This window comes from Pseudarthrobacter sp. TE3704, from assembly GCF_056279405.1.
Window position 1 is genome coordinate 223,808 of sequence record NZ_JBWCCJ010000003.1, and the last position, 112,070, is coordinate 335,877.

Here is a 112,070-nt window from a genome sequence, read left to right on the forward strand (position 1 = left end):
GCTGATGGGGAGAACCAACATCAGTGCCAGAACTGACACCAGATTCAGTGCCGGAGCCAGAACCAGCGTCCGGGGCGGCCATCCCCGTTGAACCGGTGCCGGTTGTCCTGTTCAGGATGGTTTCGCGTGCCCATTGCGCGGGGACGGTGCCGTAGCCGGCGAGTCGAGCGGGTTCGCTGTCGCCCTGGAAGAGGGTGCGGTCGGTCACGACCAGCTGGATGTCGATCCCGCTGATCCCGCCCGGGGTGCCGGTGACCCGTTCGACCAGGGAATCGGCCATAATCTGGCCCCTGGAACGCTCATCACCGGAGGCCCGCAAGGAATCGGCGTGCCGGGTGAGGGAAGCGTACGCGGCCACCCCCTCGGCAACCGGCAGCAGCGCGGTCAGGTAGGTCATGGTGTCCGGCGCCGGACGAAGGCTCACATTGCGTTCGGTCACAGCACGGTTGGCCCGCCGCGCCACAGACTGGGGATCCTTCCGATAGGCCGCGGCCCGGACAGCGGCAATGATGGCCCGGTCACCTGCCCCGTCAAGGGTGCCGGTGTCCACGGCAAGCTCTTCGTCCACCGCCTGCCGGTCCTCTACCGGCAGGCAGGCTGTTTCCCGCACGACCAGCATGGCGCGCCATTCATTCAACTGCCCGTTCTGCAGCGCGGCGAATGTTCGCGGCATCTCGGTGACCAGGGCTTTGCCCAGGCCCAGCAGCCTCCCTCCGCGCGACGGTGACTCGCGCCGCGCCAACGCCACTTGGGCACCAACCCCGGCGCCCAGCTCCTCGGCAGGAACCCCGGCCGCAGCCTGGACCCGGCGCTGGAACAGGTCAAAGGCAACAGCAATGTCAGCCTGCTTCGCAGCCGCGGCAGACTTCAAATCCTCAAGCTCCCGCAGCTGATCAATCATGCCGGCACCATCAGCACAAACCCGCACCGCATCCAGGGCCTCCCGGACGGCGGCAACCGACGGAACAGCCGCCTGGGCATCCCTGACACCAGCGACCGAGGGCACAGCCGCCAGGGCCTCCCGGACATCAGCGACCGACGGCACAGCCGCCAGGGCTTCCCCGACAGCGACGCCCAGCGGGACGTCGGCCATAGCTTCCAAAACAGTGTCGGCCGACCGGACATCAGCAACCAACGACTCAGCAGAAGCAGCCGGCACACAGGGAATGCCCGCCCCGCTCACCCCTGCCAATGCACCAACCGCTTCCATAAACAAAGTCTTCCAGCAGGGTGTGACAATTGCCGGGAGCCAAAGTTCCTATGTGGAAAACCGGGGCAAGGCCCTGTTCCCTCTGCCACAATAAGCGGCGTGAAGACCCTCGAAACGGAGCGGCTGATCCTCCGCCAGTGGGAGCCGGAGGACGCGGACTTCGTGCTGGATCTTTACTCGCGCTGGGAGGTGCAGCGCTTCATCGGCAACCCGCCGCAGGTCATGACGAACCGGGCCCAGGCCGAGGAACGCATCCGCGCGTGGCGGGACATGGGTCATCCGGTGCACGCCGTGTGGGCGGTCCAGCTCAAAGCCGGCGGACAACTCTCCGGCACCCTGCTCCTGAAGTCCATCCCGGCGTCGGGCAGGTTACCTTTACAGCCATCCGGGGACACGGAAATCGGCTGGCACTTCCGTCCCGCCTTTTGGGGACGCGGTTATGCAACGGAGGCCGCGGCAGCAGTTCTCGCCTACGCCATGGACAGCGGCCTTTCCAAGGTTGTGGCCGTGACGGCGCCGGCCAACACGGCCTCGCAAAAGGTGTGCATCCGGATCGGGCTGGTCCACCAGGGACAGACAGGGCGCTATTACAACGCGCTCTGCGAGCTGTTTGAGCTGGCCGGAAACCCCTGAAAGAACGCTCCTAAAGCACGCGGACGACGGCGGGAAGCGGCGCCGTCGTACAGCTCCTAGCCGGTCCCTTTCCACAGCCGTTGCCACCACGAGCGCGGCGCTTCCGGAGGCTCCGGCGCCGCCTCAACTGCCCGCGCCGCCCGGCGCTGGTGCCAGCGCTTCACTTCATCCTCGACATCCCGGGTTTTGGTGATGACCGGCGGGCCGCCCTGGAGCTGTCGCCGGGCGTCGATGACACGTCTGTTGAAGTCCACCAGGAGGTCCCGGACCTGCTGCTCCGTGTACTGACGATCGAGCTTTGCATCCAGCTCTGCATCCTCGGTGCGCAGGAGGATTGCGGGCGGACCCAGGCCGCTGATGTTCTCCCTCTGGAGGAGGCCTTTGACCCACCAGTCGGGATCGTACGACTCCCCCAGCCCCGGAATCGGCTTGCCGGCGTATTTCAGGTTGTCGAACTTCCCCTGCGCCATGGCATCCCGGACCAGGTATTCGGCCCTGGCGGCGTCACTCACCTTCCGACGCTTCTCCCGCTCCTTCTCATCCAGGGCGTCGAGGGCGGCTTCCTCCTCCGCGCTGATTCCCGCCCCGCGGTAGGACCGGACCTCCGCGGCCCGCTCCAGCCGCTTCCGGAAATCCCCCGTCCCGCTGCCCATCCGTGCCACCGCCTTACTTCGGTTAGTGCCTTCCTTCAAGTATTTCGAAGCCTTCCGCAGGGTTCAACGCCTGCCTGCACATACGTGGGAAAGCGCTTCCCGAACTATGCAATACTCTCTCCTATGCCCAACCCCGCACCTGCGTCCCACACCCTCCGCGCCAGGCATCAAGCGTGGGATTCCCCGCTCACCTCGCCGGCCATGAGCAACACGCTGGACCGCCACGAAAGGTTCCGTGTCACCAACCGCTACGTGGAGATCGGTGGAAAACCGGGGATTCCGGTGTCCGGTGAACTCCATTTCAGCAGGGTGCCCCGGGAGCGGTGGGAAGAGCGGCTGCGGCTGATGAAGGCCGGCGGAATCACTGTGGTGGCTTCCTACATCTTCTGGATCCACCACGAGCGCACGGAGGGCAAGGTCAGTTTCGACGGCGGCCTGGACGTTGCTGCGTTCGTCCGGCTGTGCGCGGAGGCAGGGCTGGACGTGGTGCTGCGGGTGGGCCCGTGGTGCCATGGCGAGGTCCGCAACGGCGGCTTCCCGGACTGGGTGCAGGCGGCCCGGGTGAAGCACCGCACCAAAGATGCCGCCTACCTGGAGCTGGTGAAGCGCTGGTTCGGATACCTGGGGCAGGAGCTGGACGGGTTGATGGGCCCCGGCAGCAACGTGATCGGCATCCAACTGGAGAACGAACTGTACGACCAGCCCGCGCACATCACCGAGCTCAAGAAGCTTGCACGGAATGCCGGCCTGTCCGCCCCCGTCTGGACCGCAACGGCGTGGGGTGGCGCCGAGCTTCCCGACGGCGAGGTCCTGCCGCTTTTCGGCGGTTACGGTGACGGGTTCTGGGTGGACGCCGACGCCCCATGGGATCCGACGTTCCGCGAACATTTCTTCTTCAGCCACGTCTGGGACGACCCCGGCATCGGCGCGGACCTTCGGGAGCAGTTCGGGACCGGAAGCGGGATGAGTGCGCCGCGCACGCCGTCGGCCCTGTTCCCGCCTGCAACCTGCGAGCTCGCCGGCGGCATGGCCACTGCCTACCAGCGCCGACCGTGGCCGCAGGGGCTTGACGTGGCAGCGGTGGCGCACAACAAGATCGGCAACGGCTCGGCGTGGCAGGGCTACTACATGTTTGCCGGCGGCATGAACCCGGCCGACGGGCTGCAGGAGTCGCAGGCCACGGGGTACCCGAATGACCTCCCCCGGTTCGATTACGACTTCCATGCACCGATCGGAGCATCAGGCCGCCTCGCACCCAGCTTCGCGGCCCTCCGGAAACAGCACGCATTCCTGGCGGCCTTCGGCGACCGCCTTGCAGAGATGCCGTCCACCCTGCCGGAGGTGCTGCCGGCGGGCATCGACGACGCCGGCACGCTTCGATGGGCGGTGCGCAGCAACGGGTCCGCGGGCTTCGTCTTCATCACGTGGCATCAGCCGCACATCCCGCTCGGCACCTTCCGCGGCACGCAGTTTGAGGTAACGCTCGACGGCGGTCCAGTCACCTTTCCCGAGGTCCCTGTCGACGTGCCGGCGGGAACCATCGCCCACTGGCCGATAAACCTTAAGGTGGGAGGTGTGACCCTTGAATGGGCCACAGCGTCCCCCTTGACAGTGCTGGAAGCCGCGCCGGGCGCTGTGCCAACCTTGGTCCTGGCGGCCGAGAGCGGCATCCCCGTGGAGCTCCGTTTCGCACCGGGCACCGAGGTCAGTGGGCCGGCCATCTCCGCACCGGGCCGCACCCAACGCCTCACCGTCAGCGAAGCCGTGGTGCTGGCGGCGCAGTCAGGGGACGGTGCACTCGATGTCCTTCTCCTCCCGGCCGGGCTCGCGGATCAGGCCTGGGTCCTGGACACCCGCCACGGCCGCGACCTGGTGTTCTCCGCGGACCCGCTGTGGCTGGACGGCGACGGCCTGCTGGCTGGAAGATCACAGGGAGAACGGGCGGTGGACCGCTACAACCCAAGGACGCGGTCGTTCACACCCGTGGACATCCGGCCGACGGGCACTCACCAGCGCGAACGCAGCATCGACGTCCGGCTGGTGCGCCCTGCCCGCCCGGTTCCAGCGTCCTATGGAGAGGCGGCCAATCGGGCCGCCGCTCCTGAACCCGCGGTGATCGACGGGCTGGCGCAGACGTACAGCCTGGACCTGCCGTCCGGGGCATTCGCCCAGGCCCACGCAGAGCTTGAGATCCACTGGGCCGGCGATGTTGCCCGCATCCTGGTGGACGGTGTGGCCGTGGCGGACCGGTTCTGGGACGGCTCGCCCTGGCTCCTCAACGCCGCAGACTGCGGCATCCTGCCCGGCGCCGACGTGGTTTTGCAGATCCTCCCGCTGTCCCCACTGGCCAAGGTGGGGCTGCCGGCGGAAGCACAACAGCGGAGGGAGGCCGCGCCCGGTGACCTCCTGGCCTTGGACGCGGTCCGGCTGACCACGTGGACCGGGTGGCAGGAGAAGGCAAGGTACAGCGTCGCCTAAGCTGGCACTGTCCCGGACAGGGTTGGCAGTTTCCCGGGTACGTACGGGCCGTCGAAGAGGAGAAGTCCATGGATGCGAGCGGGTCAGGGGAGCGCACGGAGACCTTCACCTGGACCGATCCGCGGGTATCGCTGGAACACCTGCCGCGGATGTCCGGCCTGGAGTTCCTGACCGGGATGCGGGACGGCAGCATCCCGCGCCCGCCCATGGCTGCCCTTATGAACCTGAATTTGGTGGACGTAGCGTCCGGCCGGGTGGAGTTCGAGTGCCGGCCCGCCGAGGCGCACTACAACCCGCTGGGTGTGGTGCACGGCGGCCTGGCCTGCACTCTCCTGGATACCGTGGTGGGCTGCGCCGCCCACAGCACGCTGGCCCCCGGGTTCGGCTACACCTCCATTGACCTCTCGGTCAGCTACCTCCGCCCCATCACCCTCAATCACGCCATCCTGCGGGCGGAGGGATCGGTGGTGAAGACGGGATCGCGGGTCATCTTCGCGGAAGGGCGCATCATGGGGCCAACCGGCGAACTCCTGGCCACCGCCACGAGTTCCCTGCTGGTTTTTGCCGTGGCGGCGCCGAAGGAATAGCGGCAGCAGAGGCATAGGCACCAAAGGAACAGCGCACCAAAGGACAGCGAACGACGGCGGGAGGTCCCGCCGTCGTTCGCTGTCCTTATGGTGTGGCCGGCAGCCTCAGGCGTTGGCGTGTTCGGCGAGGATGGCGTCGATCTGGCCGACGGCCTCTTTCATGCCTTCTTCCATGCCCATCTGGACCATCTGTTCCATCTGCCCCTCGGATTCGAAGGTGGAGAGGATGGTCATCCTGGTGCGGTCGCCTGTGCCTTCGAGGTTGACGGAGGCGTGTGTGGTTCCCATGGAATCCACGGGCTGGCCGTTGTCATCGGCAAATCCATCGTCAAACGCCAGCCTCTTGGGGCCTTCGACAGTGCTGAAGCGCCACCAGCCACGGGCTTTTTCGCCCTCCGGACCGGTCATGTAGTAGCTGGCCTTCCCGCCCGGCCGGAAGTCGAATTCCTCGAAGGTGGCCGGCCAGGTGGGCGGGCCCCACCAGCGTTCCAGCTGCCGCGGGTCTTCCCAAAGGCGCCAGACACGCTGGATGTCCGCGTCGAACTCGGCAATGAGTGTGAAGCTGAGTGCCTCAAGATTCTTGGTGGAACTGATAACCGACATTGCAGAACCCTTCCTTATCCTTCAGCCAGAATGTCCGCGATCCGGTCAACACGCTGCCGCCAGATCGCCTCGTACTCATCGAGCAGCCGGCGGGCTTTCTGCAGGCCTTCATGGTTACCCCGCACAATCTGCTCCCTTCCGCGTTTCTCCTTGGTGACCAGGGATGCGCGCTCCAACACCGCGACGTGCTTTTGAACCGCGGCGAAACTCATGGCGTAGAGGGCTGCGAGGCCGGAGACCGAGTATTCGCCGCCCGTTACGCGCCGCACAATGTCCCGGCGGGTGGAATCGGCGAACGCCTGGAAGAGGCGGTCAAGTTCGGTTTCGCGGAGCTGATCTACAACCATTTGGTTGTACGATAGTCCTCGCGGAAGCGGGAGTCAATGGGTACGTTGAAGCCCATGAGCATTTTCCTTGCCGGCGCCGGGCCGGACCATCTGGCCTTTCCCGACGTGTTTGACCGGTTCGCTCAGGAGGTGTCCCACGCTGCGCGGACGGAACCTGCCCGGATCGCCGTGGTGGTCCATGACCGGGGCGGCAACCCGGAAAGCCGCCTGGCCGAATACGCGGAACCACTGCGCACCCGGCTGGCCTGCAACGTGGTACCGGTCCTGCTCGGCCAGGACGGACCGGCCGAGCCCGCACTCTTCGACTGCGTGGACGCGGTGGTGGTGGGCGGCGGACTGACGCCCGCCTACATGCAGGGCCTGAACGCCGCGGCGGCCTCTATCTCGCGTCGGGTGGCAAGCGGTGCCCCCTACCTCGGTTTTTCCGCCGGGGCCATGGTCGCTCCGGGAAGGGCCCTTATTGGCGGGTACCGCGTGGACGGAACCGAAGTATGCGGCGAGGAGTGCTCGGAGGGGTTGGACCACCTCGACATCCGGACCGGCCTGCGGCTGGCCCCGTTCACGGTGGATGTCCACGCCGCCCAGGCAGGAACGCTGAGCCGGGCCGTCGCTGCCGTTGCGGCGGGGCTGGTGGACAGGGCCGTCGCCATCGACGAAAACACCGCCCTCGTCCTGCCCTCTGCAGGGGCCGAAGATTTCGAGGTGATGGGAACCGGGAACTGCTGGGATATCCGGAGCGCGGCAACCGGCGAGGCAGCATCCGTCACCGTCTCTGTCCTGCGCGCCACCTGACCCCCGGCGGCTCGCCGGCTGCCGCTACGCGTCGAAGTGCGTCTGGACGCCGCCGCCCGTCAGTTGTTCGATCAGCTCCCGGGCAACGTCACGCAGCTTCCGGTTGCGGTTGCTGGAGACCTTGGTGAGGATTTCCATGGCTTCCGCCTGCGAACAGCGGTTCTGGGCCATGATCACGCCGCAGGCCAGGTTGATGGCGGTCCGGCTTTCGAGTGCCGCTTCCAGGTCGTCCGCCCGGTTCTGGGCAGTATTGATCCGGACGGAAAGGTGCAGGGTATTGTGGGCGGCGGCGGCGAATCCCAGAGCTTTGTCATAGACGTCAGCGGTGAAAGCCCGGGGCTTGGTGGCGAAAAAGTTGAGCGCGGCGCTGGCGTCACTGCTGATCTCCAGCGGCACCCCCAGGGAACTGTGCACGTTCCGCTCGGCGAGCGCCCGGTTATAGTCAGGCCAGCGTGGATCCTTGGCGACGTCGTCGATCATCACCGGTGACATCTCGCGCAACGCCTTAACGCAGGGGCCATCACCGAGGCTCTGCTCGATGTGGTCAAGCTCCACCGCCCGTTCGCTGCTGCCCGCAGCTGTGGCTGGCCTGCGTTTCAGCTTGAGGGTGACCGCACATTCGATCCGGTCATCGGCCGCTTCCGAAACAGCCGCGGAGGCCATTCCTGACAGCCCGGCCAGGAAGCCCACGATGCTCTCCGCGCCCACCAGGATCTCCTGCAGCTGATGTACGGACTCGTTATCCGCTGAACTCGACATGGGGCCATCTTACTGTTGTGCCAGTACAGACGGGGCGGGTATGGGAAAACACGGTGGCATATGCTGGGGAGATGGCGCAGCACCTACCCCTTGACGAGCTCAGCACCGTTATTGCTCGGATTCAGGGACTGCTGCTGACGGAGGAGAAGGTGGCCACCGCAGTCCGTCTGCTGGCCCAGGCGGCGAAGGAGTCTGTGCCCGGAACCATCGGAACTGGTGTTTCCCTCCTCAATCCCCGCGGCCGCCGCACCAGCAGCGGCTACACCGACGGGATTGTGGAACAGGCCGACGCCGCGCAGTACGGACGCGGCGAGGGCCCGTGCCTCTCCGCGTGGGCCTCGGAGAGGCCGGTGCTGGTTGAAGACGTCCAGTCCGACCAGCGGTGGCCCGAGTGGCGGAATGCGGTCAGGCTGCTGCCCATCCGTTCTGTGGTAAGTGCTCCGCTGCTGGCCGGCAAGGAAGCCATCGGCGCCCTGAAACTGTATGTGGCAACCCCTAATACCTACGATGCCTCCAGCGTGAACTTGCTCCAACTCTTCGCTGCCCCGGCTGCAACGCTGCTCTCGCACGTCCAGGCAAGTGAGGCCCCGAAGAAGATGACGGAAGGCCTGCAGTCATCGCTGCATAGCAGGGACGTGGTGAACCGCGCCTGCGGCGTCCTGATGGAACGGCTGGGTGTTCCGCATACAGCCGCGCTGCAGCAGCTGATGAAGCAGGCCAGGGAAGAGCGCACCACCTTGCAGAACGTCAGCGAATCCGTTCTGGCCGGGACGCCGGCGTCCGGGGACTAGGCGGCGCCCATGGGTTTTGATCCAAACGAACCGGAACAACGGCGCCGGCTCCGCGCAGCAATACGGGCCGCAGACATCACCGTGTCCGAGCTCTGGCTGAAGTACTTCAGTATGGCCGGAGACGCCGGCGAGTATGAAGTGGAGGCATATCTTCAGGGGCTTCTCTCGCTGCCGCCGGTCCAGCGTGACCTGCTGGCCCTCTCCGCCAACGAACTGATCGATGAACTCCCCCGGCCGCGGGCTCCATACTCCGACGATTTCAACTCTGAACCCGGGGTTTCCGAAAGCCGGGACGAGCGCAGTGGCGGGAGCGCCGACGGACGTACCGCCGGGCCGGACGAATAAATCCGCGCTGCCCGTGGGGGCTTCCTCCTGCCGTATCCGAAACCCCCTCAGGGGCGTAGTGTCGGAAGTAGGAAATTTCGGGATAGCAACAGGATCCGGAGGTTGAATACAGGGGCCGGAACGCAACGAGCGCAGGGGCCGACAGCCAGGGTGACAGCATGGCGCAACTAGGGATCGAGGCCTCATGGCCGGCAGCGATGCACTGGCTACCTCCGAGGAATATCAGGACCTGCTGCTCGAAAGCGCAGAGTTTTCCGACTTCCTCCTGGGCCTCGCCACCATGTCCGCGTCATTGCTGGGCGCGGACACCCGTCCGGTGCTCTGCACCATCACGGTAGAGCGCAATGGCACTCCGTTTACGGTGTCCAGCAGCAGCGACCTGGGCCGGCGGCTGGACGAGAGGCAGTATGCGGCCGACGCCGGGCCTTGCCTCACAGCCGTCCGGCAGCAGCGCGCGGTGCTGGTTGAGGACATGGCCACCGACCAGCGGTGGGGCACGTGTGCGCAGGCCGCGCTGGATGAGGGCGTGAAGTCGATGCTTGCCGTGCCCATCCGTGCTGACGGTTCTTCCCGCGCAGCTTTGAACTGCTACGCCCGGACCGCACACACCTTTGACGAAGAAACCGGCAGCCTCCTGAAAGCCCATGCGGCGTCGATGTCCCGCATCCTCCGCCTGGCCCTTCGGCTGCACGCGCCGCAGGCCTATCCGGAACACCTCCACAGCGCACTGAAATCCCGTGCCGTCGTTGACGCGGCCATTGCCCTCATCATGCTCCAGCACCGCGGCGGACGGGACGGTGCGCTGGAGCTGCTCCAGCTCGCCGCCGTGTCAAGCAACCGCAGGATCCAGCAAATTGCGACCGACATTGTTGACGGAGGCAGCTTCTCCGCGGCCCGGCTGGATGGAGGGTAGGAATGTATTCTGAGGGGACCGGAGGACCTGAACAACTGAATGACGCCGCGGAACAGCGGCGGGGAGCAGCGCAACGTTTCCGGGACACGGAGCTCCCGCTGGTCAAGCTATGGACGTACTACTACGGGATCGGCGGGGACATCGATGAGGTGTCCCTGGACGCGTACCTCAATGAGGCGCTGGACCTCCCGGCCGCGCAGGTTGGGCTCATCACCACGGCGATGACCGAAATGACGGAAGGTGATACGGAGTGAAGGACCACCACGTCTCACCTGAGGGGTCACAAGCCGCAGACTCTTCGGCGGACACGGACCTGGCCCTGCAGGAAATGGTCCTGCAGAGCCGTGACATCCGGGATTTCCTGGGTGAGCTGGCCGTCCTGGCTGCGTCCCGGCTGTCCGTTCCCGGCAACCGCATCCACGGTGGCGTCACCGTGCTTCGGCACAAGCGGCCGGAAGCGTTTGCGTCCAGCGACGCCGTGGCGCACGCCCTTGACGAAATTCAAAACGGATTCGGAGACGGCCCGTGCCTTACCGCCCTCAGGAGCAAAGCCACCGTACTGGTGCCTGACCTCACCGCCGAGCGGCGATGGGCGCCGTACGTCCGGGCGGCTGGGGGAAAAGGGGTGTCATCAATCCTTGCCGTGCCACTGGACCTTGCCGGGGAAGCCGAGGCGGTGCTTAACCTGTATTCCGGCTGCAGCCACGGTTTCTCCGGTGACGACATCGCCACCGTGGAGGCCTTCGCTCACCAGGCGGCAAGCTCGCTGCGGCTGGTCCTGCGCATCACCCAGCTCAGCGAGGCCAGGAATGATCTGGCCGCGGCAATGCAGTCGCGCACCGTTATTGACATGGCCGTGGGCTCCATCATGGCTGAGAACAGGTGCAACCGGGACACGGCGTTCGCCATCCTGACCAAGGCGTCCAGCACGCGCAACACCAAGCTCCGCGACGTGGCGGCATCCGTGATCGCGTCCATCTCCGGGGAGAAACAGGTTTCCACCCACTTCGACGTCTGACTGCTAGGAATTCGGAGGTGTGACCGGCACACCGTTGGCCCCGGAACCTGCTTTCCCCAAACTCCAATAGCCCCGGAATTCCGAGGATTTCGGATCCACGCCGGCAGCCACCAGGCAGCGGCGAAGGGTCCTGACCGTCCCGGCTTCAGCGCCCACCCACGCATACGTGGAGCGCCACCCTCCGTTGCGTTCGACGACGGCGTGGACCGCCTGCTCCAGGCGGAGGCCGCGTGGTGCCGCGCCGCCGTCGCGGTCCAGCCAGGTGATCCGTACGCCGCTGCGCGTGGCCAGGGGAAGGACGTCCGCGGCTTCGGGGACTTCCAGGAAAGCGTGCCCACCGATGTGGGGCGGAAGTGCTTCGAGGATGGAACTGATGGCGGGGACCGCCGTTTCGTCACCGGCCAGGAGGACGTGCTCGGCGCTGCCCGGCTTCCAGTTGATGCCTGCTTCGGGCAAAGGCGTGGCGGGGGTTACCGCAGCGGCGTCCGGGCCCACAAACCACGCCCGGCAACCGGCCTCCGCCTCCTGCGCCCACCGCGATCCCGGCCCTGCATGGTCGCGGGGTCCCTGATGCAGCACAAAGTCGATATCGAGTTCCGGACCCGCAGGCGCATGCCGCAGGGCCCGGACGGTGTAGCTGCGGATGGAGCCGCGGCCGGGTTGCTCCTGCCGGAGCCAGTCCTGGTACCACCCCGCCTGCAGGAGTCCGCTGGGCGAGCCCGGCGGTTGGAGGTCATGGCCGGGGATGGGCAGCAGCAGCTTGATGCGGAGGTCCAGGGTAGGTCCGGGCACCCCGAACGCCTGCAGCGCCGGACCGGTGAACGTGATGCGGCGGAAGTGCGGGCTCAGGTCCCGCACTTCCGCCACCACGGCCTCGAACACCCGCACGGGGTGCCGGGAAACGAGGGTTGCGGCAGCCATCAGGGGCATTACGGCAGCTGCGGATCCACGCCGTAGTGCTTGGCCAGGTCAGTGATCACAGCGTGGGCGCCCTGAATACTGACCGAAGCCAGGAACGTGGCGTCGTCAACATTGATGACCTCGCCCTGGAGCCGCTCCCACAACGGGTTCGACTGGAACGCTTCCTGCTGCGCGCGGGCCTTGTCACCTTCGGCTCCGGCCGGGGTGAAGGCGCTGACCATCACCAGTCCGGCGTCGCCCTGGAGGATCTGCTCGGCGGACAGCGGTACGAAGATCTCCTTCTCGCTGTCCGGCTGGTCCTTGGGGCGCGGAATGTTCATGTCCGCCATGATCTCGCCAATGAAGGAGTTCGAGGAGTAGAGCCTGGCAGTATCGCCGCCGGTGAAACGGATGAGGGAGTAGGTTGCGTCCGGCTTCTTGGCCAGGATCTCGGCTCCTACCTTCGCGGCGCGGTCCTCGTAGGCCTTGACCAGTTCCTCGGCCTTGGCCTTCTTGCCCAGCGCCTCGCCCAGGAAAACGACGTTTTCCTTCCAGGTGGGTCCGGTGCTCACGGAGAAAATGGTGGGCGCGATCTTGGACAGCTGCGCGTACAGCGCCTCGTGGCGGACCTTCGCCGACACGATCAGGTCCGGCTGCAGTTCCAGGATCTTTTCCAGGTTGGGCTCGGCCAGGGTGCCGACGTTCACCGAATCCTTGGTGGCATCGGCTACATCGCCGAGGTAAGGGGCGAACGGAGCGTTGGGGTCCTGCCGGTACTGCACGTAACCCACCAGGTCAGCCTCGAGCAGCAGGGCGGCATCGATGTAGCTGGGGTCCAGCGCAACAACGCGCTTGGGGACCGTTTCGATGCTGGTTGAACCCATGGTGTGTTCCATGGTCAGCGGAAATCCTGCTGCTTCGGGAGCGGCGGAAGTGGTGTCACTGGTGGTGGCGGCCGGGGAGCCGCAGGCCGCGGTGGCCAGGAGAACCAGGCCGGCGGCAGCAGCGGTGAGCTGCTGGACAATGCGAATTTTCACGGGGAATGCCTTCACAAACGATGCGGGGATGCGACGCATTAGGTAAGGCTTACCTGCGCCTGCCGTAGACTGTAGCAGGATTTGCCGGATTAGCTCACAAACCCGTGACGTAATAGAAAGTCCCATGTGAAAACCCTGAACGCAGAGCCGGGGCCGGGCGTGGCCCGGACGGATCCGGCGGTGACCGCTGCGCCGGCACCACGGCGGAGGGCGCCGCGGAACCGCACGGTTTGGCTGCTCGTATCGGCCCTGGCACTGTTTGCCGCCTGCGTGCTCAGCATCTGTATCGGAGGGCAGCCGTCTTCGCTCCAGGAGGCCTGGCACGCGGTGTTCACCCCCACGGGCGACGCCATGGACGTGACCGTCCGCGAGCTGCGTTGGCCCCGCACAGTCCTGGGAATCTGCGCCGGGATCTGCCTGGGCCTGGCAGGAACCCTGGTGCAGGGCCATACCCGGAACCCGGTAGCGGACCCCGGCCTGCTCGGCATCAATCAGGGCGCGGCGCTGGCTATCGTGGCTGCCACCGCCCTGGCCGGCGACCTTCCCGCCCTGACCCAGGCGGCGCTGGCCTTCGCCGGGGCACTCGTTGCCAGTGTCCTGGTGTTCATGATCGGATCGGCAGCCCGGTACGGCGCCACCCCGGTCACACTGGTCCTGGCTGGAGCGGCGGTGACCGCTTTGTGCTCAGGGCTCGTGGCAGGAATTGTCCTCCTCAATGACCAGGCCCTGGACACCCTGCGGTTCTGGCAGGTGGGTTCGCTGGCGGGACGGACCGGGGTCCTGCAGCTGGTCTGGCCCTTCATCGCGGCCGGCGTGCTGCTGGCCCTCCTCAACATCCGGGCCTTGAACGCCCTTGCGCTCGGCTCGGACACCGCAGTATCCCTGGGCATCTCGGTGCTGCGGGCGCGGGCCGTTGGCATCGGCGCTGTCACGCTCCTGGCAGGAACCGCTGTAACCCTGGCAGGCCCCATCGCCTTCGCCGGACTGCTGGTCCCGCACATCACCCGTGCCATCACCGGGCCGGACTACCGCTGGCTGGTGCCGCTCTCGCTCTTTACCGGGGCAACCGTTGTGCTCCTCGCCGATACCGCCGGCCGCCTTATTGCCCGGCCCGGGGAACTATCCGTCGCCGTGGTTCTGGCAGTGGTGGGAGCACCCTTTTTCGTTTACCTCGCCCGGCGCCGGAGGCTGGCAACGCTATGACAGTTCTCCAGAAAACCCGGCTGCAGGCCAGCCCGAGTGCCACAAAAATCAGGGCGCTGCGCATCGGCCCGGTATCCATCCGGCTCAACGTCCGCGTGATGGTGATGGCCTCGCTGCTGATCCTGGCAACGCTGGCGGCCATGGCCCTGCACGTCGCTTTCGGCGGCACCCCCATGGCCTACCCGGACGTCCTCAGGGCGCTGCTGGGCGACGAGTCCAATACGAGGATCCACCTGGCCGTCACGGAGTTCCGCGCACCCAGGATGGTGGCCGCCGTCGTGGTCGGTGCTTCGCTGGCGGCCGCCGGCGCCATCACCCAGACCGTGGCACGCAATCCCCTGGCAAGCCCGGACCTGCTGGGGGTGACGGCAGGCGCGTCACTGGGGGCTGTCAGCGTGCTGGTGATTGCCGGCGGGGGCCACGCGGGACTCAGCGGCCTCGCGGCGACCGTGGGCATGCCTGCCGCGGCGTTCACCGCGGGCATCCTCAGCGGCGTTGCCGTGTACCTGCTGTCCTACCGCCGGGGCCTGGACAGCTACCGGCTGGTGCTGGCCGGCCTGGGCATCTCCGGACTCGCTGCAAGCCTGACCACCTGGATCCTCACCCTGGGCGACGTAACCAGCGCGGCCCAGGCGCTGACCTGGATGATGGGCTCACTGAACGGAAAAGACTGGGAGACCGTGCAGCCCATGGCGCTCAGCGCTGCCGTGCTGCTCCTTGCCGCCATGGCCACCGGACGGTGGCTGCTGCTGACCAGCCTGGGCGAGGACACCGCCGTCGGGCTTGGCACCCGGATAGGTGCCGTCCGCCTGATAGTCCTGGCGCTCGCCGTCCTCCTGGCGTCCGTGGCCACGGTGACTGCTGGTCCAGTGGCGTTCGTTGCGCTGGCCAGCCCGCGGATTGCCCGGGCCCTGACCTCCACGGTGATTCCCTCCGTGGGAGTATCCGCGCTGGTGGGCGCGATTTTCGTGCTGCTGGCCGACACCCTGTCCGCCAATGCCCTGGCTGCCCCCTTGCCGGTAGGCGTGGCCACGGCCGTGCTGGGGGCACCGTTCCTGATCCACCTGATCCTCAAATACCAGCGGAGGCTGAGTTGAACACGTCCTTGGAGCAGCACGAGGGCCTCCGGGCCCAGGACCTCAGCCTTGGCTACGACGGCGGCAACATCATCAGCGGCCTCTCGCTGACCATTCCCAATGCCCGGGTAACGTCGATCATCGGGCCCAACGGATGCGGAAAGTCCACGCTGCTGAGGGGCCTGGGCCGGCTGCTCAGCCCCAGGTCCGGCGAGGTATTCCTCGACGGCGCACCCCTGCGCCAGCATTCCACCCGCCATATCGCCACCCGCATCAGCGTGCTGCCGCAGACGCCCACGGCGCCGTCGGGACTCACGGTGGCGGACCTCGTTTCGCGGGGCCGGCACCCGCGGCAGAAGTGGTACCAGCAGTTTTCCGCCTCCGACGAATCGGTGGTGGAGTCCGCACTGGAAGCCACAGACATCCTGGACCTCGCCGATACGCCCCTGGAGGACCTCTCCGGCGGGCAGCGCCAGCGGGCCTGGATTTCCATGACGCTGGCCCAGGAGACGGGAATCCTGCTGCTGGATGAACCCACCACCTACCTGGACCTGGCGCACCAGGTAGACGTGCTGGAGCTCGTCCGCCGGCTGAACCGCGAACACCACCGGACCGTGGTGATGGTGCTCCACGACATCTCGCTCGCGGCCCGGTACTCGGACCACATCGTGGCCATGAAGGACGGTGCCATCGTGGCGCAGGGCACCCCGGCCAAGGTCATCACCTCCGAGCGGCTGCTGGATGTGTTTGGCCTGGACGCCCACGTGGTGCCGGAACCCACGGAGGGCCGCCCGCACGTCATCCCGCTGGGAACAGTAGGGGCCCCGGCGGCCGACGCCGTGTCCCTGGTCACACGTGATGAGGTTCACTCGCAATAAAAGGCGATTTGGTTGAGAGTGCCGTTTCGGTTTGTGCACCATGGAAGGGCAGGGCGGGAGCACTTCCAGCCCTGTCCATCCTGGTGACGCAATGAGGCCCACCGGTGTGCCCTGGGGGCCGCCGACGCCGCAGGGCGTAAGCAGGCCATTTCCCCGGCCCGGCCGGACCGAAACAAGGAAGTACTGAACAATGACGTTTGAAGCTGCCGAATCCGTGACGCTCAAGATCTGGGACCGCTCCACCGTGCACCACACGCTGGATGCCCTCGTTGAAGACCTCTCCACCCGCCACAACACCACCAAGGGCAGCATCGCTGTCACCTGCAGCGGCCCCAACACCTTCACGCTCAGCCTGAACAGCGGCGCTGCCTAACCTCCGCCAAATCCCCGGGCGAACCCTCGCCGGTGTGCTTGGTCACATCGGCCCCGAATGGGTTGCACTCTTCCCTCGCGACCATGCACCATGGAAAGAGGGGAATGCGCTTTCCCAATTGCTTGTCCTCACCGACGAGGACACGGCCGGACACACCGGGCCGCCAGACCGCAAGAAATGGAAGTTGAATAATGACGTTCGATGCCACTGACTCCGTGACCCTCAAAATCTGGGACAAGGCCACTCTCCACCACACGCTCGACTCCGCAGTCAGCGACCTCTCGGCACGGCACAACACCACCACCTGCCGCGTCGCCGTCACCTGCAGCGGCCCGAACACCTTCACCCTCAGCCTGCGCGGCGAGGACCGGGCCCTGGCGAACGCCTAGGCAGCCAGCCTCTGCTCAACGGAAGCGGCCGACGACGGGACCTCCCGCCGTCGGCCGTTTCCGTTTAAACCCCCATGGTGCCCGCAAGGGGCGGGCCGCATACTGGACGGGTGACGGCAAGCAGATGGCCTGGATTCGGCAGCCGGCGCGGACCCAGGGAGGTGTGGTCCGACTGGACGGCTGCAGATGAGGCCGGGGATGCGGAGCGGGCAGCACTGTATGCCTCCGAGATGCTCCGGCTGGCCCCGGATTCCTTCGACGCCTGGTTCCACGCCGGACTCCTGTCCAAGGCACAGGGTGAGTGGGCCCGGAGCCTGGAACGCAACGCGCGTGCAGTTGAGCTTTTTACGTCGCGGGACGCTGAGGAGTTCGACGGCGTTAATCCGGCCGCGTGGAACCTGGGCATTGCGGCCACGGCGCTGGGCGATTGGGCAACCGCCCGGCGGGCATGGACGGCCTACGGTGTCCAGGGCCTGGGAAGCGGCTTTGAACCCATCGACGAAGATTTTGGCATGGTGCCCATCCGGCTGAACCCGGACCAGCCGTCCCTCCCCCACCAGGCCCCGCCGTCGGCCGGAGCCGCCGAGGTGGTCTGGTGCTGGCGGCGAAGCCCTGCCCATGCCGTCATCGCGAATGTTCCGCTTCCGGAATCCGGGCACAGGTGCAGGGATGTCATCCTGCACGATGGCGAGCCGAAGGGATTCCGCCGGCTCGGCCAACAGGACGTAGCCGTGTTCGACGAGCTCAAACGGCTCGAGGACTCGGGCCTGCCCACCTGGGAAGCCAGGGTTGCCGGAGCCACCACGGACGACCTCCAGGAGTTGTCCGACCAGCTGGAACAGCGGGGACTGGGCCTGGATGACTGGTCCGGGATGCGCCTCATGTGCTCGGAGTGCTCGCACGGAACTCCCGAGGAGGGACACCATCATGAACCGGCGCCGCTGGACGCGGCCCGCCTGGGGCTGGCCGGCCCCGAACATGAGCTGAGCGGGATCCTGAAGGCCTGGACGGGCTCCCGGCCTGCGGTGGACCTGGACCTAACGCTGCTCTGGTGACGGGGTGTCCCGCCCTCGTTTCGCTTCCGGGCCCCAAGTAAACTGGCATCACACCGGAAGCGCCACTGCAAGCATAGGGACGTGATGAGGCAGCAATCACCGGCGCAAGCCGATCTTCTGGGGCCGGAAGCAGGGAAACCGGCCCGCACGGCCCTGGCCGTCATCCCCGCAGCCCTTGTATCGGCGTCGGGGTTCCTGCTCTTTGTGCGGGAGGACCGGCTCTCCGGATTCCTCCTCCTGGCGGTGGCCCTTGGCCTGGCGGGCTTCCTCAACAGGCGCCTCCTGATCGACCTGGCGCTGATCGCGGTGGGCCTGACCGCCATGAGCCTGGTCCCAATCACCACGGACATCAGCACCGAGCACATGGCGGTGATGGGAACGGCAATGATCCTGGCCGTGGGCATCCCCTATGCCGTATCGCGCTTCATCACCAAAGACCACGCCATCCGTTTCCCCGTCAGGACGGGGCAGCCGTGGACCCGCGCCGAGAAGTGGTACCTGCCCGCCGTCCTGGTAATCGGGTACGCCCTGATGCCGGTCTACATGATCCGCACCGGCGTCTATAACAACTGGCCCGCCGTGAGTGACGTGGACGGGATAGCCCGGCTCTTCCTCGGCACCAACGTGCTGGGCATCTGGGATGAGCTGTTCTTCATCTGCACGGCTTTCACACTCTTCCGCCGGCACCTCCCCGACTGGCAGGCCAACCTGCTGCAGGCCGTGCTCTTCACATCCTTCCTGTGGGAACTCGGCTTCCATGCGTGGGCGCCGTTCTTCATCTTCCCGTTCGCCCTGCTCCAGGCCCGGCTGTTCACGGTGACGAGGTCCCTCTCCTACATCGTCAGCGTGCACCTGCTGTTCGACTTCGTGCTGTTCCTGGTGCTGATCCACGCCCACAACCGCGCGTGGATCGACATCTTCCTCTACTGATCCTGTTCCCCGTGAGGGATTAGGCTGAAACCCGGATTTCTCACGCGGAACGGCGCGGCCGCCGGAACGCAGCGGCGAGCCGCCATAGATGATGCAGGAAGCAAATGGTGCAGGAAGCAGTTGGCCGGGACAGGCCCAAGGCGGCGACGATTTACGATGTCGCGGCGCTGGCCGGTGTTTCCCACCAGACTGTCTCCCGCTACCTGAAGGACAAAAACGCGCTCAAGCCGAGCACCCTGGAACGGGTGGAAAAGGCCCTCGCCGAGCTGAGCTACACCCCCAACCTGGCTGCCCGGTCGCTGCGGTCCCGGGAGCTGTACCGGGTGGTGGTGGTAGTCCCGGAGGCGTCCCTGTACTTCCCCGCGAGGATGCTCAACGGCGCGGCTGCGGCGGCCCATGCCGCCGGCTACCGGGTGGACGTGGTGGCCATGGAGGGAACAGAAGAAGCACGGAGCCGGCAGCTGCACACCCTCCTGGCGGGCGACGACATTGCCGGCATCCTTTCCTTCGTTCCCCAGCCGCAGACCACCGCTGCCGGCCACGCCTCCCGTGTTCCACTGGTGGTGGCCGGCGAATACGACAACCAGATGCGCGCGCTCGGCAGCATCGCCGACGGCACAGCCGCGGCCGGCATCGTGGAACACCTGGCGTCGCTGGGGCACCGCAACTTTTTCCACGTGGCAGGTCCTGCCGGCTGGCCTTCGGCGCACAACCGCCGGGCGGTGTACGAGGACACCGTCAGGGCACTGGGACTCAACTCCCTGGGCATCACCGCAGGTGACTGGTCGGCCTCGTCCGGTTACGAGGCTGGACTCGAGGTGGCTGCCGCAACGGACGTCACCGCGGTGGTGGTGGCGAACGACCAGATGGCCATCGGCGTCATCCGTGCATTGCACGATCGGGGCATTTCCGTTCCGGGCGATGTCAGCGTGTTTGGCTGGGACGACACTCCGGAATCAAAGTTCCACATTCCGTCCCTGTCCACGGTGCACATGGACCTAGAGGCACTCGGTGCCCGGAGCATGGCCGAGCTGACAGCCCGAATCCGCGGCGGGCAGCCACCCGCCAACCCCCTGGCGCTTCCGCCCATGGAACTGATCTACCGGGAATCAACAGGGCCGGTCCGCAGCTGACCCCGGGAAACCGGGGAACCGGAGCCCGGGACTCGGGACCCGGGAACCAGGAACCAGGAACCAGGGCCATACTGGGAACTGACACTCCTCATGAAAGGCGCATCATGTCCGATCCGGAGCTTGAGCTGCTGAGGCAGCGCGCCGCCCGCGGTGATTCCGATGCCGTCGATGAGCTGATCGAGCAGGCTGCAGAACGCGGGGACATGGCCGAGCTCCGCAGCCTGGCAGCCTCCGGAAGCCGGGATGCGGCCGACCAGCTGGTGGAGCTGGCCGCTGAAAGGAACGACCTGGACGAACTTCGGCGTCTTGCGGCCGGCGGCAACCAGGACGCGGCAGACGTGCTGGCGGAGATCGACAGCGAAGCAGACCCCTCGGGTTCCTAGCCGCGGTCCTTCTGCTGCTTTGTTGCGCCCCGCGTTTTGGGCAAGCCGGAACCGGCCACGTACCCTTACTTAGGCTTACCTAAGAAGAAGGAATTCGCGTGCCCACCACCTCACCAACTCCGCGACCCCATGCCCGCTGAGACCTTCCGCGACCCCTGGGGCATTCCCCACCTGCGCGCCGGCTCGGCTGATGAGCTGGCGTTTTTGCAGGGGCAGAACGCCGCCACGGACCGGTCCTGGCAGATCGAAATGGAGCGCTGGCGGTCGGAGGGCCGGACGGCCGAACAGCTGGGCCCCGAAGGACTGCCGTGGGACCGGTTCGCGCGCCAGGCCCGCATCGATGACACGGCGCGCCGCTGCTTCGAGAACCTGGACCCGGCCACGCAGCAGTGGTGCACGGCCTACGTGGACGGTGTCAACGATGCCCTTCGCTCCGGCCGCCGGGACGCCCGCGAGTTCGGGGACACCGGCACCGCGCCCGCCACCTGGGAGCCGTGGACTCCGCTGGGTGTTTTCCTGGTCCACCACATCCTGTTCAGCACCTTTCCCAACAAGCTGTGGCGGGACCATGTGGCCAAAACCCTCGGCCCGGATGCGGTGGGGCTGTTCAGCATTGAAGCGCCCGTGTGGGCCGGCAGCAACGCTTGGGCTGTTGCGGGCGGCCTTACCGCCACTGGTTCGCCCATGGTTGCCGGGGACCCGCACCGGCTCATGGAGCTGCCGGGCGTGTACCAGCAGGTGCGGCTCGCGTGCCCGGAGTTCGACGTCGTCGGGCTGGCTTTTCCAGGCGTGCCCGGACTGCCGCACTTCGGCCACACGGGGCAGGCGGCGTGGGCCGTCACCAATGCGATGGCGGACTACCAGGACCTCTACAGCGAGCAGCTGCGCCAGGACGGAGCGGCCCTGCTGGCCCTCGGGCCGGACGGCTGGGAGCCGGTGCCCGCGAACCATCAGGAGAAGATCCTGGTGCGCGGCGCATCCGCCGAGACCGTGGACATCATCGAAACACAGCGCGGGCCGGTCATTTCCGGCGGGCCCGACGGCGACGCGCTGAGTCTGCGGACACCGTCCAGGGCTGCGGGTCGGCTGGGTTTCGAGGCCCTCCTGCCGCTGTTGCGGAGCCGTTCTGCCGGTGACATTGAGGCTGCCCTGGAAGCATGGGTGGAGCCGGTCAACTGCGTCCTGGCCGCAGATTCCGGCGGGGACGTCCGGCAACTGGTGGCCGGCAAGGTTCCGGTGCGGAACCCGGAGAACCGGGTCCGGCCTGTTCCGGCGGAATCCCCGGACCACCAGTGGCACGGGGACTGGGTGGACCTGCCGGCGTCCCGCGTGGACAGGCTGGCCGTCAACGCCAACGACCGTGCTTCAGGCGGCGGGGACCTGACCGGCCTCGAATTCGCCCCTGCCCACCGGGCGCAGCGCATCCGGCACCTCCTGGAAGAACAGGCTGGCACCGGGCTCAGCAGTGACACCGGGATCAGCACTGCCCCTGGACTCACCGCTGACGACATGCAGCGCATCCATATGGACTGCCGGCTCGGATCGTGGCCTGCGCTGCGCCAGGTGCTGGTGGACCTGGATCCAACAACTGCCGCCCTGTCCGCCGCCGCCGTGGAACTGCGGGAGCGGCTGCTGGGCTGGGACGGACAGATGCATGCCGGCAGCACGGACGCTGCGGTCTTTGCCACCTGGCGGTCAGCGCTGGTGGTGGCCCTGGCCGGCACTCCCCTGCTGGCACCGCTCGCCGTGTCCACCGGGCACTCTCCCCTGTTCGCGCCGTGGCTGAACCCGGTGGCAAGGGTGGGCTTCGCGCTCGAAACCATCCTCGCCACAGGGCCCGCCTTCGGGATCGACGTCCCTGCCGCGGTGGGCCAGGCGCTCGAGGTGGCGGCAGCGGCGCCGTCGTCCGCTGCCTGGGGAGAAACCCACACCGTGCTGCCTCTGCATGCGATGGCGGACTACCCGGCGACGGGTGCCGCTGCGCCCGCCGTTCCGGCCACCGCCCTGTCAGGGGACACCGGCTGCGTGCTGTGCACGGAAAGCCTGCCGGGCGTCACGGATGCCTCGTTCCGCGGACCGGTGGCCCGCTACGTGTGGGACCTTTCGGACCGGGCGAAAAACCGGTGGATCGTGCCGTTCGGTGCATCCGGCAACCCTGCCGATGACAACTTCCTCAGCCAGCTGCCGCTGTGGGCCGCCGGCGAACTTCTCCCCGTCATCACCGACTGGGACCAGCTCACTAAGGAGAATCATGACCAGCACTGACACCGCCCTTCCGTACGCCGACCGGGAAGCCGAGTACGAGGAGGACCTTCCGGGGCTGGGCCGGCTGCGGCTGCTCCGCCTGGCGCCGGAGGAAGACGCGGACCTGATCCATGGCTGGGTGCGGGAGGAACGGGCCCGGTTCTGGGGCATGAACGGACTGGACCGGGACGAAGTGCGGGACATCTACCTGTTCCTGGACAGCCTGGACACGCACCACGGATACCTGATGACGGTGGACGGCCAGCCGGCCGGCATCTTCCAGACTTATGACCCCCAAGAAGATCCGGTGGCTGAGGCCTATCCGGCCCGGGCTGAGGACGCCGGCCTGCACCTGCTGCTGGCCCCGGCCGCACGCCCGGTCCCTAACTTCACGCCCACCCTGCTGTCCGGACTGGTCCGGTTCCTGTTCTCGGATCCGGCCAAGGACCGGGTGGTGGCGGAGCCGGACGCCCGGAACAGCAAGGCGATCGGGCGCTTCGTGGGGTTCGGGTTTAAGGCTGGTCCCACGGTCCAGCTGACCGAAAAGGAAGCGCAGCTGGTGTTCCTGACCCGGGAAAAGTTCGAAGCACGTTCGGCCGGGTAGGGCCCGGCCAGGGCCCTACTCTTCGCCGCTGTCCTTTGCTTCCAAGTACTTGGCCATGGCCTCGCAGGCTTGGTTCCAGCGTGCATTCATCGCGTGCCGGCTCAACGGTGCGAACATTCCGTCGAGGACTTTCTCCACTGCGTCGTATGCGGCATCCAGGGCTCGTTCCTGCGCCGCCGGGCTGTAATAGTTCATGACAGTGATTCGTTGTGGCTGGAGGCCCGGATGGCGGAATACCGGGCCGTTTAGCCGGCCGGCCGGAGCGAGGTGATCATCCTTCGGATGTTCTGGTATTCGGTGGTGTCCATGTACTTCCGGGCCTGTTCAAGGTACGGCAAGGACTCGCTGCCGGGGGTCCTGTTGTTGTCCGGGTTGTAGAAGGCACCGAACATGGCGGCGGTGGGCGGCCATGTGAAGAAATGGAAGATGGGGCAGGCAGTGTCGCCGGTGGGAGCCTCAACTGTGGTGATGCCGTAAGCGGCAGCAGGGGTATCGGCCGGGCCGGGAGCGGTGGCGTCGCCGCGGGTTTCAAAGACGTACCGGGGCACATCCCCGTTCTGGGCCAGGGCCGGCATCTGCTGCGACTCAAACTCGGAGAAGGGGTACTTCTCCATGCAGGTGGATCCCGTGGCCATATTGGTCCGCAGCGTGGCCAGTGGCCGGCCCGCTTCGTTGGTCACCTCGGCGAAAGCCCCGCCGCCTTCGGGCAGCTCCCCGGCCGGGTCCCGCACGCTCCACGCGGGCGGAAGGTCAAAGGCCAGCTGCCCGTCCGCCGTCGTGAATGTCTTCCAGGCCGCCTTTGTGGCGGTAGGCCCGGCGGTGGGCTCCACTGTGGCGGTTGCGGTGGCGATTGCGGTGGCCGTCTGCACGGCCGACGGCGAGGCAGACGGCGGCGAGGTAGTGGCCGACGGACTGGGTGCAGTGCTCATCGCCGCCGGCGTGGTGGCCGTGGGCTGCCCTGCCTGCGGGCCGCATCCGGCAACCGCAACACCAACCAGAATCAATGCGGGAAACAGACCGCGGGACCTTCTCATCACACCCTCCCAGGGTACGAAAAACCTGTCCCTTCATTGTGGAACCGCCGGCGCACGAAGGAGCGGAAACCGCGGGATTGCCGCCCAAACGTTGCGGCGAATAACAAAACTGCTCCCGGTCTCACACATACGGCGGGCCGGTCCCACAAGGAACCGGCCCGCCGTCGCGATGTCCGTGTTACAGGGTGGCGGTGTCGATCACGAAGCGGTACCGGACGTCGGAGGCCAGGACTCGCTCGTAGGCGTCGTTGATCTTGTCCGCGGGGATCACCTCGACCTCAGCACCGATGCCGTGTGCGGCGCAGAAGTCCAGCATCTCCTGGGTTTCGCGGATGCCGCCGATCATGGAGCCGGCGAAGGAGCGGCGGCCCGTGATCAGGGCGAAGGCGTTGACCGGGAGCGGCTCGGCAGGGGCGCCGACGTTCACCAGGGCACCGTCGAGGGTCAGCAGCTGCAGGTAGGAGCTGATGTCGATCGAGGCGCTGACCGTGTTGATGATCAGGTCGAATGTCCCGGCAAGCTGCTCGAACGTGGAGGGGTCGCTGGTGGCGTAGTAGCTGGTGGCGCCCAGGCGCAGCCCGTCCTCCTGCTTCTTCAGCGACTGGGACAGGACGGTGACGTCGGCACCCATCGCGGACGCGAGCTTGACGGCCATGTGCCCAAGTCCGCCCAGGCCCACGACGGCAACCTTCTTGCCCGGCCCGGCGCCCCAGCGGTGCAGCGGTGAGAACGTGGTGATGCCGGCGCAGAGCAGCGGCGCGGCGACGTCGAGCTCGATGCCTTCGGGGATGCGCACCACGAAGTCTTCGGTGACCACCACGTGGGTGGAGTAGCCGCCCTGGGTGATGGTCCCGTCGCGGTCAACGGCGCCGTAGGTGCCCACCATGCCGTTGAGGCAGTACTGCTCCTCGCCCTTGACGCAGTTGGCGCACTCGCGGCAGGAGTTGACCATGCAGCCAACGCCCACCCGGTCGCCCACGGCGTGCTTGGTGACGGCGGAACCCACCTCGGTGACAACGCCGGCAATTTCGTGCCCGGGAACCAGCGGGTACTGCTGCGGGCCCCAGTCACCGCGGACGGTGTGGATGTCCGAGTGGCAGATGCCGGCGAACTTGATCTCGATCAGGACGTCGTGGGGGCCGACGGCGCGGCGCTCGATGGTGGTTGAAACGAGGTCCTCTGTGGCGGACGGGGATGCATAGGCCTTGACGGTGGTCATGGTTCTCCTGTGGTTCTTGGGGGGATAACGAAATGCTACAGGGGTTCATTAACATCAAACCCGCAGTTGGGGTGCCCAGCGAGGGCCCTGCTGTAACGGGTTATGGCAGAACCCCTTTAGCGGGTCGGGCCAGGACGAGGAGGCCGAACAGGGACAGCAGTGCCCCGCCGATCATGAGCAGCGCCATGGGAACGGCCGTGTCGGAGCCGCCCAGCCCGGCGATCGGTGCGACGACGCCCGCGGTGGTCCACTGGACAAGGCCCAGCACCGCCGAACTGGTGCCCGGGTGTTCTGGCACCTCCGCCGAGGCGAGGGCGCCGCCATTGGTGTTGATCAGGCCCTGCGCCACCATGAGGGCGAAGAAGCTGCCCATCGCCACCAGCAGCGGTGTGGCCCACCACAGGGCTCCGGCCAGCATGGCCACCCCGGCGGCAAGGGCGATGACCTGGCCTGTGAGGATGACGCGGCGGGTCGGCACGCGCCCGGCCAAACGCGCCGAGACCAGCGCGGCGATGGTCATGCCGCCCGCATTCGCCGCGAAGACGAGCGAGTACGCCACGGGCGAGAGCCCGTTCATGTTCTGCAGGATGAACGCTGACGTGGCCACGTAGGCGAACAGGGCAATAAAGGCCGACGACGCCACCACGACGTAGCCGACAAAGCGGCGGTTTGAGAGGACGGCCTTCGCCGCGCGGCCGAATTCCCGCAGCCCGCCTGCGTGCCGCTTTTCCGGCGGCAGCGTCTCCGGAACGATGAACAGCGCGCAGAGGGTCATCAGGATGCCGAGGGCGGCAAGCGACCAGAACGTCATCCGCCACCCTGTCAGCTGGAGGATGACCGCTCCGAGGAGGGGGCTGATGATCGGTGCCACGCCGCCGATCCCCATCACAAGGTTGAGGACGCGGACCAGCTGCGGTCCATGGGCCAGGTCCACGATGACGGCCCGGCCGATGACCATGGCCCAGCCGCCGCCGAAGCCCTGCAGGAACCGGGCCAGCATCAGGATCCCGACGTCCGGTGCGGTGGCGCAGGCAATGGACGCCGCTGTCATCAGGACAGTACCCGCCACCAGCGGCAGCCGCCGGCCGCGCTGGTCGCTGAAAGGGCCGCCCACCAGCTGTCCAAGCCCCATGCCGGCGAAAAACGTGGTCAGCGTCAACTGCACAGCGGATGCGGTGGAGCCGAACTCCTCGGACACCTGCGGGAAGGCCGGGACGTACATGTCGGTGGCCAGCGGTGCCACGGCTGTCAGGAAGATGACCGTGGCAACCAGGGTGGCAGGCACGGCACCAGGCGCCGGCCGGAGGCCGTCCCGGGAGTGCGTGACGCTTGCGCGCATGCGGTGGTGCTCCATCCGGTGGTGGCGAAAGGGGGGACCGTTCCATCAAACCGGCTGCCGGGAAACGTAGCGAGGGTCCTGCCGTAACTGGTTCTGGCAGGACCCTCCTTACGGCTTTCGGTTTCGTCGTAACGTGTCCCTATGGATAACCGAGCCGAGGTACGACAGTTCCTTTCGACCCGCCGTGGGCGCATCACACCCGAGCAGGCGGGGCTGGAACCGTACGGCGGGCGGCGGCGGGTGCCGGGACTGCGGCGTGAGGAGGTGGCCCGGCTGGCCGGGGTCAGCGTGGACTACTACACGCGGCTGGAGCGCGGAAACCTCACGGGGGTTTCCGACAGTGTGCTGGACGCCATTGCGGGGGCACTCGAGCTGGACCGCGCGGAACATGACCACCTCTACGACCTCGCCCGGGCGGCCAACACATCGGGACGCAAACGGGCTGCGAGCGCCGGCGGCTCTGCCCCGTCAGGGGTGCGGCCGGAACTGCAGTATCTCCTGGACACCATTACGGGGGCGCCGGCCTTTATCGGGAACAACCGGTTGGACATCGTGGCGGCCAACACCCTGGGCTACGCGTTGTACTCGGACATGTACCGCGGCACGGCACGGCCGGCGAACCATTCCCGGTTCATCTTCCTGGACCCCCGGGCACACGATTTCTACACCGACTGGGACCGGGCGGCCAACGTGAACGTGGCCATCCTGCGCCGGGAAGCGGGCCGCAGCCCGCACGACAAGGGCATCGCCGAGCTGGTGGGCGAGCTTTCCATGCGCAGTGACGAGTTCCGGACCCGCTGGGCAGCCCACAATGTCCGGCGGCACTACGCCGGAACGAAGATCTTCAAGCACCCGGTGGTGGGCCTGCTCGAATTGAACTACCAGGTCCTGGGCCTGGAGGAGGACCCGGGCCATACCCTCACGGTCTACCCCGCCACGCCGGGCAGCCCCTCGGACGAGGGCCTGAAACTCCTGGCGTCCTGGGCTGCCACGGAGAACATTGTCGAGGCAGCCCTGGCCCACTCCCGGAGCTAGCCGGAAGGTTACTCCGGCAGTCCGATACCGGTGTACTGTTCCAGCCGGTCCAGCAGTTCGGCCCTGAACGCTTCGCTGTCCACCGCCGGGTGCGGTTTCCGCCGCTGCTGGTGGAACCAGTACCCGCCTGACCCTGCAGCGTTGTCCGCATCCAGCGCCAGCCATACCTGGGTGGCATGACCCAGTTCCAGGTCATCCGGCGCGCCGGGGCCGCCCATCCGCGTCGGGACCCAGCCGGGATCCACCGCGTTGCTGGCGACGTCCGGCCAGCGCACCGCCACCGCCGCCGCGAGCGCGGTGACGTACAGCTTGCTGTCCGAGTAGGCGCCCGGCCGGCCGGTTGCATCCGCCCAGTCCGCGGTGGCGAGGTCCGTGGAGCCGGAGCGGTGCATGCCGCTGCTGAGATAAACGATCCGGCGCGGCCTGCCCATGACGGCGGTCATGACATACGGCGCAACCGTGTTCACGCTGAAGATGTCCGGGCCACGGTAAACGCCGGCGTTGTGGATGATCGCGTCGAAGGGGCCGAAGGACTCGGCCTCCTCCGCAACCCTTATGGCCTCTGCGGGGTCGGCGAGGTCGCCGGACACCGTGCCGCGGGCCTGGTCCCGCAGCCCGGACACGGCGTCCAGCCGTGATTCGCTCCTGGCGTGCAGCACCACCTCGTGGCCCAGCCGGATCAGTTCCTTCGAGGCATTCAACCCGAGCCCGCCGGCGGAACCGGTGATCAGTATCCTGGCCATGCCACTACTCAACCAGCGGGACTGCGAGGATCCGGTCATCCCCGGGCTCCGGGTCCCCCCGGCCGTCGGTGTTGTTGGTCAGGAACCACAGCTGACCGTCCGGAGCCAGCGCGACGTCACGGATCCGGCCGTACTCACGGCTGTAGTGCTCGGTGGATGTGCTGGGGTCGGAGACGGGGACCGACCGCAGGACCTGTCCCCGAAGGTTGGCGATGAACAGGGTTCCGCCGGCATGGGCCATGCCGCTGGGGCTGGCAGCCCCGGTTTGCCATTGCTGCACGGGATCCACAAAGCCCTCCCTCCCGGCGATCCCCTCAACGGTGGGCCAGCCATAGTTGGCGCCGGCGGTGATGATGTTCAGCTCGTCCCAGGTGTTCTGCCCGAATTCGGTGGCGAACATGGTTCCGTCGTCCGCCCACGCTAATCCCTGCGGGTTCCGGTGCCCGTAACTGTAGGTCAGGGAGCCCGGGAACGGGTTGTCGGCCGGAACATCGCCCTCGGGGGTCATCCGCAGGATCTTGCCGGCCAGGGAGTCCCGGTCCTGGGCACTGTCCCGCTGTTGCGCGTCCCCGGCCGTTACGTACAGCATGCCGTCGGGACCAAAGGCGATGCGGCCGCCGTCGTGGGTACTCGCGGCTGGAATCCCGTCAAGGAGTGTCTCCGGCTGTCCCAGAGCCAGCGATCCTGCCGCACCGGTGATGGGGAAGCGCTGGACCCGGTTGCCGTCCTCCGCCGTTGAATACACAAACAGGTCTCCGCCGCTGCCTACGGCAAGACCGAGCAGGCCTGCCTCGCCCCGGTCCGCCACGCCGTCGACCGTCCCGATGGAGCGCGAGGAACCATCCGCGGCGAGCTCGAGGATGCGTCCGCTGTTGCGCTCGCTGACAAGTGGCGTGCCGTTGCGGAACACCACGGACCACGGGGCCTGCAGGTCCGTTGCCACCGGCCGGGGTTCGCCACCGATGGTGCCGGCCGCGGTCTTGGTGGGTTCATTGGACGGTGCGGATGTGGGGGGTGGAGATGCAGGCGGCTCGGACGAAACCGGGGCGGATGATGCCGGGGCAGGGGAAGTGCTGGACGGCGGCGCGGGCGGCGCTGCCGTGCAGCCTGCCAGCAGGATGCCTGTCCCGAGGGCAGCTGCCGTAAGGGCCCAATGGCGCATGTACTTCTCCTAACGAGTCGTTCCAGTCACATTAACCCCCGTTGCGCATCATGGCGTCACGTTGCCCGGTTTGTCCCCCGGATGGCGCCATAAGTAGCGCCGTTTCCTCCCGTTTCGCTTCCGTTGCGGGGTGCTGGCCATCGCCCTGCAGCCCGTGCTTAGGTGTTTCCACGGCACACGCCAGGCCAAGCGCAACACCCACTGACAGTGAACAGGAGGACCGATGCCGCATCCATCCAACCGCCCGCAAGGCACCCGCACTTTCGGTCCGTGTTGCCTCCGCCGAATGTGCACCTAGTCCCTGGTTTCGACAAGCTCAACCACCAGCCGCTGACGTAGCAGCACCACCGCCACAGCGTCCGACGGCGGCCCGCACCTCCTTCCCTTTTCCCGGCTGTCCGGGTCCCCTGGCGCTTCGTCGCGCCCTGATCCCCGCATACCGTCCCTTCGAAAGGCACAGCATGTCCCCCGCTGCATCCTCCCCGCCCCAACCGTCCTCCACCGGTGCTTTCAGCCGGCGGCGCGCCCTGGGCGCACTCCTGGCGATTCCCGCCGTCGGGCTCCTGACGGCCTGCGGCGGAGCCGCCACCGCCGGCAACCCCACCAGCCAGGCGTCCTTCGCCCCGCTCGCCACGTCCGTTCCCGCCGGCACCACCATCACCGTGGGTGATCCCAGCATCCGGGTTGCCCTGGAACTGTCCGGCCTGATCAAGGACCTGGACGGCATCAACGTGGAGTTCGCCAATATCTCCGGCGGCCCCCAGACCACCGAAGCGTTCCGGGCCAATGCCCTGGACGTCGGCTCGGTGGCGGACATCCCGCCCATCCACGCCACCTGGACCGGCCTGGACGTGCGGATCATCGCCAGCGCCTACCGGCAGGACGCCGTGAACCACCCGCTGTACGAACTAGGCGTCGCCCCCGGCTCCGGGATCACCAAACTGGAGGACCTGCGCGGCAAGAAGGTGGCGTACAGCCCGGGCCAGGCCCAGGGCGCCCTGGTCCTGCGGATCCTGGAAAAGGCCGGGCTCGCCCAGGATGACGTGAAGCTCATCGAGTTGCCCAGCACGGGTGACGCCTACTCCTCCGCGCTGTCCAGCAAGCAGGTTGATGCGGCGCCGCTGGGCGGCGTCCAGATCAAGCGGTACCTCGCCAAGTACAAGGCCGACGGCGCCACCACCCTCCGCCACGGCCTCCGCGACGACCCCGGGCACCTGTACTCCCCCGCCAAGGTCCTCGCCGATCCTGCCAAGGCCGCCGCGCTGGCCAAGTACGTGGAAGCGTGGGGCAAGGCCCAGCGCTGGATCGAGGACCACCCCAAGGAGTGGCTCGAAGGCTACTACATCAAGGACCAGGGCCTCTCCGCGGAGGATGGCCAGTACCTGATCGATGCCGCCGGCAAACGGGACGTCCCCACCACCTGGACCGAAGCCATCGAACGGCACCAACAGACCATCGACCTGCTCGCCAGGGAGCAGAAGAAGCCGCAGCTGAAGGCGGCGGACCTCTATGACACCCGCTTTGAGGCCATCGCCGGCACCGCCTTCGCCACGGCCGGCAAGGGCGGTGCAGCGTGAGCGCGGCCCCGGTCCTGGAACGTCCCGCCGTCGAACCCCACTTGGACCCGGCCCTCGCGTCACGCGAGGACGTGCGGCCCACCGGCAGGAGGCTGGGCCCCGGACGACGGCGGCGCCTGGCCTGGCTGCTGGGCCCCTCCGCGCTGCTGGGGCTCTGGACAGTTTCTTCGGCAACAGGGCTGCTGGACCCGCGGATCCTCTCCGAACCCTGGACCGTGGTGGCCACCGCCGGTGAACTCCTGGCCGACGGCAGGCTGCAGGAAAACCTCGCCATCTCCGCCCAGCGGGCCGGTTTGGGGTTGTTCTTCGGCATCGTGGTGGGCGCCCTGCTGGCCCTCGTGTCCGGGCTGAGTCGCGTAGGTGAGGCACTGATCGACGGGCCGGTGCAGATCAAGCGCGCCATCCCCGGCCTCGCCCTGATTCCGCTCCTCATCCTGTGGTTCGGCATCGACGAGACCATGAAGGTCCTCACCATCACGCTGGGCGTCTTCGTCCCCATCTACCTGCAGACCCACGCCGGGCTGCGCGGCATCGACCTGCGCTACGTCGAGCTCGCCCAGACAGTGGGGCTCAGCCGTGCAGCGTTCATCCGCAAGGTGGTTCTTCCCGGCGCCCTGCCCGGGTTCTTCCTGGGCCTGCGCTTCGCCGTCACCGGAGCCTGGGTGTCCCTGGTGGTGGTGGAACAGATCAACGCCACCAGCGGCATCGGCTACATGATGGAGCTCGCCCGCACCTACGGCCAAACCAACATCATCGTCCTCGGACTGGCTGTCTATGGCATTCTCGGCCTGTTGTCCGACGGCGCCGTCCGCTTCCTCGAACGAAAGGCCCTCTCATGGCAGCGCACTCTGGCGGGCTGACCGCCGTCGGCTCCTCCTCCGGCGCAGCCCCTGCAGCTGGTGCCGGCAACGCAGTTTCGGTCCGGAACCTGATCCGCGGCTTTGGCCCGAAAGGCGTCCTGAACGGTGTGGACCTGGACATCGCCCCCGGCGAGTTCGTGGCCCTCCTCGGCCCCAGCGGCTGCGGCAAAAGCACCCTGCTCCGGGCCCTCGCCGGGCTGGACCACGACGTGAAAGGCAGCGGCGTCATCACCGTCCCGGACCGCGTCTCCGTGGTCTTCCAGGATTCTAGGCTGCTGCCCTGGGACAGCGTGCTGGGCAACGTCACCCTGGGCCTTCGGGAGCACGACGCCGAGTCCCGGGCACGCAAGGCCCTCGCCGAAGTGGGGCTCGCCGGCCGGGAAAAATCCTGGCCCCACGAGCTTTCCGGCGGCGAGCAGCAGCGCGTGGCGCTGGCCCGGTCGCTGGTCCGCGAGCCGCAGCTGCTGCTGGCCGACGAGCCCTTCGGGGCCCTCGACGCCCTTACCCGCATCAAGATGCACGGGCTGCTCCAGGATTTGGTGGCCGCGCACCGCCCGGCCGTCCTGCTGGTGACCCACGATGTGGACGAAGCCATCGCCCTCGCGGACCGGATCGTGGTGCTGGACCACGGCCGCGTTGCCACCGTCCGCACCGTAACGCCGGACGTCAGCACCGCGGTGGATGCCGCCGGCCACGAAGCCCTGCGCCGCGACCTCCTTGCCGACCTTGGCGTCGTCGGCACCAGCCACTGACCCTCCCGACCCGAAGGACCATCCCATGACTTCCGACAACACCTCCCGGAACCGCCTGCTCCACCTGAACGCCTTCCTGATGAGCACCGGACACCACGAGGCGTCCTGGCGGCTGCCGGAGAGCGACCCGCACTCCAGCACGGACATCGAGCACTACAAAAAGCTCGCCCGGACGGCCGAGCGCGGCAAGCTGGACTCGATTTTCTTCGCCGACTCCCCCGTGCTCTTCGGCGAGGTGGGCCGGCGCCCGTCAGGCAAGCTTGAGCCCACCGTGCTCCTTACCGCCATCGCCGGCGCGACGGAACGCATCGGCCTGATTGCCACCGCCTCCACCACTTACAACGAACCCTTCAACCTGGCCCGCCGGTTCGCATCCGTGGACTGGGCCAGCGGCGGCCGCGCGGGGTGGAACGTGGTCACCACAGCCGGCCCTGACGCAGCACGCAACTTCGGCGTGGACGACCAGCCCGCCCACGCCGTCCGGTACGAACGTGCCGCTGAGTTCATCGAGGTGGCACAGAAGCTGTGGGACAGCTGGCAGGATGACGCAGTGCCCGCGGACAAGGCCGAGGGCGTGTGGGGCGATGCCGACAAGATCCGCGTGATCGACCATGAGGGCAAGCACTTCAAGGTCCGGGGACCGCTGAACGTGCCCCGCTCGCCGCAGGGCCATCCGCTGATCGTCCAGGCCGGCTCGTCGGAGGACGGCAAGGACCTCGCCGCACGCTATGCGGACGCCGTCTTCACCGCCCACCAGACGCTCGCGGATGCACAGGCCTTCTACCAGGACCTCAAGAAGCGCACCGCCGCCGCCGGACGTGATCCGGAGAGCATCAAGATCCTGCCGGGCATCGTGCCGGTCATCGGTGCAACGGAAGCGGAGGCCCTGGAGCTGGAGCGGGAACTGGACCGGCTGATCAAGCCGGAATACGCCCGGATCCAGCTGGCCAAGACCCTGCGTGTTTCCCCGGAGGACCTGCCCCTGGACCGCCAGCTTCCGGACAATTTGCCCAGCGAGGACGAGATCGAGGGCGCCAAGAGCCGCTACACGCTGATCGTCCAGCTGGCCCGCCGCGAAAAGCTCACCGTCCGCCAGCTGATCGGACGCCTGGGCGGCGGACGCGGGCACCGCACCTTTACGGGTACCCCGGTCCAGGTTGCAGATGCCATCCAGGAATGGTTCGATGGCGGGGCGGCGGACGGCTTCAACATCATGCCGCCGGTGCTGCCCTCGGGGCTGGAGACGTTCGTGGACCAGGTGGTGCCCATCCTCCAGGAACGCGGCCTGTTCCGCACCGAATACAGCGGCAGGACGCTGCGGGAACACTACGGGCTGGAGCGCCCCGCCAACCGCTACGCCGGCGCGGGTGCAGGGGAACTGGCATCCATCGGATCGGCGTTCTGATGGGCCGGCAGCTCAAACTCAACCTGTTCATCTACCCCGGCGGGCACCACGAGGCCGCCTGGCGGCACCCGAAATCCCGGACCGACCGGGTCCTGGACATCCGCTTTTACCAGGAGCTGGCACAGCGCGCGGAGGCCGCCAAGCTGGATGCCGTGTTCTTTGCGGACGGTCCGGCGCTGGAGAGCAACGTGCAGTATGCCACCCGTTTCCGGCTGGAGCCGTTCACATGGCTGTCCGCCATTGCGGTGGCAACGGAACGGATCGGCCTGATCGGCACGGCCAGCACCACTTACCTTGAGCCGTACAACGCGGCGCGCCTGTTCGCGTCCCTGGACCACCTGAGCGGCGGCCGCGCGGGCTGGAACATCGTCACCACCGGCGCGGAGCGGGCGGCCCGGAACTTCGGGCTGGACGAGCATCCGCCGCACGCCGAGCGCTACTCCCGGGCGGATGAGTTCGTCCGGGTGGCGGGCAAGCTCTGGGACAGCTGGGAGGACGGGGCGGTGGTGTCCGACGCCGGCACGGGGGTTTTCGCCGACACCTCGCTCATCCACGCGATTGGGCACGAGGGCGAACACTTCCGGGTGGAGGGACCGCTGAACACCCCGCGGTCCCCGCAGGGCCGGCCGGTGTTCGTGCAGGCAGGGTCCTCCGCCGACGGCAAGGCCTTCGCCGCACAGCATGCGGAAGCGGTGTTCACCGCACACCAGACCATCCAAAGTGCCCAGGGATTCTATGCGGACATCAAGGCGCAGGCCGCTGCGAACGGCCGGGACCCGGGGCAGCTCCTGGTCCTGCCGGGCATCAGCCCCTACCTGGGCTCCACCGAGGCGGAGGCACGGGCGCTCAAGCAGGAGTTCGACGAGCTGACCCAGCCGGAGTACGGGCTGGGCATCCTGCGGAAACTGCTGGGCGTGGACCTGGACGGCGTGGCCCTGGATAAGCCCTTCCCGCCGGACCTGCTGGCGGCAGCGGGCAGGGCGGGCAGCCGCAGCCAGCTGCTCCTGGACGTGATCCGGCGGGAAGGCCTCACTGTCCGGCAGGTGCTGCACCGCTTCGCCGGCGCCCGCGGGCACTATGTGTTCGCCGGAACCCCGGTGCAGGTGGCGGACGAGATCCAGCGCTGGTTCCAGGACGGCGCCGCGGACGGGTTCAACATCATGCCGCCGTGGCTGCCCGGCGGCTTCGAGGCCTTCGCCGACGAAGTGGTCCCCATCCTGCAGTCACGCGGCCTCTTCCGCACCGAGTACACCGGCCGGACCCTCCGTGACCATTTCGGCATCGACCGTCCGGAAAGCCAATACACCGGCGCAAACTCATATAGCACCGCAGGCCAGCAGCACCAACAACTATTAGGAGCATCCGCATGACCGAATACCGCAGCCTGGGGTCCACCGGCCTCAAGGTCAGTCCTCTGACGCTGGGCACCATGATGTTCGGGGCCATCGGCAACCCGGACCACGAGGATTCCATCCGGATCATCCACCGGGCCCTGGATTCCGGCATCAACCTGGTGGACACCGCCGATGTCTACTCCAAGGGCGAATCCGAGGTCATCGTGGGCAAGGCCCTCAAGGGCCGCCGGGACGACGTGGTGCTGGCCACCAAGGTCCATGGCCGCCTCGGCGAGGACGTGAACCAGGCGGGCAACTCCCGCCGCTGGATCATCCGCGAGGTGGAGGACAGTCTGCGCCGGCTGCAGGCGGACTGGATCGACCTCTACCAGGTGCACCGGCCCGAGCCGGACACGGACATCGATGAGACGCTGGGGGCGCTCACCGATCTGGTGCGGCAGGGCAAGATCCGCTACATCGGCACCTCCACCTTCGACCCGGGCCAGATCGTGGAGGCCCAGTACGTAGCCCGCGAGCGCCACCGTGAGCGGCCCGTGACGGAGCAGCCGCCGTACTCGATCCTGGCCCGCGGGGTGGAACGCGAAGTGCTGCCGCTTGCCCAGCGCCACCGGCTCGGCGTCCTGCCGTGGAGCCCGCTGGCCGGCGGCTGGCTGAGCGGCCGGATCAAGGCCGACGGCGCGCACAGCACCTCCAGCAGGGCCGCCCGGCAGCCGGAACGGCACGACCCGTCGTCGGCCGAAAATGCCCGCAAGACGCAGGCCGTGCTGGAGCTGACCGAACTGGCGGACCAGGCCGGACTGTCACTCATTCACCTGGCCCTCGGGTTCGTGCTGGAACACCCGGCCGTCACGTCCGCGATCATCGGGCCGCGGACGCTGGAGCACCTGGAGGGGGCGCTCGGCGCGGACAAGGTCAGCCTGTCCAAGGACGTGCTGGACCGGATCGACGAGATCGTCCCGCCCGGCACCACGCTGAACCAGGCAGACGCCGGCTACCGGCCGCCGTCGCTGACGGATCCGTTGCTGCGCCGCCGCAGCCGCTAGCCCTGCGCTGAACGTTCGGCGGCGGAAGATTCTGGGGCGGAAGGTTCGACGGCGGCAGACGGGCGGGTGCCGTCGTCGCCGTCGTCTCCTTCCGCCGCTGCAGGGGGCTGGGGCTTGTAGACCCACGCCACCAGCACCACCGAGATGATCATCAGCAGGAACCAGGCCACCAGCTTCTCCAGGCCCACGGGGTGCCAGCCGTCCACCTGGCTCGGGTACAGCCAGGCGCCGGACCAGGTGGCGATGTTCTCGGCGATCCAGATGAACAGGGCCACCAGCAGGAACGCGATGACCAGCGGCATGCGGAACTGCTTCCGGAACACGCGGAAGTGCATCACGCACCGGCCGTAGATGACCACGACGGCGGCAAGCAGCACCCAGCGCAGGTCCCAGATGTAGTGGTGGGTGAAGAAGTTGGCGTAAATGGCCGCGCCCAGGACCGCCGTGAACCAGCGCCGCGGATAGCCGGCGAACCGCAGGTCGAACAACCGGTAGACGCGGACCATGTAGGATCCCACCGCGGCGTACATGAAGCCGCTGAAGAGCGGCACCGCCCCTATCCGCAGGAAGCCTTCGGCCTCGTAGGACCAGGAACCGACGTCGGTCTTGAACAGCTCCATCACCGTGCCCACCAGGTGGAACAGGATGATCACCCGCAGTTCACGGAGGGTCTCGAGCTTGAAGGCGACCATCAGGATCTGGATGGTTACGGCGGCGAGCGTCAGGAAGTCGTTGCGGGCCAGCGCCGCCGTGTCCGGGTACCAGAGGCGGGCCGCCATGAGGACCGCGAGGAGGGCGGCACCGAAGATGCAGGCCCAGCCCTGTTTGAGGCCGAAGACGATGAACTCGGTGAGCTTTGCTGTAAGACCGCCGGCCGGGGCGTTGGCCAGGAAGCGGCGGGCCCGTTCGTCGATCCGCTGCTCTACCTGGGTGGAACTACGCACGTACTCCCTGACGCTGGGCGGACTGTCGGTTCTTGTGGAGGTCTTTATCCAGCTCGCCCAGGCAGTAGTCCTTGAACCAGTGCCGGATCCGCCGCGGAAGTTTGGGGTAGGTGACGGCGAGAACGCGCATGGTGCGGTCGAAGCGGCGCTGGTGGCGGCCGCTCCACGGCAGGCCGAAGTCCTGCCGGACGTGCGGGGGCAGGAACCCGGCGGTGAGGAACCTGGCGGGCGGAATGATGGCGCGGTACCAGAGCGCCGTGTGCTTCGGGAACAGCAGGCCGCGGCCCACGCGGACGCCACCGGCCTCGGCTCGGAGGGTGGAGATGCGCTGGTCCCAGTAGCGGCGGAAAGCCGCCCGGTCCTCCGGCCACATGTCCGGCGGAAGCTGCAGGGCTGTGCCGATCCTCGCGTAGTCGCGGTACATTGCATCGGCTGACTCGTCGTCGAGCGGGCCGTAGATCTTTTCGATGATGGTGATCGCCGTGTCGTACAGCGTGGCCACCACCCAGAGCTGGAGTTGGGGGTCGAAGGCGTTGTACCCGGGGGATTCTTCGTTAGCGGCCCGGCGGACCGGAACATGCGCCCGGTTCACGCGGCGGCGGACCTCGTTCACCTGCTCGTCAGTGCCGTACACGATGGCATAGACGTACGTCAGCGTTCCCTTGAGCCGGTTGACCGGACGCCCCACGAACGTGCTGTGCTCGTCAACGCCGCGGCCAACGGCCGGGTCGGCAAGCTGCAGAAGGAGGGCCCGTCCCGCACCGGCGAGCAGGATGCCTTCTCCGCCGTAGTCGGCCATTCCTCGCACCATCTCAACAGGGTACCGGAGGAGCCAAAGAAGGGGCGACGGCGGAACTTCCCGCCGTCGCCCCTTCTGCTGTCTATTGCTATCAGGCCTTGTGTACTTCGAGGTCCTCGAGGGACTTGCCCTTGGTGTCTGTGGACAGGAAGGTGGCCACGGCGGCGACGAGGCAAATGCCGAAGGTAATGAGCCCGATGACCACGGGAACGTTGGCCGAGCCGGGAGGAGCCACGGCGGTGAAGATGCTCGGGAAGAAGGACGCGATCATGAGGCCGACGTTCTGTGACACCGCGAAGCCGGTCACCCGGATCCGCATGGGGAACTGCTCCTGGAAGAACGTGGCAAACGTCGAGTTCCACATCTGGAAGAAGATTCCCTGGACGATCACAACGCTGACGAAGACCAGGAACAGGCTCCTCTGGTCAATCGCCCACAGGTAGCCGCCCGCTGCCAGGCCGCCGCCGAGTCCGCCGGCCACCATCAGCACCCGCCGGCCGATCTTGTCGGACAGGGCGCCGAACATCGGGATGGTCACTACTGCGGCGATGTTGGCCACGAGGGTCACCCACAGGAACTCGCTGCTGGAGAAGCCGATGCCGTAGCCCTCCTGGGTGGCGTAGGAGACACCAAAGATGAGGGTGGCCATTCCGATCACGTTGGTGAACGTCATGATGACGCACAGGATCATGACCCGCGGGTGGGTGCGCAGGAGGTCGAGGAGCGGGAACCGGCGCTTCGCCGCAGCGCTGTCAGACTGCGCCAGGTAGGCCGGGGGCTCCTGGACCCGGCGGCGAATGATGTACCCGGCAAGGATCACGAAGGCGCTGAGCAGGAACGGAATGCGCCAGCCCCAGGTCTGGAACTGGTCGGCAGGGAGAAGGGCAGCCAACGGAAGCAGGACACCGGTGGCCAGGATGGAGCCTACCTGCGTGCCCTGGAGGCTGAAGCTTGCGAAGAAGCCGCGCCGGGCGTCAGGCGAATGCTCCACGATCATTGCGCTGGCGCCGCCGAGTTCGCCTGCCACCGCAAACCCCTGGACAAGGCGGAGGATCACGAGGAGGACGGGAGCGAGGATGCCCACCTGCCCGTACGTGGGCAGGAGCCCGACGGCGAACGTCGCGAAGCCCATGAGCAGCATGGCCAGGACAAGCACGTTCTTGCGCCCGTGCTTGTCGCCGTATGCACCCAGGACAATGGCGCCGACGGGGCGGGAGACGTAGCCCACCGCATAGGTCGCCAGCGAGGCGATGATCGCGACAGTGGGGTTTTCGGACGGGAAGAAGATGGCGGGGAAGATGAGCGTGGCGGCAAGGCCGTACAACGCGAAGTCGTAGTACTCAAGGGCGCCGCCGATCCAGCCGCTCATCGCGGCCCTCTTCGGATCCCTGCCCCCGGCGCCGGTCGTGGGGCCGGGTTGGGCATGCACGGTGGGCGTTATGCTCATGCGCTGATTTCCTTCGTCTTCGTTGGCAAGGAACCGGAGTGCTTCCATTCCGGATTGTCTTGGTGACTGCTGGCCGCATGCGGAGTTGGTGATCATCCTCGCGGGCCGGGATATGGGTCACTTTTTGAATCGTTTCACTCGATTATAGGCAGTGTTGCCCGTCACGTCAAAGCTAATGGAAAGCGGATTCCCGGATACAGGGAAAAAGTTTAGGGAGGTGCCCCTCCGGACCGCAGTTCAGGCGCAGGAAATGTACGCGGAACCCGCGTGCATCAGCCTCTACCGGTGCTGGTCCACCAGGACCGGGTTGCCGTCCGGGTCCACGACGATGAAGCTCGCCGGTCCCGCGGTCCCTGGGTCCGCTTCCGCAACGAATTCCACGCCGCGCTCCTTGAGCTCCCGCTGCAGCTCGCGCACATCGGTGAAGGAGTCCAGCGGCTCGGCATTCTGGTTCCAGCCCGGGTTGAACGTGAGCATGTTCTTCTCGAACATTCCCTGGAACAGGCCAATGACGGTCTCGCCGTTCTTCAGGATGAGCCAGTTCTGCGACATGTCACCGCCGAAACTGCTGAAGCCGAGTTTCTCGTAGAACGCGGCCGACGCCGCAAGGTCCTTGACGGTCAGGCTGACTGAGAACGCGCCGAGCTGCATGTGGTGCTCCACTCTCCGGGACGGGCTGATGCCTCTTGATGATACGGCGGGTGGCAGGGACTCACGGATGAAACTTTCAGCAATCCGGCCGGTACCGGAGCCCGGTTCTCTAAACTGGCCAAGGACCATAGCCACACCAAGAGCAAGGGAGCCAGGAATGAGCGGAGTAGTTGTTGTAGGAGTGGACGCCAGTCAGTCGGCCAGGAAAGCCGCGGAAGTTGCCCGGGACCTGGCGGAATCCCTGGGAGCTTCGCTTCACGTCGTGACCGCGTTCGAGACCGAGAACGCCGAAGTCTTCGGCAGCGGCTCGGACACGGTGCGGATTTCGAACGCCGACAGCGCCGAAATCGTCGCGAACGAACTGGGCAAATCAGGACAGGGGCCGAAGATCACCTACTCCGCAGCCCGCGGCAAACCGGCTGATTCCCTGATCAAGGAAGCCGTCCGCCTGGACGCCCGGCTGATCGTTGTGGGCAACCGGAGGATGCGCGGCATCGGCCGGCTCCTGGGCAGCGTCGCGAACAGCGTGGCGCACAACGCCCCGTGCGATGTGTACATCGCCAACACGTACGACGACTGACGGCTGAGCCACACAAGCGAACGACGACGGGACCTCCCGCCGTCGTTCGCTTGGTCGCAGCTAACTCAGTTCAGCGCAGATGTCTCTCTGTGTGCCGGAAACCTGCTCAATGGCTTCGTTTAGCGTGTAGTCATCGCTAGTGGCAGTGAACTTGACCACCCCGTTGTACAGAACGGTTGACGGGCCGCCCTCATCCGTGTCGAACAGCAGGAACAGGTTCGCGCCTGAAAGAGAGAAGTCGATCGTGCCGGTTTCGGTGTTTTCTGCTGTCCTCGTGACGGACCCCTTCGTGTCGAAAGTGACCGTCTTACGAGTTTTATAGTTGCCCACCGTCAAGGTTGTGCCGTGGCCGGCAACGATGGTGTAGATGATCCCGTCCTTCACACGGGTTGTACGCACGTCCTGGTTTCCGCCCGTTGCACTGATTGTGACGTCAAAGGTTTCACAGGCAGGATAATGCGGAACTTTACCGGCCGCCAAGGCTGGTTGTGGAGCGGCCAGGGTCCCTGCTACAAGCAGTGCAGCGGGCAACATGCCCCGCCAAATCTTAGTCATTTTGAGTACCTTTCAGGTGGTTGAGGTGCGATGTGTGCATGGCGAACATCAGTCGAGAAGCCAAGCTCTCGCCTTACAAACGGGGCGGTGCCCTATGTGCGCGCAATGGTGCGCATCGCCGACGGCTGGGATGGATCACCAAGCCATGTGTCTTCATCCTGGACTGCAAGCGTGTGATGAAACGTGTGAGCGCGGATGTATGATGCCCCATGGCCGAAGTCTGGATTCGGCTGCTCGGTAATCCTGAAATTATCCGGGCTGGGGAAAAACAGGATCAGCCGCGCGGCCGAAAGGTATGGGCGCTGCTTGCGTATCTGATTCTTGGGTCCGGCAAAGCGACGAGGCAAAGCCTTGCCTCCCTTCTGTTTCCCGATGCCGAGGATCCCTTGGGGGCTCTGCGGTGGACCTTGTCTGAGCTACGACGTGCGCTCGGTTCGGGGGTCAGATTGGGCGGCAACCCCCTCACGCTCCTCTTATCCCCTGAATCGCAATGCGATGTGGAACGTCTGCTGAATCCGTTGTCATCTGGTGTGATCGATCCTTCTGGGGCCGAAAATGAGCTGTTGGAAGGAATGTCCTTTTCCGAGTGTCCGGCTTTTGATTCCTGGCTCAACGTTGAACGTCAGCGGATAGGAATGGCAGTCCAGACTCACGTCTACGAACAGGCGTTGATCTCACTGGCCACCGACAGGCCGCAATTAGCCGCCTCGCTGGCTGCGAAAGTCGCCGGCATGGATCCATTCAATACGAACTACCAAACGGTGCTGGTCAAAGCCCTCGTGGCTGCCGGAAACCACACCGCAGCGCGCCAGCACGTCCTGTTGTGTTCTGAGAACTATAGGCGGGAGCTGGGCATAGATTTGCCTGGGGAGATCACTGAGGCCCTAGTACCTGAAAAGCGCATCCTGGCTTCATTTGTCACTGCCAGTGCGGCCACCGTTCGCGCCTATTTGGAAGCTGCCCGTGCCTCTCGGGACGCCGATGCTGTGGAAAGAGCGATTGGTCAACTCCACGCGGCCACGGAGTTGGCTGAACGGACCGGGCAGAGCGACCTTCACTCTGAAACTATGATCGCACTCGCCTACGGCTTGATCCATTCAGCGGGTGCCCGCGGCCCTGAGGTGGACACGCTGCTCCATAAGTCCCTGGCCCTCCTGCCGCAGCATGAGGCCTCGCCACTGAAAGCATCGGCCTACCTTGCACTCGGCTGGCTGGCCGCCTTGCGCGGAACGCCCGACAGCGCATTTCGGTGCCTGGACCGCGCAGAGCGCTGCGCCCAAGGCCTGCCCGGACAGCGAGCCCGGATCCTGGCGGCGCGGGGTGTCACGGAGCTGGACCTAGCGCATTACGAATCTGCTCACAATGCCCTTCAGGCATCTGCAGAACTCGCGGACGCGGCGGGAGATGGCCGCCAACAAGCCTTCGCCTTGGCGCACCGCGGCCGGGGACATCTCCTGCAGGGTGAGATAGGGCAGGCCGGCACGGCCCTGGAACGAGCTTTGGATGCCGTCAAGGCTGAGCACTGGACAGCATTTACCCCTTTCGTGGAAGCATTACTGGGCGAAGTGTTACTGGCCGAAGGGAAACTTGCTGAGGCGGCTGACCTTATTGACCATGCCACCGCCTTAGCCCATCTCTCCCGAAACAACGGCTGGATACTTGTTGCAGCGAGCGCCCAAGCCAAGCTGCACGTCCACCGCGGTGACACCGACCAAGCGCGGCAACACGTTACTCAGGCACTGGATTTGAGCCCACGATGGATGTGGGCCCGCGGCAGACTGATGGATACAGCCTGCGAAGTGGCCATGGCAGAGTTATCCTTGGATGCAGCAGAACACGCTATCCGGCTCACCTCGCTGGCGAGCCGGAGCGGGATGCGTGAGTTGGTGGTCCGGGCACACTCCCATCGAGGTGTATTGGGAGATTCAGCAGCTGCCGAAGCAGTTCCCTTCCTCGTGCAAGGTATCCAAAACCCTGCACTGAAGTCGTATCTGGCCGCCAGAAAACAACTCTCGATTCCACGTGGCGAATAACCGATCTGACTTCAAACCACTGCCACATTGCCAAGAGCAATCAGATGCGTGTTCATGGCTCCCCACCTGGCAAACAGCTCAGCCAGTGGCCTTTCATGCTGTTGCTGTTCGCGGGTGTGCCGGCCCGGTTCCAGCAGGAGTGGGAGTACCAGTCGAACTGCACCCACCGGAAGCCGCAGTGAAGCGGCCAGCGAATATGCGGCCCACACTTGTTCCGGGTCGGCCCGATAACCTGCATCACGAAGACCAGCGAGATAACCCGCCAAGACGCCAGACTCCAGCTCCGCTATGTCATCGACCGAAACATCCCCAAACGCGACCGTTGCGCTGACCAAGGGCGCCAGTTCCTCGCCCACGGCGGCTCTGCCAACGAACGCCCAATCAATTAGAACCGTCTGCTCTTCCGCCCCATGGCGTCTCGAGAACATGTTCCGACGATGCACATCGAGATGGCACAGTGTTTGCGGGAAGCTCTCAAGCAGATGGAGCCTGCAATCCCGCTCGCTCCAAAGCCGCAGGATGCCGTCGACGTCCTGGTAGACGGGGCTGATAACGGAGTCACGCCTCAGGTCTTGCAGCCGCATAATTGCTGGGCCCGCGTCTTCCAGCCACCCCCTCAGCCATTGACGGCTCAACCAGGGCATTGACCGCGGGGTGCCTTCTTCCGCAAAATGCCCGTTTAACCTCCCCAGATGATATGCGGCCAGCTTGTAGCGGGACAGCGGCCAGACTTCATCATCTGAAACGTCCTCCAGCCACAGCCATACGGTGCCATCCGGTCGAAGCATGCGGCTTAGGCATAGGGGCATCACAGTACCCGGTGACTTCTGCAGGTCACTGGAACCGTAGGCATGATATTCACGTTGGGCAAAGTTCCAGCGACCCTCATCTGCAGGCGAAGCAGGCGCGAGAACCTTGAGGATGACCGACCAGTGGCCTGCACCTTCCGAACCGGGAGTTGTGCAGCTTATGCGGTAAACGCCAACTGATTCGCCGCCTCCCCGGACAAGAGGCTGCACGTTCCATGAGCGTTCCTTAGCCAAGGTTTCCGAAATAAAGCCCGGAACCACGGCTGCGAGCAATTCCTCGTCAATGAAGTTCAAGAGCTCAGGCTCGTTCATCGGCAGGATTAGTCGGGTACAGGCGGCAGCGGCTACTACTGTCCTATTAAGTCGCGGCTTCCGCCTCCGCCAGCCTGACCGAGCGGAGCTCCTCGATCACAGCATGGGAAGGCCAATGGCTGTACGCCAATTCCCTGGCACGGCCACGATCGGCCTCCGGGAACAGCCTCTCCAGTAGCCCCACCGCGTGCAGGAGTGCGCTCAGCGCGTTGGTCCGTGGATCGACCACCGCAGGTTCCACAGACCCGGCAGCCATTGCTGCCGAAACCTTCTGGAGCAGTGCAGCCTCCGGAGCATGGTCCTTTTCCGGATACCGCGTGGTCCTGAACAGCCCCAGGTGCTTCTCGCCCACATGCTGCACAATGCCCAGCGCGGCCATCCCCTCATAGATCCGGTGCACCTCCGCACGGCTTTCCAGCATGGAAACCCAGCGCTTGGGCGTATGCGGCCGCGACTTGTGCGTGATCAGGTCCAGCTGCTGCTGGAAATCGGACTCCACCGCAGTGCCGGTGGCCCGGACGTGCCTGCCCTGCAGTTCGATGGCGCCAAGCAGATCCAGCTCGGCCAGGATGGCACCGGCCACCCCGGCCTGGAGGAAGGGCTGCGGCACATCGGGCTCGCCGTCCGCGTCATTTGTTGCCAGAAGGAGGAATGCCTGCGGAAGGTTCAGCTCCCGGGCCTTCGGAGATTGAGCGTCCATACGTCCATGGTCCCGCTGCCGGACCCCCACCACAATGACGATTTACGTGACGGAAACGCGCAGCACTAGCAGCAAGCGAAATTGCAGAGTACATTTAATGCAATCCTCCTTGCATAGTGATCTGCGTTACAGAACGGGTGGTCCTTGAACACGAACGCCGCAGAAGTGGAAGCCACCGACGCCGGAACCGCCGGTGCCGGGGACAGTTCCCAGGCCTGGCTCGGCGACGCGCTGCCGGACGTTCCGCTGACGAAGGCCCAGAGCCGGGTGGTGGAGGTGATCGCCCGCAATCCCCAGCTTTCCTCCTATGCGGACATCGCCGAGATTGCCCAGCGCGCGGACGTCAACAGCTCCACGGTGGTCCGCGCAGCCCAGCACCTGGGCTACCGCGGGTGGCCGGATCTCCAGCGGGAACTCCGCTCCCGGTACCTGGTGATGATCTCCACCGAGGACACCCTCACGGAACACGGCGAGCACCGCAGCCCGCTCCACGACGCCCTGAACCACGACATCGAAAACCTCCGCCTGACGCTGGACTCCAACACAGCCGACGACGCCGAGGCCGCCATTGCGGCAATGGCCGCCGCCAAGTCCATCACCGTCGTCGGGATTGGCTCATTCGCCGGCCCCGCCAGCGTGATGGCCCACCTCGGCGCCACGATGGGGTACCCCATCTCCCTGGAGAACCGCGGCGGCGTGCACCTGGCCTCCAGCACCAACACCCTCGGCGAAGGCGACGTACTGGTGGTCATCAACATGTGGCGTTCGGTGCGGCAGATCATCGTGGCCGCCGAAGCCGCCAAGCAGGCCGGCGCCACGGTCATCGCCATCAGCGACATGCGCCGCGGCCGCCTGGCAGCTGTCGCCGACCACCTGCTGGTGGTGGCCTCGGAAGGCATCTCCTTCTTCCAGTCCGTCACCGCCGCCAATTCCCTGGTCTACGGCCTGCTCGCGGGGATGGAGGCGGCGCACCCGGAACGCAGCCGCGCCGCCATCCGCCGCACCCAGCAGCTGTGGAAAGACCTGGACATCTACCTCGACTAAACTCCCCTATCCAGCACTTCAGGAGCACCTCCCCATGAACCAGAACACCCGGCGGATCGCCGTCATCGGCCTCGGCGCCATGGGCGGAGCCATGGCCGCCACCCTGCACAAGGCCGGCTGGGACGTCACCGGCTTCGACCCCTCGGACACGGCACGGTCAGCAGCGGAAGCAGCCGGCATCACCACCACCGCCACCCTCGGAGACGTCGCCGGAACCCCCTACGCCGTGCTCTCCCTGCCCGCCGCTAAAATCGTGGAAACAACCGTCCCCCAGCTCCTGGCAGCACCCGGGACGGTCGCGATCATCGACACCACCACCTCCGAGCCAGCCACCAGCAAGCAGATGGCCGAACTCGCCGAGGCCCAGGGCGCAGCCTTCGTTGACGCCCCGGTCTCCGGCGGCCGCGACGGCGCCGCAACAGGGTCGCTGAGCGCTTTCGTCGGCGCAACGGACGCAGCCCTTGAAGCAGCCGAGCCCGTCCTCCTCGCCCTCACCGGCGGCAAGTACAGCCACATCGGCGGCCCCGGCAGCGGCAACGTGGTCAAGCTCCTCAATAACGTCCTCGCGGCGGCCAACCTGGCCTCCGTGGGCGAAGCCCTGGGCGTTGCGAAGGCCTACGGCATCGACCCCGCCAAAGCAGCCGCAAGCATCAGTGATGCCTCCGGCGGCAGCAAGGTCTCCGCGAACATGTACCCCAACTGGGTGCTCACCGGCAGCCACGATTCCGGCTTCTCGCTGGGCCTGATGGCCCGCGATGCAGCCCTCGCCGTGGACGTTGCCGCACAGATCGGCGAAACGCCGTCCCTGCTCGCCGCCGTCGCCAACCAGTGGCAGGACGCCCTGGCAGTCCTCGGACCAGGTGCGGACTTCACCGAAATCGCCCGCCTGGTTGCTCCGGCCATCACCCCGGCGGGAGCACCGGGCGCCGCCACCACGGCCGGCACCACTTCCCCTGCCTAACCCCAGGCACCAGCCGCCTCATCCCCAGCACCAAAGGACCCCACCTTGAGCATCACCACAGCACCAACCTCCTCCTCGGCAGCAACCGCCAAAGCAGTCCTGGACGCAGCATTCCCGGGCGGCCTGGGCGCGTTCGTTGACGGCCGCCCGCTTCCCGGCAGCGGCGAGGGCATCACCCTCACCGCAGCCGCCACCGGCGAAGCCTTTGCCTCCTACGCGGACGCAGGTCCCGAAGGCGCCGAGGCCATCCTGGAAAGTTCGACGGCGGGCGCGGCCGTCTGGGGCGCGATGAACGGTTTCGAGCGGGCTGCCATCCTCCGCAACGTCAGCCGCGCCGTGGAACAGCACGGGGAAGAGCTGGCCATCCTGGAGTCCGCCACCACGGGCAAACCCATCCGGGACGCCCGGGTGGAGGCCGCCAAGGTGGCCGAAATGTTCGGCTACTACGCCGGCTGGGCGGACAAGCTGACCGGCCAGACCATCCCGGTCCCCGGGAACTGGCACACCTACACGGAGCGCGTGCCGTGGGGCGTCGTCGTCGCCATCACCCCGTGGAACGCTCCCCTGTTCACGGCCGGCTGGAACTCCGCCGCACCCCTGGCCGCGGGCAACGCGGTGATTATCAAACCCAGCGAATTCACCCCGGCCTCCTCGGTCCGGCTCGCCCAGATCGCCCACGAAGCAGGTCTCCCAGCGGGCGTCTTCAACGTGGCCGCCGGGCTCGGCCAGACCGTCGGCGCCACCCTCACCACGGACCGGCGCGTGGGCAAGGTCAGCTTCATCGGCTCGGTCCCCACCGGGCGCCGCGTGGCCGTCGCCGCCGCCCAGGCCGGGATACCCGCCCTGCTGGAACTCGGCGGCAAGAGCGCCAACATCGTTTTCGCCGACGCCGACCTGGACCGGGCCGCGGACGGCGCCATCTCGGCGATCTTCTCGGGTGCGGGCCAGTCCTGCGTTGCCGGGTCACGGCTCCTGGTGGAGCGCAGCGTGCACGCAGAGTTCGTGGAAATGGTCGCCGCGAAGGCCGCCCGCCTGCGCGTGGGCGACCCGCTCAGCGCGGACACCGAGGTGGGCCCCATCATCACCGCCCAGCAGTTTGCCACCGTCAACACCCTCATCGAGGCCGGCATGGACGACGGCGGCCGCCGGCTCACCGGGGCCGCGCTTCCGGAGGCACTGGCCGGGTCAGGCCTCGCAGGCGGACACTGGGTTATGCCCACGCTGCTCGACGGCGTCACACCGGCCAACCGCCTGGAAACCACGGAGGTCTTCGGACCGGTGGTGGGCGCCGACGCGTTCGATACCGAGGCTGAGGCCATCGCCCGCGCCAACAACACCAACTTCGGCCTGGCCGGCGCGGTGTGGACCTCCGATGTATCCCGCGCCCACCACATCGCCCGGGAGGTGAAGGCCGGCACGTTCTGGATCAACTCCTACAAAACCATCCACGTGGCCGTTCCCTTCGGCGGCTTCGGCGACTCCGGCCACGGACGCTCCTCCGGCCCGGGCGTCCTGGACGAGTACACCCAGACCAAGGCCGTCTGGGTGCCCACCCGCGCGGCCGGCGCGCCGTTCCCGTCCCTGTCCTACTAAAGGAAAGCCCCGCCAGATCAAGGGAGATGTCCATGGAACTGACTGACACAACCACCGCAACAGGTGCCCTCCGCGCCGCCCTGGCGGACGCCGTCGAACGCTGGAAACCCCGCGTCCAGGCCGTGGCAAAGGAGATCCACGCGCTCAAGGAAATCTCCTTCGAGGAGGTCCGCTCGGCCGGGGCCATCGCCGCCCTGCTGGAGGAGAGCGGATTCGACGTGGAGCGCGGCACCGCCGGCCTTCCCACGGCGTTCAGTGCGAGCGCCGGAAGCGGTGACCTCACCGTGGCCCTGTGTGTGGAATACGACGCACTGCCGGAGATCGGACATGCCTGCGGGCACAACCTGATCGCCGGCGCGTCCGTGGCCGCCGCCCTTGCCCTGAAGCCGTTCGTGGACGAGCTGGGCATCACCCTGAAAGCCATCGGCACCCCTGCCGAGGAGCACGGCGGCGGCAAGGCACTGATGCTGGAGCGCGGGGCGTTCGACGGCGTGGGGCTGGCTTTGATGGTCCACCCCGTCCAGGACGGAATCACCTACAACCCGGCGGGCACCAGCGCGCAGGCCGTGGGCCGATACCAGGCAACGTTCACCGGCAAAGCCGCCCACGCGGCGGCGGCCCCGCACCAGGGCATCAACGCCGCGGATGCCGCCGTGCTGAGCCAGGTGGCCATCGGCCTGCTCCGCCAGCAGATCCCCGCCGACCACCGGATCGCCTGCTTCGTGGCCGAGGCCGGACACGTCACCAACATCATCCCCGAAAAAGCCGTGGTCCAGTTCGAGTGCCGGGCCTTCACGCTGCCGGAATACGAGGCACTGCATCAACGCGTCCGGAACTGCTTCGAAGGCGCCGCGCTGGCCACCGGAACCACGCTAACCATCGAGGAAGCCGAGCCGCTCTACGAACCCCTGCTCCAGGACGATGCGCTGGCCGCACACTGGACCGACGCAATGAAGGCATTCGGCAAGGACACGTCCCGCTCCTCCGGACTGAGCGGCGGCTCCACCGACATGGGCAACATCTCCCAGGTCATCCCGTCACTTCACCCCTGGCTGAGCATTCCGGGCGCCAACGTGCCCATCCACTCGCATGCTTTCGCGGCGCTTGCGGATTCCCCCGAGGCATACGGGGTGATGTTCCAGGCGGCCACAGCGCTGGCCTGGACCGTCGCCGGCGCCGCCTCAACCCCCACCGAGCGGGAACGCTTCACCAAAGCCGCGTACCGCCGTCGTACTGTCACCCAGGAAGGCACATCATGAGCACTACCAAAACGGCCCGGATCGACAAGGCCGGCACCAGGCTGACGGTCCCGATTGCCGCCCTGGCCTTCGTCATTGCGCTGGCGGTCCAGTTCATCGGGCAGGCGAAAATCGACGTCGGAATCGGCGCCATCATCATCTTCCCCATGGTGTGGGGCCTCATCCTGGGCCTGCTGGTCTCGGTCCAGAAATTTAAGCCCCTGGGCCTTGACCTCCAGCGCGTTGCGGCGGCCCTGGTGGGCGTCGCCGTGCTGCTCCTGGTGGCCCGGCTGGCCTTCAACATCGGCCCCAGCCTGCCCACCCTGCTCAAGGCAGGCCCGGCGCTGCTCCTCCAGGAAGTGGGCCACCTGCTGGGCACCATCGTGCTGGCCCTGCCGCTGGCCGTCCTGCTCCGGATGGGCAGGGCAACCGTGGGCGCCACGTTCTCTTTGGACCGTGAGCCGTCCTTCGCCATGGTGTCCGAGAAGTACGGGCCGGATTCGGACCAGTACCGCGGGGTGCTGGCGATGTACGTTTTCGGCACGCTGTTCGGCGCCGTGTTCATCACGCTGCTGACGTCCCTCGTTGCCAACTGGAAGATCTTCGATCCGCTGGCCCTCGCCATGGGCGCCGGCGTGGGGTCCGGATCCATGATGGCTGCCTCCGCGGCCAGCATTGTGGCCGCCTACCCGGCGGACCAGGAGGCAATCCTGGGCATGGCCGCCGTGTCCAACCTGATCACTACCGTGCTGGGCGTCTACGTGGGTATCTACGTCGCGCTGCCGCTGGCTGACCGTTTCTACAAGGCACTGACCCGCAAACAGGAAGCCCGCCAGGAAGCCGCTGTTACGGCAGGCGCCCCGGCCGAACGCACCGTCGCCGACCTGGACCGCGAGGCCGCCCAGGCAGAGGAGAACCGCCGGTTCCGCGAGCGCGTTGCGGAATCCTCCGCGGCCATGAAACTGCCCCTGTGGCTGTCCCTGTCCGTGCTGACCATCCTGGGCATCGGCACGGCGTCCGTGGCGGCCAAGGGGTTCAGCCTGAGTATAGTGGCCGGGTACGCCATCATGCTGGCCCTGGTTTTGGTGAGCATCGCGCTGGCTAAGGCCACCCGGAAGATCTCGGCAATCATCTTCGTCACCACCCTCGGCGCGTACATTTCCAGCCCCTGGTTCTTCGGCGCGGAAGCACTCAACGCCGCCGTCAAGACCGTGGACTTCCTGTCCATCGCCACGGTGATGCTGACGCTCGCCGGCCTGTCCCTGGGCAAGGACATCCCGCTGCTGAAGAACATCGGCTGGAAGATCATCCCCGTGGGCCTGGTGGCCATTACGGCGTCCTTCCTGCTCTCCACCGTGATCGCGGAGTTCGCATTGGGTCTCTGGCAGTAAGGGGTCTCTGGCAGTAAGGGCAGCGGGCATGGCGGACTCGAGGGGCAGCCATCCAAGAGTCGGGTGGCTGAAAGACGAGTACACACCACGCATGCCCGCTCCCCCCGCTCCCCCGTAGCGTCCGTTAGAAGTCCTGCGGCACAGTGCGCGCAGGAGGGCTGACGGGCCGGAGGCGCTATGGGGCATGACGGTGGCATCCCGGGCGGCGGGCCATGACCGACGACGGCGACGTCCGGCCCCTCCTGGACAAGACGGTTTTGGCAAGGCTGCGCGCCGACCTTGATGATGATGAGGGTGTCTGGCGGGTCTTTGTGCAGGACTTCATCGCGCACCTGCCCCAGCGGCTCCAGCGGCTGCGCCTCGCCCTCACCACAGGGGACCTTCCCGGGTCCATCGATGCCGTTCTCAGCCTCAAGACCTCAAGCCAGATGGTGGGCGCCGAACGCCTCGCAAGCCTTGCCCTCGACCTGGAACTGAACATCCGGGAGGAGTCCCGCACCACCGACCCCGCCATCGCGCTGCCCCGGCTGGCGGCGGACCATCTTCGGGGCATCAAGCAGTGCGCGCAGCGGACCACCAACCTCCTGCAGGCCCACCTCCAGGAACGGCCAGGCCGGAACTGACTTCTTCCCCCACGCAGGGGCTCATCCGCCGTATCGGCCAAGGGCTGGGGAGCGGGCCACCTGGATCATTGGTATTACTCCGGGAAGCCATGCGCCCAACACGGCCAGCGCACTAATCCAGGTTGTTCCCTGCCGTTTCGAGCCCGCACCCCGCACCGCTTAAATGTTATCCGGGGTCAGCCACCGCTCGTGGTCAGTTCCTGGAAACGTCAGGTGGAGGCGTCCCTCTCGATCTCTTCGGCGAGTTCGTCCACCTCTTCGGGACGCATGTCGATGCCTTCCTCCTCGAACCGTTCCTCAAGCACATGGCTCACGTCGTCCTGGACATGGCCCAGGCGGATCTCGTCCTTAACTTCCTCGGCGATGCTTTCGGGAGTCTCGGTGTGGAAAACGTCCTCCCCGCTGTCGTCGTCAAACGGGGCATCCGGGGTATCTGTCGACTCAGTCATACCCCATCGTCGCCATGGTTTTTCAAGCCGTCAAGAACGAAAAAGGGAACGGACGACGTCGGGAACCTCCCGTCGTCGTCCGTTCTCCCGCGCCTTACTTCAGCAGCGCTTCACGCACCACGCCCGGTTCGAACCGGGCGCCGGCGCCCGGGAAGGTGGGCACCTCGATTCGGGCGTGCGTGTGGATTTCGTTGACGGTCGCCTTGGTGTGCCCGGCGATTTTCTCCATGGTGGTCACCCACATGCCGTCCATGGCCTTCACGCGCTCGATCAGCTGTTCCAGGGCCACTGCCTTGGATGGCCGGCCGGAGATGAACGGGTGGTTGGTCAGGACGAAGCAGCTGCCCTGGGAGTGGTGGGCCTCGGCCTCGAGGGTCCACATCTCGAGGACCTTTGCAGGGCTTTCGATGACGCCGCTGCCGGTCACGCCGGGGTAGAAGGCGTACTGTTCCCAGTCGTCCAGGGTCCAGTCCACGGGGATCTCCACGATGTCCCGGGGATCGTCCGCGGCGACGGCGAAGCGGTAGGGGGCGTCGCCGTCGAGCAGGCTCGAATCGTAGAGGAACCCGCGGTCGGCCAGCAGGCCGGGTGAGTGCCAGTTCAGCTCCCACCAGGGGGCCCTGTAGCCTACGGGGCGGACGCCTGCTACTTTCGCCAGCGCCTCCAGCCCGCGGTCCAGGTAGGCGGCCTCGGTGGCGGCGTCGATGCCCTGCATGGGTTCGTGCAGGTAGCCGTGGTGCGCCACCTCGTGCCCGCCGTCGACGATCCGCCGCACTACGTCGGGGTAGGACTCGGCGGTGAAGCCGGGGATGAAGAAGGTGGCCTGGATGTCCTGCCGCTCCAGGATCTTCAGGAGCCGCGGCACTGCCACCTTGGGCCCGTAGGACTGGTGGGTCATCAGCGACATCCGGCGTGTGCTGGTGGGATCGTGGGCGATGGTGCAGGACTCGGCATCCACGTCGAAGGTGAAGGACGCGGCTGCCTTGAAGCCCTCGGGCCAGGTGATCGGGTGCAGGAGGTCCGCAATGGCGGGCTGGTTCACGATGGATCCTTTCGGCGGGCGCAGAGCGCCCGCCCGGGAGAGATAGGGACTGGCGGGGCCGGTCAGAGGACCGGGATGACGGTGGTGCTGCCGGCGCTCTCGGACTTTGGAACGTCCTTGTTCTTAAGGCCGATGTACCGGACATGGGCCCTCGGGCCGAGGACTGCGTAGACGGCGGCGCTGGTCAGGCCGCCTGCCAGCCAGGACAGATCCCAGCCGCCCAGGGCCACGGCGATGGGGCCCTGCATGACGGGGATGAGGCCGTACATAAACAGCCACGTGGCGAAGATGCCGGCCAGGAGGGAGGTGACGCCCGCCCAGTTGATGGAGGGCAGCCGGTGGGTGCCGACGCCGTCGAACAGCCGGTCGGGATCGCCCGGCCAGCGCTTGTCCAGCCAGAAGTAGTGCACCAGCATCACGCCGCCCCAGGCGGCCACCCAGGCCACCAGGCCGATCAGCCAGGCGTCGAGGACCGCGGCGAAGTCCTCCTGGAAGATGAAGAAGACGACTGCGATGAGCGAGAAGACGCCGACGAACAGATTCAGTTTGCGGCGGCTGATGGAGATGTCCAGGGCCTGGGTAGCCACCGAGAAGGTGTAGATGTTCAGGATGTTGGTGGCGATGGGGCCGTGGAGCACCATCAGCAGCACCGGCAGTGCCAGGACGCCGAAGTTCTGCACGATGAGCTTGCCGGGATCCACCTCGCCGCTGTTCGTGGCCAGGCTGGCGCCCAGCACTCCGAGCCAGACCACCGGGATGAACTGGCCCAGGACGGACGCCAGGTAGACCTTGCGCTTGGGCACTTCGGTGCTGACGAAGCGGGAGTAGTCGGCGGCGTAGGTGAACCAGGTGATGCCCCAGCCGATGCCGATGGCGGTCATCACGGCACTCATCGCGGCGATGCGCTCGGAGCCTTCCAGGACCTGGCCGGCCGGACCGGCGTAGCCCCAGTCGATCTCCATGCCGAACCAGGCCACCGCGGACATAACGGCCAGAATGATGATGGTGGGCGGAACCGTCCACTTTTCAAAGGCGGCGATTGCCTTGTAGCCGAACCAAGCGATGGCCACCTGGGCGGCCATGATGGCGGTGGCGACGCCGATCTTCCAGGCGTAGTTCTGGGCTTCCGGGTCCACCCAGCCAAGGGTTCCGAAGAGCGCCATCACCAGGTCCAGGATGATCCACGTGTTGACCGCGCACCAGCCGATAACCAACAGTGCCTGGATGGCGGCCGGCAGGTAGTTGCCCCGCCGGCCGAATGCCGCGCGGGCCAGGACCATGCCGGTGGCGCCGGTCTTCTGGCCGAGGAGGACAAAGCAGCCGAAGAGGAGCATGCCGATCAAGTTGCCCAGGACCAGGACGGTGACCGTGTCGGCGAAGCCAAGCCCGAGGTGGATGCCGAGAGCCCCCAGCACCCAGTTGATGGGTGCCAGGTTGGCACCCGCCCAGATCCAGAACTGGCCGGATACTTTGCGGGTCCGCGCCGACTCGGGAATGGGCTGGAGCCAGGCTTCGTGGTCTTCAGTGCTGTGGCTTTGCGTGCTCTGGTTTCCTGCGGCAGCAGCGCGCCTTTGCGCTGCTGAAGAAAGCTTTTCTTGCATGGGAGCCTCCAGGAGGTGAATGAGTACTTCAAGGCTATGTGGCACCCATCACAAGCAACAAGATACGATGTGTCTAACACATCACCACTAATCCATACGGAACGTCATGTCAGTCTCCCTCGGCGATATTCTCGCCCACCCCGTCCTTGCTGCCGCCGATCCCGTGGTCCACTCCCCCGGCACCATGGCGGAGCACCCGGTGCGCTGGGTCCACTCCAGCGAGGTGCTGGACATCGCTCCCCTGCTGCGCGGCGGCGAGCTGCTGCTGTGCGGCGGCATCACCCTGGCATCGGCAAGCGCGGAGAAGCGGGCCGCCTACGTCCGTGAACTGGCGCAACGCGGCATCGCTGCCCTCGCCGTGGAGACCGGCGGCGTGCTGCCGGAGATCCCCGCGGACATGCTGGAGGCGGCGAAGGAGCACGGCCTGGCCGTCGTGGAGCTGCGCAAGGTGGTGCCGTTCGTCGGCGTTATGCAGGCCATCAACTCGATCCTGGTGAGCGAATCCGTGGGGCACCTGCAGCAGGCCGACGCCGCCACCAGGGCCATGGCCGCGGAGTTGGCGCACGGCGCGTCGCTGGACCAGATCCTTGGCGTGCTGGCCGGCATCATCAGCTCGGCGGTGAAACTTGTCTCACCGTGGGGCGTTGCCCTGGGCAGCGCTGTGCCGGCCGGCTGGCAGGGAAAGGACGACGGCGGCAGCGGCCAAGATGCGCAGGATGGCCGCGGAGAGGTGGCTGGGGGGACAGTGATAACCGTGGACATTCCCGTCCGCGGTGTGCTGATGGGCCGGCTGGAGGTGGACGTTCCCGAGGGTGTGGACACGGGCCTGGCACGGGTGGCCGGCGACCGTGCGGTGGACATCCTGGGCCTGGCGCTCCTGCAGCACATGCCGCCCGGGCTGCATGCGCAGGCCGGGGCGGAACTCATGCGGGCGGTCCTGACCGCCGCGCCGGCGTGGCGCCTGGAGCAGCTGGCTCCGGGTGCCGGATTTCCGGCGGATACCCCGGCGGTGGTGGCGGCCATCCATGCCGCATCGCCCCAAAGGCTCCGCCGCGTGATCGAGTCATTCCTGAGCTCCAGCCGGATCCCCAGCGCCGCCTACCTGGATGATGCCGAGCTGGTGGTGATGATCGCGCTGCCCCCTGCCGATCCTGCCGGCGGGCGGCGGAAGCTCCTGGCGTCCCTGGAAGGGCTGGACGGCGACCATGATGCAGCAATAGCAGTGGGGCCGCCGGCAGCCGGGGTGGCTGAAGCCGCCTGGTCACTGGCCGAAGCGCGGCGGGCCCTGGATGTGCGGCAGATCCGCCGCCGGAACGCATCCCCGCGCAGGCGGCACCCGTCCCGCAGCCTGGTGGTGATTGATGCGGAAGACACCGCCGTGGAGAGCCTTGCCCTGACAGGCATTGAGGCTTCGGCGCGGGCGGCGTTTGTCAGCCGGCACCTGAAGGCGCTGCTGGACCACGATGCGCAGCGCCAGTCGCAGCTGCTGGAGACCCTGCAGGTGTGGCTGGATTCCGGGTGCAACACGGCGCAGTCGGCGCGGGAGCTGCACCTGGAGCGGCAGTCGATGCACCACCGGCTGCAGCGGATCTTCGAGCTGTGCGGGGGCGACCCGCGGGGCACCGGCAGGCTGGCGGCCCTGCACCTGGCGGCGCGGATGGCCGTGCTGCCCTAGGGTGCAGCGTTATCCGGCGGCGCGTCCGCCCAGGCGGGTGGTCACCTGGGCCGCGGCAGCAACGCAGGCCTCGCCCAGGCTCTCCAGCCGCTCGCGTGAGACCCGGAAGCGCGGCGCGGGGACCAGCACCACGGCCACCACATCGCCGCGGTGGTCGTGGACGGGGGCGGCAACACCTACCTCGTCCATGGAGGACTCGCCGTAGTTCTCGGCCCATCCCCGGCCCGCGACCTCCTGCAGCCTCGCCTCATAGGCGGCGAGGCCGGCGTCGTCCATTCCCGGGTAGGTGATGGTTCCGCTGCGGAGCAGTTCGCGGACGCGTTCGGCGGGCAGGGTGGACAGGAAGACCTGGACGGAGGCGCTCATCGCGTCCCGGTAGCGGGCGCCCAGGGGCGTGGTGTGCTTGATCTGGTGGTGGCTGGCGATCTGCTCCACGCAGATGGCTTCGTCGCCGTTCCACAGCATGAGGGCGCTGGTTTCCCCCGTCTGCTCGGTGAGCCGGCGGAGTACCGGGTAGGCAACGCGCCGTTCCTCCATCTCGGCCAGCAGGGGCCCGGCGACGGCGATCAACCCCAGGCCCAGGCGGAACCGGCGGGTCTCGGGGTCCCGCTCCACCAGGTTTTCCTGCTCAAAGGTCGCAAGGATCCGGGAGACGGAGCTCTTGTGCATGCCCACGCGGTTGGCGATCTCGGTGACGCCCAGCAGCGGCTCGTCCGCGGTAAAGGTGCGCAGGACGGCGATGGCGTTGACGACGACGGAGGCGCCTTTGGTGTCCGCGCTTCCGTTGGTGCCGCTGCCGTTCGCCGCCGGGGCATCGGTGTCCGTGTTCTTTGCTGCTGATGGGGTCATGGTAGCCATCATCTTTCCTTATCTTCGGCGGAGACGCCGAAAGCGGCGCCACGTTGACCGCGGCGCCGCTTCGGGTTGTGGCGCCTACGCGCCGATGATGTTGTGTTCCGGGCCGAACGGGAACTTGGTGATGTTCTCCACCGTGTCCTCGCCGATGACCAGGATGTCGTGTTCGCGGTAGCCGCCGGCACCGGGCAGTCCGTCCATGACCGTGATCATCGGTTCCATGGAGACCACCATGCCGGGCTCGAGGACGGTGTCGATATCCTCACGGAGCTCGAGTCCGGCTTCGCGTCCGTAGTAGTGGCTGAGGACGCCGAAGGAGTGGCCGTAGCCGAAGGTGCGGTTGGCGAGGAGGCCGTGGCTGACGTAAATCTCGTTGAGCTCGGCGGCGATGTCCTTGCACACGGCGCCGGGCTTGATGAGTTCCAGGCCCCGCTTGTGGACCTCGACGTTGATGTTCCACAGTTCCAGCGAGCGCTCGTCCGGCTGGCCCAGGAAGAGGGTGCGTTCCAGGGCCGTGTAGTAGCCGGAGGTCATCGGGAAGCAGTTCAGGGAGAGGATGTCGCCCTGCTGGAGCTTGCGTGTGGTGGCCCAGTTGTGGGCGCCGTCGGTGTTGATGCCGGACTGGAACCACACCCAGGTGTCACGGACTTCCCGGTCCGGGAAGGTCCTGGCAATCTCGTGCACCATCGCCTCGGTGCCGGCAAGCGCCACCTCGTACTCGGTGATTCCCTCGCGGATCGCGGCGCGGATGGCTTCGCCGCCAAGGTCGCCGATGCGGGCGCCGTGCTTGATGACCTCGATTTCCTCGGCGGACTTGATCATGCGCTGGCGCATGGCGTCCTGGGAGACATCAAGGAGTTCGGCGCCCGGGAAGGCTGCGGCAATCTTCTCGCGGGTCAGGCCCGGAAGGAAGTCGTCCTCGACGCCGAGGCGGCTGGCCTTGACGCCGCGCTGGCGCAGGGCCTCCTGGAGTCCGAAGTAGAAGTTGTCACGGCGCCAGTCGGTGTACACGATGTTCTCGCCGTAGGACGTGCGCCACGGCATGCCGGCATCGATGTTGGCGGTGACCGTCACCGAATCATTGGCGGTAACCACCAGGGCGTAGTTGCGGCCGAACGTGGTGTACAGGAAGTCGGAGTAGTACTTGATGCCGTGGTAGCTGGTCAGGATGACCGCGTCCAGGTTCTTGGCGGCCATGATCTGGCGGAGGCCGCCCAGGCGGCGCTCGAACTCTGCGTCGGAGAACGTGAGCTTGCCCTTGGACCCGTTGTGGAGGACCTTGAGGCGCTCGAGTTCGGCGATGGAGGAGATGTTCTCGGCGGTGGTGGTCATGGGTGATGCCTTTCTGTCTGAGTTTCTTAAGGTGTTGCTGGTTGTGGAAGGAAGCTATTCGTGGCGCAGGGGCTCTTTGCAGGTTTCCCTGGAGAGGGCCACGGCCATGAGGGAGACGACGGCGGCAGCGACGAGGTACCAGGCCGGAGCCAGGTCGCTGGCTGTGGCCGCGATGAGGAGCGTTGCCATGAACGGGGCGGTGCCGCCGAACAGGGCGTTGGACAGGTTGAAGCTGACGGCGAAGCCGCTGTAGCGGACCCGGGTGGGGAACATTTCCGCCAGGAAGCTCGGCAGGGTGCCGTCGTTCAGGGTGAGCATGGCGCCCAGGAGGATCTGGACCAGGACGATGACCAGGAAGTTCCCGGTTCCCAGGAGTGCAAAGGCGGGGACGGTCAGGAGGATGAAGGCTACCGATGCGCTGATGAGCACCTTCTTGCGGCCGTAGCGGTCCGAGAGCATGCCGGTGAGGAAGATGAAGCCGATGTAGGTGACCAGCGCGATGGTGGTGGCCAGGAATGATTCGGTTTCGCCCAGGCCCAGCTCCGAGGACAGGTAGGTGGGCATGTAGCTGAGGATCACGTAGAAGCCGACGGCGTTGAGCAGCACGGCCCCGACGGCCTGGAGCAGCTGGCGCCAGTGGTTCCGGAAGAGGCTGGAGACAGGTGCCTTGTCCTTCTGGTCTTCGGCCGCAAGTTCGCGGAACACGGGAGTGTCTTCCAGCTTGGTCCGGAGGTACCGTCCGATGAGGCCCATCGGGGCCGCCAGCAGGAACGGCAGGCGCCAGCCCCAGCTGTGCATTGCGTCAGTAGACAGGAGTGTTGTCAGCAGGCCGGCCATCAGCGAGCCGAGGAGCAGGCCGGCCGCGGTGCTGGCCGGAACCACGGCGGCATACAGGCCGCGCCTGTTTGCAGGGGCGTATTCCACCAGGAAGGCGGACGCTCCGGCGTATTCACCAGACGCGGAGAAGCCCTGGACAACCCTGATCATCAGGAGCAGGATGGGCGCCCAGATACCGATGGTGTCGTAGCCCGGGATCAGGGCGATGCAGAAGGTTGCTCCGGACATGATCAGGATGGACAGGGAGAGGGCTGTCCGCCGGCCCACCTTGTCGCCAATGTGGCCCCAGACGAACCCGCCCAGAGGCCGGACCAGGAACGAAATCGCGAAAAGGGCGAAGGTCAGCAGTAGGCCGGTCTGGGGATCTGATTCAGGGAAGAAGACCGTGGCGATGGTGACGGCCAGGTAGCCGTAGACGGCGTAGTCAAACCACTCCACGAAGTTTCCGATAAAGCTGGCCGCGATCACGCGGCGCCGGACGTCCTTGCTCGGTCCGTCGACGCTGACGGCACCAGTTGGATCAGTCACGCCGGAGCCTGAGGCATGTACGGCGGCTGCACCCGAAGCAGGACCGTTGGCGTCATCGGCAATGACTCCTGACCCGGGTGCGTTCGATTCGTTGATCATGTGTCCACCAATGAAAGTTGGAGTTGCATTTGTTGCAACACTGTTGCTTCAAGGTAGGCCGTGATCCACCCCACAGTCAAGAGGTTTCTCTAAAGTGATATGGAGCTTGCTTCGCTCAGCAGATCAAGCAGCGGGATGGACTACCGGGTGGTCCAGGCGCCGATGCGTTGCTACTCCTGCAACACTGTATTGGAATGCGCCGCTGTTGGCCTATGCTGCAAGTACATGCTGCCGGCGTCGTCGTCCGCTGCCGCCGTCAACGCCTCATGGGCTTGTTCGCGGGTCCGGACCTTGAAGGTTCGGATCCGCGAACAAGCCCATGAACCTACAGGACCGCAGCCATGGCATTCGGCCTCACAAGTTCGCGGCTTCTTCCTCCGCCAGCCTGATCATGCGAAGTTCGTCCTCCACCGCACGGGCAGGCCAATAGTCTTTGGCCAGCTCATCTGCCCAGACCCTGTCCGCTTCGGGGAAGCGTTTCCCGAGCATGCCAGCCGCCTCGAGCAGGGCAATCAGGGCCAAAGTCCTGCGGTCCGGCCCCTTGGCGCCAGGCCTGGCAGGGCCGGGCGTTCCGGTGGTGGACATCCCGGAATCAGTCATCATTTCATCGCCGGACCCGGGGCCAACAGCGGGCGAATCAGGCACGTGGAGCTCAGCCGGCGCATCGGTCAGTACCGCCTGGAGCCTCTTCATCAGCGCCACTTTAGGAGCATGGTCCTTCTCCGGGTACCGCACGGTGCGGAACAGGCCCAGATGCTTTTCGCCGGCATGTTCCACAATGCCCAGGGATGCCATCCCCTCATGGACCCGCTGCACCAGGGAGCGGCTCTCCAGAATGGAAACCCACCGCCGCGGCGTGTGCGGCCTCGACTTATGCCGGATGAGCTCCAACTCCCGCTGGAACTCAGTCGAGGGGGTGGCGCCGGTAGCCCTGACATGCTTCCCCTGCAGCTCGATCGCGCCGAGCATGTCCAGCTCACCCAGCACTGCCCCTGCCAAGGTGGTCCTCAGTGCGAACACCGGCACTTCAGGCTTGCCGTCCCTGTCGTTCGTGGCCAGCAGCAGGAAAGCACGGGGAAGGCTCAGGTCCACAGGTGCAGGTGTTTCGGCGTTCATACCACCATAGTGCTCCCGCTCGCCAGCCACCACAATACGCGCCTGAATGGCCGTCAAGAACAGCCTTGACCACCCAAGACAAGCGCGGGCCAGAGAAAGGGGGATTGCTGAGAAACCGCTTTCTGGGTAGTGTCCTTGTCAGCGCTCACAATGCCGGCGTCATAGTGGACTCCGAGCCGGGCGCAGTTCATTCCAATGACGGAAGAGAGAACATGCGAAAACGCAGTACCCGCTTACCCATGTCCGCAGCCCTTGCCGTGGCAGGAGCACTGGCCATGTCGGCTCCTGCGGGAGCGGCTCCGAGCCCGGTATCCGACCCCACCGCCCAGATTGCCCAGACCCCCCTGGAGCGCCAGGTTCTTGCCGCAGGGAACGGCTGGGCGTCCGAGGGAACAGGAACCACGGGTGGTTCAGCGGCAGACGATGCCCACGTTTACGACGTCTCCACCAAAGCCGAGCTGCTGGCTGCCTTCGCTGAAGCCGGCACCCAGCCCAAGATTGTCCGGGTCCATGGAACCATCAACGCCAACACCGCCGCGGACGGTTTAGCGCTGACCTGCGAAAACTACGCTGAGGGCACCGGCTACAGCCTCGAGCAGTACCTTCAGGACTTCGACCCAGCAACCTACGGCCGCAGCCAGGAACCCGCCGGTCCGCAGGAAAGCGCCAGGCGCCTCGCCGCCGCAAACCAGGCGACGACCATCCGGTGGGACATCCCCAGCAACACCACCATCGTGGGTGCCACGCCGGAGAGCAGCATCAGCGGCGCCGCCCTCCGCGTCAACGGTGCCACCAACGTGATCGTCCGCAACCTCACGGTGCGGGACGCTGCCGACTGCTTCCCCGCCTGGGACCCCACCGACGGCGCCGAGGGCAACTGGAACAGCGAGTACGACCTGCTGCAGGTCATCAACAAAGCCACCCACGTCTGGATCGACCACTCCGAATTCACGGACGCCCCCAATCTGGACAGCTCGCAGCCAGAGTACTTCGGCCGCCCGTACCAGGTGCACGACGGCGCCGTGGACGTCACCAACGGCTCGGACCTGGTGACCATGTCCTTCAACCGGTTCTCCGACCATGACAAGCTGCTCCTGGTCGGCTCCACTGACAACACCAACCGCGGGGACCCCGGCAAGCTGCGCGTCACCATCCACCACAACGTCTTCGAAAACATCGGCCAGCGCGCCCCGCGCGTCCGGTTCGGCCAGGTGGACGTGTACAACAACCACTTCAAGGTGAATGAAGACAGCACCGTCCCCTTCGAATACGCCCTGGGCGCCGGATTCGACTCCCACCTCTACGCCGAGGCGAACGCTTTCACGCTTCCGGCCGGAACCGACGCCGCGGACATCATCCGGCGCTTCAAGGGAACCGCGATCACCACCATCGCGAACGCCGTCAACGGCAAGATCACCGACCTGCGTGCCGAGTACAACACTGCTGCCGCACCTGCGGACCAGCTGGCAGCGGACACGTCCTGGACGCCCACACTTCGCACCCAGGTCCACCCGGCCCAGGCGGTGCCGGCACTGCTCCAGAACTCCACCGGCCCCATCTTCACCGCCGGAGGGGACCTCTGATGGCCGCCATCCTGCCGAGCCGCCGCAGCGTCCTGGCCACCCTGGCACTCACCGCAGGCACCATGGCACTCGCGGGAACGGGCATAGCCAGCGCCTTTCCCCAGGCAGACCCGGACCCCACGAAACCCCGCACCAAGCCGGTCATTTTTGTCGTCGGGGACTCGACGTCGTCGGCCTACCAGCAGTCGGAACGGCCCCGCGCCGGCTGGGGACAGGCAATGCCGCTCCTGCTGGGGCCGCAGGCCACCGTCTTTGACTACGCCTGGTCCGGCGCCTCCTCCAAGAGCTATTCCGACGCCGGGCTGCTGGACCGGGTACTGGCCCTGATGCAGCCGGGCGACTACCTGCTGATCTCCTTCGGCCACAACGACGAGAAAGTCACGGACCCCAACCGGGGAACGCTGCCGGACTCCACGTTCAAGGAGTACCTGGGCCGGTACATCGACGGCGCCAAAGCCCGTGGCGGCAAGCCCGTCCTGGTGACCTCCGTGGAACGCCGCCGCTTCGATTCCTTCGGGAACGCCCAGGATTCCCACGGTGCGTATCAGCAGGCCGTGCGGGACCTCGCCGCAGCGTCCGGCACTCCCCTGGTGGACCTGACGGCGTCGTCCAAGGCACTGTGGCAGCAGCTGGGTCCGGAAGGGACCAAGCAGCACTTCCTGCACCTGGCTCCCGGCGAGCACCCGCAGTATCCCCAGGGTTCAGAGGACAACACCCACTTCCAGGCCACCGGTGCGTTGGCGGTGGCCCGCCTCGTGGCCCAAGAGCTGCAGTCCAAGGCGATCGTCCCGCCGGGCTACTTCCTGAACATCGACGCCAACACCGATCCCCGGCTCGGAATGTACTGGCCCGCCGAGCGGCCCATCGACGTCCCGGTAACGCTCGACGTCGGACCGGGCAGGACGTTCGCGACCGTACAGTCCGCCGTCGATTCCGTCCCTCCGGGCAGCCTCCAGCGGACGATCATCAGGATCCAGCCGGGGGTTTACCGGGAAGCGGTGCGGGTTCCGGCGGACAAACCCCGGATCTCCTTCATCGGCCAGGGCGCACGGCCGGAGGACGTGGTGATCGTCTACAACAACGCGTCCGGCACGCCCAAGCCGGACGGCAGCGGGAACTTCGGCACCTCCGGCAGCGCGTCCGTGCGGATTGACGGGCCGGACTTCGTGGCGCGGAACCTGACGATCAGCAACGATTTCGACGAAGCGGCCAACCTGGGCATGAAGGACCGCCAGGCCGTCGCGCTGCACATCACGGCGGACCGCTCGGTGCTGTCCAACGTCAGGATGCTGGGCAACCAGGACACTCTGCTGGTCAACTCACCAGCGGCGGGCGTCCAGGCCCGTTTCTACTTCGAAGGCTGCTATGTGGAAGGGGACGTTGACTTCATCTTTGGCCGCGGAACGGCTGTTTTCAGCGGCTGCGAGATCAAGTCCCTGGACCGGGGCTCCAGCACGAACAACGGGTACGTGACCGCCGGCAGCCTGGACCTGTCCATCAGGTACGGCTACCTCTTTGACCAGTGCCGGCTGGTCTCGGACACGGCGGCCAACACTGTCCACCTGGGCAGGCCGTGGCACCCGAGCGGCGACCCGAAAGCCGTTGCCCAGGTCCTGGTCAGGGATTCCTGGCTCGGCGCGCACATCTCCGGCATGCCGTGGACGGACATGAGCGGGTTCTCCTGGCGCGAGGCGCGGTTCCACGAGTACAACAACCGCGGCCCCGGCGCCCAGGTGACCCCCGACCGTCCGCAGTTGCCCGGGGCTGAGGCGGGCAACTACACGGTCAGGACCTACCTCCAGGGAACGGACGGCTGGGCACCGCAGCTGGCCGGCACAACGGCGGACAGCAGCGTGGTGCCCTCGGCGGTGGCCGCTTAGCTACTCGAGCACAGCGATGGGTGGGCGTACGACGGCGGGAGGCACCCGCCGTCGTACGCTTCCTTGTGTGGCTGCCGCCTTACGAGGCCCGCGTGAAGGTGCCCAGCCCGGTCCGGTCGTAGAAGTCCAGCGTGACGCTTGGCGAGGGGCCGCCGCCTGCCCCTGCGAACAGTGCTCCGGCCAGGCCGTTGGCGTTCTCACCGATGGTTTCGAAGCTGAACGTGTCGCCGTCGAAGTGCGTGAGCGGAAAGGTGGTGGGACTGCCGGCGGGCCCCATTCTCATGGCCAGTTTTCCGCCCTGGTCAAGTACCTCAAGCGGGCCGTAGTAGGGGTTGTCATAGGTGCCCGTGTAGGCGCTGTTAGGCCCGGCAGGCGAGGGGTTGGGCGGAAGCTTGGTGTAGCCGACCTCAGGTTTGTCGGACTCATCGATCCGCCTGAATGCATCGGCGGTGAAGGTCAGCCAGTCGACTGTGGGTGATCCGTGCTGTGCCGCATCCAGGAAACCGGCGCAGATTGCTTCCGGAATCCCCTGCGGGCGCCCGTTGGTCAGGGCCACGATGGCCAGTTGTTCGCCGGGAAGCATCGAGACTGCGGTGGCTGCGCCCAGGTTGAAAGCGCCGGAGTGCCCCAGCTGGACGCGCCCCTGGTCATCGTAGGAGACGTTCCAGCCCAGTCCGTAGAAACGGGACCGGGCTGCCGGCGCCTGCGCCGGCCCGGAGACCGCGTGGGGAACGCGGGTTGTCTGGAGGGCGGCCGGATCGATGACAGGCTGGCCCTCGTAGCTGCCGTTTCCGAGCTGCAGCCGGAGCCACTGGGCCAGGTCCCGCACCGACGAACTCGCACCCCCGGCCGGAGCCTCGGAATCGGCGATACGGCGGTACTTTGCCGCCCACTCCTTGTTCCCGAGCGGAACATGGATTGTGGCTCTGTTGGTGGCGCGCTCATAGTCCGCGTAACGGTAGCTGCTGGCGGACATGCCCAGCTTCCGGAACAGGACCTCGTCGGCCAGGTCCTCCCAGGTCATGTTCATCGCATCGGCTGCCGCCTGGCCTGCTTCGGTGAAGCCAAAATTGCTGTAGTTGTAACTGGCGCGGAACGTGTCCAGGGGCTCCTGGTTGAGGTGGCTGAGGATGTAGGCCCGGTCGAATCCGAGGTCCTCCAGCAGGTCACCCGAGCCCGTTTTGAGCCCGCTCTGGTGCGACATCAGGTCAGCGAAGGTTGCGTTCCGGGTGACGTATTCATCCTTGAGCGCGAAGCTTTTGTTGTGTTGGATGACGGGGTCCGTCCAAGTGATCACCTGCTGTCCCACTATCCCTGCCACCACGGTGGACGCCAGGGGCTTGGACACGGAAGCCACCTGGAACACGGTGTCAGGAGTGATCTCCCCGGGCCTGCCGACTTCCCGGACCCCGAAGCCTTTGGAGTACAGGACCTCGTCCCGGTACACGACGGCCACGGCCATGCCCGGGAGCCCGGTACTCCCCATGGCGTCCTGGATCAATCCCTCGAGCTTGGCCAGCGTTATCGACTTTCGCCCGGTCCAGCAGCGGCTCGACCTGTTGAGGCGGGGCCGGGAGCAGAGCTGCCGGCCCCGATGACGCTGCAAGCTGCGCCGATGCGCCCGTACAGGCGGACAGAAGGGGCAAGCCGGCAACACCGGCCGCCCCCATTCCGGCCGCTTTCAGCAGCGTACGTCGGTTCGGGGAGACGGAGCCGTTATCCATGGTGAATCCTTGATCCTAGGGCGGTGAGCGCTTCCAGTAGGCGGCCCCAGCCTTCCCGACAGCCTCTATAGTGAACCCCGCACCGCACGCAGGCAATGGCTTCTGCGGAAGTTGGGTAGGCCCCGGCGGTGGCGATGCTGTGCCCGCTGACCAGCAGGCATAAGCTGATAGGTACAGCTCCCTTCCAGACCCCGGGAGGTCATCGTGGACGCTGAAACCGCCACAGTGGTGGGTCATGATGTCACCACCATCACCTGTGTCTGCGGCAACACGGTCAGCCAGGATGGCTTGATCCAGGCCAACTCGCAGGGCGTCCCAGTACATGCAGGAGGAGATCTGCCAGTCCCTCCGGAGTTGGCGGCATGGCCCGCGGATGAGGACCTCTACACCCTCTGCCCCAAATGCGGCCGCGTGTACCGCGACGCGGTCATCGAAGAGACAGGCACGGCGCCCGTAGCCTTCCGCGTGGACGTCGCCGCCGGACCCATCGCCGAGGCCATCCGCGTCCACTGGAACCTCAGCGCGTGAACGATAGCGACAGTTAGTTCCCGCCGTCGTACGTCCCCGTTGGTGCCAACGAACCTGGCCAAGTAGTGGGCCTCCGCGTTGTAGGTAATTAATACTCGTGCGCCCGGCCGCGGTCTCCTTGTAGCGTCGAAGTACGTTTTGTGGCGCCCTAGCTTGAGATTCGGGGGCTCCGGGGACCGCTGGTTCCCACCCCCCTGATCGCGAGGAGGGAATGTGAATTGTCAGGTTCCTGGAGGGACGCATGACTTCTAAGCAACGGCACAGGGAACCTTGGCGCGTCGAGAAGATGGTGCTGCTGGTGGTGGCGGCCCTTCTCACGGTGGAGATGCTTGATGGCTTCGCCGTCGTTCCCCCCACGCTGCCCGCCGTGGATGCAACCGTCACCATCGATCTGGACACAACACTCAACGAGTTCGCGGGCACCCGGGTCCTTGGCGCCGGCGTGGACGGCCTGGAGGAAGGGGAGATCGACAAGGTCTGGACCCCCGCCAACGTCCAGGCGATGAAGACGGCCGGCTTCGGACCGATCAGCTACCGGCTCCGCACCGAACTCGGCGTCAAGGCCTGGCACTGGAATCCGCGCGGGACCTGGAGCGACCCCGCTGCGGAGCAAGGGTACTGGGTCTCATCGGATGAACCCAAGGAAGATTACCGGGCGTCCCAGGGATACCGCCTTCCCCGCCGCGGAAACACCATCGACCAGGGAAAGAACGACGGCTACTCCCGGCTCTCCGACGGAGACCTCTCCACGTTCTGGAAGAGCAACCCGTACCTGGACTCGCACTTCACCGGAGAACCGGACGACCTGAACCCGCAGTGGATCATGGCCGTCTTTCCCCACGCTTTTCCGATCGACACCGTGATGTTCGACTGGGGTACGCCGTTCGCCACCGGGTTTAAAGTGCAGTACTGGTCCGGCAAGGACGCCCACTTTCCGGTTGATGACGGGAAATGGGTCGACTTTCCGCTAAGCACCCACACGGGAACCGGTGGTTCCCAGTCCGTACGGATCGCGCCCCAACCCATGGATGTGCAGTATCTGCGCATCGTGCTGACCCAGGATTCGGACACGGCTCCGGAAGGTTCCACCGATGTCCGCGACAAGCTCGGATTCGCCGTGCGCGAGCTCTCCATCGGGCAGGAGACGGCCGACGGGTTTGTCGATTACATAGCCCATTCGCCCTCGCAGGAACAGACGGAGATGTGGACGTCCTCCACCGACCCGTGGCACAGTGCGGGCGACATCGACAAACACTACGAGCACGCCAGCTTCGAGCGGCTCTTCGACAGCGGCATCACCAACGGCCAGCCGATGATGGTTCCGGTTCCCGCATTGTACGGCGTACCGGAGGACACCGCGGCCCTGCTGCGCTACCTGAAGAAGCGCGGCTACCCGGTGGAACGCATTGAGATCGGTGAGGAACCGGATGGCCAGCTCGCCCAGCCCGAACATTACGCGGCGCTGTACCTGCAGATGGCGCGGGCGATGAAAGAGGTTGATCCCGCCGTCGAGTTCGGAGGCCCGGGCTACCAGACCACCTTGCCGGAGTGGGTGCACTGGCCCGATGCGAAGGGCGTGAGGTCCTGGACCGGCCGCTTCGTGTCCTATCTGCGGGACCGCAACAAGATGGAGGACTTCGACTTCTTCTCTTTCGAGTGGTATCCGTTCGACGATGTATGCGCTGATCCGACTGCACCGCTGGCCGAACACCCCAAGCTCCTCAAGGACCTCCTCGTCCGCCAGGAGCAGGCCGGCCTTCCGGCTGACATTCCCAAGGTGATCACCGAGTACGGGTACTCCTCCTTCGCCGGCCAGGTGGAACTGGAATTGCCCGGAGCCATGATCAACGCCGAAACCGCCGCGCTCTTCCTGGCCCTGGGCGGGGAAACCAGCTACTACTACGGGCTGGAACCGAACTGGGTTTTCCAGGAAAAGGAAGGCAAGAACTGCAACTCGTGGGGAAACCTGATGATGCTGCAGTTCTACGATGAGTGGAAAATTCGGCCCCTGGCCGCGTTCCAGGCTGCCCGGCTGGTGAACGAGCACTGGGTGCATGGAAGCGACGGCAACCACACCGTCCACACCGCCACCAGCGACATCAACAACCAGAAGGGCGAGCCGCTGGTCACCGCCTACGCGCTGCGCCGGCCCGACGGCAGCCTTGGTGTGCTCCTGTTCAACAAGGACCCGCAAAAATCGATCAAAGTCCGGCTGATGCACAAAACCGGCGGCGAGCACGACGTGGTTGAGGGGGAGATCGCCCTCGAGCAGTACGGGGCCGAACAGTACAAGTGGAACCCGAGCCAGGGTGAAGGGAACGGCGGACAACCCAAACCCAACCAGCCGCCTGATTCAAGTGTCATCAAGGCCGATGAGGCAGCCACCTTCACCCTGCCGCCGCACAGCATCTCCGTGGCAGTGACGGAGCCCTGACCCGCCTCCTGACGGACAACGAGGGAAGGGGACGTACGACGGCGGGACGCTTCCCGTCGTCGTACGTTTCCCTTTGTCAGGCGTCGGCGAAGGCGAGGCTGCTGGACAGGTCGCGGTGTGCGTTCGCCTGTTCCCCCAGCTTTTTGGCCCGCGCCTCGAAGGTTTCCACAGCGTCGGCGCCGGCTGCGAACCGCAGCGGCGGCTCGTCCAGCCCGGCCAGCTGGATCAGGGCATCGGCGAGCCTGGCCGGGTCTCCCCACTGCTGGCCGTCCATGCTCTTCCAGGCTTTGACCGTCTGCTCCGTGCGCTCGGCGTAGTCCTCAATGGTGGCGTCGGCGTAGCTGGTGGACTCCGGGGTCAGCAGCTCGGTGCGGAAGAAGCCGGGCTCCACGATCATGGACCGGATGCCGAACGGGGCTACTTCCGGGGCGAGTGACTCGGCCCAGCCCTCAACGCCGAACTTCGAGGCGGCGTACGCGGTGAGGAATTCACCGCCCGCGATGCCGGCTGTGGAGGAGACGGTGACCAGCAGGCCAGAACGCTGGGCCCGCAGGACCGGCAGGGCGGCGCGGGTGACGTTGATGGGGCCGAACATGGTGGTTTCGATCTGGGTCCGGAAGTCCTGCGGGGTGATTTCCTCGAAGAACCCGGCGTAGAAGTTGCCGGCGTTGTTCACCAGGACATCGATCCGGCCGAACCGGTCGACTGCTGCCTGGACGGCGGCGGTCGCGTCGGCGGGGTTCGTGACGTCGAGCTTCACGGTCAGGAGGTCCTCATGGCCACCGACGGCCTGGGTGACCTTCTCGGGGTTGCGGCCGGTGGCCACCACCGCGTGCCCGGCGGCCAGGGCAGCTTTGGCGATGTCGGTCCCGAGTCCGCGGCCGGCGCCGGTGATGAACCAGACTTTTTGGCCGGTCCGGTTGGCGTTCTGTTCTGTGGTTAGGGTCTGTTCAGTCATGTGGTTCTGTCTTTCTGGAGTTGCGTGTTTCTGCCTGCACGTGGGGGCGGGCGGGGACGGTGGTTCCGCCGGCAGGATCGCCGGCGGTGGCTGTTTCAGTGGCTGCAGCGGACGGCGCTGACGCCCAGCTGGCGAGGAAGGCCAGCGCGTTAGCGGAGGCGGAGCCGGGCTGGGCGGTGAAGGCGAACAGGGTCTGGCCTTCGTCACCGGGGAGGTGCAGCGTCTCGAACTGCAGGGACATGTCCCCGGCCACGGCATGGTGGAAGCGCTTGGTTCCGGTGGTGTGGATCCGCACGTCGTGCCCGGCCCAGAGCGCGGCGAACAAGCCGCTGCGTGTGGTCAGCTCCCCCACCAGCTCGTTCAGCGCCCGGTCGTAGGGATTGCGGCCCGACTCCGAGCGCAGCATCGCAACCGTGGTGGCCGCCACCGCATTCCAGTCGGGGTACAGGTCGCCCGCGCCCGGGTCCAGGAAGAGGTAGCGCGCCTGGTTCGGCAGCCTGCCAGAAAGGTCCGGCCCGTACGACACATCAGAGTTGAACACGTCCGCATACAGTGCCCTGCCCAGGAGGTTCGCGGCGAGCACGTCCGAGCGGCCGTTCTGCAGCATCGCTGCCGCACCGGTCACCCCTTCCAGCAGGCGCAGAACCCCGAGGCGGACCCGCTGCTGCGGCCGACGCGGCATCCGGCGTGACGGCGCGTTCGCCGTCCTTGCCAGGTCCATCAGATGTGCCCGTTCGGCCTCGTCCAGCTGAAGGGCGGACGCCACGGCTTCGAGGACCGAGTCGGAGACGCCGCGGAGGCTGCCGCGTTCCAGCCGCGTGTAGTAATCGGTACTCACCCCGGCCAGCTGCGCCACCTCCTCACGCCGCAGGCCCGGCACGCGGCGCAGCTCCCCGTAGCTGGGGATGCCGGCCTGCTCCGGGCTGACCTTCGCGCGGCGGGAGATCAGGAACTCGCGGATGTCGTCTTTTCTGTCCACATCCATCACGCTACGCAGCTTGGCCGGCCGGTGGCAGTGTCCACCAGACACCCCCAGATATGGAGGGGCAAAAGCCACCAGGAGAAGGCACGCCGACGATGCCGGAAGGGGGCAAGTGGCTTCAGCAGCGGGCAGCGTCTAGCGTGAGTTCCATGGCGTCCGATGCTTCAGCTAACTCCAGCGGCAACCCGCTCCTTGTCCTGGGCAAGATCACCTCGATCCTCGATGCGTTCTCGCTCGCGAGGCCGGTTCTGTCTTTGAGTGATATCCGCGAGCACACGGGACTGCCCACGTCCACCGTCCAGCGGCTGGTCACTAACCTGACGTCGCAGGGATTCCTTGACCGGGAGGAAGATGCCTACCGCATCGGGATGCGGATGGCGTATTGGGCCGCGCCGGCAACCCGCGGAATGGAAGTTGTGGACATATTGAGCCCGCTGCTCAAGACCCTGCGCGATACTACGGGCGAAACGACGTGTTTCTTCAAAACCGAACAGCATTACCGGGTCTGCGTAGCAATGGCGGAAACCCGGCATGCCCTTCGCCGCGAGATGCACCTGGGCAAGGTGGCGCCGCTTCACGCTGGCTCTGCGGGGCGCGTTTTGCTGGCTTGGGATCCGGAGCTGATGGACGCAGTCCTCCGCGATCCCCTGACACAGATCACCGAATCGACCATCACCACCTCGGAGGAGCTGGCTGTTGCCGTCAAGCAGACCCGACGGGATGGGTTCGCGATTACGGTGGGCGAGCGTGAAGACGGGGCCTCGGGTCTTTCGGCCCCGGTCTTTGACTCCGCGGCGGGTTTGGTTGGCGCTGTGACGATCAGCGGACCAACGCTTCGGATGCCGCTTGAGACCTGCGAAGCCTGGGTGGAGCCTTTGCTCAGCACAGCGGAGCACATGACACGGCTGATCGGCGGCCGTTTTCCTGGCGAGTCGTAAGACCCGCCAGGAAGCCAGGGGAGCTAGCGCGCCGCGACAGCCTTTCCCGCCATGTGCATCGCAGCGGCATCTGTGGCGATGTGGATTTTGGTGAAGTTCTGGGCGTAGTTTCCCAGGTCCTCGGCTACGGAGCCCACAACGGCGATCAGGGGAATTTGTCGGCCGGATTTCCGCACGCGTTCCAGGATCGCGGAGATAATTTTTCCTTCTCCCGTCTGCGAATCCAGCCGCCCCTCCCCTACCACTACGGCCGCGGCCGTTTCCAGGTATTTATCAAAGCCGGCAGCGTCCAGGACGGCATCCGCGCCGGACACGAGTTCCGCGCCAAAGTAGGCCCATAACCCGCCGGACAGGCCGCCTGCCGCACCGGTCCGCGGTACGCCCGCCGGATTGCGGGGATAGGACGCCGCCAGCTGCTCCAGCCGTTCTTCCAGCAGTATTACCGTGGCTGGGTCTGCGCCCTTCTGGGGTCCGAAGACGCGGGCGGCGTCCAGGAAGCTTGTGGTGACATCGGACAGGACGGTGATGCGGGCCCCCTGAAGACCGCCCCTTTCGGAGATGGCATGTACGGCTCCGGCCCCGCCGTCGGTGGTGGCAGAACCGCCTGCTGCCACCAGGATGTGGGCGGCGCCGCGGCTGACAGCGGCCGCAATAAGCAGCCCGGTCCCGTATGTGCTGGCTGACATGGCGTCAGCCGGGGTGTTCCGGGCGGCCGTAAGGCCACTCGCCTGCGCTACCTCGACGACGGCGGTCCCGTCGGCAGCCAGCCCCAGGACGGCCCGGAGCGGCTCACCCCAGGAATCAACGACGTCGACAGTCACCGGCGAGGCCCCCAGGCTGCGGCAAAGGGTTTCGAAGGTTCCCTCACCGCCGTCGGCCACAGGCAGTTCGACGGCCCGCAGTCCTCCGTCCTCGATGCCTGCGGCAATGGCAGCGGCGACCTCAGCGGCGGAATAGGTCCCCTTGAAACTGTCCGGGGCAACTAGAATCGTCATGCCGGGACGAGCTGGTTGACCGGGTGGAGCGGCAGGCGGCCCTCGGCTATGGCAATGGCGTTGAGTGCGCTCAGCCTTGCCATTTCGCTTCGGACCTGCACTGTGGCACTGCCGATGTGCGGCAGCAGCAGCGTGTTGGGCAGCTCCGCCAGCCCGGCCGCGAGTTTCGGCTCGTCCTCGAACACGTCCAGCCCGGCACCGGCAATGGTCCCGGCGCGGAGCGCCTCCACCAGGGCGGCCTCATCCACCACCGGCCCGCGGGCGGTGTTGATGAGGATGGAGTCCGGCTTCATCGCCGCCAGCACCTCGGCGTCCACCAGATGCCGGGTCTGGTCATTCAGCGGAACGTGGAGGGACAGGAAGTCGCTCTGCTCTACGAGTTCAGCCCAGGGAACCTGCCGCACTTTCCCGGCGAACTCCCCCAGTTCCTCATCGCCAACGGGACGGTCGCCCGGCGGCCGCGGTGAGAAGATGACGTCCATTCCAAACCCAAGTGCGCGGCGGGCGGTGGCACGGGCGATCCGGCCGAACCCGGCAAGGCCGAGTACGGCGCCGGAGACATCCCTGCCGAGCAGGAGCTCCGGTTCCCAGCCGAGGAATTTGCCGTCGCGGACCAGCCGGTCAGCTTCTATCACGCGCCGGGCGGTGCCGAGGATGAGCAGCATGGCGATGTCCGCCGTCGCGTCGGTCAGGACACCTGGAGTGTTGCCCACCAGGATTCCCTGACGGGTGGCGGCGTCGACGTCAATGTTGTTGTAGCCGACGGCGTAATTGGAGATGCCCTTGACCTGGGCGTCAGCGAGGAGCGATGCGTCGATGACGTCGCGCAGCTGGGTTAGGACGACGTCGAAATCCCCCGAAGCGAGTAGTTTCACCAGGGTTCGGTAATGAGGTGGTTCGGGCAGGACCGTGACCTGACCGGCGTCGGACAGCAGTTGCAGCCCAGGTTCCGGGATGGCAGTGGTGACCAGGAAATGGTTGCCCATCGTCACTTCCGTCCAGTGGTGCAGTCAGGGGTTGCGGAGTCTGCGGGAAGTACCCAGTCGAAGGCTTCGGCCCGGGACCGGGCGCCCTGTGCAGCTTTCGAGCGGTTCGGTTCACCCAGTTCGGCGAGCAGCTTCTCGGACAGGACCACGAGGTCCGCAAAGCCTTCCGTGGTGAGCCATTCGGGACGGGTGGCGAAGAGGATGTCTTCACTGGAGGTGTTGCCGCTGGCTCCGGGGGCGAAGGGGCAGCCGCCCAGTCCGCCGAGTGCGCCGTCAACCATTGCGGCGCCGGCCTGTATGGCGGCGAGAGTGTTGGCTACTCCCAGGCCCCAGGTGTCGTGGCCGTGGTAGACGATCCGCCGGGCGGGAGACTCATTCTGCACCCGTGCGATCAGTCCGGAGACCTGGGCAGGGATGGCTTGGCCCAGGGTGTCGCAGAGGACGATGTCTGTGGTGCCCTCGGCCCTCGGATCATTTGCGATGGAAAGGATGCGTTCCTCCGGAACGTACCCTTCGAAGGGGCAGGTGAACGACGTTGCGATGCAGAGCTGGATCTGCCCGTCAACCGCTTTGGTGTACTCGATGGCTTGGGGCAGGGCGGCGAGGCTTTCCTCCGTGGTGCGGCCAATGTTCGCCTTGTTGTGCGAATCCGACGCGGACAGGCAGTACTGGAAATTCCGGGCTCCGGCGGCTGAAGCTTTGGCCACATGGCCGGGGGTTGCTACCCAGATCCAGCACTTTTCCAATTCCTCAGGGGTCAGGGCTTGCACGACCTCGAGCGTGTTCGCCATGGTGGGAACGAGGTCCGCACGGGCCATGGAGCCCAGCTCGATGGCCGGCACACCGAGCCGGAGCAGCTCCCGGACCGTTTCGACTTTCCGCTCGGTGGAGAGAAGCTTGCCGGTGAGCTGGAGCCCGTCGCGCAGGGTCACGTCCCGCAGGATGGTGTTTCCCAGAGTTGCGGCGAGGTCGCTGTGGTTATGGTTCATGGCTGGAGTGCCTCCTCGCGGCCGGAGGCCGCACTGATCTTGGCGGGGTCCATGTTGAGGAGCCCGCTGAGGATTTCTTCGGTGTTTTCGCCCAAGTCCGGTCCCAGGTTCCGGATGGGAAGGGACTGGTCGCCGATCACTGGGACGATGCCGGGGAAGCCCACGCCGGGCAGGATCTCTTCGCCGGTGGAGACATCGAACTTTTGAATCATGTTGCGGGCTTCGTACTGGCTGTCGGTGCTGATGTCCGCGGCCGTGTAGATGGGACCGGCCGGAACGCCGGCGGCGTCCAGGGCTGCCAGGGCATCGGCGGCGGGCAGCTTCGCCGTCCAGTTTCCGATGGCCTGGTCCAGTTCCTCACGCCGCTCCCAACGGCCGGCGTTGGTTTGCAGGGCCGGGTCGGCTGCAAGGTCGGGCCGGCCGATGGTGTCCATGTACCGCTGGTAGATCGAGTCTCCGTTGCCGGCCACCACGATGCTGGCGCCGTCCTTGCAGACGTAGGCGTTGGAGGGTGCGATCCCTTCCATCCGGCCGCCGACCCGCTGGCGGTCCACGCCGTAGGCCTGGTAGTCGGGAATCAGGGATTCCATCATGGAGAACATGGCCTCGTTCAGGGCGACGTCGATGATCCGCTCGGTGAGCGGTGCGGCACCGGCCGAGTCCCGCCGTCGTGCTTCCCTTTGGTAGAGGCTCATCATGGACCCGAAGGCGGCGTAGAGACCCGCGATCGAGTCTCCAATGGAGACGCCCACCCGAACGGGTGCGCGGTCCGGGTCGCCCACGAGGTTACGGAACCCGCCATAGGCTTCGGCGACGGCGGCAAAACCGGGCCGCTCGGAAAGGGGGCCCGTCTGCCCAAAAGCGGAGATGCGGGTGATGATGAGATCCGGGTTCGCCTGGTTGAGGACCTCGGGTCCGAGGCCCCACCGTTCCAGCGTGCCGGGCCTGAAGTTTTCCAGCAGGATGTCCGACTTGGCGGCGAGCGCGAGGACTGCCTGTTTGCCGGCCTCGGTCCGGAGGTCCAGCACTACCGACTTCTTGTTGCGGTTGATGGTCCGGTACAGCATGGAGGTATCGCCCTTGTGGAGGCGCCAGTTGCGCAGCTCGTCGCCGGTGCCGGGGCGTTCAACCTTGATGACTTCGGCGCCGAAGTCGGCGAGCAGCCGGCCCGCGGTTGGTGCAGCAATGTAGTTGCCGAGCTCGAGGACGCGTACCCCCTCCAGGGGCGCGATGTGTGTCGGTTTCATGGGGTTCTTCTTTCGTTGGCGCGTGTCTTGGCGGGGGTAACGGGCCGGTCAGAACAGCAGGCTCATGGGCAGGATCAGGAGAATCGCGACGACGGAGGCCACCGAGACGCCGACGGTCACGGATTTCAGTGCGCCCCGCACGCTTTGGCCCAGCAGTGACTGCAGGAGCCAGAAGGTGTTGCTGGTGACGTGAACCATAAACAGGGAGCCGGCGCCGGCGGCCAATGCCAGGAGCACGGGGTCCAGCCCGATGGCCGGAGCGATTGGTGCCAGCAGTCCGGCCGCGGTGATGGCAGAAAGGGTGACGGAACCGACGGCGATGTGGAGTACGGCGGCGATGGCCCAGACCACCAGGAGCGGGGCAACCGTGCTGGCGGAGAAGAACCCGCCCAGGATGTCGCCGAGACCTGCGGCGGCGACGGTTGCGGCGAGGGATCCGCCCACTCCGGTGAGGATCAGGATCTGACCGCTTTCCTTGAAGCCAATGGTGATCGCTTCTTCAACACGGGACTGGCCGATGGCGGAGCGGGTGACGAGGCAGGTGCCAATCAGGCCGATGAGCAGGGCAATGACAGGTTCGCCGAGCAGCTGGAGCCAGGGCAGCTCGATTTCGAGGATCTGCAGGATGGCGCCCGCCCCGATCAGGAGCAGTGACGTCAGAAGCGGGGCGAAGAGGAGCAGCAGGGGGAATTCCTTTTTGCCCCGCTTGGCCAGTGCGACGGTGCTGGGCTGCAGGTCCGCAGCTTCCTTGCCCGAGTTCCGCTGTGGAGTCTGGGTGGAGTGGCCTACGGCTGTGGCATCCTCCTCGTCGTCTTCGCCTTCACGGTCTTCCTCTGCCACGAAAGTGTGGTCTTCATCCTTCTCTTCGTTCCAGAAGCCGCGGCGGAAGAGGAACGTCATGATGGCAATGGAGATGATGATGGTGGGGACCACCAGCAGGAGGCCGAACAGCAGCATTTTGCCTAGGGGCACGTTCAGGAGGCCTGCCAGGGCGAGGGATGCGACGCCGGGAACCATGAAGACAATGCCGCATTCGAGGGCGATGGCCATGGCGGTCGCCATCCGGGCCGTGCCCAGCTTGCCGATCTTCGGCGCCAGCTTGCGGGCCAAGGGTGCGGAGATGACGAGCAGGACGTCCAGGAAAATCGATTGCAGGACAGTTCCGATGGCCAGGCCCATAGTGTAGGGCAGTCGTTTGGGGCCGAAAGTGCTCAGCAACAATTCCACCAGCCGGCGGATGGCTCCGCTCTGATTGAGGATGGAGCCCATCAGCACGCCGAAGGCTATCAGCAGGCCCACTTCCACCATGATTTCACCGAACCCGGAGGTGATGGTTTCGACGGTCTTTTCGACGCCGAGGCCAACAGCGAGGCCCAGGTAGACCGAGCCGATGACCAAGGCGATGACAGGGTTGACTCTAAAACGGACGATCAGCACGACGGCGGCAAGGACTGCCACGGCCGTATTGATAAGGATGGCTATGTCTGACATGAGGGGGAATCCGATCGTTGGGCCTTCCACATCGAAGGCTTGGGAACAGATGGGCATCGTGAGGAGGGCCACATCGCTAAACCCATATTATGGGATGCAGCTCATAATGCAAGATATTTCTTTAGTTGCTGCGTATTGGGCCGCTGGCGAAGAGAGTGTTAAGCAGGAAACGGCCGACGACGGGAGGTTCCCGCCGTCGGCCGTTTTTCCTTTGGTGCCTAGGAGCTGAAGGGGACTTTTTCCCAGCTCAGGACCTCGGCGCCGTCGGCGCTGTTGCCGGCCACCGTGAACCGGACGTAGTTGGTGGCGTTGGCCGAGCCGTCCACGGTGATGCGCTGCAGGTCGTCCGCGGCGGGCTGGCCGTAGATGTCCAGCCAGGGCGACCCCTCAGCCAGGGGCTGGTTCTCGGCGAAGACGTGGCTGTCGCCGTTGATGAGGTAGACCGGGCGGTCAAAGCCGTTGGTCTCCGAAATGATGGCCTGAACGATCTCGCGGAACCCGGACACCAGGTCAGGGTTGGCCGTGGCAGAGGCGAGCAGCGACGGGTCGAACATGTCGGCCTGCGTCATCAGCACCACGGCGCGGTCGTTGCGGCGCTCGGCGTCTTCGAACGTTTCGCGGATCTGGTCCAGGACGGCGTCGGTCCGGTGCTCAACTTCGGCCAACTGCTCGGGCGTGGCCGTGGTTTCGCCAAGGCCGCTCCACGGCAGGAGCGAGTTGTTGCCGCCCTGGATGTTCAGCACGGAGAAGGCCACCCGGTTCTGAGTGAAGCGGACGTTTTCCGGCAGCCCGAGGCTTTCCTGGGTCTTGACCGGCATGGTGGCGCCCAAGGTCTTGCCAGGTTCATTGAAGAACACTTCACGCAGCTTATCCAGCCGTTCCAGCGGGTTGTAGGCGCCGTTGTTGGTGCGGTGGCAGTCCACCCATTCGTTGTCGCCCGGGGTGAAGACCAGCGGGTGCTCGAAGGTGTCGAACTGGGTGCGGATGTTGGCGAAGTACTCGTCGGAGCAGACGGAGGAGCCGTTCTTGATGTCGCCCACGTGGGTGACGAACTTCAGCGCACTGTCGGCATTGATGTCCTGGATGCGGGCGGGGAATTTCGCGATTTCGGCCTCGCCGTAGGGGATGTCGCCGATGACGCCGAAGGTAAAGGCGTCGCTGGTGCTGTCAGCGGCCATGGCCGGCTGGGACGCAAGGAGGCCAAGCGCCAGGATGGCTGCCGCCGTCGTGGTTTTGATGGTCTTGGAAGGCATGGAACTCGTTCCTGTTTCTCTGGGCTTAGGACGCGTGGGCGGTGAGGAACTGCTGCAGTCCGGCGAGGTCGTCGGTGTTGATGTGGTCCACCCCGGCGTCGGCAAGCTCGGTCCACAACGCGTCACGGGCTGCGCCGGGCTGGTCAGGGGTGGCCCAGAAGCGGACGCGGTAGCCGTTGGCGTGGGCCTCGGTAACGTAGGCGTGCAGCTTGGTGCGCTCAGCCTCGGGCATGGGTCCGACGCCCTGCCACGTGAAGAGCCTGGTCCAGTTGTCGCTGACCAGCGGCATCAGTTCGGCGGGCTTGCCGGAGGTGAGGTCGGCGGAGCGGCCGTCGTAGAAGCTGAACCGCTTCTCCTGTGCCTGCATGGTGGCCAGCGGGCGGTTGCCGCTGATGACGGCGGTGACCGGGCCGGTCTTGGTGGTGCCGTTGGTGTAGCGGCTCATGATGTCGCGGTGCTCGGCCAGTTCCTGCTCGATGGCGGCGTAGGTGGCCTCGCCTTCGCTCTTGATGTCGATCAGGAGCTGCAGGCTGCCGTCCCAGTGTGGGTAGACGCTGTGGCCCTGCTGGCTCCGGACCAGGTCCTGCAGCGGGTCAAGGTAGAGGCTTTCGAGGGTGACGCCGGGCTGGACGTCCTCCAGGTCGTGGGCCACCAGCAGCTCGCCGTCCACCAGCCACACGTCCGCTTCGACACTGGTGAAGCCGTGCTCCAGCGCGTCGAACAGGGGGCGGTCATGCTCATAGTCGTTGTGCGCATGTGCCTGGGCCAGCGGCTGGCCGACGACGACGGGAGCGGGCTTGGTTGCCTCGGCCTGGGCCGGTGCTGCGGCCGTCCCCGCCAGGGAGGCGAGGACGGCAACGGCGGCAAGGGTGCTTTTCACGAACACGGAGTACTCCTGGTACCTCGGGGATGTCCGCCCGGCTGGGGTGCGCCGGGCAGAAGGGGGGCGTGAAAAGACTGCTGGCCGCGGGAGAACGGCGGAGGACGTGTTGTTTGCCGGCGGGTGAACTGGAAGGGACCAATCCCCTGCCGCGGGGGGCCGGCATGCGAAGGCTTATCCCCGCGTTACGGCGCCCCGAGGTAGATGCTGACGGCCGTACCGCCGCCAGGGGCGGGAGAAATCTCCAGCCGTCCGCCGTGTGCGGCAGCGATCCTGGCGCACGTGGCCAGGCCCAGCCCGGTGCCGGCGGGGTCGCCTGCACGGTGCAGCCGGACCAGCGGTTCGACTACCTTGCGCCGGTCCGTGGCCGCGATCCCCTTGCCGTTGTCCTCAACCCGGACCACTGCACCGGCTCCGGCTCCCTGCCCGCTGACGGTGATGACCGGAGGAAGGCCCGGGCGCCGGTAGGCCACCGCGTTCTGGATCAGGTTCTGCAGGGCCACGCGCAGCTGGCTTTCGTCGGCGTCGAGAATAAAATCCTCACAGTGCACTACGGCGCCGGCTTCCTGCAGGCCCAGCCTCAGGTCCTCGGTGACGTCCCTGACCAGGCTTGCCAGTGACAGCCGGGATCTGGAGAGGGACCCGCCGACGGTGGAGAACGCCAGCAGCTCCTCCACCATGGACAGCATCCTCCGCGCGCTGCCGCCGACGATTTCCAGGTACTCTGCGGCCTCTTCCGGGTGGCCCGATTCTGCGTCTGTGGCACCCAGCTCGACGTAGCCCAGGATGGAGGTCAGCGGGTTGCGGAGGTCGTGGCTGACCCGGCCGGTGAATTCGGCGAGCCGCTCATTGCTGTCCCTGGCTTCATCCAGGGCGGTTGCCAGGGCACCGTGGAGTGCCGTGACCCGCCGGGCGGCCAGCAGGCGGGTGTGCAGGACGAAAGGGTCCAGCGGTTTGGCCACGTAGTCGTCCGCGCCGGCCCTCATGCCTTCGAGCACGTCCTCCTGGGCGCCGTGCGAGGTCAGCAGCATGACGTACGTATAAGTGCCTGTTTCGGCGGTCCGGATGGCCCGGCACAGATCAAACCCGTCCAGCCCGGGCATCATCAGGTCGGTGACCACCACCTGGGGGCGCCGCTCCTGGTACAGCTGCCATGCGGCGTCGCCATCCGCGGCCACAATGCACTGATGCCCGGATTTCTCTACTGCGGCTTTCGCCACGAGCAGGGACCCTTCGTCGTCGTCGGCAACCAGCACCGTCATGGCCCCGGAGTTGTCCAGCAGGCCGGGAACGTTCGCGGCTTCCATGTCAGGGTGGCGCAGTCCTCCCAGCGCACTCGAGTTCGAATCAACCGTCATGATGCCCCCCGTTCATCGTCACGAAGCCGCCCTCCACCAGCGCGCTGGACCTATCGTCCCACGGGACAGGCTGGCCCGGGATGGCAACGGCGTGCGGACGACGGCGGGAGGCTGCCTTAGGGGGGCTCTGCCAGTACCCGTTACAACAGGGACTCCCATCAGCGCCCGGGAAGACGTTGACTGGAGGATGGCCGGGCATGCCCCGGCAGCAACGTCATCAACGAGGGAGACTTCATGCACACACGGACACTTGGGCAAGGTCTGCAGGTATCGGCTGTTGGCCTTGGCTGCATGGGAATGTCACAGAGCTACGGCCCCAACCCCGGCGACCGGCAGGCGATGATCGGGGTGCTGCGCGACGCCGTCGGGATGGGCATCAACTTCTTTGACACGGCGGAGGTGTATGGCCCGTTCGTCAACGAGGAGCTCGTCGGCGAAGCCCTCGCGCCGGTCCGGGACGAGGTAGTCATCGCCACCAAGTTCGGGTGGCGGATCGAGAACGGCAAATCCGTAGGACTCGACAGTTCGCCGGAGCGGATCAAACGCGTCGCGGACGAGTCACTCCGCCGCCTGCGCGTCGACACGCTCGACCTCTTCTACCAGCACCGCGTGGACCCCAATGTGCCGATTGAGGAAGTGGCCGGCACGGTAGGCGAACTCGTCCAGACCGGCAAGGTCCGCCACTTCGGGCTGTCCGAGGCCTCGGCTGCCACCATCCGTGCAGCGCATGCCGTCTTTCCGGTAACGGCTGTCCAGAGCGAGTACTCGCTCTGGACGCGGGACCCGGAGCCGGAAGTACTGCCAATGCTGGCGGAACTCGGGATCGGATTCGTACCTTTCAGCCCGCTCGGCAAGGGCTTCCTCACCGGAACCGTCGATACGTCCACAGAGTTCGCGGAAGGTGACGTCCGCGGCACCATCCCGCGCTTCACAGCCGAGAACCGCGCCGCCAACCAGGCGCTGGTGGACCACGTCGCCGGACTGGCCACCGCCAAGAACGCCACCCCCGGACAAATCGCGCTGGCGTGGCTCCTGGCACAGCAGCCATGGATCGTGCCGATCCCCGGGACTCGCCGTCGGGAGCGCCTCGAGGAGAATGCCGCCGCCACAACCGTGGCGTTATCCGCCGATGAAGTCGCCGATCTGAATGCTGTCGCCAGCCGGATCGGCGTGCAGGGGAACCGCTACAACGACCTGCACATGGGCCTCGTGGGACGGTAACGGCCTAAAGCGCGCACACACGGAAGCGGCCGACGGCGGGAGGTCCCCGCCGTCGTTCGCTTGCGCGTGCTGGCTGCCCGGTCAGGCCACCCGTGCCCCGGCGGCGAGTTGGACAGCGACGTCAACGATCATGTCTTCCTGTCCCCCGACGTAGCCTGCCTTGCCGATCTCTTCAAGGATCTGCCAGGCAGGGACGCCGTAGCGTTCCGCGGCGCGTTCGGCGTGGATGAGGAAGGAGGAATAGACCCCGGCGTAGCCCTGCATGATGGAGGCGCGGTCCATGATGGGCATGCGGGTGATGATGGGTTTGACGACGTCTTCCGCTGCTGCCATAACGCCGTGGACGTCAACGCCGGTACTGATGTTGAGCCGTTCGAAGGCGGCGGCGAGGACTTCGGTGGGTGAGTTGCCCGCTCCGGCGCCGAGGGCGAGAAGGGTCCCGTCGATCTGCTTGGCCCCCGCGCGCGCGGCGTAGACGGAGTTCGCGACGCCAAAGCTGAGGTTCTGGTGTCCGTGGAAGCCAACCTGCGCGTCGTTTCCGAGTTCGGCGACGAGGGCGGAGACCCGGTCGGAGACGTCCTCGAGGATCAGGGCTCCGGCAGAGTCCACGACGTAGACGCACTGGCAGCCGGCGTCGGCCATGATCCTGGCCTGCTTCGCCAGGTTCTCCGGCGTGGTGCGGTGGGAGAGCATCAGGAATCCGACGGTTTCCATTCCGAGCTTGCGGGCGTGCTGGAAGTGCTGGATGGAGACGTCGGCTTCGGTGCTGTGCGTGGCGATGCGGGCCACGGAGGCGCCGGCGTCGTGGGCCTGGTTCAGGTCGTGGATGGTGCCCAGGCCCGGGAGCATGAGCACGGCGATCCGGGCCTTTTTCGCTTCGTCAACGGCGGCGCGGACCAGGTCCAGTTCCGGGGTGAGGGAGAAGCCGTAGTTGAAGGATGAGCCACCGAGTCCGTCGCCGTGGGTGACCTCGATGACTTCGACGTTCGCGTCATCCAGGGCACGGACCACGGAGCGGACGTGCGCTTCGGTGAATTTGTGGCTCATGGCGTGGGAGCCGTCGCGCAGTGTGGTGTCCGTCAGCCGGACGCTGAGGTTCTGGGTCGAGGTCATGGTCATGCTCCTACGGGCGTTGAAGGGACGGCGGCGTCCATGCGTTCGGCCAGCAGGTCGGCTGTCCGGGTGGCGGCGGCGGTGATGATGTCCAGGTTGCCGGCGTATTCGGGGAGGTAGTCTGCTGCCCCCTTGACCTGGACCCAGACGCCGACGCGTCCGTTGCCGTTCCAGTCCTCGCGGGCAGCATCGAACTGGGGCTCGACGCGCAGGGAGTATCCGGGGACGTAGTCCTGGATCCTGGCGACGGCCTCGTCGATGGCTGCCCGGATCTTGTCCTGCAGGTCGCCGGGTTCCGCGGCGGCTGCGGGGATCGCCGCGTAGATGGTGTTGCGCATGATCATGGGCGGCTCCACCGGGTTGATGATGATGATGGCCTTGCCCCGCTTCGCTCCACCGACCTCTTCCAGGGCTTTGGCTGTGGTTTCGGTGAATTCGTCGACGTTGGCGCGGGTTCCAGGGCCGGCGGACTTGGAGGCGATGGAGGCGACGATCTCGGCGTAGTCCACGGGGACCACCGAGGAGATTGCGGCGACGATGGGGGTGGTGGCTTGGCCGGCGCAGGTGATCATGTTGACGTTCAGGACATCCTCCAGGGCGTCCAGGTTCACCACCGGGCACAGGTACGGGCCGACGGCGGCCGGGGTCAGGTCGATCGCGTGGATCCCGGCGGCCTTGTACTTGGGGGCGTTGGCTTCGTGGGCCTTGGCCGAGGTGCATTCGAAGACGAAGTCGGGGAGGTCGTCCTGGGCCAGGAGCCAGTCGACGCCCTCAGCCGAGGTGGTGATGCCGAGGCGGCCGGCACGGGCGAGTCCGTCCGAGGCCGGGTCCACGCCGATCATGTATTTGACCTCGAGGTTGGTGCTGCGGCGCATGATTTTGAACATCAGGTCGGTGCCGATATTGCCTGAGCCGACGATCGCGGCGGTTTTCTTGGCCATGGAAGGGTCCTTATTTGGTGAAGTGGATAGTCAATGAGCCCAGCGGACCGAAATCCGCGACGGCGGTGCTTCCGGCAGTGACCGGCTCGGCTTTGGTGAACGAGCCAGGGAGGATCAGCTGCCCGGCGTCCAGCGCCACGCCCTGCTCACCAAGCACGTTGGCCAGCCAGGCGAGCGGGGCGATGGGGTCCCCCATCACATCTGCACCCGTCCCGGAGCCGGTGACGCCGCCGTCGATCACCAGCGCACAGCTGACGTCCAGCAGGTCGGCGGGATCGACGTCGAGCGGTGTTGAGCCCACCACAATGGCGCCGCAGGAGGCGTTGTCCGCCACCGTGTCCACGAGCTTGATGTCCCAGTCGGTGATGCGGGAGTCGATGATTTCGATGGCCGGGTAGACGGCGCCAATCGCGGCGGCTGCCTGTTCCAGCGTGACGCCGGGCCCCTGCAAAGCCTCCTTCAGCACAAAGCCGAACTCGGGCTCGACCTTGGGCTGGATGAACGAGGATGCGGAGACCCTGTCGCCGTCGTGGTGGACCATGTCGTCGAAGAAGAACCCGAAGTCCGGGGAGTCCACGCCGAGTTGCTGCTGCATGGCCAGGGAGGTCAGGCCCACCTTGCGGCCTGCCAGTACCCTGCCCGCTGCAATATGGTGCTCGAGCTGGGCGGTCTGGACCTGGTAGGAATCAGTTAGGGTCATGCCGTCGAACCGGTTCCGCAGGGGGGCTACGGGGACCTTGGAGGCGGTGGCTTCCAGGAGTTCGGTTGCGAACGCGTCCAAGGCAGGGGTGCGGGAAGACTGCGTGGTGGAGGTCATCACTTCACCACCGCCGTCGTCACGCCGAAGCCTGCGATGAACTCAGGGATGGGACGGTAGTACTCCGAGGTGACGATGTACTCGCCGGCCGCGCGCAGCGCGTTGTAGGCTGCAACCCAGTTCCGGACCTCATGGGCGGAGTTGCCTGCGGTGGCCGCCATTTCCGCTGCTGTCCAGGTGTCCAGTTTTTCCAGCTCGCCGGAGGCGATGATGGACAGGAACTCACGGTCCCATTCCGGGTTCAGGTCCATGATGGTCGCCTCGCCCTTCGCGAAGGCTGCGGCCGTGTCGATGACCCGTTGCTGGCGGGCGTCCCGTGCCGCGGCGGTGGGGTGCCGGCCGTTGAGCAGCATCGCCTTCTGCTCTGGTGTGGCCGTGGCGATCTGGGGCACCGGCGGGTCGTGGGACAGTCCGCCGGAGCCGATGATGAGGACCTTCTGGTCCAGGGTCTTGAGGTAGTTCCCGACGGCGGTGCCCAGCTGCCGCACGCGGCGCATGGACGCGAAGGGCGGCGCCACCGAGTTGACGAAGATCGGGATCACCGGTTTCGCGGCGATGGAGCCGAAGAGCACCTCGAGCGGCTGCACCGCGCCGTGGTCGATCTCCATCTTGAGGGAGATGGCGGCGTCGAGGTCGGCGTCGATGACGGCTTGCGCCAGGTCCTTGGCGATGCCGGTGGGGACGTTCAGCGGGCCTTCCTCGCTGCCGTAATCACCTACGCTGACGGCCTCATACCCAATGCAGAAGGGGGGCATGAGCTCGTAGAAGAAGCCGTTGTAATGGTCCGGCGCGAAGGAGACCACCAGGTCCGGGTTGAAGTCCTCCACGAACCGGCGGGCCACGGCGAAGGCGGCGTCGACGTCCCGCTGGATGTCCTCCGGCGGGTCGGTCACCTCCAGTAGGGGGCTATGCGACATGGAGACGAGTGCGAGCGTCATTGCTTACTCCTTCCTTGAAAGACATTGCGGCGAGAATGCCGTCGAGGGTTTTGGGGGCGTCCTGGGTGAGGCAGGCCCCAGCGACGAAGCGGTCAGGACGGACAAACACGACAGGGGTGGGGCGGTCGTCGAACCACTTCTTCAGGCGGCCGGTGGTGTCACCGACGACGATGACGTCTGCCGGGTAGCGCTCCTCGCACCAGGTGCGCTGGCTCTCGGGGACGAGGCAGACCAGTTGTGCGCCGAGCTCGCCGAGCCTGGCCAGATCAGAGTCGGAGAACACGTCCTTGGGGTTGTTCCCCCAGACCAGCACGGTCCACCATTTCCCGGTGACCTCATCCAGCAGGATGTTGGACTCCGTCTTGGTGGTGACGCGCGGTTGCGGGAACTGGACGCCCACCGGGGAGACCTGGATGTTGGCCGTGCGTGTGGGGATCAGTTTGCTGGTGAGCTTGGCGAGGGCGGAGCCGGGTTTGTGGCTCGTGGGGTCCACCACGACGCCGCGGGTGTACCGGGGCATGGGCTTGAATTTCATGTCGGAGAAGTAGGACTTCACTTGGGGAAAAAGGTTCAGGCCCGCAGCGATGGCGTCGCGCGACGCAACCATGGCCGGTTGGGTCACCTTGATGACGTTGCCCAGGGTGAGGGACAAGTCGATCATTGCTTTGGCATGGTCGCGGCGTTCGACGTCGTAGGTGTCCAGGAGATCATCGGTGGCCTGGCCCCTGAGGATGGTGGCGAGCTTCCAGGCCAGGTTGGTGGCGTCGCGGACTCCGGAGTTCCAGCCCTGGCCCATCCAGACGGGCATAAGGTGGGCTGCATCACCGGCGATCAGGACCTTGCCGCGGCGGAAGGAGCTGGCGATCCGGGCGTGGTGGGTGTAGACGCGGCGGCGGATGAAGTCCAGGCCGGCCGGATCCGGTACGTGCTCTGCGAGCAGGGCATTGACGAAGTCCGGGTCGGTCACCATGGCGTCGGTCTCGCCGTCGAACAGCATGAATTCCCAGCGCCGGATGGCGTGCGGCAGCCCGATGGAGACGTAGGGGCGTTTCGGGTCCGCGCCGAGGAAGACGTTGGGAGTGCCGAGCGGGTCGTTGTTGACGTCCACCACGAGCCAGCGGGTGGAGGGGGATTTTCCGTCGAAGAGGACCCCCATCCACAGCCGGGTGGCGGAGCGGCCGCCTTCACAGCCCACCACATACTTGGCGTGGATCTGCTTCAGTTCCGTCGTGCCGTCGTCGCCCTTGACGTTGATCGTGGCCAGGACGCCGTCGTCGGTTTCCCGCAGCGAGAGGACTTCGTGGTTGAACCGGACGTCCACGGTGGCGTGCCGGGACAGTCCCTCAAGCATCGCCTGGTCCACCAGGGGCTGGATGAAGGCGTTCTTGCGGGGCCAGCCGAATTCGTCAGTCGTGGGCGCATTGTGGGTGAGGACCCGACCCTTGCCGTTGACCAGCCGCATGATGTGCTGGGGTGTGGTGTGGGGCAGGACGGTATCGGTGAGCCCGGCGGTCTGGACCGTCCGAAGCGACTCATCATCGATCCCTACCCCGCGCGGGTAGTCGATCAGTTCGGGCAGTGCCTCGAGCAGGGTCACGTTTTGGCCGTAGGTGCCCAAAAGGTTGGTGAGCATCAGGCCGACGGGGCCCGCGCCGATCACCAGTACGTCGGTGTCAAACTCCATGGTGGTTCTCTGTTCTATGGGTGCGCAGAATGGGCAGGCAAGCTGGTGTGCTCAGCGGGCGAGCATGAAGTCGAGGAAGATGCGGTTGAACGTTTCCGGGTCTTCGTACTGGGGCCAGTGGCCGCAGTTCTCCATAACGGCGAGTTCCCCGTTGGGAATGAGCCCGGCAATGCGGCGGCCCTCGTCCACCGGGCCGGAGGGGTCCTTGGTGGTCCAGAGCACCAGCGCCGGCGCCTTGATCTGACCCAGCGCCTCATCCGTGAGCATGTTCCGCTTCCGGGTTTCGAGGTCCTGCAGGGCCATGTTGGCCTGGCAGGCCTTGAGCCAGCCCGGCTGCTGGAAGATGGCCTGGCGGGTGCGGATGAGGTCATCGGTGACCATGGCGGGGTCGGCCATGAGCCATTCGAGCCGGGTCTTGACCCGCTCCCAGGACGGGTCCTTGGCCGCTTCCACGGACAGCGTGTAGAGCCGCTCCATCACCACCGGATTAGCCATCGTTCCGCCCATGGTGTTCAGCAGGATCCGTTCCACCTTTTCCGGGTAGTCGATCGCAAACCGGGCCGTGACCCAACCGCCCAGGGACTCCCCGGTGAGGTACGACTTTTCGGCGCCGATGGCCTCCATAAAGCCCAGGAGCTGGTCGATGTAGTGCCGAATTTCCAAGGGGTGGTCCGGCTTGTCGCTGTACCCGTGGCCGATGAAGTCGATGGCCCACACGTCGAAGTGCTCGGACAGCGCCTTCAGGTTCCGCACGTACGCCTCTGCGTGACCGGTGATGCCATGCATGGCGATGAGCGTTGGCTTGGACGAGTCACCCGCATGCAGATACCGGGTGCGGTAGGGGCCTGCCTGGATGAAACCCTGGCTGAACTCGGTCTGGGCCAGGTCTGACCAGACGCTTGTGTAGGGGCGGTTCGTCATAGCTTTCCTTCTATGTTGTAAATAACGCTCGCTTGTAAGCGATAAATGCACGATATGGCTAACATCACAGCACGCGGACAGAAGGTCTGTCAACGCTGGAAGGGAATTGCGGTGATGGACGCGGGCCCCGCAGCAGGCCGGGGAGAGTCCTTAGGCCAGGCGGCTGGCTATGCGGGCGGCCGCTTCGATGATCGCGGGAATGGCGCTCTCGGCCAGCTCCTTGCGGGTGGTGATGAGATTGACGCAGGCGGCACTTCCCACGGATTCCCCCTGGATCGGCGCGGCGAGGCCGAACATGTTCGGCTCAACCTCGCCGTACGTCAGTGAGTAGCCCTTGGCCCGCGCCTCGCGCACCGGCTCCGCCTCATTCTCGGCGGGGGTGGCGCAGGAACTGATGGCATGGCCGGCAGCTCCTCGGTTCAGCGGGTGGCGGCTGCCTTCGCTGAACGAAATCCGGTACGTGAGGTTCCGGGGCTCGACGACGGCAAGCGCCACAGCGTCGGACCCCTCCTTCACCAGCAGGGACACCGTCTGCTGAAGCTGTTCCGCCAGTTCAGTCAGGACCGGCAGGGCTGCCGCACGCATCGCGGAATGGGCAGCACCGGCAAGGGCGAGAAGACCTGAGGCGCCGCGGTACCGATTGTCGTCACCACGGTGGATCAGGGCGCTGTCACTGAGGGTGTTCAGGATCCGGTACGCGATGGTCCGGTGGACCCCGAGCTGGTCGGCGACGTCCTGGATCGCCATCCCCTGCCTGGAGGCAGCGATCATCTTCAGCACGGAAAGGCCCCGGGCCAGGGTCTGGGAGCCGGCCGTGCGTGAGGCGGGCGCCGCGGGTTCGTCGGTCACGAAGACCATCCTAGTGATTTGAGTGGATGGACCGGCTCCGCCGAGACCTCATCTTGACAGCGGGGGTGAGCCCGATCACTATGGTTATTACATTATCGCTCGTTAACAAGCGTTATTTACACAAACTTCCTTCTCATTCTCCTCCAGCCAAAGGCAGACCCCCTATGACCAGCTCTCCCGCAGCCGTCTCCTCTGAGGCGGCCTACCGAAAGCAAATGCGCCGAGTCCTTTTCTCCAGCTACCTCGGCAGCGTGGTGGAGTTCTACGACTTTCTCCTCTATGGCATCGCCGCCAGCCTGGTTTTCGGACAGATTTTCTTCGCCAACATGACTCCGGTGGTTGCCACCATCGCATCCTTCGGCACCTTGGCTGTCGGATACCTGTCCCGTCCCCTTGGCGGCATCATCTTCGGCCACTTTGGTGACAAGGTGGGCCGCAAATCGATGCTGATCATCACCATGTCGCTCATGGGCGTGGCGAGCACCCTGATCGGGTTGCTGCCCACCTACGACCAGATCGGCGTCGTTGCTCCCCTGCTGCTGATCTTTCTGCGGCTCGTTCAGGGCCTGGCTGTCGGCGGCGAATGGGGCGGAGCCGCCCTCATGTCACTCGAACATTCCAAGACGGAACGCCGCGGTTTCGCCGCCAGCGTCACGCACATGGGCGGCCCGTCCGGCGCTCTGCTCGCCACGCTGATCATGACGGGCTTCTCCACCCTGCCCAAGGAGGACTTCCTGACCTGGGGCTGGCGTGTGCCGTTCCTGTTCAGTGCAGTGCTGCTCCTCGTCGGGATGTTCGTGCGCCTTAAGGTCACCGAAAGTCCCCTCTTTGCCGCTGCACAGCAGGCAAAGAAGCTGGAACCGAAGAAAAAGGGCAAGTCACCGCTGCTTCTGGTGCTGCGCCGCTACCCGAAAAATGTTGTGCTCGCCGCCCTGGGCGGCTCCGCAGCCTTTGTGTTCCAGGGGCTGCTGGCCACCTTCGCCATCACCATGGCCGTCCAGACCGGGGTGGCGCAGACAACCGTGCTGTTGATGCACGCGGTTGCAACGTTCTTGCACATCTTCACTATCCCGCTCTTCGCCATCCTGTCCGACCGCGTCGGCCGCCGGCCGGTCATGGTTACAGGTGCCATCGCCGGCGCAGTCCTCGCCTTCCCGATTTTCCAGATGCTCGCATCCGGAAACGTCGCCCTGGTCCTGATCGCGTTCCTGATCGGCAACCCCCTCATCCAGGCATCGATGTACGGGCCCATGGCAGCCTTCATCAGCGAGATGTTCGGCACGGGGGCGCGGTACACGGGTGCCTCGCTGGGATACCAGCTTGCCGCCACGCTGGGCGCCGGCCTGGCACCTTTGAGCGCGGCAAGCCTGATGGCGATGGGCGGCGGGAACCCCGTCTTCATCTCGGTGATGGTCGCCGTGGTCTGCGTCATCAGTGCAGCAGCCATCTACCTCACCAAAGAGTCGTACCGGGCAAACCTTGGTTCATCCGGGGCTGACGAACCACAGCCGGCACCAGCAGCAGTGGCAGGAAACTGATGGGCCGGATCCCTGGAGCCGGGGGCAGTGACCTGAATCCCCGGGTAGTGACGCTGGGAACCGCCGGCGGCCCCATGTGGTGGACGGGTGAAGGCGCGGGACGCCGCTCGGGGATCGCCACCGCCGTGCTCGTCGGGGACCGCGCCTACCTGGTTGATTGCGGGCACGGCGTGGGCCGTCAACTGATGCTGGCAGGGATCGGCCTTTCGTCCATCAGGGGAATCTTCCTGACCCACCTGCATTCGGACCACACGATCGATCTGGGCTCGCTGGCGATCTTTGGGTTGTACGAGCTGTCCAAGGGTGACCGGCTCAAGGTCCTGGGGCCGGGCGACAGGGGCATGCTGCCGCCGGTATCCGAGCGGGCGGACCAGGCACCCCAGCCGATTTTCCCGGCCAGGCCAACTCCCGGAACGGTGTCCCTGTTCGAATCCATCCTGCAGGGCTACGCCACGGACCTGAATGACAGGATCTTTGACACCCTGCGGCCCTCCCCCTACGAGTTCTTCGACGTCGAAGACATCACGGTGCCCGCTGGAGTCGGATACCACCCCAATAGCAACCCCACCCCGGACATGGAACCCTTCGAGATTTATGCTGACGAACTTGTGACCGTAACGGCCACCCTTGTCCGCCATGCACCCGTAGCACCGGCCTTCGCCTTCCGGTTTGAGACGGCCGAGGGGTCCGTGACCATCTCCGGCGACACCGGCCCCTGCCGCAACCTGGTACGGCTGGCCGCCGGAACCGATCTGCTGCTGCATGAGGCGATCGACGTCGAATGGATCTACCGCGACCGGCCGGGTGTCCCTGCGGACTCCGTTCGGGCGGCGATAGACCACCACAACAACGCGCACACCTCGGTGGCCGACTGCGTCCGGATTGCCACCGAAGCCGGTGCCAAGGCCCTGGCCCTGCACCATCTGGTGCCGGGGACCAGTCCCCAGGAAACGTGGCTGCGCGGGGCCGAAGACTTCGACGGGCTCTATCTCGTACCGGATGACCTTGACGAGATCTCCTTTGCCCGGAGCTCCCTGGTTCACCGGTAGCAGCCGGACAAAAGGAAGCGGGCGGCGGCGCGGGCCTTCATTAGCGGCAAGGCGTTTTTCATAACGTCCGAGCGGCGTTTGCTGTTCTAGCCATGCCAGGTGCTCGCACTCTGCACACTGCTCGGTGCATGCAGGATAAGCGCGTCACCCTGGCCGCCTCCACCGCACAAAGCGGCGACGCCGACCCCTGTTCCGCGTAGTCCGAGCTGCAACGCCAAGTGCAGAACGACGCGTGCTCCGGATGCGCCGAGTGGGTGTCCGAGTGCCAGCGCTCCCCCGCTGCTGTTGACCTTGTCCTCTGAAAGGCCCAGGGCGTGCTGCTGGCCAGGGCTACTGCTGCGAACGCTTCGTTTATTTCGATGAGGTCGAAGCTGTGGGGTGCCAGGCCCTCCTGCAAAGCGGCTTCTTCTATAGCTCGTGCAGGCTGGTTCTGCAGGGTCGAATCAGGACCGGCAACAGACGCGTACGATCCGATTTCAGCTATCCAGCCAAGGCCTCGTTCTTCGGCACTTCGTCGGCTCATCAGGACGAGGGCTGCTGCGCCGTCTGAAATTGGCGAGGCGGTGCCGGCAGTGATCGTCCCTTCGGGGCTGAAGGCAGGCCGGAGCCGGGCCAGCGCTTCGAGGGTCAGGTCCTCACGCACGCCCTCGTCTTGGCTGATACTGATGGGTTCACCGCGACGCTGGGGAACTTTTACGGTTGTGATCTCCCTATTGAACGTCCCATCATTTCGCGCGCGGGTCGCCCGTTGGTGGCTCTTGATGGCGTACTCGTCCTGCTGTCGGCGTGTGAATCCTCCGGGTTTGGCATTGGTTTCATCCGTTAGCATGCCCATGGAGTGGTCCGTGAAGACGTCCCACAGCCCGTCGTGGTTCATGGAGTCCACTGCAGTGAAATCGCCGTACCGGCTGCCCTGCCTGGATGCCGGGAGAAGATGAGGGGACTGGGACATGGATTCCATGCCGCCGGCAACCACCACTTCCGCCGCTCCTGTCCGGATGAGCCGGTCGGCGTCAGCGATGGCCGCGGTCCCGGAGAGGCAGACTTTATTGACGTGTGTGGCCGGGACGTTCATGCCTATCCCGCCGAGGATGGCGGCTTGGCGGGCAGGGAGTTGACCTGCACCAGCGGTGAGGACTTGTCCCATGATGACGTGGTCAACGGCTTCGGCCGGGACTGCGGAACGTTCCAGGGCGGCACGGATGGCGAATCCGCCTAGTTCGGCGGCGGAGAAGTTGGCGAGCCCGCCCATGAATTTTCCGAATGGAGTCCGTGCGCCCCCGATGACAACGGTCCGGTCGGCGGGGTTAAGGGGAGTCCGTCGTTTTGGGCTCATAACGTTGTTCCTGTCGTGTGATTGCTGTCGTCTTGAGGTGTTTCGTAGTCGTACCAGCCCTTTCCGCTTTTGCGTCCGAGCCTTCCTGCCTCGTACATTTCACGGATCATGGGGTGCGGCAGGTCGGCGGGGTTACCTGTTTCTGCATAGATGGCTTCGGCAATCATGCAGTTGACGTCGATTCCGACCAGGTCCATCAGTTCGAAGGGGCCCATTGGATGCCCCAGCGCTGTTCTGGCGGCCGTGTCAATGTCCTCGGTGCTGGCAATGCCGGCGTCCAGCAGGCTCAATGCTTCGTCGCGGAGCACGCCCATGAGCCGGTTGGCCACGAAGCCGGGGATCTCTCTGCTGAGCAGGACCGGTTGTTTGCCGATCGTTCGAACCAGCTCCATGACGGTGTCTACAGTGGCTTGTGTTGTTTCCGGGTGGCGGACTACTTCCACGCACTTCATCACCAGGGCCGGGTTGAAGAAGTGCACGTTGCAGACCTGCCCTGGCCTGCGCGTCACCTTGGCGACCTTTGAGGAGCCAAGGGTGGAGGAATTTGTGGCAAGGATGGCGTGCGGTGGGGCGAGCCGGTCGAGTTCGGCGAAAATGTGCTGCTTTATTGCCAACTTTTCCGTGGCAGCCTCGATGACGAAGTCCGCGGACGATGCCGCCTCGCCCAGATCGGTGGTGCAGGTCAGCCGGTCCAATGCTTGCCGGGCGGTCCCGGCCGTCATGCGGCCCTTCGCCACGGTGGCGTCCATGCGCTCCTCGAGCTGGTTTCTGGCGGTGGCCAGGCCCGATTCGGCTATGTCTTGGAGGATGACGTCGTGTCCGGCCAAAGCGAAGACCATCGCGATTTGGGAACCCATTGCGCCTGCGCCCACAACAAGGACGCGCGCAAGCCCCCGCTGGCTTGTCTCAGGTCCGGGCATTGTTGCCTCCACGCAGGTAGACGGTGGTGGTGTGAGTGAAGAATTCCTTGGCCGCTTCGCCCTGTTCCTTCGGTCCATAGCCGCTCTTCTTCGCCCCACCGAACGGAACATGGGGGTCAGCGCCGGCGGATTCGGAGTTAATGTGCAGGATCCCGACGTCGATCTCGTCGATCGCGGACAGTGCTGTGGTCAGATCCTGGGTGAACAGTGCGGCAGAGAGGCCAAATTCACTGTCATTAGCCAAGTCCAGCGCCTCCTGTATTGATCCGGCCCTGCGGACGGAGAGCACTGGACCGAAGAGCTCTTGGGTCCATACGTCCTGTGTGCGGTGACCTTGGAGTTCCAACACGGTTGGTGCAACGAAATAACCTGCAGACAGGTCACCGGCGTATGGGTTACCGCCGGCCAGGACGTCGGCTCCCTGGGTAATGGCATTGTCAATTCCCTGTTGGATGGAGATGCGTGCCGCTTCGTTGATCACCGGGCCCATTTGAGTCCCGGGTGCAGTGGGATCCCCTACGGCGAGGGCGGCAGCCCGTTTCCCCAGTTCCGTGAGGAAGTCATCAGCGATTTCGTCGGCGATGATCAGCCGGGACGTGGCTGTGCATTTTTGTCCCGTGGAGCGGAAGGCGCCGAGCATGACTTGTTCCAGGGCCAGGTCCAGATCGGCATCGGCCAACACGATGGAGGCGTTTTTTCCTCCCATTTCTGCCTGCACGGGCACTCCCCTGCCTGCGGCCTTGGACGCGAGGCTTCGCCCTACCCCGGTTGACCCGGTAAAGGTCAAACCGTCCAGCGCGGGATGTTCAACGATGCTGTTTCCCATCGAACCCGGACCGATCAGCAGGTTCAGCACGCCGGAGGGAAGACCGGCGGAAGTCAACGCTTCCGCGAGCCGCATGGCCAGCAAAGGGACGGTGCTGGCTGGTTTCCACACCACGGCGTTGCCGTAGGCCAGTGCCGGAGCGATTTTCCATGCCGGGATTGCAATGGGGAAATTGAACGGGGTGACTACGCCAATAACACCCAACGGTTTGCGCGTCACCATGATGGTCTCTCCCCGCCTTGGCGAGGAGTAGATGCCGCCGGCAGCGCGGTCGCAGTCGTTCCCGTAATACCGGAGAATCTGGGCAGCCCGTAAAACTTCACCCTCACCTTCGGCCAGGGTTTTACCCTCTTCCTGCGCAAGTTCCAGGCCAAGGGCTGCGGCGGATTGCTCCAGGATGGCTGCGGCACGGAGCAGCACCAGACCCCGTTCGTGACCCGGGGTCCGGGCCCAACCATGCTTGGCTGCCGTGGCAGCGGCCATGGCACCATCCACCTCGGACCCGCCTGCCTGGAGCCCGTGGGCGACCGTTTCAGTGGGGCGCGCAGGGTTGCTGCTGGTCACAGGGGACCCGGTTCCGTCTTTCCAGACCCCGTTAATGAGGTGCCGGAGCTGGATTGTTGCGGTCATATTTTTGCTTTCTTAGCGGAAGGCGGGAAGGCCGGTGATCTTGTTGCCCAGGATCAAGGTGTGGACCTCGTCGGTGCCTTCGTAGGTGCGAACGGACTCGAGGTTGTTGGCATGACGCAACGGGGAATAGTCCAGGGTGATGCCGTTTCCGCCGAGCATGGCGCGGGCGTCACGGCAGATCTGGATGGCTTCCCGGCAGTTATTGAGCTTGCCAACGGAGATCTGGTGGGGTTCCAGCTCTCCGGCGTCCTTCAGCCGGCCCAGGTGCAGGGCGAGAAGGAAGCCCTTGTTGATTTCCAGGGCCATGTCCACGAGTTTTTGCTGGGTGAGCTGGTAACCGGCCAGGGGCTTGTCGAACTGCAGGCGTTCCTGCGAGTAGGCGAGGGCCGTGAGGAAGCTGTCCCGCGCAGCACCCATGGCGCCCCAGATGATGCCGTAACGGGCTTCGTTCAGGCACTCGAAAGGCCCCCTCAAACCCTTGGCGTTGGGAAGGATCGCCTCGGCGGGAAGCCGCACGTCTGTCAGTTCGATGTCGCATTGGATGGATGCACGCATGGACAGTTTCGGCTCAATCGGAGCGGCCCTGAATCCGGGGGTGTCCGTGGGCACAATAAAGCCGCGGACGCCGTCTTCGGTCTGGGCCCAGATGACGGTCAGGCGGGCAACGGAAGCGAGGCCGATCCAGCGTTTTGAACCGTTGATGATCCAGTCGTCTCCATCGCGACGGGCGAAAGTCTTCATGGCCCCGGGGTCGGACCCGGCAGTCGGTTCGGTCAGGCCGAAGGATCCGATCGCTTCGCCGGCCGCCATCTGTGGCAGCCACTCCTTTTTCTGTTCCTCGGAGCCGTGCTTGTAGATGGCGCTCATGGCGAGGGAACCCTGGACGCTGACGAAGGTCCTGAGTCCTGAATCGCCCGCTTCCAGTTCCGCGCCGGCGAGACCGTACTCTACTGCGGACCGGCCAGCGCAGCCGTAGCCCTTCAAATGCATGCCCAGCAGTCCCAGTTTCGCCATTTCGGGCACAATCTCCAGCGGGAACACGGCGGATTCGTACCAGTTGGCGATGTTCGGCTTGATCTCCGAGTCAACGAAAGACCGGACGGTGTCCCGGAGCGCAATCTCGTCCTGAGTCAGGAGTGCGTCGAAGTTGAGCAGGTCTGCAGAGTCAGTCATAACTTCCTTTTGATGCGACGAATGTGAGTGTTTGTTGGCGAATCAGGGTCATGCCCCGGCGGGTTCTTCCGGCCTTGAAGGGCTGGGGCTGGTGCCTTCCCCGGGACGGCTCAGCCATTGGCGCACTGCATCGCTGTGCTCACCCAAGGCCGGAGGCGCTGAACGGCGTTCGGCCAAAGACGGCGTCCAAGTGATGGGGTGACGGATTTGTTGCCCCATGATCCGGCCGCTTGCATCATGGACCGGAATTGTCGGTTCCAGTCCCAGCGATTCCGCGAACTCCAAAGACTCTTTGATCGTGGCCACCTGCCCGGCGGGGACACCTACCCGGTTGAGGGTGTCCTGCCAATATTGGGCGCCGAAACGTCCCAGAGCATCTTCGAGCAGCGGGATCAGTTCCACGCGGTGACGGACCCGGTCATTGTTGGTCTGAAAACGCGCGTCCGCAGGCAGATCCCTTAGGCCGAGCGCCTGGCAAAGCTTGACGAACTGGCCATCGTTCCCGCAGGCAACCGCCAGCGGCCCGTCCGCACATTGAAGGAGCTGGTAAGGGACGATAGAGGGATGATCGTTTCCCATCCTGGCAGGCACCATCCCGGCCCCCAGGAAGCTTTGGCCCTGGTTCGCCAAGGCACCCTGCAAGCTTGAGAGCAGGTTGACTTCTACCAGGGCCCCTTTACCGGACCGGTTGCGTTCGTTAAGCGCGGCCAGCACCCCAATGGTTGCGTCCTTGGCAGTCAGGACGTCCACGAGTGCCACACCGACCTTGGTGGGATCCTCGTCGGGCTGCCCGGTGATACTCATAAGGCCTCCCAATGCCTGGACCACAAAGTCGTATCCAAGCAGTTCGGCCCCGCCTCCACTGCCGAACCCCGTGACCGATACATAAATCAGGCCTGGGTTTTCCGCTGCCAGCTTAGGGTAGCCCAGGCCCAGCCTGGCCATACCGCCGGGTTTGAAATTTTCCACGACGACATCGGCTCTGCGGGCCAGCTCACGGGCCAGCTCCTGGTCCGCCGGGTCCGTCAGATCCAGGCATATTGATTCCTTGTTACGGTTCACGCTCTCGAAATAGGTTGCTCCGGTTGATGAAAAAGGAGGACCCCAGCTGCGGGTATCATCGCCGGCACCCGGCCGTTCGACCTTGATGACCCGCGCTCCCAGGTCCGCCAGCGTCATGGTTGCCAACGGGCCGGCCAGGACACGCGAGAAGTCGGCGACGACTATGCCATCCAACGGCTGCATGCGTGAATTTGGGCGCGGCCCAGCGTGAGGTTGCAACAGGGTTCCTTTCAACATTTGCCGGTCGCGGCGATGGACAATGGTCCTAGCTGGCTGCCGGTGCAGCTACAGACCCAGCGGAACTGGGAATATCCCCATGCCGGATTTCCTGGTACACCCGCGTGCGGAGATCCGCGAATTCGCGCGTTGCCTTGGTCGTGATCTGGTCACGTTGCTCCCCCAGGTGCGTTTCGATGAGGTCAACAACCTGGGTGGGCTTCTTGCCCAGGACCAATACGCGGTCTGCGAGGTAGACGGCTTCATCGATGTCATGGGTGACGAGCACAATAGTGATCCCAAGGTGGTTCTTCAGCTTCAGGGTCAGGTCCTCGAGGTCCCCTCGGGTCTGGGCATCCACGGAGGCGAACGGCTCATCCATGAGCACGATCGCGGGCGCGTAGGCCAGTGCACGGGCGATGGCAACACGCTGCTGCATGCCGCCGGAGAGCTGCCACGGGTACTTGTCCACATGATCCTTGAGTCCGACCTCCACAAGCGCTTCCATTGCCTTGTCCTTACGCTTGGCCTTGTCCTTTACGGCTGAGCGCAGCGGAAGCATGACGTTGTCAATGACCGACAGCCATGGCATCAGTGACCGCGAGTAGTCCTGAAAGACGATCGCCATCTCTGCGGGCGGTTCCGTGATCTCCCGGCCCCGAAGTAAGACCTTCCCCTTTGTCGGGTTGGTAAGTCCGGACAGGCACTGCAGGAGGGTCGTCTTTCCGGCGCCGGAGGGCCCGACGATACACATGAACTCACCTGCACGGACCGCAACGTTGATGTCGCCGAGTACCTGATGATCGCCGAAGCTCTTGCCCAGGTGTTCTACGACGAGCAGTTCGTCCGTTTGCGCAGGGGCGTGGCCCGCGAGGGGGGTTTCAGAGTTGGTCATGTCAGGCTCCTAAGCGTTTTTCTTGTTGTGCCAGTCGAGGACCCGGGCTTCCACCAGTCGGAATCCGAAATTGAGGAGATATCCCAGCACGCCGAGCATCACGATGCCCGACCACATATTCAGTACTTTGAAGGTGCGCTGGGAATCGAGAATGAAATAGCCGATGCCGCCTGGGGAACCGATCATCTCGGTCACCACCATGACTACAGCAGCGATGGCGAGGGCTACCCGTGCACCGGCGAAAATTTGCGGTGCCGCGTTGGGGACGTAAATGAATCGAATCTTGTCCTTGAGCGGGATGCGGTAGCTGCTGGCCATCCTGAGCAGCACGGGCTCTACTGAACGCACGCCGTCGATGGTGTTCAGCAGGATTGGCCACATGGAGGCAAGGGCTATCATGAAGACTTTCATTCCGTCGCCGATGCCGAGGAAGATGATGGCGATCGGCAGCAGCGCAACGCCGGGGGTGGAACGAAGGAACTCCAGGAGCGGCCGGATCGCTTCCTCGAAGCGGGGCAGGAGTCCCAGCAGGATTCCCCCAACGACGCCAACTATTAGGGCCAGTCCGAATCCTGTCAGGATCCGTGACAGGCTCGGAAGCAGGTTCTCGATGATCCCATCGAAGAACCAGAGTTGGTTCACGGTCTCAAGGATTTTGGCCAGCGGTGGGAAGTAGAAGGACTTGCTGCCGGAGGACAAAACGAGCCAGAGGACGATGAGGACGAACGGGAGCCAGATTTCCCAGGCAAGTGACGCGAGGCGTTTCATTCAGAACGCTCCCCTCGAATAATAGGGTGCCACCAGAGCACCCGGCGCTGGAACAGAACCAGGGCCGAGTTAATCGAAAGACCGATCAGGCCTGCGGTGATGGCATAAGCGAAGACCTCCGGGCGTTTAAAGGCCTGTTCCATGTGGGAAAGTTCCAGTCCGAGTCCGGGCGCTCCGCCGATGTATTCTGCGGCGATGGTCATGAGCAGGGCCATCGTTGCCGCGAGCCGCATCCCGGTGGAGACGAGCAGGGTGACGCTCGGTGCCCAGAGAAAACGCAACCGGTCCAGGGTGGAAATGCGAAACACGCGGACAACCCACTTCAGCAGTGGTTCGACCTGTTTGGCCGCGTACATCGACTGGATGAGCAGCGGCCATACCGCGGCCAGGACGATCATGGTGATTTCCATCCTGCTTGTCGCTCCAAAGAGCAGGAGAACCAGGGGCAGCAGGGCGATAGTTGGAATGGTCCGAAAAAAGTCGATGACCCACCGGGTGCTTTGGGTGGCGCGCACGGAAACCCCAATCAGCAGCCCGGCCGGGATCCCGATCAGCGCGCACAGTGCCAATCCAATGGCCCATACCTGCAATGTGGTGCCGATGGCAGTCCAGTATCCACTCGTACCCCAAAGTCCGACCAGCGCCGAGAAAACGGTCACCGGACCGGGGAGGCTGCCACTGTTCACAATCGGGCTCACAGAGAGGAGCTGCCAGATGAGCAGTACCGCGCCGATGGCAACGAGTTTAAGACCGAAGCCAACCCGTCTCCGCCCTGCCGCAGCTGGGTTGCCCTTCCTGGCTTTCATCCGGGCACCGGCCAGGACGGCCGATTTACTGTTCGCCGTCATTTCACTCATTTGGAATCAGCGAGGAGGTCCTCGGCCTTGGGCTTGTCGGTCAGGATTCCGTACTTGACCGCGAGATCGGAGATCTTATCAAGCTGGTCGGGCGTTGTCGCGGAGTCGCCGAAGGTCTGGTAAAAAGCGTTGTTGAGCTGTTCGGGCGTGTACTTGAGCTCCGCCTGGGCGACCTTCGCAGCGAGCTCGCGGTTGCCGTTCACTTTTTTCGCGGCTGCGTAGACGCTGTCGGCGAAGTCCTTCACGGTGTCCGGGTTCTTGGCAATGAATTCCTCGGTCGCCACGTACACGGAGCTCGGAACTCCCTGGTTGCCTGGTGCGTCAGTGTTGTGGATCAACTTGACCTTCCCTGCGGCGATCGAACTGGACATAAGAGGCTCGGCGGGGGTGGAGGCCTCAACCGTACCCTGCATCACGAGGTCGATTGTCTGGGCGGAGGGCACCTCCACAAATTCGATCTTCGAGGAGTCGCCGCCGGCGGCGTCGACGAACGCCCTGATGTTCATCCAGGTCTGCGTCTTGATCGCAGGAACGCCGACTTTTTTACCAACGAGGTCCGTTGGAGAGCTGATGGGGCTATCGGCCTTGGCCACGACACCGGCGGCGGACATTTCGCCGTCTTCTCCGTTGGTCGACTGTTCGCCATTGACGGCGATGATCCTGACCGGCAGGCCCTGGCTACGGGCCTGCATGAAGGTGATGGTATCCATCTGGGCCACCTGGAGCTCACCGCTCAGCAATTGGGGCACCGCATCGTTTGCGGATTTATTGGCTACGGCTGTGACGTTGAGGTCGCTTGCAGTGAAGTCGCCTTCGCTGAGGGCTACGCGGAGGCCCAGCCCGGAAAGGGTCGGCGTCGCTCCGACCTTGAGATCTTTCACCTGATCCGCCGCGGCGGACTGGGAACCGGCTGTTTCACCCCCGCAAGCGCCAAGCATCAGTGCGAGGGCAAGGGTCGCTGCGGCGGCGCTGCTGCGGCTGATTAGGGAGGACGAGTTGGTAATTGCGGGCATTGGGTAACTCCGGTCTCGTGTAAAGCGGAATAGTTTGTGCCGTGCATCACTTATGTAGTGCTTGGTACAGAATGCTACGAAGGGCAGGCGCCCCATGCAACGCGTCTTTCCACATGGCGCAAAGGCCACCCGGTGACGCCTAGGCGCCGAGGGTCTTTTGGAGTTGGCCTGCTGCTCGTTGGAGGGCAGCAGTGGACTGCGCCAGGTTTGTCTGGTGCGTCCTTGCCGACACACTGATGGCGGCCACGGCTACGCCGCGGTGCAGGATGGGCGCGGCCACGCATACTTGCCCCAGAACGGATTCCTCCAGATCGTAGGCCAGTCCCGTCGAACGGACATCGATGAGTTGCTTCTGCAGCAGCCGGGGGTGGATCGGCGAGTAACGGGTGGGCCGCGGAAGCGGGCCCTGCAGGACTTGGGCAACCGTCGCGGCGGGCTGGAATGCGAGCATGGCTTTGCCTAGGCCGGTGCAGGTGGAAGGCGCGCGCCCGCCGATTGCCGTTGGGGCGGGGACGGTGCGAAGCCCCACAATTTTGTCGACGAGGACAATTTCGGAGCCTTCGGGGACGGCAAGCCGGACAGTCATGCCCGTAGCGGCGTAAAGCTCCCCAAGGTAAGGCGATGCCTGCTCCCGCAACCCTTTGGGCCGGCACAGGGCAACCTGGTTTCCGAGTTCGAAGAGCTTGTCTCCCAGGCGGTAGCGCGTGCCTTCTTTGGAAACGAAGCCGCCTTCGACCAAGTAAGCCAGCAGGCGGAAGGCGGTGGAGGTGGGAACCCCGACCCGGCGGCCGATTTCGCTCACGCCCAGGACGGGGCCCCCATCACGGAAGGCGTCCAGCAACTGCAGGGCCTTCAGGACTGAGGCGGTTCCCTGGCCCTCGCTCCTGGCCTCAATTCGGGATGCCTCGTGAACACCGTGCCGGTCTTCAGTCACTGCTGTCATCATTGACTCCACTTCTGTCCGTGGCGGGCCTGCCACTTCCCTGTCAGCTCGAGAATGTTTCGTGAGCCGACTCACTTCTGTAGTGAATGGTACACTGATTGTAACGATCGTTCCACAATGTCGCAATGCCGCCCTTGAACACAGCAGAAGTACGATGGGTGCCAGCCCTTCCGCCTCCGCCCTCCGCGGCCCAGCCCTCCGAGGGGAGACTTTTATGAACACCAGCCGCCGAAATGCCCGCGGGGAAGCCAGCCTGCAGCGCATTTTGGAGTCCACCGTGCAACTGGTCAGCCGTTACGGATACGACAACACCACCATTGCGAGAATTGTCCGTGCCACCGAGCGCCCCGCCAGCTCGATTTACTGGTTTTTCGAGAACAAGGACGAGCTGATTACGGCAGCCTTGGAGAACTCGTATTCGCACGTGGCCCCTGCCCGCCGGCCCTGGGACAAGTTCAACCCTGAACGTCCGCTGCTGGACCAGCTAAGGGAAGAGCTCGAACCCGAACTTCGCGCTTCCGAGTCCGAAGATCCGCTGCGGCTAGGCATCATGCTCGCCTTGGAGGGAAGCGCCGCGAACTCGAAGATCCAGGAGCCCTTCCAGCGCCGCCGGACAGGTGCTCAACGGCGTATCGAAGCCTGGTGGGAGGCGGCGTTCGCCGCGCAAAGTGCGGATGAAGGCTTCGACCGGACCGCCGGCGTCGGATGGATGGGAAGGCTGACAATGGCTTTCCTGGACGGCCACTACATCTCTGACGTCGCTGTGGAGGACCGCGATGCAGCCCAACGCAGCACCATAGTGGCTCACGCACTGGCCGGCGCGTACGAGGTCATGACTCGACGGCCCGAACATCTCGTGCACGAAAGGGACACAGCCACTGCATCCTCGGTTCAGCCTCACACGGCCGAGACCGTACCGGAGGCTCCCAACCTGCTGCATGTAACCCGTGCGTTGGTCGCCGAGCATGGTTATGAAGGCGCCACGATGAGTCGGATTTGTGAAGCGTCCGGTATGAAGCGCAGCTCAATTTACTGGCGCTACAAGGACAAGGACGCTCTGATCACGGCCGCTGTCGCAGAACCCTTCCTGGAACTGCTGGCTCCGCTGCGTGAGCTGCCAAGCACCAGCAATCATTGGCTGGAGGAACTGTCGTCAGCACTGACCAAGGTGATGAGCGGCGCCCAGGAACACCCGGACACCGTCAAAAGTGGATTGCTGCTAAAGCTCCAGCGCTGGGACCCGCCAACTTCGGGTGGGTCCGCGGTGCTGGCGGGTACAGCTTCGGTCGAAAACCAGTTGGCCGTTTGGTTCCAAGAGGTTCTCCCGGCGGCAGAGGCTAAAGATGCCATAAGCGTGCATCTGGCGTGGATAATCGCCCGGCTCTGCGAGGGCCTGATGCTGGGTTCTGCCTTGGGCCACCCCGTGGCATCCAACGCCGTTGCCGGCATCCTGGTTCCCATGCTCTCCAAGGCCCTGGAGCGCTGGCAATCCAAGGTGTGAACGGAGGCGCCTACCGGCAGGAGCAGGCGTCATTCACTGCCCCTGCCGGTCTCAGTAGCTGCTGACTGCGCCTGTCGTTCTAGGGCCTGTGGCGCGGAACTGGCCCAGCAGGTCATCGGCCGCCCGGATCAACAGGGAGGAATCGACGCCGACACCGGCAAAAGTGATCCCGCTACTTAGCCAATCGTGGGCTGCAGCGACATCGGTGAGCATGATGCCACTCGGGGTTCCGGCACGCCGGGCAGTCTCAATGCCCTGCCGAATGGTGCGGGTTACCTCAGCGTGGGTGCGCTGGTCCCGGTACCCCAAGTCCGCGGCGAGATCTGCTGGTCCAAAAAGCACGCCGTCGACACCCTCTGTGGCCGCGATCTTGTCGAGGTTTGCAATTGCTTGGCCGGTCTCGATCTGGACCACCAGACAGATGTCGTCGTCGGCAGCCTGCACATAATCAGTCAGCCGGCCCCATCGTGAGGAGCGGCCGAGTCCGCTGCCCATGCCCCGTACACCGCGCGGCGGATAGCGTACAGCCCGCACCAGTTCGGCTGCCTGTTCAGCGGTGTTAACCATCGGAATCAGCAGGTTCTGCACCCCGATTTCCAAGTACTGCTTAATCAAAGCCATGTCGCCCTGAGGCAACCGGACCACCGCCTGAGACAGATCGTTTGCGCGGTCCCCCAGCAGCGATCCGGCGGCGGCTATGCCTTGCAGCTGCGCCAGTACCGAACGCAAGTCATTGGGGCCGTGCTCGGCGTCAAGAAGCAGCCAGTCGTACCCGCACCCGGCGAGTATTTCTGCAGCGTAGCCGTCAGCCAAGACGGACCAGAGGCCGATCTGGGTGTCGCCGGCTGCCATTCTCTCTTTGAAGCGATTAGGCGGTGTTTTCCTGGTGATTGACATCTGACTCCCTGGCTACAGCAATTGGAAGGACACTGTTCCGAGCGGGCCGTAGTCGGCTTGGATCACGTCCCCTGCCGTCAGGGGCACTGGCCTCGTGAACGACCCTGCCAGAACTACCTCCCCCGCTTCGAGCCGCTCACCAAAACCATTCAGTCGACGCGCAAGCCACGCCACACCGTTGGCCGGGTGGCCCAGGACTGCCGCAGCGACACCTGATTCCTCAACGACACCGTTGAGGTGCAGCAGCGCACTCACCCACCGCAGGTCCACCTGATCAGGCCGAACCGGCGTGCCTCCCAGGACGATCCCGGCGTTGGCAGCGTTGTCGGAGATCGTGTCGAAGACCTTCCTGGGCGCCCCTGTCTCACGGTCAAGTTGTTCGATACGGGCATCGATAATCTCCAGGGCGGGAGTCACCCGGTCGCTGGCGTTGAAAACGTCGTTGATGGATACGTGCGGGCCCTCAAGCGGACGTTTCAGGAGAAAGGCCAGCTCCACCTCGACGCGCGGTCGGATAAACCGTGCTGCGGGAATGATCTGCCCTGATTCGTAGACCATCTCGTCAAAAAGCGTCCCGAAATCAGGTTCATTGATCTGACTGCTGACCTGCATCGCACGAGACGTCAGTCCGATCTTGTGCCCTACTATTCGTTGGCCCTCGTCCTGTTTGAGCTGAGCCCATGCACGCGAAACGGCGTAACCGTCTTCAATACTCATATGCGGGAACCGACCTGAGAAATGCCGGACCTGCTCCCTGCTTTGCTCTGCCTCATGCAGCTCTTTCGCCAAGAGGCTGGATGTCTGCTGGTCAAGGGCCATTACCTGGCTCCTTCTGTCTGTAAGACACCCAAAAATTCCTGCGCAACCCGGTTGAAACGCTCGGGCTGTTCAAACTGGGCCCAGTGATCGCAGCCGGTCATCTCTACGACCGCGCTGTTCGGGATCAGCTTTCCGAGCAACCTGGCGTTTTCCAGGAACATGTTGGGAGAGTCCACCGCGGCGATAATCATCGTCGGCTGTTCCAGCCGGCTCCATTCGTCCGCGGACAGGTGTTGTCCGCCTTGGGTGAAAGCAAGCAGGTGCCCCATTGCCCGGGCCATCTCTGGCTGTTCGTAGATGCGCAGTCGGACACCCACCAAGTCATCAATCAGATCGTCCGGGTTCAGCATCAGCCGGCCCATGGCGGCGGTTACTGATTCCCAGGACGGTGTCTGCGCGGCGTTCTGCCTTCGGCGCCTCACATCCACACCGAAATCTTTTTCCTCATCCGGGTCGACAACCACCCCCGCAGGGGCCACCATAACCAGCCGGGTGACGCGTTCGGAATGATCCAAAGCCAGTCGCCCTGCGACCCAGGAACCGAGGGAAACACCGATCACTGCCGACTCCCGGATTTCCAATGCATCCATAACGGCCACGGCATGGTCTGCATAGTCCTGAATCAGGTAGGGACGGTCAGGTTTATCGGTGTAGCCGCACCCGAGCATGTCGATGCCGATGACGCGATGGCTTTCAGCGAGTGCGCCATAGTTCGCACAAAAGTTCTCAAGACTCCCTGCCGTTCCGTGAAGCAAGAGAACCGCTGGGCCCTGAGGATTCCCTGCTTCAAGGTAACGCGTGCGGACCCCGCCGGCGTCGATCCAGCCCAGCGTATGCGGAACAGTGTTGAGGTATGTCCATACGCTGCGATAGCGGTCTGTGCTCGCCTCACCGGTCATGGTGGATCCCTTTCTGTCAATGCTGTGGCGAAGAACGTCGCCACAGACGTCGCCTCTCGGCTGTGTGCGTGGGGACCAACACTAGGGGCGCCAGGGGAAGCGGGGAATTGTTTTATGCCGCATTATGGAATGACCGGTACATTGGCCTGCCTGCCCTGACGGCCGGGACTCATCTCGCGCGTAGACGGCAGCTGAAAAGGAATGTTTTGTTCGTTCCGCTATCTGGAAGACAGCCCTCGCTACCGTGCACAGCCTCGGCATATGCTCCCGGTAACACCCCGTCCTTGCAGCAAGGAGAATTTAGATGCCCACCACAACGCAAGCTGATACCACGAGAGTCCCTGACTTTTTTGAACCCCGTTCTGAGGACTGGAGCGACTATCGACGCCGGGCCATTGACGAGGGGGAGAAGTACCTAGCCGCGGTGGATGGCATCATCGATACCGTACGCGCCGGCCGCCACCTTTCCGAAGAGGAAGGCCGCGTACCGGACGCCACCGTGGAAGCGATGATCAGCACGGGACTCTTCCGTGCCTTCACACCCATGCAGTACGGCGGCCTCGAAATGGCCCCGGCTCAATTCTTCGAAGGCATCATGCGAATCGCGGAGGCGGACAGCGCTGCCGCCTGGATTGCCGGACAGCTGAACGTCCACTCCTTCGAGATCGCCCTGATGGGTAAAAGGATGCAGGATGAGTTTTGGGGCGAAAGCCCGGACACTCGCGCATCAAGCTCCTACGCCCCTGTCGGTAAATACGCCGCCGTTGAAAACGGCTATCGGCTCAACGGCACCTGGACCTTCTCCAGCGGTGTTGATCATGCCCAGTGGGTCATCCTCGGCGGCGGCGACCGCACCTTCGTGGTTCCGCTCAGTGACGTTGCCATCGATCACGAAAGCTGGGATGTTCAGGGGCTGAAGGGAACCGGCAGCAAATCCGTGACCCTGAAGGATGTCTTCGTTCCCGATTACCGGACCCACCTCCTGGTCGACACGTACAACGACGCCAATCCAGGCTGGGAAGTCAACAACCGCCCGTTGTACTGGGTTTCCTTCTTGGGACTCTTCAACTCCACACCGGCCAACACAGCCATCGGAACGGCGACTGGAGGCATCGAGACCTTTATCGAACAGTCCCGGGTCCGGCTCACCCGCCAGGGCACCGGTGCGCCAGCGGCACAAAACCCGTTCCTGCACCTGAAGGTCGCCGAAGCCCGTACACGGGTCCGCACAGTCAAAGACCGGCACCTGAAGAACTGGCGTGAACTCTTCGATACCGCCTGCCAAGGGCAGGAAGCCAGCCCGCTCGAACGCATGCGCGTCCGGTTTGAGGCCGCTGATTCGATCGCCGCCAGTTTCGAGTCTTTCACTGAAATTTGGCCGATTGCAGGAGCGGCGGCATCCTCAAACGCCAACCCGCTTCAGCAGACCATGCGGGACCTCATGGCAGCGCGAAACCACGGCTCGGCAGGCAAGGAACTCGCAGCCGGACAGTACGTCAAGGAGCTGTTCGGCCTTCCGCCCGCACCGTTCTCTGACTTCGGCACGCTCAGCTACTACAAGTAAGGTCCCGGGCTAACGTTAGCCCGCTTCCGCACCCGTGAAAGGACCATCAAGATGAACGAAGCAACTGACCTGTTGCACTCCCCCGGACCTGTCGAGGAGGGCAACCCCGCCGACGACTTTCGCGCCTTCCGGCGCGCCCTGGGCCAATTTGCAACCGGGGTCACCGTAATTGCCACCAGCGCCGGTGATGAGCTGGTGGGCATGGCTGCCAACTCGTTCTCCACAGTCTCGCTGGACCCGCCGCTGGTGCTGTGGTCCATCCGAAAAGAGTCCAAGAGCGTCCCCGCCTTCCTCAACAACGGCCACTTCAGCATCAACGTCCTCGGTGAAGACCAAATGGAGCTGTCTGCATTGTTTGGCCGCCCGCAGCCGGACCAGTTCGGCCAGGCGAAGTGGAGCGCCGGAACCCACGGCGACCCGTTACTCGAAGGTGCCATCGCACACTTTGAATGTGTCCGGGAGGCGGTCGTCGACGGCGGCGACCACCACATCCTGATCGGCCGGGTGGAACGCTACGCCCGGTTCGAAGGCGCGCCGCTGTTATTCGCCCAAGGACAGTATGGGGTTCCGGTTGCCCACCCCGATGCGACACCGGCACCAACCCCGCAGCCCCCCACCGACACCCGGGAAGCGGAAGAGTCACTTTTCCTGTCGCTGTTAAAGGCCGCAGACAACCACATGTCCGCGCTGTTCCAGGAGCAGCGGCAGCACGTGGGCGTCACTGTCGCCAGCGGCCGGATACTCAACCGGCTCTTCGAAGGACCGTGCGCCCCCGATGTGCTGGAACTGGAGACATTCCTTGGCGAAAGCGCTGTTGACGACGCCCTGACGGAGCTTTCGCAGAAGGGTCGTGCCGAGAGGCTCGCGGATGGAACATGGTCACTCACGGATGAGGGCCGGGAAGTACGGGCAGCGCTTAGGCGCAGCGCAGAACACTTCACCCACGAGCAGCTTCGCGGCATCCCAACGCAAGATCTCGCAACAGCTGAACGCGTCCTCGGCACACTCCTCCAACGCGCGGGCGGTGACCAATGAGCTCTTCGCCGACCCTAACGCGCCCACCAGAGGGAGGATCCCATATGGCATCCATCATCGACCAACTGGTCACACACGTTCTCGACACACCCTTCGTAGCTTTCAGCGAGGACACGGTCTTCGCTGCTAAAAAGCGCCTGATCGATGCCTTGGGCTGCACCATCTCGGGAGCCGGTGCTTCCGGAAATGATGCCATGCTCAATATCTTCAACGAATGGGGAGGAGCCCCCCAGGCGACGGTCCTGGGGTCCGGCACCAAACTGCCACTTCCCCACGCGGCGATGGTGAACTCGTTGCAAACCCGCTCCTTCGACTTCGAAGTATGCGGACCGGAACCTGAGGGCATCAACAAGGGCAAGATGGTGGGCCATGTCGCCAGCACCACCGAGCCTCTCGCCCTGAACGTGGGCGAATACGTCCACGCTACGGGCAAGGAAATGCTCGCAGCCGTGATCCTCGGAGGAGACGTCGCGGCACGCATCTCCGTCTCCAACACGTTCAACTTCGACGCCGACTTCGAGGTCTGCGGAACCTCCAACGCCTTCGGAGCCACCGCCGTAGCCGGTCGTCTCATGGGCTTGAACCACGAGCAGCTCCGGAACGCTTTTGGCATTGCAATCAACCTCATGGCCGGCTCCTACCAAGGCATCTGGGACGGTGTGCATTCCTTCAAGCTTCCCGGTGCTGCTGCCGCCTACAACGGCATCCTGAGCTGCCAGCTGTCGTTGGGCGGCTTCTCAGGAGTGCGTGACGCGCTGGAAAGCCGGTTGGGCTACTTCAACCTTTACTGCGCGGATCCGCACCCCGATGTCATGCTGGCAGACCTGGGATCCATCTTCTACGTCAAGGGGCAACACAAACTGCACCCCTCGTGCTACGGGAACCATAATCCCATCGAATGCGCTCTGCTGCTCCGCGAGGAGCATGGTTTCGCCGCCGATGACGTCGCGGAAGTCTTCCTCGACGTGCCTCCCAACCGCCTCGACCACTTCCTGAATCAGGTGGCTACCGCCGACGACATGCAGCCGAAGTTCCTGTTCACCATCCCTTACGCCGTGGCCAACGCGTTATACCGGGGCAGGCCGGAGCTTGAACACTACACAGAGGACATGATCCATGACCCCGCCGTGCTGGACCTCACGGCGCGGGTCAAGCTCAGGGGCGGACTTCCCCTTGGTAAGAACCATGCCATCCGAATGACCATCCACTTGAAGGATGGGCGCGTCGTGGAGACCTACCGCGAGGATCCGGCCGGCTGGCTCGATACGCCCGCACCTTATGACGCCATCGTGGACAAGTACTGGCGCAACGTCCGGTTCTCCGGACTCGTCAGCGAAAACAGCGCCA

106 protein-coding genes (2 of these 106 running past the window's edge) are annotated in these 112,070 nt (G+C 65.5%); 48 read left to right on the forward strand and 58 right to left on the reverse strand.

Translation table 11 applies throughout. The features are described 5' to 3' along the window. Positions 1-901, reverse strand: partial view of an HNH endonuclease gene (locus ACZ9BC_RS08755; RefSeq protein ID WP_476245978.1) — the 5' portion only. Its footprint begins 584 nt before the window's first position; only the first 901 of its 1,485 coding nucleotides appear in the window; the start codon lies at positions 899-901; its stop codon lies beyond the left edge, outside the window. A gap of 408 nt (positions 902-1,309) precedes the next feature. On the opposite strand from ACZ9BC_RS08755, the gene ACZ9BC_RS08760 reads away from it, so the two are divergent. Then, positions 1,310-1,843 (forward strand): GNAT family N-acetyltransferase, encoded by a 534-nt coding sequence (locus tag ACZ9BC_RS08760; protein WP_476245578.1) that lies wholly within the window; start codon positions 1,310-1,312, stop codon positions 1,841-1,843. Between the two features lie 56 nt (positions 1,844-1,899). Here ACZ9BC_RS08760 and ACZ9BC_RS08765 read toward each other — a convergent pair whose 3' ends face one another. Further along, positions 1,900-2,496 carry a DnaJ family domain-containing protein gene (locus ACZ9BC_RS08765; protein WP_476245579.1) on the reverse strand — a complete coding sequence of 199 codons (597 nt, stop codon included), beginning with the start codon at positions 2,494-2,496 and terminating at the stop codon, positions 1,900-1,902. A gap of 123 nt (positions 2,497-2,619) precedes the next feature. Between ACZ9BC_RS08765 and ACZ9BC_RS08770 the strand changes: the two genes are divergently transcribed. Then, positions 2,620-4,974 carry a beta-galactosidase gene (locus tag ACZ9BC_RS08770; protein WP_476245580.1) on the forward strand — a complete coding sequence of 785 codons (2,355 nt, stop codon included), beginning with the start codon at positions 2,620-2,622 and terminating at the stop codon, positions 4,972-4,974. Positions 4,975-5,042: 68 nt separating this feature from the next. Then, complete coding sequence (locus ACZ9BC_RS08775; RefSeq protein WP_476245581.1) at positions 5,043-5,561, forward strand: PaaI family thioesterase; 519 nt, start codon at positions 5,043-5,045, stop codon at positions 5,559-5,561. A gap of 105 nt (positions 5,562-5,666) precedes the next feature. On the opposite strand, the gene ACZ9BC_RS08780 is transcribed toward ACZ9BC_RS08775, so the two are convergent. Together ACZ9BC_RS08780 and ACZ9BC_RS08785 are read right to left on the reverse strand one after the other, a co-directional pair. Then, positions 5,667-6,164 (reverse strand): SRPBCC family protein, encoded by a 498-nt coding sequence (locus ACZ9BC_RS08780; protein WP_476245582.1) that lies wholly within the window; start codon positions 6,162-6,164, stop codon positions 5,667-5,669. A 14-nt stretch (positions 6,165-6,178) separates the two neighbouring features. Beyond that, on the reverse strand, positions 6,179-6,511 hold the full coding sequence (locus ACZ9BC_RS08785; protein WP_476245583.1) for an ArsR/SmtB family transcription factor: 333 nt from the start codon (positions 6,509-6,511) through the stop codon (positions 6,179-6,181). 54 nt (positions 6,512-6,565) lie between these two features. On the opposite strand from ACZ9BC_RS08785, the gene ACZ9BC_RS08790 reads away from it, so the two are divergent. Next, the gene (locus ACZ9BC_RS08790; RefSeq protein WP_476245584.1) at positions 6,566-7,303 is read left to right on the forward strand and encodes a Type 1 glutamine amidotransferase-like domain-containing protein; all 738 of its coding nucleotides are present in this window, start codon (positions 6,566-6,568) and stop codon (positions 7,301-7,303) included. Positions 7,304-7,327: 24 nt separating this feature from the next. On the opposite strand, the gene ACZ9BC_RS08795 is transcribed toward ACZ9BC_RS08790, so the two are convergent. After that, positions 7,328-8,062, reverse strand: a complete 735-nt coding sequence (locus tag ACZ9BC_RS08795) for a GAF and ANTAR domain-containing protein (protein ID WP_476245585.1) — start codon at positions 8,060-8,062, stop codon at positions 7,328-7,330. 71 nt (positions 8,063-8,133) lie between these two features. On the opposite strand from ACZ9BC_RS08795, the gene ACZ9BC_RS08800 reads away from it, so the two are divergent. From ACZ9BC_RS08800 to ACZ9BC_RS08820, 5 genes are all read left to right on the forward strand, one after another. Beyond that, entirely contained in the window at positions 8,134-8,853 is a 720-nt protein-coding gene (locus ACZ9BC_RS08800) for a GAF and ANTAR domain-containing protein (protein ID WP_476245586.1), read from the forward strand. Positions 8,854-8,862: 9 nt separating this feature from the next. After that, the gene (locus tag ACZ9BC_RS08805; RefSeq protein ID WP_476245587.1) at positions 8,863-9,198 is read left to right on the forward strand and encodes a hypothetical protein; all 336 of its coding nucleotides are present in this window, start codon (positions 8,863-8,865) and stop codon (positions 9,196-9,198) included. 184 nt (positions 9,199-9,382) lie between these two features. Next, positions 9,383-10,111 carry a GAF and ANTAR domain-containing protein gene (locus ACZ9BC_RS08810; RefSeq protein ID WP_476245588.1) on the forward strand — a complete coding sequence of 243 codons (729 nt, stop codon included), beginning with the start codon at positions 9,383-9,385 and terminating at the stop codon, positions 10,109-10,111. Between the two features lie 2 nt (positions 10,112-10,113). Further along, on the forward strand, positions 10,114-10,365 hold the full coding sequence (locus ACZ9BC_RS08815) for a hypothetical protein (protein ID WP_476245589.1): 252 nt from the start codon (positions 10,114-10,116) through the stop codon (positions 10,363-10,365). Beyond that, positions 10,362-11,129 (forward strand): GAF and ANTAR domain-containing protein, encoded by a 768-nt coding sequence (locus ACZ9BC_RS08820; protein WP_476245590.1) that lies wholly within the window; start codon positions 10,362-10,364, stop codon positions 11,127-11,129. The genes ACZ9BC_RS08815 and ACZ9BC_RS08820 overlap by 4 nt, the downstream gene beginning before the upstream one ends. Positions 11,130-11,132: 3 nt before the next feature. Here ACZ9BC_RS08820 and ACZ9BC_RS08825 read toward each other — a convergent pair whose 3' ends face one another. Continuing rightward, the gene (locus ACZ9BC_RS08825) at positions 11,133-12,050 is read right to left on the reverse strand and encodes a siderophore-interacting protein (RefSeq protein ID WP_476245591.1); all 918 of its coding nucleotides are present in this window, start codon (positions 12,048-12,050) and stop codon (positions 11,133-11,135) included. An 8-nt stretch (positions 12,051-12,058) separates the two neighbouring features. After that, positions 12,059-13,066 carry an ABC transporter substrate-binding protein gene (locus tag ACZ9BC_RS08830; RefSeq protein WP_476245592.1) on the reverse strand — a complete coding sequence of 336 codons (1,008 nt, stop codon included), beginning with the start codon at positions 13,064-13,066 and terminating at the stop codon, positions 12,059-12,061. 126 nt (positions 13,067-13,192) lie between these two features. Here ACZ9BC_RS08830 and ACZ9BC_RS08835 point away from each other — a divergent pair, with 126 nt between their 5' ends. From ACZ9BC_RS08835 to ACZ9BC_RS08885, 11 genes are all read left to right on the forward strand, one after another. Next, complete coding sequence (locus ACZ9BC_RS08835) at positions 13,193-14,269, forward strand: FecCD family ABC transporter permease (RefSeq protein WP_476245593.1); 1,077 nt, start codon at positions 13,193-13,195, stop codon at positions 14,267-14,269. Further along, a complete protein-coding gene (locus ACZ9BC_RS08840) occupies positions 14,266-15,366 on the forward strand; it encodes a FecCD family ABC transporter permease (protein WP_476245594.1) in 1,101 nt (366 codons plus the stop codon). Before ACZ9BC_RS08835 ends, ACZ9BC_RS08840 begins: the two co-directional genes overlap by 4 nt. Beyond that, a complete protein-coding gene (locus ACZ9BC_RS08845) occupies positions 15,363-16,223 on the forward strand; it encodes an ABC transporter ATP-binding protein (protein ID WP_476245595.1) in 861 nt (286 codons plus the stop codon). The genes ACZ9BC_RS08840 and ACZ9BC_RS08845 overlap by 4 nt, the downstream gene beginning before the upstream one ends. A gap of 190 nt (positions 16,224-16,413) precedes the next feature. After that, positions 16,414-16,596 (forward strand): hypothetical protein, encoded by a 183-nt coding sequence (locus tag ACZ9BC_RS08850; RefSeq protein WP_476245596.1) that lies wholly within the window; start codon positions 16,414-16,416, stop codon positions 16,594-16,596. Between the two features lie 191 nt (positions 16,597-16,787). After that, complete coding sequence (locus ACZ9BC_RS08855; RefSeq protein ID WP_115523869.1) at positions 16,788-16,985, forward strand: hypothetical protein; 198 nt, start codon at positions 16,788-16,790, stop codon at positions 16,983-16,985. A gap of 110 nt (positions 16,986-17,095) precedes the next feature. Further along, positions 17,096-18,040: a tetratricopeptide repeat protein gene (locus tag ACZ9BC_RS08860; RefSeq protein ID WP_476245597.1), complete on the forward strand. Its 945-nt coding sequence runs from the start codon at positions 17,096-17,098 to the stop codon at positions 18,038-18,040. Between the two features lie 84 nt (positions 18,041-18,124). Continuing rightward, positions 18,125-18,970, forward strand: a complete 846-nt coding sequence (locus tag ACZ9BC_RS08865; protein WP_476245979.1) for a CPBP family glutamic-type intramembrane protease — start codon at positions 18,125-18,127, stop codon at positions 18,968-18,970. A 104-nt stretch (positions 18,971-19,074) separates the two neighbouring features. Then, a complete protein-coding gene (locus tag ACZ9BC_RS08870) occupies positions 19,075-20,103 on the forward strand; it encodes a LacI family DNA-binding transcriptional regulator (protein ID WP_476245598.1) in 1,029 nt (342 codons plus the stop codon). Positions 20,104-20,207: 104 nt separating this feature from the next. Beyond that, positions 20,208-20,486, forward strand: coding sequence for a hypothetical protein (locus tag ACZ9BC_RS08875; RefSeq protein ID WP_476245599.1), 279 nt, complete (start codon positions 20,208-20,210; stop codon positions 20,484-20,486). A gap of 129 nt (positions 20,487-20,615) precedes the next feature. Then, the gene (locus ACZ9BC_RS08880; protein WP_476245600.1) at positions 20,616-22,751 is read left to right on the forward strand and encodes a penicillin acylase family protein; all 2,136 of its coding nucleotides are present in this window, start codon (positions 20,616-20,618) and stop codon (positions 22,749-22,751) included. Continuing rightward, positions 22,738-23,334: a GNAT family N-acetyltransferase gene (locus ACZ9BC_RS08885; protein WP_476245601.1), complete on the forward strand. Its 597-nt coding sequence runs from the start codon at positions 22,738-22,740 to the stop codon at positions 23,332-23,334. The genes ACZ9BC_RS08880 and ACZ9BC_RS08885 overlap by 14 nt, the downstream gene beginning before the upstream one ends. 15 nt (positions 23,335-23,349) lie before the next feature. Here ACZ9BC_RS08885 and ACZ9BC_RS08890 read toward each other — a convergent pair whose 3' ends face one another. The 4 genes from ACZ9BC_RS08890 to ACZ9BC_RS08905 form a co-directional block, all read right to left on the reverse strand. Then, on the reverse strand, positions 23,350-23,529 hold the full coding sequence (locus tag ACZ9BC_RS08890; RefSeq protein ID WP_079595056.1) for a hypothetical protein: 180 nt from the start codon (positions 23,527-23,529) through the stop codon (positions 23,350-23,352). A gap of 50 nt (positions 23,530-23,579) precedes the next feature. Next, positions 23,580-24,368 carry a hypothetical protein gene (locus tag ACZ9BC_RS08895; protein ID WP_476245602.1) on the reverse strand — a complete coding sequence of 263 codons (789 nt, stop codon included), beginning with the start codon at positions 24,366-24,368 and terminating at the stop codon, positions 23,580-23,582. Between the two features lie 178 nt (positions 24,369-24,546). Further along, complete coding sequence (locus tag ACZ9BC_RS08900; RefSeq protein WP_476245603.1) at positions 24,547-25,587, reverse strand: NAD(P)-dependent alcohol dehydrogenase; 1,041 nt, start codon at positions 25,585-25,587, stop codon at positions 24,547-24,549. Positions 25,588-25,687: 100 nt separating this feature from the next. Continuing rightward, positions 25,688-26,926, reverse strand: coding sequence for a multidrug effflux MFS transporter (locus ACZ9BC_RS08905; RefSeq protein WP_476245604.1), 1,239 nt, complete (start codon positions 26,924-26,926; stop codon positions 25,688-25,690). 141 nt (positions 26,927-27,067) lie between these two features. On the opposite strand from ACZ9BC_RS08905, the gene ACZ9BC_RS08910 reads away from it, so the two are divergent. Further along, on the forward strand, positions 27,068-27,961 hold the full coding sequence (locus tag ACZ9BC_RS08910) for a helix-turn-helix transcriptional regulator (protein WP_476245605.1): 894 nt from the start codon (positions 27,068-27,070) through the stop codon (positions 27,959-27,961). Positions 27,962-27,969: 8 nt separating this feature from the next. Here the strand turns inward: ACZ9BC_RS08910 and ACZ9BC_RS08915 are convergent, their stop codons facing one another. Together ACZ9BC_RS08915 and ACZ9BC_RS08920 are read right to left on the reverse strand one after the other, a co-directional pair. Beyond that, positions 27,970-28,704, reverse strand: coding sequence for an SDR family NAD(P)-dependent oxidoreductase (locus ACZ9BC_RS08915; RefSeq protein WP_476245606.1), 735 nt, complete (start codon positions 28,702-28,704; stop codon positions 27,970-27,972). 4 nt (positions 28,705-28,708) lie between these two features. Further along, the gene (locus ACZ9BC_RS08920; RefSeq protein WP_476245607.1) at positions 28,709-29,866 is read right to left on the reverse strand and encodes a PQQ-dependent sugar dehydrogenase; all 1,158 of its coding nucleotides are present in this window, start codon (positions 29,864-29,866) and stop codon (positions 28,709-28,711) included. Between the two features lie 461 nt (positions 29,867-30,327). Between ACZ9BC_RS08920 and ACZ9BC_RS08925 the strand changes: the two genes are divergently transcribed. From ACZ9BC_RS08925 to ACZ9BC_RS08950, 6 genes are read left to right on the forward strand one after another with little or no spacing between them, the layout of a single operon-like run. Next, the gene (locus ACZ9BC_RS08925; protein WP_476245608.1) at positions 30,328-31,443 is read left to right on the forward strand and encodes an ABC transporter substrate-binding protein; all 1,116 of its coding nucleotides are present in this window, start codon (positions 30,328-30,330) and stop codon (positions 31,441-31,443) included. Continuing rightward, on the forward strand, positions 31,440-32,303 hold the full coding sequence (locus ACZ9BC_RS08930) for an ABC transporter permease (protein WP_476245609.1): 864 nt from the start codon (positions 31,440-31,442) through the stop codon (positions 32,301-32,303). The genes ACZ9BC_RS08925 and ACZ9BC_RS08930 overlap by 4 nt, the downstream gene beginning before the upstream one ends. After that, positions 32,279-33,055 (forward strand): ABC transporter ATP-binding protein, encoded by a 777-nt coding sequence (locus tag ACZ9BC_RS08935; protein ID WP_476245610.1) that lies wholly within the window; start codon positions 32,279-32,281, stop codon positions 33,053-33,055. The genes ACZ9BC_RS08930 and ACZ9BC_RS08935 overlap by 25 nt, the downstream gene beginning before the upstream one ends. Positions 33,056-33,080: 25 nt before the next feature. Continuing rightward, entirely contained in the window at positions 33,081-34,460 is a 1,380-nt protein-coding gene (locus ACZ9BC_RS08940; protein ID WP_476245611.1) for an LLM class flavin-dependent oxidoreductase, read from the forward strand. Continuing rightward, positions 34,460-35,830: an LLM class flavin-dependent oxidoreductase gene (locus ACZ9BC_RS08945; protein WP_476245612.1), complete on the forward strand. Its 1,371-nt coding sequence runs from the start codon at positions 34,460-34,462 to the stop codon at positions 35,828-35,830. Before ACZ9BC_RS08940 ends, ACZ9BC_RS08945 begins: the two co-directional genes overlap by 1 nt. Beyond that, positions 35,827-36,858, forward strand: a complete 1,032-nt coding sequence (locus ACZ9BC_RS08950) for an aldo/keto reductase (protein WP_476245613.1) — start codon at positions 35,827-35,829, stop codon at positions 36,856-36,858. The genes ACZ9BC_RS08945 and ACZ9BC_RS08950 overlap by 4 nt, the downstream gene beginning before the upstream one ends. On the opposite strand, the gene ACZ9BC_RS08955 is transcribed toward ACZ9BC_RS08950, so the two are convergent. The 4 genes from ACZ9BC_RS08955 to ACZ9BC_RS08970 form a co-directional block, all read right to left on the reverse strand. Beyond that, complete coding sequence (locus tag ACZ9BC_RS08955) at positions 36,855-37,802, reverse strand: DUF817 domain-containing protein (RefSeq protein ID WP_476245614.1); 948 nt, start codon at positions 37,800-37,802, stop codon at positions 36,855-36,857. The genes ACZ9BC_RS08950 and ACZ9BC_RS08955 overlap by 4 nt on opposite strands. Then, positions 37,795-38,613 (reverse strand): oxygenase MpaB family protein, encoded by an 819-nt coding sequence (locus ACZ9BC_RS08960; protein WP_476245615.1) that lies wholly within the window; start codon positions 38,611-38,613, stop codon positions 37,795-37,797. The genes ACZ9BC_RS08955 and ACZ9BC_RS08960 overlap by 8 nt, the downstream gene beginning before the upstream one ends. Before the next feature lie 79 nt (positions 38,614-38,692). Then, positions 38,693-40,048 (reverse strand): MFS transporter, encoded by a 1,356-nt coding sequence (locus ACZ9BC_RS08965; RefSeq protein ID WP_476245616.1) that lies wholly within the window; start codon positions 40,046-40,048, stop codon positions 38,693-38,695. A gap of 279 nt (positions 40,049-40,327) precedes the next feature. Beyond that, positions 40,328-40,699: a VOC family protein gene (locus ACZ9BC_RS08970; protein ID WP_476245617.1), complete on the reverse strand. Its 372-nt coding sequence runs from the start codon at positions 40,697-40,699 to the stop codon at positions 40,328-40,330. Positions 40,700-40,856: 157 nt separating this feature from the next. On the opposite strand from ACZ9BC_RS08970, the gene ACZ9BC_RS08975 reads away from it, so the two are divergent. Further along, positions 40,857-41,279: a universal stress protein gene (locus tag ACZ9BC_RS08975; RefSeq protein ID WP_476245618.1), complete on the forward strand. Its 423-nt coding sequence runs from the start codon at positions 40,857-40,859 to the stop codon at positions 41,277-41,279. A 60-nt stretch (positions 41,280-41,339) separates the two neighbouring features. On the opposite strand, the gene ACZ9BC_RS08980 is transcribed toward ACZ9BC_RS08975, so the two are convergent. Next, a complete protein-coding gene (locus ACZ9BC_RS08980; RefSeq protein ID WP_476245619.1) occupies positions 41,340-41,834 on the reverse strand; it encodes a hypothetical protein in 495 nt (164 codons plus the stop codon). Between the two features lie 209 nt (positions 41,835-42,043). Here ACZ9BC_RS08980 and ACZ9BC_RS08985 point away from each other — a divergent pair, with 209 nt between their 5' ends. Continuing rightward, positions 42,044-43,867, forward strand: coding sequence for an AfsR/SARP family transcriptional regulator (locus ACZ9BC_RS08985; RefSeq protein ID WP_476245620.1), 1,824 nt, complete (start codon positions 42,044-42,046; stop codon positions 43,865-43,867). 11 nt (positions 43,868-43,878) lie between these two features. On the opposite strand, the gene ACZ9BC_RS08990 is transcribed toward ACZ9BC_RS08985, so the two are convergent. Together ACZ9BC_RS08990 and ACZ9BC_RS08995 are read right to left on the reverse strand one after the other, a co-directional pair. Continuing rightward, positions 43,879-44,970, reverse strand: a complete 1,092-nt coding sequence (locus ACZ9BC_RS08990; RefSeq protein WP_476245621.1) for a phosphotransferase — start codon at positions 44,968-44,970, stop codon at positions 43,879-43,881. A gap of 64 nt (positions 44,971-45,034) precedes the next feature. After that, positions 45,035-45,688 (reverse strand): GOLPH3/VPS74 family protein, encoded by a 654-nt coding sequence (locus tag ACZ9BC_RS08995; protein WP_476245622.1) that lies wholly within the window; start codon positions 45,686-45,688, stop codon positions 45,035-45,037. Between the two features lie 144 nt (positions 45,689-45,832). Here ACZ9BC_RS08995 and ACZ9BC_RS09000 point away from each other — a divergent pair, with 144 nt between their 5' ends. The 6 genes from ACZ9BC_RS09000 (at position 45,833) to ACZ9BC_RS09025 (ending at position 52,538) form a co-directional block, all read left to right on the forward strand. Beyond that, positions 45,833-46,732: a MurR/RpiR family transcriptional regulator gene (locus ACZ9BC_RS09000; protein ID WP_476245623.1), complete on the forward strand. Its 900-nt coding sequence runs from the start codon at positions 45,833-45,835 to the stop codon at positions 46,730-46,732. A gap of 34 nt (positions 46,733-46,766) precedes the next feature. Continuing rightward, on the forward strand, positions 46,767-47,693 hold the full coding sequence (locus tag ACZ9BC_RS09005) for an NAD(P)-dependent oxidoreductase (RefSeq protein WP_476245624.1): 927 nt from the start codon (positions 46,767-46,769) through the stop codon (positions 47,691-47,693). A 45-nt stretch (positions 47,694-47,738) separates the two neighbouring features. Continuing rightward, on the forward strand, positions 47,739-49,286 hold the full coding sequence (locus tag ACZ9BC_RS09010; RefSeq protein ID WP_476245625.1) for an aldehyde dehydrogenase family protein: 1,548 nt from the start codon (positions 47,739-47,741) through the stop codon (positions 49,284-49,286). 32 nt (positions 49,287-49,318) lie between these two features. Further along, on the forward strand, positions 49,319-50,545 hold the full coding sequence (locus ACZ9BC_RS09015) for an amidohydrolase (RefSeq protein ID WP_476245626.1): 1,227 nt from the start codon (positions 49,319-49,321) through the stop codon (positions 50,543-50,545). After that, entirely contained in the window at positions 50,542-51,915 is a 1,374-nt protein-coding gene (locus ACZ9BC_RS09020; RefSeq protein ID WP_476245627.1) for a DUF3100 domain-containing protein, read from the forward strand. Before ACZ9BC_RS09015 ends, ACZ9BC_RS09020 begins: the two co-directional genes overlap by 4 nt. 212 nt (positions 51,916-52,127) lie before the next feature. Next, the gene (locus tag ACZ9BC_RS09025) at positions 52,128-52,538 is read left to right on the forward strand and encodes an Hpt domain-containing protein (protein WP_476245628.1); all 411 of its coding nucleotides are present in this window, start codon (positions 52,128-52,130) and stop codon (positions 52,536-52,538) included. Positions 52,539-52,747: 209 nt separating this feature from the next. Here the strand turns inward: ACZ9BC_RS09025 and ACZ9BC_RS09030 are convergent, their stop codons facing one another. The 3 genes from ACZ9BC_RS09030 to ACZ9BC_RS09040 all read right to left on the reverse strand — a co-directional run bounded on the left by ACZ9BC_RS09030 (position 52,748) and on the right by ACZ9BC_RS09040 (position 55,630). Then, positions 52,748-52,987, reverse strand: coding sequence for a hypothetical protein (locus tag ACZ9BC_RS09030; protein WP_476245629.1), 240 nt, complete (start codon positions 52,985-52,987; stop codon positions 52,748-52,750). A gap of 94 nt (positions 52,988-53,081) precedes the next feature. Beyond that, complete coding sequence (locus ACZ9BC_RS09035; protein ID WP_476245630.1) at positions 53,082-54,029, reverse strand: polysaccharide deacetylase family protein; 948 nt, start codon at positions 54,027-54,029, stop codon at positions 53,082-53,084. A 62-nt stretch (positions 54,030-54,091) separates the two neighbouring features. Then, positions 54,092-55,630 carry a purine-cytosine permease family protein gene (locus tag ACZ9BC_RS09040; RefSeq protein ID WP_476245631.1) on the reverse strand — a complete coding sequence of 513 codons (1,539 nt, stop codon included), beginning with the start codon at positions 55,628-55,630 and terminating at the stop codon, positions 54,092-54,094. 106 nt (positions 55,631-55,736) lie between these two features. On the opposite strand from ACZ9BC_RS09040, the gene ACZ9BC_RS09045 reads away from it, so the two are divergent. Further along, positions 55,737-57,305 carry a PucR family transcriptional regulator gene (locus ACZ9BC_RS09045; RefSeq protein WP_476245632.1) on the forward strand — a complete coding sequence of 523 codons (1,569 nt, stop codon included), beginning with the start codon at positions 55,737-55,739 and terminating at the stop codon, positions 57,303-57,305. 9 nt (positions 57,306-57,314) lie between these two features. On the opposite strand, the gene ACZ9BC_RS09050 is transcribed toward ACZ9BC_RS09045, so the two are convergent. From ACZ9BC_RS09050 to ACZ9BC_RS09065, 4 genes are all read right to left on the reverse strand, one after another. Continuing rightward, positions 57,315-58,166, reverse strand: a complete 852-nt coding sequence (locus tag ACZ9BC_RS09050; RefSeq protein WP_476245633.1) for an IclR family transcriptional regulator — start codon at positions 58,164-58,166, stop codon at positions 57,315-57,317. Positions 58,167-58,238: 72 nt separating this feature from the next. Beyond that, positions 58,239-59,492, reverse strand: a complete 1,254-nt coding sequence (locus ACZ9BC_RS09055; protein WP_079595099.1) for a M24 family metallopeptidase — start codon at positions 59,490-59,492, stop codon at positions 58,239-58,241. Positions 59,493-59,546: 54 nt separating this feature from the next. Then, on the reverse strand, positions 59,547-60,956 hold the full coding sequence (locus ACZ9BC_RS09060; protein WP_476245634.1) for an MFS transporter: 1,410 nt from the start codon (positions 60,954-60,956) through the stop codon (positions 59,547-59,549). A 354-nt stretch (positions 60,957-61,310) separates the two neighbouring features. Then, positions 61,311-62,072 (reverse strand): GOLPH3/VPS74 family protein, encoded by a 762-nt coding sequence (locus ACZ9BC_RS09065; RefSeq protein WP_476245980.1) that lies wholly within the window; start codon positions 62,070-62,072, stop codon positions 61,311-61,313. 239 nt (positions 62,073-62,311) lie between these two features. Here ACZ9BC_RS09065 and ACZ9BC_RS09070 point away from each other — a divergent pair, with 239 nt between their 5' ends. Together ACZ9BC_RS09070 and ACZ9BC_RS09075 are read left to right on the forward strand one after the other, a co-directional pair. After that, the gene (locus tag ACZ9BC_RS09070) at positions 62,312-63,655 is read left to right on the forward strand and encodes a pectate lyase family protein (RefSeq protein ID WP_476245635.1); all 1,344 of its coding nucleotides are present in this window, start codon (positions 62,312-62,314) and stop codon (positions 63,653-63,655) included. Further along, entirely contained in the window at positions 63,655-65,535 is a 1,881-nt protein-coding gene (locus ACZ9BC_RS09075) for a pectinesterase family protein (RefSeq protein WP_476245636.1), read from the forward strand. The genes ACZ9BC_RS09070 and ACZ9BC_RS09075 overlap by 1 nt, the downstream gene beginning before the upstream one ends. 79 nt (positions 65,536-65,614) lie before the next feature. On the opposite strand, the gene ACZ9BC_RS09080 is transcribed toward ACZ9BC_RS09075, so the two are convergent. Continuing rightward, positions 65,615-67,021: a serine hydrolase gene (locus tag ACZ9BC_RS09080; RefSeq protein ID WP_476245637.1), complete on the reverse strand. Its 1,407-nt coding sequence runs from the start codon at positions 67,019-67,021 to the stop codon at positions 65,615-65,617. A 442-nt stretch (positions 67,022-67,463) separates the two neighbouring features. Here ACZ9BC_RS09080 and ACZ9BC_RS09085 point away from each other — a divergent pair, with 442 nt between their 5' ends. Together ACZ9BC_RS09085 and ACZ9BC_RS09090 are read left to right on the forward strand one after the other, a co-directional pair. Further along, positions 67,464-67,787: a hypothetical protein gene (locus tag ACZ9BC_RS09085; protein WP_275730831.1), complete on the forward strand. Its 324-nt coding sequence runs from the start codon at positions 67,464-67,466 to the stop codon at positions 67,785-67,787. A gap of 241 nt (positions 67,788-68,028) precedes the next feature. Continuing rightward, positions 68,029-70,221, forward strand: coding sequence for a discoidin domain-containing protein (locus tag ACZ9BC_RS09090; protein WP_476245638.1), 2,193 nt, complete (start codon positions 68,029-68,031; stop codon positions 70,219-70,221). Positions 70,222-70,297: 76 nt separating this feature from the next. Here the strand turns inward: ACZ9BC_RS09090 and ACZ9BC_RS09095 are convergent, their stop codons facing one another. After that, positions 70,298-71,179, reverse strand: coding sequence for an SDR family oxidoreductase (locus ACZ9BC_RS09095; RefSeq protein ID WP_476245639.1), 882 nt, complete (start codon positions 71,177-71,179; stop codon positions 70,298-70,300). Further along, positions 71,172-72,158 (reverse strand): helix-turn-helix transcriptional regulator, encoded by a 987-nt coding sequence (locus tag ACZ9BC_RS09100; protein ID WP_476245640.1) that lies wholly within the window; start codon positions 72,156-72,158, stop codon positions 71,172-71,174. Before ACZ9BC_RS09100 ends, ACZ9BC_RS09095 begins: the two co-directional genes overlap by 8 nt. Positions 72,159-72,310: 152 nt before the next feature. On the opposite strand from ACZ9BC_RS09100, the gene ACZ9BC_RS09105 reads away from it, so the two are divergent. After that, positions 72,311-73,099 carry an IclR family transcriptional regulator gene (locus ACZ9BC_RS09105; RefSeq protein WP_476245641.1) on the forward strand — a complete coding sequence of 263 codons (789 nt, stop codon included), beginning with the start codon at positions 72,311-72,313 and terminating at the stop codon, positions 73,097-73,099. A 23-nt stretch (positions 73,100-73,122) separates the two neighbouring features. Here the strand turns inward: ACZ9BC_RS09105 and ACZ9BC_RS09110 are convergent, their stop codons facing one another. The 8 genes from ACZ9BC_RS09110 to ACZ9BC_RS09145 form a co-directional block, all read right to left on the reverse strand. Continuing rightward, a complete protein-coding gene (locus tag ACZ9BC_RS09110; protein WP_476245642.1) occupies positions 73,123-74,094 on the reverse strand; it encodes a glycerate kinase family protein in 972 nt (323 codons plus the stop codon). Further along, positions 74,091-75,080, reverse strand: coding sequence for a 2-hydroxyacid dehydrogenase (locus ACZ9BC_RS09115; RefSeq protein ID WP_476245643.1), 990 nt, complete (start codon positions 75,078-75,080; stop codon positions 74,091-74,093). Before ACZ9BC_RS09115 ends, ACZ9BC_RS09110 begins: the two co-directional genes overlap by 4 nt. A gap of 2 nt (positions 75,081-75,082) precedes the next feature. Beyond that, positions 75,083-76,069 (reverse strand): beta/alpha barrel domain-containing protein, encoded by a 987-nt coding sequence (locus ACZ9BC_RS09120; RefSeq protein WP_476245644.1) that lies wholly within the window; start codon positions 76,067-76,069, stop codon positions 75,083-75,085. Beyond that, positions 76,066-77,316 carry a CaiB/BaiF CoA transferase family protein gene (locus tag ACZ9BC_RS09125; RefSeq protein WP_476245645.1) on the reverse strand — a complete coding sequence of 417 codons (1,251 nt, stop codon included), beginning with the start codon at positions 77,314-77,316 and terminating at the stop codon, positions 76,066-76,068. The genes ACZ9BC_RS09120 and ACZ9BC_RS09125 overlap by 4 nt, the downstream gene beginning before the upstream one ends. Positions 77,317-77,364: 48 nt before the next feature. Further along, the gene (locus tag ACZ9BC_RS09130) at positions 77,365-78,807 is read right to left on the reverse strand and encodes a GntP family permease (RefSeq protein ID WP_476245646.1); all 1,443 of its coding nucleotides are present in this window, start codon (positions 78,805-78,807) and stop codon (positions 77,365-77,367) included. A gap of 218 nt (positions 78,808-79,025) precedes the next feature. Further along, positions 79,026-80,060, reverse strand: a complete 1,035-nt coding sequence (locus tag ACZ9BC_RS09135) for a metallophosphoesterase (RefSeq protein WP_476245647.1) — start codon at positions 80,058-80,060, stop codon at positions 79,026-79,028. Positions 80,061-80,085: 25 nt separating this feature from the next. Further along, complete coding sequence (locus tag ACZ9BC_RS09140) at positions 80,086-80,946, reverse strand: phosphatidylinositol-specific phospholipase C/glycerophosphodiester phosphodiesterase family protein (protein WP_476245648.1); 861 nt, start codon at positions 80,944-80,946, stop codon at positions 80,086-80,088. 179 nt (positions 80,947-81,125) lie between these two features. Beyond that, complete coding sequence (locus ACZ9BC_RS09145) at positions 81,126-82,202, reverse strand: response regulator (RefSeq protein WP_476245981.1); 1,077 nt, start codon at positions 82,200-82,202, stop codon at positions 81,126-81,128. A gap of 330 nt (positions 82,203-82,532) precedes the next feature. Between ACZ9BC_RS09145 and ACZ9BC_RS09150 the strand changes: the two genes are divergently transcribed. Then, positions 82,533-83,519: an aldo/keto reductase gene (locus ACZ9BC_RS09150; RefSeq protein ID WP_476245649.1), complete on the forward strand. Its 987-nt coding sequence runs from the start codon at positions 82,533-82,535 to the stop codon at positions 83,517-83,519. 81 nt (positions 83,520-83,600) lie between these two features. On the opposite strand, the gene dmpG is transcribed toward ACZ9BC_RS09150, so the two are convergent. From dmpG to ACZ9BC_RS09185, 7 genes are all read right to left on the reverse strand, one after another. Next, on the reverse strand, positions 83,601-84,632 hold the full coding sequence (dmpG, locus tag ACZ9BC_RS09155; protein ID WP_476245650.1) for a 4-hydroxy-2-oxovalerate aldolase: 1,032 nt from the start codon (positions 84,630-84,632) through the stop codon (positions 83,601-83,603). 2 nt (positions 84,633-84,634) lie between these two features. Beyond that, the gene (locus ACZ9BC_RS09160; protein ID WP_476245651.1) at positions 84,635-85,573 is read right to left on the reverse strand and encodes an acetaldehyde dehydrogenase (acetylating); all 939 of its coding nucleotides are present in this window, start codon (positions 85,571-85,573) and stop codon (positions 84,635-84,637) included. 10 nt (positions 85,574-85,583) lie between these two features. Continuing rightward, complete coding sequence (locus tag ACZ9BC_RS09165; RefSeq protein WP_476245652.1) at positions 85,584-86,390, reverse strand: 2-keto-4-pentenoate hydratase; 807 nt, start codon at positions 86,388-86,390, stop codon at positions 85,584-85,586. Next, positions 86,390-87,328 carry a 3-carboxyethylcatechol 2,3-dioxygenase gene (locus tag ACZ9BC_RS09170; RefSeq protein WP_476245653.1) on the reverse strand — a complete coding sequence of 313 codons (939 nt, stop codon included), beginning with the start codon at positions 87,326-87,328 and terminating at the stop codon, positions 86,390-86,392. Before ACZ9BC_RS09170 ends, ACZ9BC_RS09165 begins: the two co-directional genes overlap by 1 nt. Beyond that, positions 87,297-89,012: a bifunctional 3-(3-hydroxy-phenyl)propionate/3-hydroxycinnamic acid hydroxylase gene (locus ACZ9BC_RS09175; protein ID WP_476245654.1), complete on the reverse strand. Its 1,716-nt coding sequence runs from the start codon at positions 89,010-89,012 to the stop codon at positions 87,297-87,299. The genes ACZ9BC_RS09170 and ACZ9BC_RS09175 overlap by 32 nt, the downstream gene beginning before the upstream one ends. 51 nt (positions 89,013-89,063) lie before the next feature. Then, positions 89,064-89,933 (reverse strand): alpha/beta fold hydrolase, encoded by an 870-nt coding sequence (locus ACZ9BC_RS09180; RefSeq protein WP_476245655.1) that lies wholly within the window; start codon positions 89,931-89,933, stop codon positions 89,064-89,066. A 150-nt stretch (positions 89,934-90,083) separates the two neighbouring features. Next, positions 90,084-90,782, reverse strand: a complete 699-nt coding sequence (locus tag ACZ9BC_RS09185; protein WP_476245656.1) for an IclR family transcriptional regulator — start codon at positions 90,780-90,782, stop codon at positions 90,084-90,086. A gap of 164 nt (positions 90,783-90,946) precedes the next feature. Between ACZ9BC_RS09185 and ACZ9BC_RS09190 the strand changes: the two genes are divergently transcribed. Further along, positions 90,947-92,320, forward strand: coding sequence for an MFS transporter (locus tag ACZ9BC_RS09190; RefSeq protein WP_476245657.1), 1,374 nt, complete (start codon positions 90,947-90,949; stop codon positions 92,318-92,320). Further along, positions 92,320-93,369 carry an MBL fold metallo-hydrolase gene (locus ACZ9BC_RS09195; protein WP_476245658.1) on the forward strand — a complete coding sequence of 350 codons (1,050 nt, stop codon included), beginning with the start codon at positions 92,320-92,322 and terminating at the stop codon, positions 93,367-93,369. Before ACZ9BC_RS09190 ends, ACZ9BC_RS09195 begins: the two co-directional genes overlap by 1 nt. Before the next feature lie 58 nt (positions 93,370-93,427). Here ACZ9BC_RS09195 and ACZ9BC_RS09200 read toward each other — a convergent pair whose 3' ends face one another. The 10 genes from ACZ9BC_RS09200 to ACZ9BC_RS09245 all read right to left on the reverse strand — a co-directional run bounded on the left by ACZ9BC_RS09200 (position 93,428) and on the right by ACZ9BC_RS09245 (position 104,008). Then, a complete protein-coding gene (locus ACZ9BC_RS09200; RefSeq protein ID WP_476245659.1) occupies positions 93,428-94,705 on the reverse strand; it encodes an acetyl-CoA C-acyltransferase in 1,278 nt (425 codons plus the stop codon). Continuing rightward, on the reverse strand, positions 94,702-95,625 hold the full coding sequence (locus tag ACZ9BC_RS09205) for a 3-hydroxyacyl-CoA dehydrogenase family protein (protein WP_476245660.1): 924 nt from the start codon (positions 95,623-95,625) through the stop codon (positions 94,702-94,704). The genes ACZ9BC_RS09200 and ACZ9BC_RS09205 overlap by 4 nt, the downstream gene beginning before the upstream one ends. Next, positions 95,612-97,081 (reverse strand): aldehyde dehydrogenase family protein, encoded by a 1,470-nt coding sequence (locus ACZ9BC_RS09210; RefSeq protein ID WP_476245661.1) that lies wholly within the window; start codon positions 97,079-97,081, stop codon positions 95,612-95,614. The genes ACZ9BC_RS09205 and ACZ9BC_RS09210 overlap by 14 nt, the downstream gene beginning before the upstream one ends. Positions 97,082-97,093: 12 nt before the next feature. Next, positions 97,094-98,254: an acyl-CoA dehydrogenase family protein gene (locus tag ACZ9BC_RS09215; RefSeq protein WP_476245662.1), complete on the reverse strand. Its 1,161-nt coding sequence runs from the start codon at positions 98,252-98,254 to the stop codon at positions 97,094-97,096. A 48-nt stretch (positions 98,255-98,302) separates the two neighbouring features. Next, entirely contained in the window at positions 98,303-99,499 is a 1,197-nt protein-coding gene (locus ACZ9BC_RS09220) for a CaiB/BaiF CoA transferase family protein (RefSeq protein WP_476245663.1), read from the reverse strand. A gap of 82 nt (positions 99,500-99,581) precedes the next feature. Next, positions 99,582-100,427, reverse strand: coding sequence for an ABC transporter ATP-binding protein (locus ACZ9BC_RS09225; RefSeq protein WP_476245664.1), 846 nt, complete (start codon positions 100,425-100,427; stop codon positions 99,582-99,584). A gap of 9 nt (positions 100,428-100,436) precedes the next feature. Next, complete coding sequence (locus tag ACZ9BC_RS09230) at positions 100,437-101,195, reverse strand: ABC transporter permease (protein ID WP_430227422.1); 759 nt, start codon at positions 101,193-101,195, stop codon at positions 100,437-100,439. Then, entirely contained in the window at positions 101,192-102,043 is an 852-nt protein-coding gene (locus ACZ9BC_RS09235; protein ID WP_476245665.1) for an ABC transporter permease, read from the reverse strand. Before ACZ9BC_RS09235 ends, ACZ9BC_RS09230 begins: the two co-directional genes overlap by 4 nt. Positions 102,044-102,048: 5 nt before the next feature. Continuing rightward, complete coding sequence (locus ACZ9BC_RS09240; protein WP_476245666.1) at positions 102,049-103,065, reverse strand: ABC transporter substrate-binding protein; 1,017 nt, start codon at positions 103,063-103,065, stop codon at positions 102,049-102,051. A 139-nt stretch (positions 103,066-103,204) separates the two neighbouring features. Further along, on the reverse strand, positions 103,205-104,008 hold the full coding sequence (locus tag ACZ9BC_RS09245) for an IclR family transcriptional regulator (RefSeq protein ID WP_476245667.1): 804 nt from the start codon (positions 104,006-104,008) through the stop codon (positions 103,205-103,207). 214 nt (positions 104,009-104,222) lie between these two features. Here ACZ9BC_RS09245 and ACZ9BC_RS09250 point away from each other — a divergent pair, with 214 nt between their 5' ends. Beyond that, complete coding sequence (locus tag ACZ9BC_RS09250; protein WP_476245668.1) at positions 104,223-105,509, forward strand: TetR/AcrR family transcriptional regulator; 1,287 nt, start codon at positions 104,223-104,225, stop codon at positions 105,507-105,509. A gap of 51 nt (positions 105,510-105,560) precedes the next feature. On the opposite strand, the gene ACZ9BC_RS09255 is transcribed toward ACZ9BC_RS09250, so the two are convergent. From ACZ9BC_RS09255 to ACZ9BC_RS09265, 3 genes are read right to left on the reverse strand one after another with little or no spacing between them, the layout of a single operon-like run. After that, a complete protein-coding gene (locus ACZ9BC_RS09255) occupies positions 105,561-106,406 on the reverse strand; it encodes an HpcH/HpaI aldolase family protein (RefSeq protein ID WP_476245669.1) in 846 nt (281 codons plus the stop codon). A gap of 12 nt (positions 106,407-106,418) precedes the next feature. Further along, positions 106,419-107,225: a 2-oxo-hept-4-ene-1,7-dioate hydratase gene (gene hpaH / locus ACZ9BC_RS09260; protein WP_476245670.1), complete on the reverse strand. Its 807-nt coding sequence runs from the start codon at positions 107,223-107,225 to the stop codon at positions 106,419-106,421. Continuing rightward, on the reverse strand, positions 107,225-108,124 hold the full coding sequence (locus tag ACZ9BC_RS09265; protein WP_476245671.1) for an alpha/beta fold hydrolase: 900 nt from the start codon (positions 108,122-108,124) through the stop codon (positions 107,225-107,227). The genes hpaH and ACZ9BC_RS09265 overlap by 1 nt, the downstream gene beginning before the upstream one ends. A gap of 304 nt (positions 108,125-108,428) precedes the next feature. Between ACZ9BC_RS09265 and ACZ9BC_RS09270 the strand changes: the two genes are divergently transcribed. The 3 genes in view from ACZ9BC_RS09270 to ACZ9BC_RS09280 are tightly spaced (at most 51 nt apart) and all read left to right on the forward strand, a layout consistent with a single transcriptional unit that may run on beyond the window. Further along, positions 108,429-109,688: an acyl-CoA dehydrogenase family protein gene (locus ACZ9BC_RS09270; RefSeq protein WP_476245672.1), complete on the forward strand. Its 1,260-nt coding sequence runs from the start codon at positions 108,429-108,431 to the stop codon at positions 109,686-109,688. Positions 109,689-109,739: 51 nt separating this feature from the next. Next, entirely contained in the window at positions 109,740-110,723 is a 984-nt protein-coding gene (locus ACZ9BC_RS09275) for a flavin reductase (RefSeq protein WP_476245673.1), read from the forward strand. A gap of 44 nt (positions 110,724-110,767) precedes the next feature. Beyond that, positions 110,768-112,070, forward strand: partial view of an MmgE/PrpD family protein gene (locus ACZ9BC_RS09280; protein ID WP_476245674.1) — the 5' portion only. 77 nt of this gene lie beyond the right edge of the window; the window shows 1,303 of its 1,380 coding nt (coding positions 1-1,303); the start codon lies at positions 110,768-110,770; its stop codon lies beyond the right edge, outside the window.

Bases quoted from the DNA above. Each gene is read 5' to 3' on its own strand.
- ACZ9BC_RS08995 (WP_476245622.1), bottom strand. From the start codon at position 45,688: ATGGACGCTCAATCTCCGAAGGCCCGGGAGCTGAACCTTCCGCAGGCA.
- ACZ9BC_RS09050 (WP_476245633.1), bottom strand. From the start codon at position 58,166: ATGATGGCTACCATGACCCCATCAGCAGCAAAGAACACGGACACCGAT.
- ACZ9BC_RS09055 (WP_079595099.1), bottom strand. From the start codon at position 59,492: ATGACCACCACCGCCGAGAACATCTCCTCCATCGCCGAACTCGAGCGC.
- dmpG (WP_476245650.1), bottom strand. From the start codon at position 84,632: ATGACCTCGACCCAGAACCTCAGCGTCCGGCTGACGGACACCACACTG.
- ACZ9BC_RS08960 (WP_476245615.1), bottom strand. From the start codon at position 38,613: ATGGTGCGAGGAATGGCCGACTACGGCGGAGAAGGCATCCTGCTCGCC.
- ACZ9BC_RS09215 (WP_476245662.1), bottom strand. From the start codon at position 98,254: ATGACTGACTCTGCAGACCTGCTCAACTTCGACGCACTCCTGACTCAG.
- ACZ9BC_RS09005 (WP_476245624.1), top strand. From the start codon at position 46,767: ATGAACCAGAACACCCGGCGGATCGCCGTCATCGGCCTCGGCGCCATG.
- ACZ9BC_RS08855 (WP_115523869.1), top strand. From the start codon at position 16,788: ATGACGTTCGATGCCACTGACTCCGTGACCCTCAAAATCTGGGACAAG.
- ACZ9BC_RS08920 (WP_476245607.1), bottom strand. From the start codon at position 29,866: ATGCGCCATTGGGCCCTTACGGCAGCTGCCCTCGGGACAGGCATCCTG.
- ACZ9BC_RS09070 (WP_476245635.1), top strand. From the start codon at position 62,312: ATGTCCGCAGCCCTTGCCGTGGCAGGAGCACTGGCCATGTCGGCTCCT.
- ACZ9BC_RS09195 (WP_476245658.1), top strand. From the start codon at position 92,320: ATGGGCCGGATCCCTGGAGCCGGGGGCAGTGACCTGAATCCCCGGGTA.
- ACZ9BC_RS09190 (WP_476245657.1), top strand. From the start codon at position 90,947: ATGACCAGCTCTCCCGCAGCCGTCTCCTCTGAGGCGGCCTACCGAAAG.
- ACZ9BC_RS08975 (WP_476245618.1), top strand. From the start codon at position 40,857: ATGAGCGGAGTAGTTGTTGTAGGAGTGGACGCCAGTCAGTCGGCCAGG.
- ACZ9BC_RS09065 (WP_476245980.1), bottom strand. From the start codon at position 62,072: ATGAACGCCGAAACACCTGCACCTGTGGACCTGAGCCTTCCCCGTGCT.
- ACZ9BC_RS09165 (WP_476245652.1), bottom strand. From the start codon at position 86,390: ATGACCTCCACCACGCAGTCTTCCCGCACCCCTGCCTTGGACGCGTTC.
- ACZ9BC_RS08935 (WP_476245610.1), top strand. From the start codon at position 32,279: ATGGCAGCGCACTCTGGCGGGCTGACCGCCGTCGGCTCCTCCTCCGGC.
- ACZ9BC_RS09015 (WP_476245626.1), top strand. From the start codon at position 49,319: ATGGAACTGACTGACACAACCACCGCAACAGGTGCCCTCCGCGCCGCC.
- ACZ9BC_RS08775 (WP_476245581.1), top strand. From the start codon at position 5,043: ATGGATGCGAGCGGGTCAGGGGAGCGCACGGAGACCTTCACCTGGACC.
- ACZ9BC_RS08865 (WP_476245979.1), top strand. From the start codon at position 18,125: ATGAGGCAGCAATCACCGGCGCAAGCCGATCTTCTGGGGCCGGAAGCA.
- ACZ9BC_RS09080 (WP_476245637.1), bottom strand. From the start codon at position 67,021: ATGGGGAGTACCGGGCTCCCGGGCATGGCCGTGGCCGTCGTGTACCGG.
- ACZ9BC_RS08970 (WP_476245617.1), bottom strand. From the start codon at position 40,699: ATGCAGCTCGGCGCGTTCTCAGTCAGCCTGACCGTCAAGGACCTTGCG.
- ACZ9BC_RS09275 (WP_476245673.1), top strand. From the start codon at position 109,740: ATGAACGAAGCAACTGACCTGTTGCACTCCCCCGGACCTGTCGAGGAG.
- ACZ9BC_RS08915 (WP_476245606.1), bottom strand. From the start codon at position 28,704: ATGGCCAGGATACTGATCACCGGTTCCGCCGGCGGGCTCGGGTTGAAT.
- ACZ9BC_RS09150 (WP_476245649.1), top strand. From the start codon at position 82,533: ATGCACACACGGACACTTGGGCAAGGTCTGCAGGTATCGGCTGTTGGC.
- ACZ9BC_RS08980 (WP_476245619.1), bottom strand. From the start codon at position 41,834: ATGACTAAGATTTGGCGGGGCATGTTGCCCGCTGCACTGCTTGTAGCA.
- ACZ9BC_RS09095 (WP_476245639.1), bottom strand. From the start codon at position 71,179: ATGACTGAACAGACCCTAACCACAGAACAGAACGCCAACCGGACCGGC.
- ACZ9BC_RS09220 (WP_476245663.1), bottom strand. From the start codon at position 99,499: ATGCAGCCGTTGGATGGCATAGTCGTCGCCGACTTCTCGCGTGTCCTG.
- ACZ9BC_RS08850 (WP_476245596.1), top strand. From the start codon at position 16,414: ATGACGTTTGAAGCTGCCGAATCCGTGACGCTCAAGATCTGGGACCGC.
- ACZ9BC_RS08785 (WP_476245583.1), bottom strand. From the start codon at position 6,511: ATGGTTGTAGATCAGCTCCGCGAAACCGAACTTGACCGCCTCTTCCAG.
- ACZ9BC_RS08950 (WP_476245613.1), top strand. From the start codon at position 35,827: ATGACCGAATACCGCAGCCTGGGGTCCACCGGCCTCAAGGTCAGTCCT.
- ACZ9BC_RS08800 (WP_476245586.1), top strand. From the start codon at position 8,134: ATGGCGCAGCACCTACCCCTTGACGAGCTCAGCACCGTTATTGCTCGG.
- ACZ9BC_RS08795 (WP_476245585.1), bottom strand. From the start codon at position 8,062: ATGTCGAGTTCAGCGGATAACGAGTCCGTACATCAGCTGCAGGAGATC.
- ACZ9BC_RS09145 (WP_476245981.1), bottom strand. From the start codon at position 82,202: ATGACGGTGCTGGTTGCCGACGACGACGAAGGGTCCCTGCTCGTGGCG.
- ACZ9BC_RS09075 (WP_476245636.1), top strand. From the start codon at position 63,655: ATGGCCGCCATCCTGCCGAGCCGCCGCAGCGTCCTGGCCACCCTGGCA.
- ACZ9BC_RS09245 (WP_476245667.1), bottom strand. From the start codon at position 104,008: ATGACAGCAGTGACTGAAGACCGGCACGGTGTTCACGAGGCATCCCGA.
- ACZ9BC_RS08815 (WP_476245589.1), top strand. From the start codon at position 10,114: ATGTATTCTGAGGGGACCGGAGGACCTGAACAACTGAATGACGCCGCG.
- ACZ9BC_RS08765 (WP_476245579.1), bottom strand. From the start codon at position 2,496: ATGGGCAGCGGGACGGGGGATTTCCGGAAGCGGCTGGAGCGGGCCGCG.
- ACZ9BC_RS09210 (WP_476245661.1), bottom strand. From the start codon at position 97,081: ATGACCGCAACAATCCAGCTCCGGCACCTCATTAACGGGGTCTGGAAA.
- ACZ9BC_RS09225 (WP_476245664.1), bottom strand. From the start codon at position 100,427: ATGACCAACTCTGAAACCCCCCTCGCGGGCCACGCCCCTGCGCAAACG.
- ACZ9BC_RS09180 (WP_476245655.1), bottom strand. From the start codon at position 89,933: ATGACGAACCGCCCCTACACAAGCGTCTGGTCAGACCTGGCCCAGACC.
- ACZ9BC_RS09090 (WP_476245638.1), top strand. From the start codon at position 68,029: ATGACTTCTAAGCAACGGCACAGGGAACCTTGGCGCGTCGAGAAGATG.
- ACZ9BC_RS08985 (WP_476245620.1), top strand. From the start codon at position 42,044: ATGGCCGAAGTCTGGATTCGGCTGCTCGGTAATCCTGAAATTATCCGG.
- ACZ9BC_RS09020 (WP_476245627.1), top strand. From the start codon at position 50,542: ATGAGCACTACCAAAACGGCCCGGATCGACAAGGCCGGCACCAGGCTG.
- ACZ9BC_RS09235 (WP_476245665.1), bottom strand. From the start codon at position 102,043: ATGACGGCGAACAGTAAATCGGCCGTCCTGGCCGGTGCCCGGATGAAA.
- ACZ9BC_RS09270 (WP_476245672.1), top strand. From the start codon at position 108,429: ATGCCCACCACAACGCAAGCTGATACCACGAGAGTCCCTGACTTTTTT.
- ACZ9BC_RS08885 (WP_476245601.1), top strand. From the start codon at position 22,738: ATGACCAGCACTGACACCGCCCTTCCGTACGCCGACCGGGAAGCCGAG.
- ACZ9BC_RS08805 (WP_476245587.1), top strand. From the start codon at position 8,863: ATGGGTTTTGATCCAAACGAACCGGAACAACGGCGCCGGCTCCGCGCA.
- ACZ9BC_RS08945 (WP_476245612.1), top strand. From the start codon at position 34,460: ATGGGCCGGCAGCTCAAACTCAACCTGTTCATCTACCCCGGCGGGCAC.
- ACZ9BC_RS09230 (WP_430227422.1), bottom strand. From the start codon at position 101,195: ATGAAACGCCTCGCGTCACTTGCCTGGGAAATCTGGCTCCCGTTCGTC.
- ACZ9BC_RS08900 (WP_476245603.1), bottom strand. From the start codon at position 25,587: ATGACCACCGTCAAGGCCTATGCATCCCCGTCCGCCACAGAGGACCTC.
- ACZ9BC_RS09250 (WP_476245668.1), top strand. From the start codon at position 104,223: ATGAACACCAGCCGCCGAAATGCCCGCGGGGAAGCCAGCCTGCAGCGC.
- ACZ9BC_RS09135 (WP_476245647.1), bottom strand. From the start codon at position 80,060: ATGCCTTCCAAGACCATCAAAACCACGACGGCGGCAGCCATCCTGGCG.
- ACZ9BC_RS09160 (WP_476245651.1), bottom strand. From the start codon at position 85,573: ATGGCCAAGAAAACCGCCGCGATCGTCGGCTCAGGCAATATCGGCACC.
- ACZ9BC_RS09175 (WP_476245654.1), bottom strand. From the start codon at position 89,012: ATGGAGTTTGACACCGACGTACTGGTGATCGGCGCGGGCCCCGTCGGC.
- ACZ9BC_RS09130 (WP_476245646.1), bottom strand. From the start codon at position 78,807: ATGTCAGACATAGCCATCCTTATCAATACGGCCGTGGCAGTCCTTGCC.
- ACZ9BC_RS09255 (WP_476245669.1), bottom strand. From the start codon at position 106,406: ATGTCAATCACCAGGAAAACACCGCCTAATCGCTTCAAAGAGAGAATG.
- ACZ9BC_RS08770 (WP_476245580.1), top strand. From the start codon at position 2,620: ATGCCCAACCCCGCACCTGCGTCCCACACCCTCCGCGCCAGGCATCAA.
- ACZ9BC_RS08780 (WP_476245582.1), bottom strand. From the start codon at position 6,164: ATGTCGGTTATCAGTTCCACCAAGAATCTTGAGGCACTCAGCTTCACA.
- ACZ9BC_RS09240 (WP_476245666.1), bottom strand. From the start codon at position 103,065: ATGCCCGCAATTACCAACTCGTCCTCCCTAATCAGCCGCAGCAGCGCC.
- ACZ9BC_RS08810 (WP_476245588.1), top strand. From the start codon at position 9,383: ATGGCCGGCAGCGATGCACTGGCTACCTCCGAGGAATATCAGGACCTG.
- ACZ9BC_RS08825 (WP_476245591.1), bottom strand. From the start codon at position 12,050: ATGGCTGCCGCAACCCTCGTTTCCCGGCACCCCGTGCGGGTGTTCGAG.
- ACZ9BC_RS09030 (WP_476245629.1), bottom strand. From the start codon at position 52,987: ATGACTGAGTCGACAGATACCCCGGATGCCCCGTTTGACGACGACAGC.
- ACZ9BC_RS09200 (WP_476245659.1), bottom strand. From the start codon at position 94,705: ATGAGCCCAAAACGACGGACTCCCCTTAACCCCGCCGACCGGACCGTT.
- ACZ9BC_RS08840 (WP_476245594.1), top strand. From the start codon at position 14,266: ATGACAGTTCTCCAGAAAACCCGGCTGCAGGCCAGCCCGAGTGCCACA.
- hpaH (WP_476245670.1), bottom strand. From the start codon at position 107,225: ATGGCCCTTGACCAGCAGACATCCAGCCTCTTGGCGAAAGAGCTGCAT.
- ACZ9BC_RS09170 (WP_476245653.1), bottom strand. From the start codon at position 87,328: ATGACGCTCGCACTCGTCTCCATGTCGCATAGCCCCCTACTGGAGGTG.
- ACZ9BC_RS09105 (WP_476245641.1), top strand. From the start codon at position 72,311: ATGGCGTCCGATGCTTCAGCTAACTCCAGCGGCAACCCGCTCCTTGTC.
- ACZ9BC_RS08965 (WP_476245616.1), bottom strand. From the start codon at position 40,048: ATGAGCATAACGCCCACCGTGCATGCCCAACCCGGCCCCACGACCGGC.
- ACZ9BC_RS08905 (WP_476245604.1), bottom strand. From the start codon at position 26,926: ATGCGCGCAAGCGTCACGCACTCCCGGGACGGCCTCCGGCCGGCGCCT.
- ACZ9BC_RS08940 (WP_476245611.1), top strand. From the start codon at position 33,081: ATGACTTCCGACAACACCTCCCGGAACCGCCTGCTCCACCTGAACGCC.
- ACZ9BC_RS08790 (WP_476245584.1), top strand. From the start codon at position 6,566: ATGAGCATTTTCCTTGCCGGCGCCGGGCCGGACCATCTGGCCTTTCCC.
- ACZ9BC_RS08925 (WP_476245608.1), top strand. From the start codon at position 30,328: ATGTCCCCCGCTGCATCCTCCCCGCCCCAACCGTCCTCCACCGGTGCT.
- ACZ9BC_RS08880 (WP_476245600.1), top strand. From the start codon at position 20,616: ATGCCCGCTGAGACCTTCCGCGACCCCTGGGGCATTCCCCACCTGCGC.
- ACZ9BC_RS08890 (WP_079595056.1), bottom strand. From the start codon at position 23,529: ATGAACTATTACAGCCCGGCGGCGCAGGAACGAGCCCTGGATGCCGCA.
- ACZ9BC_RS08895 (WP_476245602.1), bottom strand. From the start codon at position 24,368: ATGAGAAGGTCCCGCGGTCTGTTTCCCGCATTGATTCTGGTTGGTGTT.
- ACZ9BC_RS09025 (WP_476245628.1), top strand. From the start codon at position 52,128: ATGACCGACGACGGCGACGTCCGGCCCCTCCTGGACAAGACGGTTTTG.
- ACZ9BC_RS09125 (WP_476245645.1), bottom strand. From the start codon at position 77,316: ATGAAACCGACACACATCGCGCCCCTGGAGGGGGTACGCGTCCTCGAG.
- ACZ9BC_RS09205 (WP_476245660.1), bottom strand. From the start codon at position 95,625: ATGCCCGGACCTGAGACAAGCCAGCGGGGGCTTGCGCGCGTCCTTGTT.
- ACZ9BC_RS09060 (WP_476245634.1), bottom strand. From the start codon at position 60,956: ATGATCAACGAATCGAACGCACCCGGGTCAGGAGTCATTGCCGATGAC.
- ACZ9BC_RS08910 (WP_476245605.1), top strand. From the start codon at position 27,068: ATGGATAACCGAGCCGAGGTACGACAGTTCCTTTCGACCCGCCGTGGG.
- ACZ9BC_RS09040 (WP_476245631.1), bottom strand. From the start codon at position 55,630: ATGCAAGAAAAGCTTTCTTCAGCAGCGCAAAGGCGCGCTGCTGCCGCA.
- ACZ9BC_RS09115 (WP_476245643.1), bottom strand. From the start codon at position 75,080: ATGGGCAACCATTTCCTGGTCACCACTGCCATCCCGGAACCTGGGCTG.
- ACZ9BC_RS09120 (WP_476245644.1), bottom strand. From the start codon at position 76,069: ATGAACCATAACCACAGCGACCTCGCCGCAACTCTGGGAAACACCATC.
- ACZ9BC_RS09265 (WP_476245671.1), bottom strand. From the start codon at position 108,124: ATGACCGGTGAGGCGAGCACAGACCGCTATCGCAGCGTATGGACATAC.
- ACZ9BC_RS08875 (WP_476245599.1), top strand. From the start codon at position 20,208: ATGTCCGATCCGGAGCTTGAGCTGCTGAGGCAGCGCGCCGCCCGCGGT.
- ACZ9BC_RS08870 (WP_476245598.1), top strand. From the start codon at position 19,075: ATGGTGCAGGAAGCAGTTGGCCGGGACAGGCCCAAGGCGGCGACGATT.
- ACZ9BC_RS09110 (WP_476245642.1), bottom strand. From the start codon at position 74,094: ATGACGATTCTAGTTGCCCCGGACAGTTTCAAGGGGACCTATTCCGCC.
- ACZ9BC_RS09045 (WP_476245632.1), top strand. From the start codon at position 55,737: ATGTCAGTCTCCCTCGGCGATATTCTCGCCCACCCCGTCCTTGCTGCC.